This window comes from Microcoleus sp. A006_D1 (genome assembly GCF_036702805.1).
Lineage (GTDB): Bacteria > Cyanobacteriota > Cyanobacteriia > Cyanobacteriales > Microcoleaceae > Microcoleus.
On sequence record NZ_JAUBVZ010000005.1, the window covers coordinates 327,759 to 415,976 of the forward strand.

An 88,218-nucleotide genomic window follows, 5' to 3' on the forward strand; every position below is an offset into this window, starting at 1 on the left:
ATTATTTCAGAAACCTCTGGCTCAACTTAGACTACTTGATTCGAGGATACATCAGGAGCGATCGCCCGACTAGCATCACCCGAAAGCACTCCAGCAGCAGACGCAGCAGGCAAATGGCCGTAAGAATTGACACCCAAACCATTAACTTGACGCATCAAAGTGCCCATTTCCAAAGCACTCATCGCATAATTCCAGCCCAAATTGCTCTTAATTCCGGCCCTTTCCAAAGCTTGCTGCATGGTATCAGTCGTCACCACCCCAAAAATCACCGGCACACCACTTTGAAAAGCAGCCGCAGCAATTCCCTTAGAAACCTCACCAGCTACAAAATCAAAATGAGGAGTTTGGCCGCGAATTACCGCACCCAGACAGATTACCGCATCGTAGCGGCCAGAAAGAGCAGCTTTGCGGGCCACCAAAGGAATCTCAAAACATCCCGGAACCCAATAAAAATCAACTTGATTTCCATGAGGATTGATATCAACCCCGTGGCGTTTCAAACAATCTTGACATCCTTCCAAAAGTTTGTTTACCACCATGTCGTTAAAACGGCCGATGACGATCGCAAATCGCAAAGATTCAGTCTGAGTAAAACTTCCCTCGAATACAGTCATAGTTTTCTAGCTTTAGATTTTAGGTTTTAGGTTTTAGATTTTAGTTTTTTGTTGGCGAGAAGGCAAAAGTTAGAAAGCCGAAACATTTCATCTGAACTTCAAATGCAAAAATATATAGGTTCGCACGGTCTAAAACAATCCGAGTTTCTACCAAATAATAAATGCTTTTAATCGCTGGCGAATGCCTTCAATTTTCTACCTTTTACCTTCTTGATTCGATAGTATTGAGTGGGTTTAAACCACCAAAAAGTTCAAAACACCCACTGCAATAACCAGTAAGAACCAGAGAGCAGAACCCACAGAAATTAGGGTTTTAGACTGATTCCAATTTTGGGGAGAGGCATAGGCAACCGGGACGCCAATTACCATCACAAATGACAGCAGTACCAGACCGAGTAAAACGACTTGAAACAGAATTGATAACATCTTTTCTCCTTTCGATATGGCGGTTGATTGATGAGAATTGTCACTCCCCAGCGTGAATGTGTGGGGATTCTACAGTTTTTGAAAGTCTTGCAACGATCAATCGGGAGATTATCGGTTTATAAAATTCGACTCGCCCGTGCAAATTCTCAGTTGCGCAAACAGGCGTTAGCGGCTCTTGAGATTTTAATCAATTTTATCATTGTTCGCTACAGCGCAGAAAACTGGAAAGGTTAAAGCCCGATCGCCCGATCCGGTATCCGAGCACCAGAAATTGCTAGTGTGGGAGTGAGAGATGCGGGATTTTCGGCTATGGACTTAGTTTTGTGCCACACAACAGCAGATTTTGATAGCTTGGGCGCGGCGGTGGGACTTTGCGTGCTGCGCCCCGGTAGCAGAATTGTGCTGACTGGCGGTTGTCACCCGACGGTGCGAGATTTTTTGGCGCTACACCGCGACGAGTATCCGCTGATTGAACGTCGATCGGTCAATCCGCAACAAATTAGATCTATTAGTATAGTAGATGCCTCACAGCGCGATCGACTAGGAAAAGCCGCCGAATGGCTAGACTTGCCACACATCAACGAAATAGCCGTTTTCGATCATCATTTACAAGCTGATTTAGACATCCCCGCCACGGTTACACAAATCGAAGCAGTCGGCGCAACCACCACATTAATTGTCGAAAAACTGCGCGAAAAAATCAAAAATGCAGCCGAAAATGGCGATACAGTATCGCGCCTGCTACCTTCAGAAGCCACAGTCATGGCCCTCGGCATCCACGTCGATACCGGTTCCCTCACTTTTGACGGCGCAACCGCGCGAGATGCAATGGCTTTAGCGTGGTTAATGGAACAAGGAGCAAGTTTGCGGGTAATCTCTGAATATGTAGAACCCGGTTTGTCTCCGCAATTGCAGGATTTGCTGAGAGAAGCGTTGGAGAATTTGCGATCGGAAACCTTGCATGGTTATACAGTAGCTTCAGTATTACTATCTACTGACGAGTATGTTCCGGGACTTTCTTCCCTAGCTTCCCGCTTGCTCGATTTGACTGAAACCGATGCTCTACTTTTAGGTAATGTTTATAACTTTAGTGAAAACGACAACCGCAACATCGCTGAATCGACAGTTTCCAACCGCTTAGCTATTATCGGTCGATCGCGCATCGAAGGCACAAACCTCAGCGAATTGTTCAAACCCCTCGGCGGCGGAGGCCACGCCCGCGCCGCATCCCTCGCCACCCGCGATGTTGACGCCCTGCTGACTTTAAATCAATTAGCTGACGAACTCAAAGCTCAAATTCCCCACCCTCCAACCGCCCGCGAATTAATGTCATCTCCAGTGCGGAGCATTCGCCCAGAAACCTCCGTCGGAGAGGCTCACCGTATCCTCCTACGCTACGGACATTCTGGGCTTTCGGTGGTCGATTCGGGCGATCGACTTACGGGAATTATCTCCCGCCGTGACATTGACATTGCCCTACATCACGGTTTCAGTCACGCCCCGGTGAAGGGTTACATGACTCCGCAGCTAAAAACGATCGCCCCGGATACCTTGTTGCCAGAAATTGAAGCTTTAATGGTGACATACGATATCGGGCGTTTGCCAGTATTGGAAAACGGCCAACTGGTGGGAATTGTGACTCGCACTGACGTATTGCGGGAATTGCACCAGCAAAAAGCGCGAGATAGCGGAAGTAATACTGAGTTGTCTAATTGTCCCATGCCCGAATCGGTTGAGCAGTTGTTCCGATCGGGCATTAGTGCTGAATTATGGCAATTATTGTCGATCGCAGCCAACATTGCACGAGAGCGCGGCTGGCAACTTTATATTGTCGGTGGAGCAGTTCGAGATTTACTGTTAGCCACGGATGATAAACTGGCACTCACTGATATTGATTTGGTAGTGGATGGCAATTGCGGTGCCGACGATTCCGGTGCCGGAGTCGAGTTAGCTGCATCGCTGCAAAAGCTTTACCCAGACTCGCGTTTAGACGTTCACGGTCAATTTCAAACCGCCGCCCTGTTGTGGCACAAAGACTCTGCTTTCGGCTCGCTGTGGGTGGATATCGCTACGGCTCGTACTGAATTTTATCCTTATCCGGCTGCAAATCCTGAAGTTGAAGCGAGTTCGATTCGCCAAGATTTGTACCGCAGGGATTTTACAATTAATGCGCTGGCTGTGCGGTTGGGTGTTCCTCGCAGCGGCGAATTGTTGGATTTTTTTGGCGGTTTGCTAGACTTGGAAGCGCGACAAATTCGAGTTTTGCACGCTAATAGTTTTATCGAAGATCCGACGCGAATTTATCGGGCTGTGCGGTTTGCGGTGCGGCTGGGATTTGCGATCGAACCTCAGACGGAAGCATACATCCGCAACGCTTTGGAAAGCGGGATTTATTACCGCATTCAGGGGGAAAACGGCCGCGCTCCGGCTTTGGAAACTCGCCTCAAAAGCGAGTTGAAATACATTTTGCAAGCTCCTTACTGGAAGGTTGCTTTGCAAATGCTGGGAGATTTGCAAGCTTTGCGCTGTATTCATCCTACTTTGGATTTGGATCGCCAGTTGTGGCGGCGGTTGCGTTTACTCGATCGGTGTTTGAATGGAAGGAAGTTCGGCAACGGATTTCGTAACGAATTTAACGGATGTAACGGATTGATGTTGAAAGAGGCAACTATTGCCAATTCCCAGTTACCAATTCCCAATTACCAATTCCCAGTTATCAATATTCCTGATTGGCTGATGCGGCTGGAAGTTTTGATCGCTTATTTAGCACCGGAATATCGGGTTAAGGTGGCTAAAAATCTTCAGTTACCTGCTGATAGTATTAAACGGCTGGAAGTTTTGGAAGTTGGAAATCAGGAATTAGCAAAGGGTTTACTGAAGTGTAATTTACCCAGTCAATTGGTATTTCTGTTGCGGAATTATGAGTTACCAATGTTAATTGCGATCGCCCTACAAAGCCCCCGAAGTGTCCGCCGCCAGATTTGGGAATATCTCACCAGGTGGGCAAATGTTGAGTCGCCTTTAAACGGCAATGACTTGAAGGCATTGGGTTACAAGCCAGGCCCAGGGTTTAAACGGATGTTGGATGATTTGTTGGCCGCTGCGTTGGATGGCGATTTGGGCGATCGGGCTACTGCCATCTCTTTCTTAGCACAACGTTATCCTCAATCTTAGCATGGTGTGTCAGCAGCGCGTTATTTTCTATATAATTGACTAGCTAATTGCTGACACACCATACTCAAATTTTACCATCCGTTAAATCCGTGACAAAATCCGTTGCTAATCTTCCTTATTCCATCCGTTAAATCCGTGACAAAATCCGTTGCTAATCTTCCTTATTCCATCCGTTAAATCCGTGACAAAATCCGTTGCTAATCTTCCTTCACAAACCGATCGCACATTATTGATATTTCGAGAATTTACGTGAAAAAACAGCGCCCTCCAGCTTTAATCGCAATTGTCCTTTACAAAAGTTTTGTCGCTGCCCTCTTGACAGTAACTTCGCTCGCTTTGCTTTTAGCACTAAAAAACCATCAAGCCTTAGAAGAATTTTCCGACTCTTATTTGTTAGAAAGCAAACTAAAAATCGTTGAGTTTTTATTAGACAAAGTTCTAAGTGTTAAGCAAAAAACCTTATTATTTAGCGGACTAGCGGCAGGACTTTATGCAGGTTTGACTGCTGTTGAAGCGGTTGGCTTGTGGTACGAAAAAGGCTGGGCAACAATTTTAGTATTAGTGCTAGTAGGAATCAGTATTCCGCCAGAAATATATGAGTTATTTCAGGGTGTCACCGTACTTAAGTTAGTCGTACTTATCGCAAATATAGCCGTTTTATGGTATTTGCTGCACCATTTGCCAAAGCACGGTAACAGTTGACAGTTAACAGTTGACAGTTAACTATCAATTTCAATTTAAAAATATAAAATTGTTCAAAAGTCAAGTAAATATTTAAATATTTACATAAATCAGTCAATTGTAAAGATTTATTAAAGAAAAAAGGGGTTATACCCCCCATACGCTATAGTCAAATTAATAGATGCACCCTGATGGCTTTCCCGTTCCACAAGAGCGGGATTTTTATTGGCAAAATATTGTGTTAAGTTTCTTAAAACGACTGCTACAGATAGAATGATATGGCAGAGTTCAAGCCAAAACTATGGCGCAGATCGTAGATCGAACATTAGCCCTAACTCTGCGAAATAACCCAAAGGCGGTAGCATAGTTTGGGAACCGGCATCAACTGAAGATGAACTTAGCGTCAGCAACAGCCCTGCAACAGGGCAAATACACAATTAACGCGACTTTAGGTATAGGAGGGTTCGGCATCACTTACCGAGCTACCCAGACCCATTTAAACCAAACCGTCGTACTCAAAACCCTCAACGAAAGTCTGCGCCAACACCCAGAATCTGCCCAGTTTCAGCAGCAGTTTATTGCCGAAGCACAACGCCTGTCGCGGTGCCAGCATTCCAATATCGTCAGAGTAATCGACTTTTTTGAAGAAGCTGGACAGTCTTTTATTGCGATGGACTATATTCCCGGCAAAACCCTCGCCCAAATAGTCGAAACCGATCAGCCCCTGCCAGAAGCCCAGGCGCTGCACTACATTCGGCAAATAGCCTCAGCCGTAAGTGCAGTTCACCACAGCGGATTGTTACACGGAGACATCAAGCCAGAAAATATGATCCGGCAAGCCGATTCTCACATAGTAATGTTGACAGATTTCGGCATTGCCCGCGACTTTACCGCCGGCACGAAACAAACCCACACTAACTTGCTGTCTCCGGGTTATGCGCCGATCGAACAATACCTCTATGACGGTAAATGTACACCAGCCACAGATGTTTACGCGATCGCCGCCACCCTCTACTACTTGCTCTCCGGCGTACCACCCGTAGCAGCACCCCTGCGCGATCGCATTCCTCTGACAGAGTTGCGGCAATTTCAGCCCAACCTCAGCCCCGGCATCGAGCGAGCAATCCTTCAGGGACTCGAAACCGACCCCCACAAACGCCCCCAGACAGTAGAAAATTGGCTTACCATGCTGCAAGAAAAAGAGCGAGTACCAGCAGAGAGAACAAGCAAACAAAGTCTGCGATTGCCCGCACCTCCCCCGCCTCCGTTGACTTTGCTGGCGTTTGTCGTCACGGCTGCAATTGCAGGCTGGATGGGTTTTGACCTCGCATGGCGCTACAACAGCATCAGTGTCAGCAATGGGCCCAAAACTCAATCCTTCCCATCTCTCGAAGATTTGCTCAAATCTCAGGATTTGTCGGCGCCGATGTTTGGACAGCCCTCAGTCGAAAGCAGCCCTCTGCTCCCGATCGTACTCAACAAGCGCCCCAAACCCACCGCAGACAGCAGCAACATCCCCCCCAAACCGATCGATCCCTCAGCAGCCCTCACCCAACCTTCTGAGTCCCCAAGCCCGGAAACTCCCGCCCCAGAACCTCTAGCCCCACCTTCAACCCCGACACCGGAGCCCGAAGCGCAGCCTTCTGAGTCCCCGATTCCTGAGCCTCAAACCCAAATCGAGCCAGCACCCCAACCAGCCCCCGCACCGGTACCCTCCGTTGCGCCCCTGCCACCCCAAGCGCCCAGTTACTCCCCCCCCGCACCCGCTAGCCCTAGGGCTAAGAGTGCTGAAACCTTTGGGGAGTCGCAAGCCGCGCCAGCAGCGTCGCCTTCACTGGCGTCCCCTGAAGTGGCGATACCGAGTCGCAGCGCCACCAATTCCGATAGTTCGATCGCCCCTAACTCGCCGCCCCCTGTGGCAGAACCGACAGTGCCTGGGACTGAACCAGCGACCAATTAAAATTATTTTGCATGGTCAAAAGTGCGGACAAATACTTGGTTTTAGGAGTCAGCAAATATCCGTCGATTTTGGACAATATAATGCCCCTCCAAACCACCTATTATCTCGCACAACCTGCGATCGACTCGGAAAAAACCAACAGCCTCTGCCTGAAATTATCGAATATTTTCTAGTGGCTCCACAATCCGAATGCCAGACGAAAAAAAATGTATAAATCTTTGATTTTTTGCGGGAAATTATGTTAAGATTTAGGCACGGCTAATCGGCGATCTGATGTCGCGCAGTGGTTCTCCCAAACCCACGACGCTTGAGAAAGCAGTTAGCAACACCAGAGCTGAGGATACAGCGAGTTGTCCACGTGCCGGCTAATCGGCGATCGGAGTCTGGCGAACCCTCACCTCAAAAAAGTTGTTTGTTTCGGTGAGAGCCAAGGCAGTGCATCAATTCTGGCAAAATTCCTTTCTTTAGGAACAAGCACCATCGAGGACAAGCAAGTTATAATTCTTTGCGGAAGCGCACAGAGATTTTTTTTATGAGTAAACCCCCAGTTCATGCTTTTTTTGTAGGCAGAGCAGTTGCAGAAGCATTATACGAGCAATTAGAAAGCGCAGCAACCAACGCTTTCTCTGAACTCGGCAAATTTGACGCCGAACAAAGAGAACGCCTGCGCCAATTCACCGATCGAGTTGTGGAACGCGCAAATCGAGCTGCGGATGAGGCGATGCAGACCAGAACTGGCACTGCAACCACCAGCACCACTAACATTCAAGACATCCATCCCGCCGACTTGCAAGTAACGATTGACGAGCTGCGCGCCGAAGTCGCTCTGGTGCGATCCCAATTGCAGCGCTACCGCAGCAGTTTGCCCTAAAAAAGGGCGATCGATCGAGCCACAACTATTATTTATGACTACGTGAGCGCAAAGCAATGCGCTCCTGCGCTCCTAAGTAGGTCATTGCAAAAAAACAATAGTATCTGGCGCGGGGCGGGTTTAGCTAAGAATCTATGATACAAGCGAGTTTATCAAGGCAAAACTCGCCCTCCTCCTCCCCATCTAATGTTTATTTGTACCGACCTTCCTACCTGCCATCAAAACAACAACATAAAATAAGCAATTTGGGAACCCAAGTGTCTGCTCTCCTTGATGACTCTGTTAATCGCCAGCGCTCCCGCAAGCGCACTGGCGACGCCGATGAGCCAAAAACTGCTGGTAAATCCTACAAAACTAAAGCTTATCGCTGGAATCGCGAAAAATACTCCCGGCAGCGGCGCTTCTTTGACATTTGGGCCTTTGTCTTACTCTGGCTGGCTTCGCTGTGGCTAGACAGCAAAAACTGGAGCTACTGGGGAGGCGTGACTGAAGAAAAGAAAGTTTCCAGACGGCGCTTTCAAGCTATCTGGGTTCGAGAAACACTATTGGATTTGGGCCCGACTTTCATTAAAGTTGGACAATTATTTTCCACCCGCGCCGACTTGTTCCCCGCAGAGTTTGTCGAGGAACTTTCTAAACTGCAAGACAAAGTGCCTGCTTTCAGCTACGAACAGTTACAAGTAATTGTCGAGCAAGATTTGGGCAAGACAGTTCAGGAACTCTATCTTAGCTTTGACCCGGTGCCCCTGGCCGCTGCCAGTTTGGGTCAGGTACACAAAGCTCAACTACACTCCGGCCCGGAAGTTGTGGTTAAGGTGCAGCGACCTGGACTGCGGAAGCTGTTCGAGATAGATTTGCAAATTCTTAAGGGCATTGCTCGTTACTTTCAAAACCATCCTAAGTGGGGCCGCGGCCGAGATTGGATGGGGATTTATGAGGAATGTTGTCGCATTCTGTGGCTGGAAATTGACTATCTCCATGAAGGCCGCAATGCTGATACTTTTCGTCGCAATTTTAGCAACTGCGACTGGGTGCAAGTGCCGCGAGTTTATTGGCGCTACGCGGCTCCGCGAGTGCTGACTTTGGAATACCTACCGGGGATTAAAATCAGTCACTATGAAGCTTTGGAAGCAGCCGGTATCGATCGTAAATTAATCGCTCAGTTGGGCGCGAAAGCTTATTTGCGGCAGTTGCTCAACGATGGTTTTTTCCACGCTGACCCCCACCCCGGCAATATCGCTGTTAGTGCCCAAGGATCTCTGATTTTCTACGATTTTGGCATGATGGGGCAAATTCAGTCCAACGTCCGCGAAGGACTGATGGAGACTCTCTACGGCGTTGCTTCCAAGGATGGACAGCGGATTATGGATTCTCTAATCAATCTGGGCGCTTTGGTTCCTACAGGTGATATGAGTCCGGTGCGCCGATCGATCCAGTATATGCTGGATAACTTCATGGATAAGCCTTTTGAAGAGCAGTCGGTGAGCGCGATTACCGACGACCTTTACGATATTGCCTACGACCAACCTTTTCGCTTCCCAGCTACCTTTACTTTTGTAATGCGAGCTTTTTCCACTATCGAAGGGGTGGGCCGCGGTTTAGACCCGGATTTTAACTTTATGGAGGTGGCACAACCTTTTGCCATGCAGCTTATGACTAATGGAAATGGCCCTGATGCAACTAGCAGCATTTTTAACGAAATCGGCCGTCAGGCGGCTCAGGTGAGTTCGACTGCTTTGGGTTTGCCCCGCCGGATTGAGGAGACTATTGATAAACTCGAACAGGGAGATTTACGGATTCGCGTCCGTTCTGCCGAAGCTGAGCGCTTGCTCCGCCGTATGAGCAGCGCTCAAATGGGTACGAATTATGCTTTGCTGATGAGTGCTTTTACTGTCTCGGCGACAATTTTGTTTGTCAGCAATCAAGTCTGGCCGGCTGTGGCTTTGGCCGTGCTGGCGGGGAGTGCAGGGGTAGCTATGCTGCGTTTGTTCAAGCGGATCGATCGTTTAGACAGAATGTCATAGTTGTGCCCTTGGGGATTTGAAATTTTAGGATTGAGATTTCTCGCCAGCCAACATTTGACCTCAAATGTTAAGTTTTGGCTGGCTGACAACAGATTTCTAAAATTCACAGCACTTACCCGCTCCCGATCCCAAAAACCTGGTTGCTTCCTAGATTTGTCCCCACCCAAACCTCGGATATTTTGTAGAAATCCAGTTTTTTAGCGCAGGCGCTGCTCGATGCAAGTTGCTGTACTGAAATTTTAAGACGGGATGAGCACTACACGATCTACAATATAAGGTTAAGGCAGTGCAATTTTTTGAGAAGTGCCGATCGCGATCGGCAGAAACTTCAACTCCCGTTCGGGATTTAAGTTTTGCAAGAAAACATTGCACCAGTTAAATCAAGCTTTTAAGTTCGATGAGTCCAATCACTAATCTATGAAACGCTCTTTCGCAGGTAAGACAGACACAGGGCTAGTCCGTTCCGTAAATCAGGATTCTTACTGCATAGACTCTGACGGACGATTTTTCATAGTGGCCGACGGAATGGGAGGACACGCCGGAGGTCAAGAAGCCAGCCGGATTGCGACTGGGGCGATTCAATCGTATTTGATCGAAAATTGGGAAGGCCCGGAAGATTCTCCGCTGTTGTTGGAAAAGGCTTTTTTAATTGCCAATCAAGCAATTTTGACCGATCAGCTCGACCATCCGGAGCGCGCTGACATGGGGACTACGGCTGTGGTTCTCATCTTTAGGGATGAGGGCCGACCTTGGTGCGCTAATATCGGGGACTCTCGTTTGTACCGGCTGCACGGAGCTCGTTTGGAGCAGATTACTGAAGACCAGACTTGGGTTGCTCAGGCTGTCAAAAGAAAGGCCTTGACTCCGGATCAGGCTCGCAGTCATCCTTGGCGTCACGTTTTGTCCCAGTGTTTGGGTCGCGATGATTTGCGCGAGATAGATATTCTGCCGGTGGACGTAAAGCCCGGGGATCGCTTGCTGCTGTGCAGTGACGGCTTGACTGAGGAACTTTCAGATCCTTTGATTGCTTCGCCTCTGAAGTCGATTCGCGCCTGCGAGGGCGCTGCAACTGCTTTGATTGAAGCAGCTAAGGAGAAAGGGGGACGGGACAATATTACTGTTGTGATCGTGACTATGGATCTAAAATAATATCCGATCGCCCCCCGCCGCCTCGCGCCCTTCCGCACTAGACTATCTGAAATCTAAAAATCTAAAAATCTCAAATCTTAAATCTAAAATTGAATGACTCGCGTTATCGGTTTGATCAGCGGCACTTCGGTGGATGGCATTGATGCTGCTTTGGTGGATGTGGTCGGTTCCCAAACAGACTTGAAAGTGAACTTGGTGGCCGGCAAGACTTTCCCTTATCCTGCTAATTTGCGATCGCAAATTCTCTCGGTTTGCAGCGGCTCAGCTTTGTCAATGGCAGAACTAGCCGAATTAGATGATGCCATCGCCCAAGAATTTGCCACGGCGGCCTTGACAATTCAAGCAGAATATGATAGAGCAGAATTAATCGGCTCTCACGGTCAAACAGTCTACCACCGACCGCCAGGGCAAGCAGACAAAGAAATCGCCGGAGCTGTCATGGGTTACAGCTTGCAACTCGGGCGTGGTGCGCTAATCGCGCAATTGACAGGCATTACGACTGTGAGCAACTTTCGATCGGCAGACATTGCAGCAGGAGGTCAAGGAGCACCCTTAGTACCAATAGTGGATGCCTGCCTGCTGGCCGAGCCCTACCGCAGTCTCTGCATCCAAAATCTGGGCGGAATTGGCAATGTTACTTATCTTCCCGCTACGGGAAAGCAGGCAAACAACCATGAGTCAGAGCTTTCCGGTCTTGGGGACGGTATCTTGGGTTGGGATACAGGCCCGGCGAATTCACTGTTAGATCTGGCTGTGCAGCACTTCTCTGGTGGCACTAAAACTTGTGACGAAGGTGGAGCTTGGGCCGCTGGTGGCACTCCCTGTCAAGCTTTAGTCGAGGATTGGCTCCAGCAAGATTTCTTTTGCCAAGCACCGCCGAAATCTACTGGGCGAGAGTTATTTGGTGTAGACTATTTTGACCGGTGTTTGGTCGAAACCTCCGCTTACAACCTCAGTCCTGCTGATGTGCTGGCTACTCTGACAGAACTGACGGTTGCTTCGATAGTCAGCAGTTACCAAACTTTTTTGCCGGCTATGCCCGATCGAGTTTTACTGTGCGGGGGCGGCAGCCACAATCTCTACTTAAAACGCCGATTGCAAGCACAATTGCATCCCGTGCAAGTATTGACTACTTCTGAGGCAGGCTTGAGTGTAGATTTTAAAGAGGCGATCGCTTTCGCGGTTTTAGCCGCCTGGCGGGTTCGGGGTATTCCCGGCAATCTGCCTCAAGTTACTGGTGCTTGTGCACCGGTTCTGTTAGGAGAAATTAACTCTTGTTGGCACAGTTGGGCATGATAGCATAGAGTCTGAGGGACAACGGCTGTGCGTTGTTGCACCAGCATTGTAGCCAGCAGGAAAAGCATAGGAACAGCACTGTGGCTCACACGTTTTTAATGGAATCTGGCCAATGGACGCTCGAAGGAAGTTGGATTGAGCGCAATGGCGTGCCAATTACGGTTAAAGGCAAAACTTTAGTGAGCTGGAACCGAACAGATTGGTTCAGTATGGTGACGAAGCTCGTGTTTCCAGGAGGCGATCGCGAAGAGATTCTTTTGCAGTACCGAGGACACCTCAACAGCGATGAACGGCAGTATACTTTTGTACTCCAACACAGCGAACTCGGCCGCGTCGAGGGCGAAGGTTGGATTGCTCCCCAGTCGATCGTCCAGCGTTACTGGGTACTGGGAGACGAACGCCAGCGGCGGACGGGTTTTGATACCCTTCACCGCGTTGATCACAACCGCTACTACCAATCTAGCGGTATCATGTCTGGTCATTACTTGACGAGTACGATGGAGGCGACTCTGGAACGCCAGCCGGAATAACTCTTTCGAGAGTCAACAGTTGTCAGTTCTAGAGTTTGATGTGAAAATTGAAGGTGTTGCTGGTCGGAGGTCGCGCTCAGATGTCCGACTAGCGCCATTATTGTCAAGCCTCATCCGCTGCAACTACACACAAATATATTTATTTTATTAAAAATTTAAGATTGGCGCTCAAAAATTATCAAAGTTTTGAGTCTAGCCACGATCGATTATTTTCGGTTCTTCCAGCAGTGTCGATCGACAGATGGCTCAGAGCGACGCCTCAAATTGAGTTTAATCCACACAGAAACTTTCAAATTATCCTCAAGTCTTTGAAGAAGTCTTCTGCCTTTGATAGCAACCGCGCCCAGATAGTTAGGACGTTCTTAACTGCTCAAACCCTCTTATTTATTGCGCCTTCCATCTTCCATCTTCCTTCTTCCATCTTCCATCTTCCTTCTTCCATCTTCCTTCTGAAGCCTTCCTTCTGGTGAAAGAGTGACGCCCCATCACCCCCAACTCATTTCCACCTGAGGGAAGAGAGTAAGAGACGGAGGTCGCCGACTGCGACTCTAAGCTACTCAAGGCCTGGATTTGGTTCTAAACCCCAGTGGTGTTTCAGAAAATGGCGGTACATGGTTTCCCGCAACATCATTTGCTCGTAAAGCTTGACCAAAAACTCCTGAGCTTGTTCGCGGCTCATGTCACTTACCTGTGTTTTGAAGGAACACAGACTAAATTGCTGCTCCAAAGACAATTCTGCTGGTTGGCTCATGACGAAAGACTCCTCTGTAAGTAAAGGTGACTTGAAAGTAAAAACCTGGATCGACCAGATTAGTAAATTGTTTCAGCGATCGGCTTTTGGTTTCAGGATGCTCTCCAAGCCCATCTCATTTTAGTATATATTACAAAAGGTAACAATCATTTGACAAAGTTACCATCTATCCCAGGAAATAACTTAAGGATAGAGATGACGAAATGTCTGCAAAAGTTCCTTCCGCAGCCATATACCAAATATATCTACTTATTAAAAGAAAAAAGGCTCAGTACGAACCAAAATAATTGAAGCTATTTATACCAACTCGGGCGGGCAGAGCTGCTCTCTGAGAGGGGGAGATGGGAGAGTGGGAGATGGCGAGATGGCAAGAATTTCTATTGATCTCTTCTTCCTTCTTGCTTCTTCCCTCTTTCCCTCTTCCCAGAAAGAATTGGTTTAAAGCCTCTCCTTTTTAGGGAGAAATTAAAATCAGACGATTCATTACTCCAATCCTCTTCCTTCTAGGTAGAGGTCGCCCTCAAGCAGTCAACTGTCAACTGTCAACTGTCAACTGAATGAACTCTTCCTTCGGAAGCCTTTTAACTAATTGGAGGACTCGACATTCTGCGGTGAAGCGACCGCTCCAGGCCTGAAATTAGGAGCAGTGGGTGCCGGGGAAACAGGAGGAATGCCCAGATTTGTCCCAGAGTTGCTAGGCTGCTGTCCCGGAGCCGGCAGAGGAGATTGAAACTGATTGGGATTAAAATTGGGATTGAACTGCTGCTGTCCGGGAGCCGGGAGAGGAGATTGAAACCGATTCGGATTGAGCTGCTGTTGCCCCGGAGCCACAGGAGACGGCAGGGGTTGAGGGTAATTGCCCGAAGGTGCCACAGGAATCCCAGAATTGGGAAGCGACGGATTATTCGGCTGCGGCGAGGGAGCCGAACTAGGAAGAGTTGCCAGGGCTACTCTATCGCCTCCTACCTCCCGCAATTTGTCTAAAACCTCCACAACTTTGGCGTATTTAGCATTTTGAGGAGCGTACAACACTGTCAACCCGGCAGGATTTTTGGTCTGGAAACTCTTTAAAACTCGATCGAGCTGTTGGTAATTAACAGGCAATTGGTCGATATAAGTTTGCCCAAAATCGTCAATGCTGACAATCAGCATCTCTCGCATCTGCGTCTGTCCCGTCTTCGCCTTCGGCAAATCGACATTAATCGCTTGCTGGCGAGTCAGTTGCAAAGCCGCCAGCAGAAAAAACGTCAGAATACAAAAGATCACGTCAATTAAAGGCACCAGTTCGATCCGAGCCTCTTCCGCAGGAGTATCTAAGTGAATCTTCATCAGTTCTCCTTTGTTCTAATTATTAGAAGTTGAATCAACATCAGGATCGGAACCTTTCAATTTCGGCTCCCTGAGACGTTCTCCCGATTCTTGAGAATTGAGAGAACGCCGATTCAAACCATCGGAACCAAAGGAAGAATTGCTGTGTTCTGCATTGGGCGATCGACCCTTAACATTAGCCGTCGGCCAGTATTGCCTGTAAAGCAATTCCATTTCATTTCCTGCTTTGCGAAATATTTTTGCTTGGTTGAACAAAAAAGCTTGAAATATCCGATAAAACGTCAAGGTAAAAATTGCTACTACCATCCCAGTAGCAGTAGTAATCAGCGCCTCGCTAATCCCTAAAGTCACGCCAGTGGTTGCCGACGTGCCGATGTCGCCCAGACGGATCGAACTGAGCGAGTTAATCAATCCCAAAACTGTTCCCAGCAAGCCCAGCAAAGGGGCGAGAGCGATCGTCGCTTCTAAGATTTTGTCGCCGCGGCGCATCGAAGCTAACTCTTCATCGGCTGAGGCTTCGAGTGCGAGTCGAAATAAATCTGGTTCGGGATTGTACAGGCGCAGAGGTGCAGCAAGAAATCGCCCGATCGGCTGTCGGTTAGCTTGTCTAGCAATCTCGCTAGCCGCCCCCCAATCGCTGCGCGCCGCTTCGAGAATGCGGTTAACTATCTGCTTTTCTGTGCTCAAGAGGCTCGCCCAGAACCACAAGCGCTCGATAATTGTACTTACAGACATAATCGATAACAGCAACAGGGGCCACATGGCGGGCCCACCTTTTTGAAACAGTTCTTGAATATTCATAAAATTGTTGCTCCTGCATTACCCGCTAACTTTTACTTGTGTTGTACTTTTTTTAACAAATCCAAGGCCATTTAATTTTAGCTATTAATGTACTCAGGACTGACGCGCTCGCGACTAAAGAAACAGGGTCTTGTAAACGGGGCCTCCTGCTGCAACCAAGTATTGCGATCGAGCCAACCGGGTTTCTGGGCAAGTCTTGATAGTCTTTTCTGGCGCCTCGCGGGCGATCGACTACAGCCTCAAAATTCCTCTAAGTCTTCTTGACACATATCTTGCAGCGATTGATGTTGAACGCGGCGGGAAGAGCGGCGATATTTTTTAGTTAGCAACTTCGGTTCGTACTGCTGCGTACCATCCGACTTGGTTTGCTGCTTCAAACTCGATTCGGCGCTGCTGGAGTTTTGCAGAGCTTGTTGGCGGACGATCGCCTCTTCCATAAAATTCAAGTAATACTGGTAGCGCTCCCAATCGCCTCGCACGACACAGTTAGGCTCGTCTCGGTGCGAACAGTCGCTAAACTGGCAGCTACCCAAAGCCAGCCTCTGACGCGCTTCTGGGAAATATGCAGCTAACTCCGACGGATCGGATTCCAGAGCCGGCTGATTAAACCCCGGAGTATCTGCCAAAAGTCCGCCGTCGGGGAGTTCAAATAGTTCGACGTGGCGAGTCGTGTGGCGCCCGCGGCCGAGTTTGCCAGAAACAGAGTTCACTCGCAGATTCAGCGCCGGAACCAGTTGGTTGATCAAGCTGGACTTACCTACCCCAGAAGGCCCACAAATTATCGTTATTTTGTCTCGGATGTGCCCCTCAACCAAGTTCGGCAAAGGATTTGGTACCCCATTTAACGAATCTAACGGAGCGACAGAATTTGCTAGGGAGGGGTCATCCTCATAAGGCACTACAGAGCCATAAATTTTGTCTGATAGATGCTGATCAGCTACTTTTTTGACAGAAACTTTATTTTTAAAATTAGCCGCCGCTTCCTGGACTCCTAAGCCGCTGCGAACACTAATAAACATTGGTTCGTAGCCCCAGCCTGAAAGCCGATCGCGCCACTGTTCCAACTCCTCGGCCCTCACCAAATCGCATTTGTTCAGGCACAAACTCACCTCTAAACCTGTAGATTCTGCCTTGACTAAAAACCGAGTTAATGAGGCGGGGTCTAAATCGGGTTCGGCGAGGGCAAAAACTAGGAGAATACGATCGGCATTAGCTACAGGCGGGCGGTTGAGTTCTGTGCGGCGCCCGAAGACATGAGAAATTGCACCCCGGCGGTCAGTCCAGTCCGGTTCGTCTACCACCACGCGATCGCCCACCATCACCTGTTGATTAATTTTTTTCAGTCGAGTGCGGCGAGTGCACAGGAGAGTAGGAGCATCCGCCAGGGCTATATTGTCATCAATGCCCGCTTCTATATCTAATCTGACTCGGTAGAAGTTAGCCTGAACAGCCACTACAGTACCGACGAGCGAAGACAAATTCAGGCTCATCCTGCTTCCTGGTGTTCGGGGCGCTGCACTTTGAGCGTAAAAAAGCCGGAATCTGGCTCATCCGCAATAAATTGCGTTTCGAGAATCTGGTAGCCTTCCATTTTCAGACTATCAGGCACTTGTTCGATCGGCTCCCCAGCATCCAACCACACCTCCAAAACAGCACCCGGTGGCATTTGCTCCAAGCGCAGTTTAGTGCGGACAAAATTCAGAGGACACGGAGTTCCCCGCAGATCGATTTTGGCATCTGGCGATTTGGGATTTTCAATTTTGGATGTTGAATTCATAGTGTGCCTTTTCTTTTCAAATTTCCCATCTCAAATCCTGAAAGCCTTATTTTATCGTGAACAAATTGCCGAACAATTATTCTACAGCCGATTTTTGAGACCCATGGGTCTCATTTTTTTGAGGACTATTCCCACAAATTGCCGACTAATTATTCTACAGCCGATTTTTGAGACCAATTGGTCTCATTTTTTTGAGGACTATTCCACAAATTGCCGACTAATTATTCTACAGCCAATTTTTGAGACCCATGGGTCTCATTTTTTTGAGGACTATTCCCACAAATTGCCGACTAATTATTCTACTTGTGCAAAATGTGCGCAATTGCGCTCTTTTTTTTGAGAAAGAATTTAAATAATTGCCGGGAATTATTCTACCTGTACAAAATGTGTCCAATTGGACACAAAATTTTGAGAAAGAATTTAAATAATTGCCGGGAATTATTCTACCTGGGCAAAATGTGCGCAATTGCGCACATTTTTTGGAGAGAGAATTTAAAAAATTGCCACGGAACGATCGAACAGGAAAATTTGACACCCATGGGTGTCAAAAATTTGCTTATTTCTGAAACAAATTACCGAGAAATCCTTCCAAGCCACCTTTACCAGTACGATCGCCCTTCAGCTTAGCAAGCTGCATCAGCAACTCACGCTCCTCAGCCGTCACCTTAGTCGGAATATCAATAGACACCAAAATCAAATGGTCGCCACGACTGACTGGATTTCCCAACTTAGGCACACCTTTTTTCTCCAGAGTCAGAACAGTATTCGCCTGAGTTCCCGTAGGAATCAACAATTCCGTCGGCCCATCTACAGTTTCCACTTCCAACCGGCAGCCCAAAATTGCTTGCAAATAACTAATCTTCACTTCCGAGTTAACGTTAATGCCGTCCCGTTTAAATAGCGGGTCTTCACTCACAGCCAAGAACACGTAAAGATCCCCTGGAGGGCCGCCCAGCTTGCCAGCATCCCCTTCATTGGAAACGCGCAAGCGAGTACCGTTGTCAACCCCAGCCGGAATAGTGATTTTCAGCTTTTTCATCACTTCTTTCTGGCCGCGGCCGCCGCAAGTTTCGCACTTGTCCTCAATTACTTGGCCGGTGCCGTTGCAAGTCGGGCAAACTGAAACTTGAGTAAAGCTGCCGAAAGGAGTGCGGGTAGCGCGTCGGACTTGACCACTGCCGGTACAAGTCGGGCAGGTTTGGGGTCTAGTTCCCGGTTTGGCACCAGTCCCGCTGCAAGTTTCGCAGGTTTCTAGGTGCTTGATGCGAAGTTCTTTTTCTCCACCAAACACGGCTTCGCGGAAATCCAGACGCAAATCTAGGCGCAAATCGTCTCCGCGCACCGGCCCGCTGCGTCTGCGACCTTGTTGTTGGGCACCGGGCCCTCCCTGAAAACCCTGGAAGAAGCTTTCAAAAATATCAGCAAAGCTGTCGCCGAAGTCTTGGAACCCAGGGGCGCCTGCACCCGTCACGCCTTCTACGCCGAAACGGTCGAAACGGGCGCGGGTTTCCGGTTCTGAGAGTACCTCGTAAGCGCGGTTAATTTCTTTAAACCGCTCCTCGGCACTTGGTTCTTTGTTGACATCAGGATGGTACTTGCGAGCTAGGCGGCGGTAAGCACGCTTAATTTCCTCTTTGTCTGCACTGCGAGAAACGCCTAATATTTCATAGTAATCACCGGCCATAAAGCTGCTTGCCTGGAGGTAAATAACAAAAAGTGTACGAAAAAGAAACGGGCGACCTTTCCTGAAATTAGCAATTAAAAATTAAAAATTCTTGTTGTTAATTTTTAACTTTTAATTTTTAGCTTTTCAGTTCTAAAGGAAAGGATTCATATCATCAACTTCAGGTTCGGGAACCTTCGGTTTTGGTTCCGGTTTTGGTTCCGGCTGTCGCTTGGACTGTCGTTCCGGCTGTCGTTCCGGTTTTGGTTCCGGTTTTGGTTCCGGCTGTCGTTCCGGCTGTCGCTTGGACTGTCGTTCCGGCTGTCGTTCCGGTTTTGGTTCCGGTTTTGGTTCCGGTTCCGGTGGAGCTTGGGGCGCCACCAGCAGCTCTTCTGTCAGCAAAATGCTGTCATCGTCCGCTTCAACCTCTTCTAGTTCTGACATCATCTCGCTTTCAACCTCTGGCGAGGATGGGGATACCCCGCTGCGAGCTTGCTCGTAGACTGCTGTCCCGAGCGAGTATAGCAGTTGCTTGAAAGCTTCGATTTGCTCGGTCAGTTCCTCGCCTGTGATGTCGGGGTTAGCCATTGCCGCCTTCAAGGCTGTTGCTGCGGTTTCGGCTGCGATTTTGAGGTCGTCGCCCAGCAATTGGGCGTTGGTTTTCAAAGTGACACCACAATTATAGACCAGGGTGTCGGCTTGATTTTTGAGTTCGACGAGTTGAGCGCGCTTGATATCCTCGTCAGCGTAAAGTTCGGCTTCTTGGCGCATCCGCTCGACTTCGGTTTCGCTCAATCCGCCTGTGTTGGAGATTTGGATGCTTTGTTCTTTGCCGGTTCCCTTGTCTTCTGCGGCTACTTTGAGAATGCCGTTGGCATCGATTTCAAAGGTAACTTCGATTTGAGGTACTCCGCGGGGGGCTGCGGGAATCCCTTTGAGCAGGAATTTGCCGAGACTTTTGTTGTCTTTTACCAATGCGCGCTCGCCTTGGAGGACGTGAATTTCAACCGAGGTTTGCCCGTCAGCAGCCGTGCTGTACATTTGCGATCGGCTGGTGGGAATAGTTGTATTGCGATCGATTACTTTAGTGAACACCCCGCCCAAGGTTTCGAGTCCCAGGGAGAGCGGCGTCACGTCTAGCAGCAGCAAATCTTTGACTTCACCGCCCAACACTCCGGCTTGAATTGCCGCGCCTACGGCTACAGCTTCGTCGGGATTGACCGATTTATCGGGAGTGACGCCGCCAAAATACTTGCTAATTGCCTCTTGAACTGCCGGAATCCGGGTTGAGCCTCCGACTAAAATAATTCGATCGATGTTTTTCGGGGTAAGACTTGCGTCTTTGAGGGCTTGAGTCACCGGATCGATCGTCGCCTGCACCAAATGACCCACCAGTTTTTCAAACTGAGCCTTGGAGAGGTCCATTTCCAAATGCTTCGGCCCTTTTGCATCAGAGGAAATGAACGGCAAATTAATGGAAGTGGACTCGCGGTTGGAGAGTTCGATTTTCGCTTTTTCCGCAGCTTCTCGGAGGCGCTGCAAGGCCATTTTGTCATTTGAGAGGTCGATACCGGATTGAGTCCGGAAAGCTTCTACCAGCCACTGGACGATGCAGTCGTCAAAGTCGTCTCCGCCGAGATGGTTGTTACCTGCGGTGGCGTTGACTTCAAAAATTCCGTCTCCCAGTTGCAGGATCGAAACGTCGAAAGTACCGCCGCCGAGGTCAAAGACCAAGATTTTCTGTTCGATATTTTGCTTGTCGAGCCCGTAGGACAGGGCGGCTGCGGTCGGTTCGTTGACGATGCGCAGGACTTCTAAACCCGCGATCGTACCGGCGTCTTTAGTAGCTTGTCGCTGGGCGTCTGTGAAGTATGCCGGCACTGTAATTACGGCTTGGGTAACAGCTTGTCCCAAATAAGCTTCAGCATCCTGCTTGAGCTTTTGCAGTACCATTGCCGAGATTTCTTGGGGGGTGTGAACCTTGTTCCGAATTTGGACGTTAACGGTGTCGTCTTTGCCTTTGATGCAGGTATAGGGAGTCCGGGCTCGTTCTTCTTCCGTGTCGTCCCACCGGCGCCCGATAAATCGTTTGATGCTGTAGACAGTATTTGCAGCATTAGTTACAGCTTGCCGCTTTGCCAGTTGACCTACTAAGCGATCGCCCGCCTTGCCAAATCCTACGATGCTCGGAGTGGTGCGACCCCCCTCGGAATTGGCGATTACGACTGGTTTACCGCCCTCTAACACAGCTACGCAACTGTTGGTCGTGCCTAAGTCAATTCCAATAATTTTTCCCATAGCGCCTCATAAAACTTTGTGGGATGTTTGGAAACCTCCAACTCGCAAGTTGGGGGATGAAAAACGACTCAGCTTGTTTTAACAAGCATCACCCGACCGAATTTGTAAGTATAAACTTGATGTCATAAAGCAACATCAAAGACGGGTTAAAACATTTTTCCGAATTTGTTTAGAAAGCGCTGACCTGCTTTTACTCCTGAGTTAAGAAGTTGGTGAGTCTGCCGCCTTCGGCCCCCCGAATTCTCTTCGGGGGTCAGCGACTTCGAGGAATAGAGTAGCTGGTCTCCCGATTAACTTTCCGAACTCTCGGGATTTTCATCTGAGGCTACCACAGATATCCCAGGCGCTGCAACTTTCACTTTGGCGTGCCGCAAGACGCGATCGCCCAGAATGTAGCCGCGTTCTAGTTCTTGGATGATTGTTCCTTCCTCGTGTTCGTCAGTGGGCTCGCTGAGAAGAGCTTCGTGGAGGTTGGGATCAAACTGTTCGCCTTCGGGGCGCATCGGAGAAACCCCGATTTGCTTGAGACCATCTACCATTTGCTTGTAAACGCTTTGGTAGCTTTTGTGAATGTTCATTTCGCCGTCGTTTTGTGGCTTAATGTGCGATCGAGCGCGCTCGAAATTGTCGATCACCGGCAACAGGGGCTTAATCGTGCCGCACCTTGCCTGTAAATCTAACTCTTCTTTTTCCTTTTGGGTGCGCCTGCGGAAGTTATCAAAATCTGCTGCTAGGCGGAGATTTTGATTTTTCAGGTCTTCTAGTTGAGCCGATGTGGCTTGCAACTGAGTTTTCAAAGCCTCTTTTTCATCTGTTACCTGAGCCAGTTCCCTCTTCCACGACTGGGCCGAGTCTGCTGTCGGGCTGGTCGAAGTGCCCGTGACGGTAGATCCGGATACGTTTGCTGGCGGGCGATCGGGCTGAGCACTTTGATAAGCTTGAGCAAGTTCGAGCTCCCAATCGGCTGCTTCGTTCGAGCTTGCTGGTGCGGGGGGAGTTTCGCTTGCCATTGGCGAACCCTCTGGGGCAACCCCAGTTGAGTTAGGATCTCGATCTTGCTGTTTTTCCTCGTCAATCATAAAAGCTGCGCGACAGAACCCTATCAATTCTAGCAGATACATTTAACCGCTCGTAAAAACCTGGACAAAGCTACCCAAAAGTAGTCAATGTTAGACATCTACGTTTGTAATCTTAGTCCACAGTCCTAAAACCGAGCGTAATAAACGGCAATCCCTCTATTCCCTTCATGAAGTCGGGAATTACTTTTCTCGCTATATTTATGCTGCCATTGGTATCAGCATTGATTGTTTTACCAGTGGAAGCTCTATATAAACCGCGCTGAACACGTTGACCAATAAAAATAGGCTTGGCATCTGTATTTTTGTTATAAGTCGGCAAATTATCACCATCTAAAGCACTCGCTTTCGATGTGTAACTTTCCTCAGTTAGTGTAACAACAATTCCTGCCAATTGTGCTTTATAGGTCAATAAAATAATCAGTTTGGTATGGGTCATATTGGTAAATGCTTGATTATTGTTTTTACCAATGTTGATGAACTGTTTCCATCCTGGGTTCTTGCCGACAACTAACTGACCAATCTCGTTCAACTGACACCAATCAATTACACGACGAATCGCAGTATGAAGATAGTTTTCAATTATTATATTTCGCTTACTGTTAAGTGCTTTGAACTGTCTGCTAGCTTCGATTGATTGTGATGCGGCTACCCGTTTATTGAAGAATTGGTTAATACTTTTCAATGGTATACCATTAATCAACAGCGGTCTGACACCGGGATGATTGGATGTTGTAGCCATCAAATTGTTTAAACCAAGGTCTACACCAGCCACATATTTCCCGTGGGATAAGGGTATGTCATTAACTGTGTAAACAACTTCAATAACATAATGGTCAAGCTTCGGGACAATTCTTACTTTGTCTACATTTTTAGCTTGAGTAGCCAACTCAATATTAGTCTGAGACAGTTTAACATTCCCTTTAGTCAAAGCAGGTTTTGATATTGCATCTATCGGATCAATTACAACATTTATGCCATGCTCTTTATGCTTGTATCCTGGTATTTTAGGTTTCCCCATATATTTTTCAGGGTATTTTGACCAATCTTTAAGTGCAGCTAACCATCCTTTCCAAGCCTCAGCAACTCTACGAAAAATCTGTTTACTAACTTTTGTTGGTAGATACCGATAAGCTTCTAAGTTCTTAGTCGGGTGGCAAATATTGATGGAATCATAATACTTATTGTTGGCAAAAAAGTATGGGCGCTGAATGTAGTTAGCAGAGTTGTATAGATGTTTTGATTGTAATGCTAAGTGGTCGCATTCCTTCCAAAATTTATGCTGTCTGTTAATTACGTGTTTTTCTACTATAGTCATTTCAAATAAGTATGAGACACTAGACTGCGCAATAAGCACGAATAACTTCATCAAGAGATGTGCCAGGAGACGCATACATTTTAGCTCTCTTTAATGCACTAAAATCATGCTCAATATCATTTAAGTCAGGAGAGTATTTTGGTAAAAATATTATCTGATGACCCGCCTCCTCAACCAATAGTCTAATGACTGTCTTACGATGAATGGGTGCATTATCCATAATTAATATAGATGGACTTGTTAAATCTGGTAACAAATACAAAGATAACCATCCTTCAAATCCTTCTGCATTCAAACTACCCATAAAGAGCATTGGTGCAATTAAGTCCTTCTTTCCTTTTCTTCTTGCTGCTACTAAATTTTCTCTTTTCCCCCGTTTTCCTGGTCTTTCGCCATAGACTTTCTTTCCTCTTTTGGCCCAGGCACAAACAGAACCTTCAAATTTCTCAAATCCTGACTCATCAATGAATACAAGACTTTTGCTGCCATAAACTTTAATTAATTCTCTCAGATTTCTGTAATATTTCATTCTTTCTTCTCGATTTCTTTCTTTATAGCGAAGTTCTTTTTTTTTTGGTAATTTTCAGTTTTTTTAAGGCATAGCAGATGGCACTCGGTCTGACGCCTGAAAGTTTTTGATCTTTCTACTAATCTTGCTTCATGATTTTTTTCAACATCTTTTTTGAGTGCTTCCCAATCTAGCTTTCGTTGACGGTGGTTGACCTGAGTTGGTCGAAGGTCTTCCCTACCTAACCATCTATAAATTGTTGCTCTTCCTACCTTAAATATGGCGGCAGCTTTCGTTGTACTCCCTCCATTTTCCACATAATCGACTACTTTTTGTCTTAGGTCTAGACTGTAAGCCATTTTTTTCTAATTAACTCTTTTTATCGATTTTATCATGATCTTACCTCTGTCTCACATTTATTTGAAATGACTATAACTGCATTTGACTCGACATGAGCAAATGTATTGTGCTTCGTATTATATACGACTTCCTGCGAGCGTCAACATGGCAGTTGACAGTTGACAGTTGACAGTTGAGGGCGACCTCTACCTGGAAGTCCGAGGATTCGACTAATGAATAGTCTTGTTTTAATTTCTCGCCTTTAAGGATTCCGGCTTTAAACCAATTCTTTCTGGTGAAAAATATAATGAGTCCAAATGGAGATTCCTATAACCAAAGCACAGGGATTTAAGCCCCCACCTTTAGGTGGATTGTTTTTAGGCAGGGGCTTAAATCCCCTGCCTAAAAACTTCACTGTCCCAGGTCAACTGTCCCAGGTCAACTGTTAAGCAAGACGCCCGCATCTGCAATCCAATGGCACGGGGGCAAAAACAAATTGAACTAGGGGCAAATAGTTTCGCGTGATGTGATTGAAAGAATTGCGGACAAAGCTACCCAAATAGTAAAGGATGGGTAGCTTTGTCCACAAATTAAGTTACAGTTTCAAACCCTAGATTTACCCGCAACCTGAGTGTGCCTCGCCAGCGCTGCCCTCCCAGAGGAGTGCCCTGAAACCGTTATGATACGGTTGGTTGGCAATCAAAAATAGTCCGAAGTCTTGTTTGGTGACCAATTAACAGCTAACCGCGCCGCCACAGGCGCTGTAATTCGATCGAACAATTTGCGAATATAGAACCAGCGCGGTTCGGGGACACACCCCGCCTCGCTGTTCTCGAACGGTACGGGCAATCTCCAAGTGATGCGCCCTCTGGGCTAGAACCAGAGTATCCCGGGAGTTAATCCAGCAAGCAAGCAACTTAGGACTCAACGAACCCGATCCAGTCAGCATCGGCCAATCCCTCCAACATCTCGTCAATTTGTGGAGGAAAATGAGAGGGGAGTAGAAGCTTACACTTTAAAGATAGGGATTGAGCCATAAAATCGCGATAGCTCATCCACAAGCAAAGCATACGGGGGTTAAAACCCCAAGTTGGTTTTCCTCTCAGCACTTTTTGTGACTGAGTTTCCCACCTATTGAGTGTTTTTATATGACTAACAGATTCCAGGGGTCTAGCTCCAAATCGATAGTTGCTGTGACTGATCTTGCTCCGGCTCTCAATAAGATGATTCAGTCGGGTTATGTCAACCGCGAGCAACTCAAGCAAGCTCAAATTCAAAGCCGGGACTCGGGCAAGCGGTTGACGGAGGTATTAGAAGCACTTACGGGGCAGCCGTTGCCTCCAGAATTGCTGCGGCTTTACAAGAAGCAGCAGATGTTTGAACGGAAGATTGTCTACGGGGTTGAAGCATTTGACCCGGAGATGAGCGAATTGTCGAACGAGCAACTAGGAGCGATGCTCGATCGGTTGAAGATTTCGATCGACATTTGCCACCAAGGTCGGTTTTTACCTGTAGCAAAGACTGAAAGTGAGCCTCCGGCGGTTTTAGTGGCAATGGTAGATCCCGACAACCTCAACGCCATAGAAGATTTGCGGCGGATTTTACAGCCTCACGGCTTGGCTTTGCAGCGACGGGTGATTACGCCAGATGACTATCAGGACATAACTTCGGCGTATCAAGACGACCAAGTTAAGGTAGCAGCGAAAATAGCAGAAGCCGACAAGCAGAGAAAGCTGGAGCTCGGGGAGGGAGATTTTGGGGAACTTTCGCTAGAAGAGGAGACTGCGGATCAAGAAGACCTAGCTAACACCATAGACGATGCTGAGGCCGCTCCGGTAATTAAGGCTGTCAACGTCATTTTGGCTAAAGCTTTGTCGGAAAAGGTGTCTGACATCCACGTAGAACCTCAAGAAGAGTTCATGCGGATACGGATGCGGAAAGACGGAGTGCTGCAAGAGTATTTCCGGTTTCCGAAACAGGTAGTCGCATCGATTACGGCTCGTTTCAAGATTATTGCCAACCTGGACATTGCCGAACGGCGACAAGCTCAAGATGGTCGCATCCGGCGGGTGTTTGAAGGACGCACGGTGGATTTCCGGGTGAATAGCTTGCCTTCGCGGTACGGCGAAAAAATCGTGCTGCGGATTTTGGACAGTTCCAGCACTCAGTTGGGTTTGGGTTTGTTGATCTCGGATCAAGAAACTCTGGCTTTGGTGCGAGAGACGGCTAGCCGTCCGTTCGGACTGATTTTGGTGACGGGGCCGACGGGTTCGGGCAAGTCAACTACTCTGTACTCGATTCTGGCGGAACGGAATGATCCGGGGGTTAATATCAGTACGGCGGAAGACCCGATCGAATATGCTTTGCCAGGAATTACCCAATGTCAAGTAATTCGGGAAAAAGACTTGAGTTTTTCCAACCTGCTGCGGGCGTTTTTGCGGCAAGACCCTGACGTGATCCTGGTGGGAGAAACGCGGGACAGGGAAACGGCCAAAACAGCTCTGGAAGCTGCTTTGACGGGACACTTAGTGCTGACGACGCTGCACACGAATGACGCGGCTGGGGCGATCGCGCGTTTGGACGAAATGGGCGTAGAACCGTTCATGGTGTCGGCCGCTTTGTTGGGCGTGTTAGCTCAGCGTCTGATGCGGCGCGTTTGCGACAAATGCTGCATTCCTTACCAGCCTACCGCTCAAGAACTCGGTCGGTACGGTCTGTCGGCTTCTCAAGAAATCGATCTGACTGTAAACAGAGCCAACATCGTACCGGTGGAGGAAAGGAAGCAACTAGCAGAACGCGACCAACTTTGTCGCAAGTGCGGCGGCCTAGGCTACAAAGGACGGATCGGGGTTTACGAGTTCCTGAAAAATACTGAGCGGCTTCAAACTCTGATCACTCAAGGGGCTCCGACAGAGCAACTCAAGGAAGCAGCGGTAGAAGAAGGAATGAAAACGTTGTTGGCTTACAGCTTGCAGTTAGTGCGGGAAGGCGCGACTACCTTTGAAGAAGTCGAGCGGGTGACGTTTACAGACTCGGGGCTGGAGGCGGAACTGAAAGCCAAACGGAAGCAGGGACTTACCTGCAAAAGTTGTCGGGCGGAATTGAAGCCGGAGATGCTGGATTGTCCGTACTGCTTGACGCCGCGCTTTTTGGATTGATTGGGGAGTCATGGGGCATCGGGCATCGGGCATCGGGCATCGGGCATCGGACATGGGGCATGGGGCATCGGGCATGGGGCATCGGGCATGGAGCATGGGTAATTGTTAAAACTGACAACAGTCAACAGTCAACAGTCCACTGACAACTGAGTTAAATTGGTCAATAACTATCAACTTGATTAGGGAGAGATATCTATGGGTCTGATGATTGAAGACGTATTGGAGTCCCTGGTAGAGCAAGGGGGTTCCGACATACACATCCAAGCAGGCGCGCCTATCTTCTTCCGCGTCAGCGGGAAACTAACTCCTCAGTCGCAATACGGCGACATTCTGTCTGCCGAGGAAGTGCAGATCCTGATTTTCCAAATGCTCAACAATATGCAGCGTAAGCACTTGGAAATGGAGTGGGAACTCGACTGCGCTTACGGGGTGAAGGGATTGGCTCGGTTCCGGGTGAATGTGTACCGGGAGCGGGGTGCTTGGGCTGCTTGTATGCGGGCTCTGGCTTCTAAGATTCCTAACGCAGATGCTTTAGGCGTGCCACAGATTTTGCGGGACTTGACGGAAAGACCCAGAGGTATGCTGTTGGTGACGGGACAAACGGGTTCTGGGAAAACTACGACGATGGCGGCTTTGTTGGATCTGATCAACCGGACGCGGGCAGAACACATTCTCACAGTTGAAGACCCGATCGAATATGTGTTTCCGAATATCAAGAGTTTGTTTCACCAGCGTCAAAAGGGCGAAGATACTAAGAGCTTTTCTAATGCGCTCAGAGCAGCCCTGCGGGAAGATCCTGATGTGATTCTGGTGGGGGAAATGCGCGACTTGGAAACGATCGGTCTGGCAATCTCGGCGGCGGAAACGGGTCACATGGTGATGGGAACGCTGCACACGAATTCGGCTGGTGCAACGGTCGATCGGATTTTGGACGTGTTCCCGCCAATTCAACAACCCCAGGTTCGCGCCCAGGTGTCTAACTCTTTGGTGGGAATTTGCAGCCAAAATTTGGTGGTGAAAATTGGGGGCGGCCGCTGCTGCGCTATGGAAATCATGGTGAATACTCCAGCTATGGCTAACTTGATCCGGGAGGGGAAAACTCCGATGATTTACTCCCAAATCCAAATGGGGGCGAAATTGGGCATGAGGACGATGGAAATGGCCCTCGCTGAACTTTACAAGACAGGTAAAGTCAGTTGGGAATCGGCAATGGCTAAGGCTTCTAAGGCGGACGAACTCGAACGCTTGATCGGCCCGGCACCTGTCGGTGGCGCCAAGGTAGGGGCTCATTAATTAAGTCAGCAGTCATTAGTCAGGAGTATGCTGAAAGAACTGATGACTGATGGCTGATGACTGCTGAGTCATAAATTTTAATAAATTTTCAGAGGTGAGCTGTGGCTACCAACGTTGTCCGTCAAAAACCGAAAGGTGGCTTTGATTTCAGTGCGATTCAGGAGCAATTCGAGTATAACCTTACCAGTCTGACTGTTAAGGATATGGCTATTTTTGCTCGTCAGTTTGCGGCTATGTTTAATGCAGGGGTGGCGATCGTGAGATGCCTTTCCGTGCTGCAAGAGCAGTGTTCTAATGCTAAGTTGAAGCGAGCGCTCAGGAGCATGAATGCTGACGTGCAGGAGGGGGTAAACTTAGCAGAGGCGATGTCTAAGTTTCCTGATGTGTTTGACCAACTATTTATCAGTATGGTGGCGGCGGGAGAGGTCGGCGGTGTGCTAGATGAAACCCTCGACCGTCTGGCGCTGATGATGGAAAAAAATCACAAGACTGAGGCGGAAATTAATTCGGCTATGTCTTATCCCAAGACTGTGCTGTTTATCGCGGTGGTGATCTTTTTCGCAATGACCATATTCTTGCTGCCCACTTTCGCCAAAATATTTAAGGATATTGGGGCGGATTTGCCGGCTTTTACGCTGTTCATGTTGGCAATTAGTGCATTTTGTACGGCTTGGCCTCCCATTCAACAGTTGACAGTTATTGGGGTAATTATAGCGCTGAAATTTGCCTTTGATATGTACTATAAAACTCCAATGGGTCACTTACAGATTGATCGAATTGCGATGAAATTGCCGATTTTTGGAGATTTGATCGAAAAGTCGGCTGTGGCTCGGTTCTGCGTGATATTTGGGTCGCTGACGCGATCGGGTGTGCCGATTCTCAGTTCTTTGGAAATTGTGCGAGATGTGGCGGGTAATCAGGCGATATCCAATGCGATCGAATATGCCAGACAGGAAATTCAAAACGGCGGTATGATCAGTATTGCTTTGCAAGAACAGCAGATTTTCCCGTCTTTGGCTATTCAAATGATGGCAATTGGTGAGGAAACTGGGGAACTTGACAAGATGCTGATGAAAGTTGGCGCTTTCTATGAAACGGAAGTTGAAGAAGCGGTAAAAGGACTTACCAGTATGCTAGAACCTCTGATGATTGTCGTCGTGGGTGGTATCGTAGGTGCGATTTTGCTGTCGATGTATCTGCCGATGTTCTCAGTGTTTCAGAAGATGTAAAAAAGTCAGTTGACAGTTGTCAGTTGACAGTTGTCAGTTGACAGTTGTCAGTTGTCAGTTGACAGTTGTCAGTTGTCAGTTGACAGTTGTCAGTTGACAGTTGACAGTTGTCAGTTGTCAGTTGACAGTTGTCAAAATTCCTAAATAATGACATTGAATTCACCGAAAGCGAGCGGGGACAGCACTTAATGACTGATGACTGATGACTGATGACTGATGACTGATGACTAATTAATTATTAATTGATTTAAAATGTCTGTCAAACAATCACATTACGAGGCTTTACTAGCACAGTACAGCGAATTTTCGGCAGCGATCGCCCTGCTGAAAAAATATCGGCTGTACATGGAAATGATTCCGAGTATCCGTCGCGCTAACGAAAGTTTAATTAGCATTCCTTTGCCCATTGCGCGCTTGCGGGAGGGGGCTTCCTCTGCGGGTAGGGGGGGGACTAGCATAGCGCCCGGACAGGCAGTTTGTTTGCCTTGCGATTTGGCGATTTTGATGTGCGATCCCGAATGGAAAGTTAAAATTGGGGTGGAAATTTTGATTTTCATTCATCGCCCAGGGGAGGATTTTTCTGCATTGTTGGGCCGCTGGCGGCAGTGTCAGGTTTGGCTGGATAAAGGTTACGAGTGGGTGATGCCGTACCGCTACAGGCATATTTTCAGCGATGAAGCTGAGGCGGTTCATCCGCTATTTGTGTTGTTTGAGGAAACGTCCGATCGCATTCAACGCGGTTTGATGGCAGCCGGTTTGCCGTTTGTTGTTGAAAGTTTTGACTCTGAAGTTGAGGAAGCAGAGGATGAGGATTTTCTGGGTGGGGGAGAATTGGGGAGTAGGGGTGAGGAGAGTTATGAGTTGTAGGATAGTTGTGCGATCGACAATCAGGTAGGTTTCGTAATGGGTAATTGGTAATGGGTAATTGGTATATTTGAATTGCATAAATCTTTAATTGTCAATCAACCGCAGATGAAAGGCAGATTAAACAGATTAACGCAGATACATTTCAACATATAAAATTATGGGATTGCAAGAGGGATGGTGTGTTATATTTGGTTTTGTTAATTAAATTTGATTTGAAGATAGAATTTACTAATTTAACCGCAGAGGACGCAGAGAGCGCAGAGGGGAAAGAAAGAGGGAATTAGAAATTTATTTAGATGAGTATAATTTTTTATTAAATAGGAGCTATGGAGATGAGGTTGTTAAAATCTTGGCGTTTGGTTTTATTAGCTCTAGTTTTTGGGATGGCTGTAATTCTCTCCAATTGCAGCACTACTTCAAACACGGTTAGCAATAATTCTCCAACTGCGACAACTCCTGGGACTGTTCCAGCGGGGGCTTTAGTCTACGGTGCGGGCGGGCCGCCGGTGAATCTGGAACCGGGAAATGTTACTGATGGTAATTCGGTGATTGCGATCGACCAAATCTACAATCGCTTGACAGATTTTAAACCGGGTACTGTGGAACTCGCACCGAGTCTCGCTACTGAATGGTCGAGTTCCACGGATGGCAAAACTTGGACTTTTAAATTGCGATCGGGAGTAAAGTTTCACGATGGCACGGATTTTGATGCGGAAGCTGTTAAGTTTAATGTCGATCGCTGGTGGGATGCGAAAAATCCTGACGGTTATCGAGAATCTGGCAAAACTTATCAAATTTGGAAGGACTTTTTTGCTGGGTTTAAGGGCGATAAAGATTCCCTGGTCAAGGAGGTGACCGTTGTTGATAAGTCTACAATTAAGTTTGTGTTAAATCGGCCTTTTGCGGCTTTTCCTGCGGCGATTGGGTCGGGTTATTTTGGGATTGCGAGTCCGGCGGCGGTGAAAAAAGCGGGGGCTAAATACGGCACTCCGGGGTCGCTGGCGGTGGGTACGGGGCCTTTTGTGTTTAAGGAATGGCGATCGGGCGATCGCATTATCTTAGAAAAAAATCCGAATTATTGGAAAACTGGAACGCCGAAAGTCAATCAGTTGGTACTTCGTTTTGTGGACGATCCGGCGGCGAGACTCGCTCAATTGAGGGCTGGTCAACTTGATTTTACTGTGGATTTAACGCCGGATCAATTGAAAGAGGTGCAAGCTGATGCTAATTTAGAAGCTGTTGTGCGGCCTTCTTTTAATGTGGGTTATTTAGGGTTAAATCCGAGTTACGCGCCTTTGGCGAAACCGGAGGTGCGGCGGGCGATCGCGCAAGCAATCAACAAGCAAGCTATAGTCAAGGCTTTCTGGGGAGATCTGGGAAAATATGACTCGCAATTTATCCCGCCTTCGCTGAATTGGGCGGAGTCTGACAAAGTTAAAGATTACGAATTTAACCCGCAGCAAGCTAAAGCAATGTTGGCGAAAGCCGGTTATCCGAACGGTTTTGATTTGGATTTGTGGTATATGCCGGTCAGCCGTCCCTATTTTCCCACGCCGAAGCCGATTGCTGAGGCTTTTGCGGCGGATTTGAGCGCGATCGGGATTCGGGTAAAGTTGCTGACAAAGGATTGGTCTGCTTATATAGCCGATCGGCTAAAACCTCCGGGATTCCAAGCTTTTATGATGGGTTGGACGGGAGATTATGGCGATCCAGATAATTTTTATTATCCTCACTTCGGGCCTGGTTCGACGGCCGATTTGGGAAATTGGAAAAATCAGAAAGTTTTGGAACTTTTAGATCGGGGGAGGGCTAGTGGGGATAAAGCAGCTAGAGGGAAAATTTATGCGGAAGTTAGCGAGATTTTGCATGGGGAGGCTGTGCGTTTGCCGATCGTACATTCGCAGCCGCTTTTAGGGAAACGCAAGAATATTCAAGGTTGGATTCCGAGTCCTTTGGGTTCGGAGTCTTTTGAGGATGTTAGTAAGTCATAATAAAGATTTGGTTTGATCAATAAGTAAGGTTCGTAGTGCGGACTGAAGTCCGCAGATTTTTGCGGACTGAAGTCCGCACTACGAACTGATGGTAATTGACCGGGAATGAGCTCGCATTTAAAATCAACTGATGTTTCAATATATTGTTAAACGTTTGCTGGGAATATTGCCAGTCCTGTTCGGAATTACGCTGCTGGTATTTGCTTTTTTGCACCTGATACCTGGAGATCCGGCGACTGTACTTTTGGGAGAACGGGGAACTCCCGAACAGGTGGAAATCTTGAGAGCGAGATTGGGTTTGAATCAGCCTTTACCTTGGCAATATTTGGCTTTTTTAGGGAGTTTGCTTCGCTTTGATTTGGGAAATAGTATTATTAGCGGGATTCCGATTGTTGATGAAATTATAATTCGCTGGCCTGCTACTTTGGAACTGTCTGTAGCGGCGATGTTGGTGGCCCTTTTGCTGGGAATTCCGGCGGGAATTTTGGCGGCGGTTCGGAAGAATAGCTGGCTGGACAATCTGACGATGAGCGGTTCTTTGATTGGGGTATCTTTACCAGTCTATTGGTTGGGTTTGATGTTGATTTATTTGTTTGCTGTTTATCTGAAATGGCTGCCTCCTAGCGGGCGGATGAGTGTGGATTTGGGGTTTGGTTTTAAGTCGATTACGGGTGTTTATGTTTTGGATTCGTTGCTGAGGTGGGATTTGGCGGCTTTGCGGGATGCGATCGCCCATTTAATCCTCCCAGCCTTGACTTTAGGGACTATCCCACTAGCTATTATCGCTCGAATCACTCGTGCTGCGATGCTGGAAGTGTTATCGCAAGATTACATCCGCACGGCGCGGGCTAAGGGTTTGCCGGAATTTTGGGTGATTTTGAGACACGGTTTGAAAAATGCGTTTTTGCCGATCGTCACAACTATTGGTTTACAGTTCGGCACGCTTTTAGGTGGCGCGATTCTGACTGAAACAATTTTCTCCTGGCCGGGAATTGGTTCTTGGATTTACAGCGGTATTCTGGCGCGGGATTACCCAATTGTTCAAGGTGGAGTAATTTTTGTGGCTGTGACTTTTGTACTGATCAATCTGGCGGTTGATATTTCCTATGCTTTTTTTGATCCAAGAATTCAGTACCGTTAATTAAAAGGGGAGTTCAACAGAAAATGCTTGTTTAACATCGGGCTGTAGCAGGTAGTAAATGGTAGCGACGGCAAAACCCAGAGATAAAAAATTGACTGCTGCACCTGCGCTACCCAACATTTTGGCAATTTGCGCGAGAATGGCGACGACATGGATGATTAATGTTCCCGTCCAAGCCCAAGTTTTGAGTTGAAACAAACCCCATGCTAAGACTAGGGAAATAATTCCGATAATTATAGCGATCGTCGCAAAAATTGCAATGAAGCCGCCGATGACAGTGCCAACTTTTGCGCCGCCGACAGCCGCACCAAGACCGCCAAAAATGCCTGCAAATAATAGGATGAACAAGCCGTCAATAAGACTGAAAATGCCGCTAATTAGCTGCAAGATTGCCAGAATTGTAACGCTTTGGGGACGATTCATGTTTGGGCGTTTCCATTTTTAACGGATTTGCAAAATATTTTAACCTGTTGTGGGCACAGGGCCGATCGATATTCAGGATTTGACCACCTTGCGATCGACAAATCGGGTTTATGAGAGTCAGCGAATATTGTGTCGTTCTAGCCACGCACTGTACGATCGCCCAAACAACTCACAACCTAGTTTAGTAGGTGTCGCTGCCTGGGGAAAGCCTGCGCAGAGAGTGAGTTGTTTGGGCGATCGCAGTTTGGGCCTACATCCTGAGACTGAAAAAACTTAACATTTTTTAATAAGTTGCAAAGATTAGCTATAATTGTTTACAGGTGCTGGTTGGGGAACTTTTTTTAAATCACCCGATCGGATGAGTCTGAAAGACGATGCCAAGCATCAGAAAAAATTTTACTTTTAAGTTAATCCTGAGATTTAAATTAGGTGAGTCGGTATGATCGTTAGCCCCAAAAAGGAAACTGCTCAGGTCAAGGTAGAAGATACTCAGACTGTAGACACCAAGGCCCCAGAGACTAAAATTGCAGATAACAAAACCGCCCAAAAGCAGTCCCCGAAGAAACCGGCGCGGAAGATGTCGCGGTGGGCGATCGGCTTGGTTGCAGCCGGGTTGCTAGCTGTACCGACTACCATATATATAGCAAAAAGCCGATCGCAGCCGAAAGTAGATGCGATCGCCACCATGACAGTGCCGGTGGAAGCGCAAAACCTGACGGTGCGGATTACGTCGAGCGGGACGGTGCAGCCCGTACAGCGCGTGAATCTCAGCCCCAAAGGCTCCGGCCGCATCGCAGAGTTATTTGTCGAACAGGGCGATCGCGTCGAAGCAGGACAAATCGTTGCTCGCATGGAAAGCCGCGACGTGGAAGCTCAGCTCGCTCAAGCTAAAGCTCGCGAAGCCAGCATTCGAGCCAAACTCGCCAAAATCGAAGCCGGAAATCGAGCTGAGGACATCGCCAGCGCCCGCGCGCGCTTAGATCAAGCCGAGGCCACTCTCGCACAACTTCAAGCGGGGAGCAGATCCGAAGAAGTTGCAGGAGCTAGAGCTCGTTTACAGCAAACTCAAGCCGGCTTGCAGCAACTCCAAGCCGGCAACCGCGTAGAAGAAGTAAATCAAGGGCGAGCTCGTTTAGCCCAAGCTCAAGCCCGTTTAGCAGATGCTCAAACTGGCAGTGTTAAACAAGAAATTGCCCAAGCACAAACGCAAATTGTATCGAGTAAAGCCCAAGCTGAACTAACAGCTAAGCGGGTGGAACGTAACCGCCCGTTAGTGCAAGAAGGTGCTCTTGCTCAAGATAAGCTGGATGAATTAATCAAAGAAAATCGCACTGCCCAAGCTAAGGTAACAGAAGCCCAAAAACGCCTGCAACAACTGCAAGAAAGTCGCGAGTCGCAAATTAAGCAACTGCAAGCTGCGGCACAAGTCGAGCAGCAAGCATTGAAGCAGTTACAAAACGGTACGCGATCGGAAGGAATTGCTAAAGGTGAGGCAGAAGTTGCTGAAGCGAAAAGCAAATTAGCGCAAATTGAAAACGGCAATCGTCCAGAAGAAATTGCTAAAGCCCAAGCAGCAGTTGCTGAAGCAAAAAGCCAATTAGCCGTACAAGAAAACGGGGCTCGCCCGGAAGAAATAGCTTCGGCTAAAGCTGATTTAGCGGAAGCTCAAGCTCAAGTCCGCTATCAAGAAGTGCAGTTAGAAGATACGAAAGTTCGCGCTCCTTTTGCAGGAGTTATTACCCAAAGATACGCGATTCAAGGAGCTTTTGTAACTCCGGCAACTTCGGCGTCGGAAGCAACTTCGGCTACTTCGACATCGATTGTTGCTCTCGCTAGAGATGTGGAAGTTTTGGCGAAAGTCCCGGAGGCAGATATCAGTCAAATTAAACCGGGTCAAGAGGTTGAAATTGTGGCTGATGCTTATCCCGATAAAGTGTTTAAGGGCCGCGTTAAGTTGATTGCGCCGGAAGCTGTTAAGGAACGGGATGTGACGCTGTTTCAAGTGCGCGTCGCCATTGACACTGGCAAGGATTTCTTGCAGTCGGGGATGAATGTAGATTTGAAATTTGTTGGTCAAAAGCTCAGCAATGCTTTGGTTGTCCCGACGGTGGCGATTGTGACTAATAAAGGTCAAACGGGTGTGCTGGTTCCTGATGAGAAGCAGCAGCCGAAGTTTAAGCCTGTGACGGTTGGATCGACGATTGGTAACAAGATTCAGATTTTAGAGGGTGCTAAGGCGGGCGATCGGGTTTTTACTGAACTTCCTGCTGGTAAAAAGTTGGAGGATATTATTAAGAATCAAAAGTAGGGAATGGGGCATAGGGCATAGGGCATAGGGCATAGGGCATAGGGCATAGGGCATAGGGCATAGGGCATAGGGCATAGGGCATACCAATTCCCAAATCGAAAACTTCCCCAATGTAAAATCCAAAATCCAAAATCTAAAATAGACTCATGGATATTATTGAAAGCGTCAAAATGGCTGTCACAACTTTGACAGCAAATAAGTTACGCAGTAGCTTGACGATGTTAGGAATTATCATCGGTAATGCTTCTGTAATTTCGATGATCGGTATCGGTGAAGGTGCTCAGACGTTTATTGCGGGACAAGTTAACTCTCTGGGGTCAAATTTGCTGTTTATCATTCCCGGAAGTCCTGACGCGCAAAGCCGCCCGGTGATTCCTCCTCAGACTTTGGTGTTGGAAGATGCTCAGGCGATCGCCTCTCAAGTTCCTTCTGTCCAAGAAGTTGCACCCACTCTCAATGACAGTCAACTGGTTACTTACCGCAATAAAAACGTTTCCTCTTCCATTGTCGGAACTACTCCCGAGTTTCTGTCGGTAAGAAGCTTTGATGTTGGTCGAGGTCGTTTTTTAAACAAATTAGATTTGGAAAGACAGGAAAATGTAGTTGCTTTAGGTTCGGAAGCTGCTGAACAATTGTTTGGCAATACGCAGCCTGTCGGTCAATATGTTCGCATCAAAAACGCGACGTTTCAAGTGATTGGGGTGATGCAGTCTAAGGGTTCTAGTTTTGGCGACAATCAAGATATGAATATTTATTTGCCCCTGACAACGATGGCTAACCGGATTGTCGGCCGCTCGTCTCCCTACGGTACTAAGGTAACATTTATTTCGGTTTCTGTGAAGGATGAGAAGTTAATGAGGGCGGCGCAATTTCAGATTGAAAATTTGCTGCGCTTGCGCCACAATATTACTAAAGAGGATGATTTTACTGTCCGAAATCAGAAAGATTTAATGAAGACTTTGGGCAGCATTACTGGGGCTTTGACTCTGATGTTGGCTTTTGTGGCGGCAATTTCGCTGTTTGTGGGCGGCATCGGGATTATGAATATTATGCTGGTTTCTGTGACTGAACGTACTAAGGAAATTGGACTGCGAAAGGCGATCGGTGCTTCTCCTCAGGATATTCTGATTCAGTTTATGATTGAGGCTGTGATTTTGTCGGCTGCTGGTGGCGCGATCGGTACTGGATTCGGTATCGGCGGCGTGTTTTTGGTGTCTGCTTTTACTCCTCTGCAAGCTAGCGTGTCTCCAGTGGCGATCGCCCTTGCAGTCGGCGTTTCTGGCAGCATTGGCTTATTTTTCGGCATCGTACCCGCAAAACAAGCTGCTAAATTAGACCCGATTGTCGCATTGAGAAGTGCTTAATTAGTTTGTTGACTGTTGACTGTTGACGGTTGACGGTTGACGGTTGACGGTTGACGGTTGACTGTTGACTGTTGACTGTAGTAAAACAAATAACCAATAACCAATAACCAATAACCAATAACCAATAACCAATTATGAATTTTATTGAAAGCGTTAAAATGGCCGGTCAAACACTGCTCGCAAACAAAACTCGCAGCAGTTTGACGATGATTGGGATGATTGTCGGAAACGCCTCGGTAATTGCGATGATTGGTATTGGAGAGGGTGCTCAAAATTTTGTGGGCGGACAAGTTAAATCCCTGGGTACAAATGTATTGATTGTGAGACCGGGAGTGCCCAACGCTAGGCGAAATGCGATCGGCAATGCGCCTCAAACACTGATATTACCAGATGCTAAGGCGATCGCAACTCAAGTCCCGTCGGTGCAAGGTGTCTCCGCAGAACTCAACAGTTCAGAAATCGTTCGCTACAGCAACAAAAATGTCTCGTCTCTAATTTTTGGGACAATTCCAGAATTTCTGACTGTCAGAAACTTTGAAATGGCTAAAGGGCGATTTTTGACCGAACTTGATATTAAGAAAAACAATCAAGTTGTGGTTCTCGGTTCAGAATTAGCCGAGAAACTGTTTGCTAATACCAATCCCCTCGGCGAACAAGTGCGAGTCAAAAATGTCAGTATGAAAGTCATTGGAGTATTTGCGCCGAAAGGGACATCTTTTGGTACGAATTATGATAACTCGGCTGTTGTGCCGATCGCCACCATGGCCAACCGCATTGTCGGGCGCAAATCTCCCTACGGTTTAGCTGTCACCTCGCTGTTTATTTCAATTCAAGATGAGTCGAAAATGGATGCGGCTCAATTTCAGGTGGAAAACTTGCTGAGACTGCGGCACAAGATTACCACAGAAGATGACTTTACTGTCAGAAATCAGAAAGATTTAATGGCAACAATGGGGGCGATTTCCGGGGCTCTGACAATTATGTTAACTGCTGTTGCTAGCATTTCGCTGTTGGTGGGCGGCATTGGGATTATGAACATTATGCTAGTCTCCGTGAGCGAGCGGACTCAAGAAATCGGGCTGAGAAAGGCGATCGGAGCATCCCAACAAGATATCTTGTTTCAATTCATCGTCGAAGCTGTAATTTTATCTGCTGCCGGAGGGATAGTCGGTACTTGCGTAGGTGTCGGCGGTATCTTGCTTGTAGGTAATTTTACGCCCCTGCAAGCTGGTATTTCGCCCGTGGCGATCGCCCTGGCTGTCAGCGTCTCCGGCACAGTGGGCCTGTTCTTCGGCGTCGTCCCCGCGCGCCAAGCCTCCAAACTCGACCCGATCGCAGCTTTAAGAAGTGCTTAACAAATAGTCACACATATAATATACTTAAGTAGATACCGAGACAAGTACATACATAATGTTACAGTTTGATGCTAACCAGGATATATATATCTTTAAATATTAATAAAACCAGCGGCATTGTCAATATTTAGCAAAATTTATTTATTTTTACGTAGAAATCAAACCGGAAACTTTACAAAGATGAGTTAAAGATTAAAGATTGAATAAAGTTGTAGTCCGGGTATTTACGTAGTAAGCGGAAAGTCTAATAATATAAATTAGAAGCAAACAGACATGAGCATTTATCAATGCTATGATTCTTTGCTATTAGTTAATGAAAAATATCAAATAAATACCAATGGCATCTCTTACCAGTAGTCCTAAATTCGACTTTCTCGAAGGAACTTCAACACCAGACAGAATTAGCGGCTTGGATGGCAACGACATACTTTATGCCAAGGGCGGAGATGACTTTCTTGAAGGCGATCGAGGTAAAGACAAAATCTGCGGCGACCAAGGTAACGATACAATTTTCGGCGGTGCAGACGAGGATATCATCTGGGGCGGCAAAGGCAACGACCTAATTTTTGGCGATTCCGGCAACGACACCCTCGACGGCGGCAAAGGCAGCGATACCCTCAGCGGTGGCGAAGGCGATGACATTTTTGCGATCGGCAAAGGCAACGGCGGCCCCACTGTAGCCACGGCCGACTACATCACCGACTTCGAGAAAGGTAAGGACAAAATTCGATTGCTCGACGGCCTGACATTTGGAGACTTAAACATCCAGCAAGGCACAGACGCTAACAGCAACAGCACCGTAATTCAAGACAAACTCACAGGCGAATATTTAGCAGTATTGCCAGGAGTCAACAGCAGCAGCGTCACCCCCGACAACTTTACAACTCACCTATCGGGAAAGCCCATCATAGACTGGAACGGAACAATGCTCGACGCCATCCGCACAGCCAGCAGCCCGCCTCCGCTAGCCTCCCGCAATATGGCAATGGTTTCCGCCGCCATTTACGACGCTGTGAACTCGATTAGCAAAAAATACAGCCCTTACCGCGTCAGCATAGATGCACCCGCAGGCGCGTCACAAGAAGCAGCAGCAGCAGCAGCAGCCCAACAGGTATTAGTCAGCCTCTATCCTGCACAAGCAGCAAAATTCGATGCAGCATACCAATCATCTCTGTTGACAATTCCCGACGGCAAATCCAAAGATGACGGCATCGCCCTAGGTAGACAAGTTGCTGACCAAATGATCAGTTGGCGGAGTACAGACGGCGCCACCAAAGTAGTGTCGTACACCCCCAAAACTGACCCCGGCAGTTGGCAGCCGACTCCTCCCGCCCTGGCCGCGTCGCTGGCACCCCAGTGGCCGGATGTGACTCCCTTTGCGATGACTAGCGGTTCGCAGTTCCGCCCGTCGGGCCCGCCCGCCCTCAATAGCGCCAAGTACGCAGAGGAGTTTAACCAAACTAAAGAAATCGGCAAGGTTGACAGTTTGACACGGACACCAGACCAAACAGCGATCGCCAAATTCTGGGCCAACGGCGGAGGTACTTTTACTCCCCCCGGGCACTGGAACCAAATCGCTCAAGAAGCATCGGCCCTGGCCGGCACATCGTTGGAAGATAGCGCCCGCTTGTTCGCGCTGCTAAATATTGCCGAAGCCGATGCAGCTATTACCTGCTGGGATGCCAAATACAAATACGATACCTGGCGGCCCGTGACAGCTATTCGCCAAGCTGACAAAGACAACAATCCCAACACCACAGCCGACCCCCAGTGGACGCCGCTGATTGCAACTCCGCCCTTCCCAGAGTATTCGTCAGGACACAGTACCTTTAGCGGTGCCGCGGAGCCCGTCATGAACTCTGTATTTGGTTCAGATTTTGGCTTTGCAGATAAGGGAGACAAGTCTGTCAACAGTTTGCGAACCTATGAAAATTTTGCCGAAGCGGCCGACGAATCGGGGATGAGTCGGATTTATGGAGGCATCCATTTCATGAGTGCTAACGTAGATGGTTTGAGTGCGGGTAGAAATTTGGGGAACTATGTTGTCCAGAATTTCTTGGTTTAGGAAAGTTGCGAGTCGAGAAGGAAATGGAAAATCGAAACTTTTGATTTTCCATTTTCCATAAAACTATTAGACTTGAATTGCAAAAGTCCTTTCAATCAAATTTTCGGACGGGCTAGAAGCCCATCCCACATTTTTTTCTTGTGGGATGGGCTTCTAGCCCGTCCTAATTATTTTTGCAATTCAAGTCTATTCAGGCGCGTTATTGTTCGAGCAATTCCACAGTGCCGAGATATCCGTCTACTCGCACTTTTTGACCGTCTCGCAGGCGAGTTGTAGCTTCAGCAACATTCATGACTGCGGGAATTTTGTACTCGCGAGCGACGATCGCTCCGTGAGACAATTGGCCGCCAACTTCCGCTATAATTGCTGTTGCTGCCAAAAGCAGCGGTGCCCAACCCGCATCGGTGTAGGGTACTACGACGATCGCATTTTCGCCTAAATCGGTGGTGACAGTGCGGCAAATTTTGACAAAACCTTCGACGCAGCCGATACTGGCGGGGATTCCCTGCATGATAGCGGTTGTTGATGTTGCGGTTGCGAGGTCGATCGACCTTTTGCGAGAATTCGGCAGCAAATTGCCGTAGACTACAGGGGGAATCGGGCGATCGCGATCGGCTAACAGGCGATCGCGCCTCAGCCTAATCGTATCCTGAAAAGAAACACTCGCGCCGCTGCGAATCCACTGCTGAATCTCCCCAAATTCCAGATAAAAGATATCTCCCGGTTCCTCAAATACTTGCATTTCCAATCCGCAAGCTTCAATCTCCAGAAAAGTCCAGCGGAGATGAGCCAACAACCGGGCATAAATTTCGCTAATTTGGCTTTTGACTATAGCTCGATCCTGACATTTATTTAAGCGCCACTTCTGCGCAAAAGTCAAGCGTAATTCATCAGTTTCTGCTAAATTAACAATCGCAGGTTTTTGAGCGAGAGTTATCAGCAATTTTTGATAAATTTCCGGCTGTTCCCGCCAAGTAGGAACAGCGATATCAGTTCCCACCTCGCTCAAATATCCGTAAAGATCGAGCCACTTTTCAAAGTCCGCTTGCAAAGCCGGAGTTGCAGCAAATATCTGTGCTAAATCTGCGGCTGAAACAGTCTCGTCAGACTGCGAAACAGCAACTTGTCGCAATTTCTGAGCCAACTGCTGCAAAGCTCGCACCGAAGCAATTTCAGGAGCAGTATCATTAACAAGCCAATTATCGTCAACGCGAAAAATTGATTTACGAATTGCCAGCCCGATCGGCCCTAAGATATTGTAGTAAGTAATCGGTTTCAGCCACTCCTGAATTTGCTCCGCTCTCCCCAACAACTCCGACAAATACTGATAATTGGGAATAGGGAATTGGGCATTGGGCATTGGGCATTGGGAATCGGGAATTGGGCATTGGGCATTGTTACTACTATCAACTGCCAACTGCCTACTATCAACTGACTTCTCCAGACTTTGCAGTGCGGGGATAAAAATAGAAGTACGATCGCCCTCAAAATCTGCATTCAGCGCCCGCTCCCGCTGCACCAGACGCCACAAACCCGGCAAATTCGGCAAAACCTTCATCAAAGGCGGCTTACCCATCTTCTGCCCTCTGAGCAAAAACTCCAAACCCTGCTCCGGCAATCCCATCATCCGAAAGATTTCGCCCAACAGAGTCGCATTAAAATAGGCGTGGGAACCCAGCAAAGTTGCAGTTTCCTTAAAGTTTAGATGAGTCGCGCGATCGCCCAAAACCACCTGAAAAATCTCTCCCCAAACCCCGCAAGTCAGCGGCCGATTAATCGACCAAGTTAGCGGGCGAATTGCACCCGGAATCACTTCAGCGGCAATAGTGCGCGTCCAAAACGGCTGCAAATTGGTAATCGGGCGGCTTTGCAAAATCCAAACTTTTTCCCCGTCCCAACTCCACTCAATATCCTGCGGGATTCCGTGAAATAAAGCTTCGATGGCTTGCGCTTGTTTGACTAATTCTGCTATAATTTGTTTGTCAATAATTGAAGTGAGTTCGAGTGCGATTAAATTTTGTTCTAAAGTTTCAGAATGAGTAAAATCAACTTCCAAATGCAGCGGAGTAACTTGTCCGCCGACAACAGATTCAGCACCTCCCGGCAAAGCTTCAATAATTATCTGGGAACCGCCATCTAAAGGATTGCGGCTGAACATAACTCCCGCAACTTTCCCCTCAATATAAGGCTGAATCAAGACAGCCATTTGAGTATCTGGGAGTTGTCGCTGGCGGCGGTAAGCAACAGCTTCGGAAGTCCAATAAGACAGGCGACAGCGGTTAATGCCGTCGAGCAATTCTGCTTCAGTCAAAACAGGGCCAATAGTTTGATATTGTCCGGCTGCGGAACTAATATCGCCATCTTCTCCGGCAGCCGAAGAGCGCACAATTATGCGGTTGGGGATTTTGGATTTGAGGTTTTGGATAACAGGATTGCTGCTGGAAAGGCGATCGACATTTCCATCTTTATTCCCTCTGCCTTCTTTCTTGTTTCTTCTATCCGTGACATCCGTTAAATCCGTTACAGAATCCGCTGCCGAACTTCCCTCTTCCCTCGATGGCAATATCCAGCCCGAAGGAACATTAAAACCAGCGCGTTTGAGTTGAGACAACTTAGCAGCTTTATCGCCGCAGATTGCAGCATCCAACGAATCATCGAGAGAAAACAATTGTTCCGATTTAGATAAAGCCATATCATCACCCTGACTGAGATTAATTGCTGTTAGTAAAACTCCCAATCCTGCTGCGGTTAAAAATTCCGGCAAAGATTGACGCCACACCCAAACCCAGATGGGCGTGCACAAACACCCGCAGCGGGAAGCAAACAGTCTCGCCCGATCGCCCTTTTCCCACAACCGCCGTGCCAAACCCCACACCAGCAGCCCCAAAATCCCCGATGAGACAGCCACCGGCGGCGAAAATGCCAAAAGACCCCAAACAGCGTTAGTCACACCTCCACCTCGGGCGATCGCATATCTAGCGGCAACTAAAGGAATCAACAGGGCGATCGCGATCGCCGGCGCATCGGGAAACCAAAATCGCCCCGCCAAAACCGGCACAATACCCCGGGCAATTTCCGCCAACACCGCAGCAATTCCCGCCAATTTCCCCCCGTGAATGAAAGCAGCCGACACGCCCGCATTCCCCGTGCCCAACCGCCTCAAATCCTTGCCGCCCAGCAGCCGCACCGCCCAGCGAGTCAGCGGCAAAGCACCCAGACCAAAACTGGCAGCTAACAGAAATGCGATCGACAACAGCATAAAATCAGCCCTTTAAGTCCAATCTCTAAGTATTATGACTGCAATCTACTAATTTTTTCAGTCTTCAGATATATTGCATGAGCACCAATAGCACATAAAATACTATAGCAGTAGAGTAAATAAGGATTTCAACCTAATGGTAGAACACAACCTAACGATTCCCCTCGCAGTTCTTGGTGTTGGATTTGTAGCTGCGGTTAGTATCGGCTCCATTGCGTGGTACAACTCCAAGCGCCCCCCGGGTTGGGAATCCAAAGAACGGCCTGATTTTGTTCCGAAAGTTGATAAAGATGATTTGATTGCTGATGTTTCTGAGTCCAAAAGCAAATAAAACAAAATTTCTTTAGACTAAGAAAAGCTGAGAGAGGACTTGTGGATTAATGAGAAAACTTGGTCGTTGCCAGCCGAAGCTCTGCAATTTAAAAGCCTGAACCTTTCCATTGATTGCACAAGTCCTATTTTTATATCTTAATTAAGAAGATATCGACTCAAACGAGCGGAAACAAAATACCTCTTGCAAAAGTCCTTTTAATCAAATTTTTTGACGGGTTCTCCCGCCCATCCTAGGTATTTTTGCAATTCAGGCCTATTGTGTAGGGGCAAGTCTCTAAAAGCCCCTACATCGGCGATACCGCGCAATTTATACTTGCTTATTTTTGCAGCGGATTGAGTTTCGTCACCGAGCTTTCCTTGGCATCTTCAGCGCTATCATTCAGGAAACCAGAAGCATCCTTAAAAGCTGCGCCTACTCTCTCTAAAATTTTGGCATCGGGATTGCTGCGATCGAATACGGGTTGACTCTTCGTCGGCTGTCCGTCTGTCGTTTCTAACACAGCTTTGTCTCCGCCGAGTTCTAGATCGAACTTGTCAGTTTCCATCGGCGCAGAACCTGGATAAAGCAGCTTTGAGGAATTAGATTCAGCGGTAGTCGCAGCCAGGAGTGTCTCGCCCAAAATCGACAAATCAGCCCTATTCTTCTCTACTTTAGCAGGCGATTGATTGACTTTAGGATCTGTAGACATTTGATAATTTGTGTATCCATCACCACCGGCCTTGTGGGGGTTATTCATTCCTCCCATTTGAACGGGAGGATTTTCGGGCCGAGCACCTCGAACATCGCCAGCATTGCAAGCGGTGCTGGTAAACAGCAGCAAACCTGCCATCAATACAGTGAAAAATTGAGTCAAAAATTGACCGGTACGCAGTCTTTTAAAAAAAGCAGTTACAGTGTTCACAAAATTTTCCCGATTGTTTACTACTACTTGTCAAGAGTAAAAATAAAATCCCGATCGCTGCCTTTCACGGCGGTGATATTTTGCTGCGGAGGGCGATCGAGTTTTTTCTCACTTTAGATGGATTTAAAACTCGTAGGGTGCGTCAGTTCCAATAATTGCTCGACTTGAACAGGTTTGATATTTCCGGGGCACCTACAAACATCGCTACTCCTAACTGGGAAATTGTTCGACTTTAGCTTCAGCTTGCAAAGTCAGCACACCAGCTTCCACATCTAGCTGCTGAATTCGCAGCGACATTCCCTCCATTTCAAAATTTCGCAAGTTTAAAACTTCACCAGCTTTATCGGCCAAAGCAGCAGTCAACTCCGGCGAAAATTCCTTGTTTTCGGGATACTCGACATCCTGAAGAGAAATTGCCCAACCGCCCGCCGCAATCTGAGGTTTTGCTGTAAAATAAATCTTTTCAGTTGATGCAGTTTCCTGCACCAATACCTCAGCATTTAAAGCGATTTTTCCGGTTGCTAGCAACTGGCACTCCACAGTTTTAACGTCTATTGTCAGCAGTTGTCCGTCAACAGTAACTTTTAAGTTGTTCAGTTTCCTGCTGATATATTCGGAATTAAAAGCGCGGTTGATATCGCTTTCTGTTAAAACTGCCCGCGCCTTACCGAAGGCTGGCCCGTTCAGTTCAATTTTGCCAAACATAGCGCTCAGGGGATTAACAGCAATATCTTTGACGTGAATTTGCAATTCTTCCACGCGCAAATCTTGCTGCATTACCAATCCTTTGCCCTCAACGGCAACTGCCTCAACTTGTCCCTGGGCTAGCTGGCCGGGATCGGTGTTGACTGTGACAGACAAACTTTCTGAGCCGTCTAATTTGCTAGCAATAGCAATCTCGGCAACTTTGTCGATCGCCTGTTCACCTAAACTCCGATTTTGTTGAAGCACGCTCGAAATTCCTAATCTTGTTTAAGAAATAGTAGTTAATACCTAAGTCAGTTAGCGTCTTCCTCTCGACAGGTTTCTCGGAGCAAAAAAACTCCGCCAAAGACAGAGGGTTTTATAGCAGTGGACAGTTGACAGTTGACAGTTGACAGTTGCAGAATCAGGAAATCAAACCGTTTAGGCTATGGGTTAGGAGGCTCTATTCATGAGGTTATTTATGTCCTAACCGCTGTGGCGATTGCTATAACTTTCAGTGCCAAAATTAATTCATCGCCATTAAATTTTTTTTTTTCTATCGGCTACAAATAGCGGCAGGTGCGCGATCGATCGCCATCACATCGCCGTTTTTGTCCGTTGTAGAGCCGCCAACCATCAAAAACTCGGATTTTTGCCAAAAGTATTTTCGAGAAGCTCGATCGCCCGCTACAATAAATAACAGCCGGCACCGCCTTTTGCAATGAATCCAGAATCAACTCTCGCCAGACTACAAGCTACACTTCCCGACGGAAAACTGCCTTCTAGCTACGGGGTATACTTCAAAAACACCCTAGTAGCCCTGTGTCACGCCCTAGAAGACCACATCTTGCAAACCAGCGACGGGGACGATATCGCACTCCAACCCCTAGTTTTGGTGACATTTCAGCAGGGAAAATGGTATTTGCAAGAAGCCGATCGCTACTTCGATATTGCTAAGGCTTCTCGGCAGGTTGCGATCGGCGCAGTAGCCGACAGCGGCTTCGCTACCCACAAAACCGGCCAATTAGAAAATGTATCTTTAATAGAACTCGATGAGCTCGATCCCATCATCCAAGAATGGAATTTAATCATCCTCGCCCCGACATACAAAGCAATGGTGCTTTGCCGCGAACTTTCAGCCCAGGAATACTTGCCCGAGGGCAAGCCTGATGTAGATACAGAGCGAAAATTCTACGGTTTGTGGTCGTTTGACCAGTCGTTAGTGTCGGCGGCAGCAGAAATTTTTATAGAACAAACGCGACATTATAATTCCTCCCTAGCCGACAGTTTGCTAGAAATTCACCACCAAATTCTCGCCACCAAAGGCCCGCCCTTGGCAGATATTAGCGGCGTGGTAACGCGTATCGTCACTTACCTGCAAAGTTCTCAGCAGCAAATGGTGGCAATTAACCGCCAAACCCGCGATTTGTGGGAATTGGAAGGTCAAGCTTTGCGCGTCAGCCGCAATTTGAACGCTAACAAACTGCAAGCTTTTCTGCGGATGGCCCAGCGCGTGGACGAACGCGATACCTCAAATCCCACAGCGTCTTTGCAGGTGGCGGCTTTGTCGGAAACTTTGGGTCAATTGCTGGATTTGCCGGCTTTGCAGTTGCGCCGGCTGCGGCTGGCGGGATTGCTGTTTCGAGTCGGCTTGGTTTCTGCCCCGAATGAGGTGTTCGATCGCACTTCCGATAAATTCGACGAAGGAACTCTATCATTTTGGCGCGATCGCAGTTTCATCGGTTCCCAACTCCTGCAAGCAATGCCGGAATTATCACCAGTCGCCGAAATTGTCAAGCACAAACTCGAAAATTGGGACGGCAGCGGCAGGCCCGAAGGTTTGCGAGGCGAAGATATACCCATTGCTTCGCGGATTTTGGGGTTGGTTGCTTGTTTTCAAGATTTGACTCAACCGCGCGGCGATCGTCCGGCATTGAGTTTGACGGAAGCTTTGGAAGAGTGCCGGAAACTATCGGGTATTCGCTTCGATCCAGCTTTGGTGGAAACTCTCGGCAATGTCGTCAGACTCGCAGACATGGGTTTGATGGAGTTACCCACGCGCCCCAGTCAACTGCCGAATGTCTGGTTGGAGGATTTGGGCGATCGAACTCCCGCAGCAGCCCCGGCATTATAGAATGACTTCGGTAATTCAGTGGACAGTGGACAGTGGACAGTTGACAGTTATTGTATGGTGCGTCAGGACTGAATGTTGCACCACAGATTAATCCTTTCCCCCTGACACACCCTACGGATTCAGACTAATTCCGCAACCTGTTTTTTCTGCGCGGTGTTCACTCTAGCGATCGACAACTGACAACCCAACGATCAGCTTTTCGGGCAAGCTGTCAACTGACAACGTGACAACTGCCAACTGACAACTGACAACTGTCAACTGACAACTGACTAATGACTAATGACTAATGACTAAAAACTAATGATTAATGACCTCGAAGCCATACGCAAAGGCAAAATTCATATGTTGGCCGGCATTGATTTAGCCGGCGCAGACTTAGCGGGAGCCGATCTCGCCGGTGCAGACTTGTCTCAAGCCAACTTGATAGGAGCTAATCTCGCCGGCGCTAACTTGCAGCGGGCGGTGCTGCGAGCCAACCTTCGCGGTGCTGACTTGAGCGGTGCAGATTTGCGCGGCGCAGATTTTCGGAATGCTGACTTGCGGGGGGCTTCCTTGGCTAACGCTTTAGTCCGCGATGCCAGTTTTGGGGGTGCTTTTTTGACAGGGGCCTCGATCGGCAATTTGGATTTGACTGGTGTCGATTTTCGCGGCGCGGACTTGCGGGGCGCGAATTTGTCTCGCGCAATTTTGCAGCAGGCAGATTTGAGCAATGCCAATTTATCCGGTGCTGATTTGTCCGGTGCTGACTTGGAAGAAGCGATGCTGAATGGAGCCGTACTCCGTGGCGCTAACCTGACAGGGGCTAATTTGCTCTGTGCTGCGATCGAACAAACTGTCTGGGATGGAGCTTTACTCGATCGCGCTTGTCTGCAAGGCACTCCCCTCAGCCCTTAAATTTCAAAAATGTTACTTTAAAGGCAGACTAACAAAACAACATCTACTTATAACGTGAATAAGCACAAGTTATTTTAACAATTCTTAATGGGAGGTTATAATGACGACTGTAGATCAGCAAACGCATAAATGGTAGCAGCTTTGTTTAGCGGTACATCCTTTCAAGGTCAAAGTGGCGATCGCCTTGTCAGCAAAGTAGCAGGAGCTGCGATCGCAGCCTTATTCAAACGTTCTGAAAAGGCAGAAGCCAACATCCGAGTCGAACCTGTGGCCAAACTATTGCAGGGAAGCATCGACGGTTTCGACTTCGTTGGCAAAGGTATGTTGATGTACAACGGCCTGCGCATAGAAGTGATGGAACTTTACTTGCAAGCACTCTCCATTGATTTTGGAGCGATTTTTGCAGGTCAAGTGAAATTGCGCCAGCCTACCCAGGCAAATATGCGAGTCGTCTTAAGTCGATCGGATTTAACCACCTCATTCAATACACCTTTTGTAGTTGAAAAACTCCAGAAGCTGACTTACCAAGAGCAATCTCTGCACTTTCAAAACACAGAAGTCAGCTTCGGGGCCGACAAATCAATTCGGCTTCAGTCCGAAATTACGATCGGCAATTCCAGCGAACCAGTCAAAATAGATATTACAGCTCAATTGCAAGTAGAAGACCGACGCAAAATCCAATTTGTCAGCGTTACTTACGGCGGCGGGGAGCAAGCAATAGACTTGGCTCAAGCTATAATTGCCCACGTAAATAACTTGCTAGACTTAGACAAATTTGCCTTAGAAGGCACTCAACTGCGAGTAGACCGCTGTCGAGTTCAAAACGACGAGCTGGTTTTTTACGGTTGGGCTGGCATCGAACAGTTCCCCAAAGGCAAGCCCTAAGTCTGGGCCTGCTGAGGTAGGCAAGAAACTCAGATTCGTTTGAGGAATTTTATAGCTTAACAAAACAACCCGCCTGGGCGGGTTTTGCTATTTTAGCCACAGTTTTGAAGCTGTGGCGTTGCTAGCGTAACGTTGCTCTATATTCCGGCGTATTTCCAGAACTAATCTGTGGCGGATTTAATTTGTCAGCTACTGCGTACTTAAATTCTTTTGGCGTGAGAATTTATAGCGCACCATCAAGCTTAAATTTAAATGCAAAATAGCTTATTCCCTGCGATTCTAGATCTCGTCTCAAAATCAGCACTCAGGTTGAGGCGATCGCACAAATTAGCTTGATAAACTAATCTAATGACTTGTACCCTAGACAAGAGACACCCCGTTTCTTGGTAAATGCTCAGGCAACTCTAATTTATCCTAAAAACCGGGTTCATGAGCGTAAGCCCAATATAAAATAAATAACCCCAAAAGAGGAAAAATGCTTGGATTATATTTATTTGGTCTCTACATCGCAGTCTTGTCCGTGTTTGCCGCGCCCAGCCGCCGCGGGCCAGAGAAATGGTGGGTAGAAATCGTCACAGATTTGCCCCGCTGTACCTACTATTTTGGCCCCTTCGACACCGACAAAGAAGCCTCCAGCCATACTCCAGGCTACATCGAAGACTTGGAAAGCGAGGGAGCCAAAAGAGTTAGCATCCGCATCAAACGGTGTCATCCTTCGGATCTCACCATCTGCGAAAGTGAATTCTCAGAGAGTATCGCTGCTTAATGATTTTGATAAGTTCAGGCGCCAGAAACCGGGTTTTGTGACTGCTGATACTCCCTCTATCGTCAGAAGTATCGGTTAAACAACCCGGTTTTTGCGCGTCAAGAGTTCGCCAATTCTGTTTGAATTTTCTAGGTTCTACCCTACGCGACATTTACGGCGTTTTTCATCGTCCAAACATGAGCTGAATATTTCCTATTACTTCTTCCTGAAGCTATAACTAAAGCCTCAACAATAATATTAAGTATCGTCTTATTCAAGTCCTTGCTTAGCCTAGTTTTTATTTATAGCGGAGGCTTAAATCTTGGCCTCTTCTCCACCAAAATGCTGATGTTAGCGAGCATTTACTCTCAACAATTACGGTGGCAAAATCAGCACTGACGATGATGCGATAGAGCTATTTGTCCTGCTAAGTTAAGAACAATAAAAACTACTTGACTGCGGGGAGAGCTACTATGTTCGGACTTTATTTATTCGGTATGTACGTTGCTGCTTTCTGGATACTGACTCAACCGATTGGGGGCAGTAGAGGTCGCGAGTGGTGGGTAGAAGTTGACACGGATTCACCCAAGCGCACGTATTACTTTGGCCCTTACGAAAGCAAGGATGAAGCTTCTAATAATACCAACGGCTACATCAAAGACCTGGAGAACAAAGGAGCTAAAAAAATTAGCATTAACATCAAGCAAGGTCGCAAAGACAGTCAGTTAACAGTTACCGATGAGTAATACCATTTTTTCAAATCATGCAACAGTAATCGAGCGGGTGTGTCGCCATTCTTCAATCTCTGGTATTTCATCTAAAATCTAATAGCGACGCACCTTACAAATTGAGTGAACGAAACAAACTCAACAATTTTTTGTAGCAACCTTTTTTCTAAACGGTATTAGCCGATCGCACCAGTAGTCACTCCCCAGAATTATAAGATTAAAGCACCATCTGATTGAGAGTGTTGCGAGGATTAAAAGTTCGATTTGTGTTGATTTTCTCGTAGCATTCGCGTTCGAGATCGGTAAGTTCTTTCGGCGGCACGATCGCAATTTTCACCAACAAATCAGTGCGCTCATCTTTCTTCGGTTTCGGCCATCCTTTACCCCGCAACCGCAAAGACTGACCCGATCGCATCCCCGCCGGAAATTTTACAGTTATCATACCTTCAGGCGCCGGCACTTCAATTGCAGCTCCCAACACCGCTTCGTCGGGAGTTATCGGCACTTCGCACACCAAATTCTCTCCCTCAAACTGAAAGAAAGCGTGAGGCAAAACTTCTAATTTTAGGTACAAATCTCCCTGCTGCTTCGTGTACGGGTCAACTTGACCTTTGCCTTTTACCCTAATTTTGCTGCCAGTTTTCACTCCAGCCGGAATCGAAACTTCGCCCGTAGCGACTCGCTTGGAAGTGCCGCGAAATGCTTCCCCCAGAGTTAGAGAAATCGTTACCTCAGTGTCGCGAGAGGTTCCTGTGCTGCGGTTTTCGTACCCCGCGAAATCTTCAAATCCGCTGGGCCCGCCGCTGCTGGTGCGGTAGTTGCTATAATTCCACTGAGCGTTGCGGCCATTACCCGCACTGTTGCCGGCCGCGCGGCCGAGCAAAGCATTAATAAATTCGTCAAAACTGCCGTACTGGCTGAAGTCAACGCCGCCAAAGTCTACAGTCGTACCCGCCCCGCCCGGCCATCCTCCAGGAGTTGTAGCAGCTTGCTTCCAATATTGACCGTATTGGTCGTATTTTTTGCGTTTTTCTGGGTCTGAAAGCACTTCGTAAGCTTCGTTTACTTCTTTAAAACGAGCTTCAGCTTCTTTGTTCCCCGGGTTCATGTCCGGGTGATATTTGCGGGCTAGTTTGCGAAAAGTTTTTTTAAGTTCGTCTGAGCTGACAGTTTTGTTGAGTCCCAAAATAGCGTAATAGTCTTTAAAATCTGTTGCAGCCATTAACCAATCCCCTCTTTATTAGTTGTTAGTTGTCAGTTGTCAGTTGTTAGTTGTTAGTTGTTAGTTGTGACAAAAAATAGATGCCCAATTAGCAGGATGGCAAAATTATAGCAACCCCGCCCGACGGTGAGGACGTTATTAATTTCTGAAACCCTTCCGCAAGATTGCGACTTCCATTTCTCTTATTCCTTCTGCCTTATTTTTTATTCCTTGTGCTATAGTTTGATGCCGCAGGCAAAACTGCCTGCTGTACCTCATTTAAATTATAGGTTATCAAAGGTTGGGACTCGATCGAGTTCGGTTGTTGCTTGCGAGACATCGCAATTTCCACACCCCGCTACTGTTTGAGAGGTTCAGGAGTTGTGCAGCTTCGGGATTTTGGCGCGGCGGACACATCGAAGGCTCGGAGTGCCGCCGTCGCCCTGGCGAGCCGGGGATAGCAGATGCGGCTGCTGTTGGTGCTAACTCAAACACAGCGTTAACTGGCGCGGACGATCGCTCTTTTTACTCTTTTTTTGCGGTGCGCGGTGCGATCCTCTTCGTTGGCGTAGCCCCCGTAGGGGCGGGCTTCAAATCGAGGCGAACGCTAACGAACTTTTATTTCTCTAGCTTTTCACCCAATGCAAATCCTAACAGGTTCTCATCAGCAAGTTCGATGGAATCTGCTGCCTGAATTCTCACCGTACTATACCTTAAAGCGCGCAGTAATTCAACAACCTTTCGAGATATTTTTTACTTCCCTGACCGATGCTGTACTATCTCATTTCGATCGCCTCTGTATAGACTTAAGTCACAGATATACAACATAATTTCTCCCTTGTATGTTAAGTAGAACACACACTTTCAGAAAAATTAAGATAGGATAGTATATCAATCAGCTTTTAACGCTACGAGGGTGCTAATATTATGAATTATTTGCTGAGTTGGCCTTGCGGCTGCTGCGACGATTGGAAAGATAATTCCGAGAGTTGTGTTGTACTCAGAAACGGGCAGCGCATATGTCAGTCGTGCTACGATCGCAAATACCAGAATCAGAAGCTATCCGCCAGACGCAGGCGAGCGAACATATCTGTTTCACAACAGGCGGTAACAGAGACAGTGCCATATTAATGCGCGGTGCTCTTACCCTGCAAGTATTTTTACAACCTCAATCAGCAGTTGCAATTAATAATGAAATAAAAAATTTTCAAGTCATCAGTCATCGGTCATTGGTAATCTATCACTAATTTAGTTATTTATCATCAGTCACTTGCCAAGCAGGTGACAGATTTTAAATTAAAAAACTAATGACTGACAACTAATGACTAATGACTGATTACTAAATGATTGTTCCATCAGGAATGGTGGCATTTTTTAGAACTACGACAATGCCGCTGCGGATGTAAAAACCAAGGTTTTCGCGGTTAGCTTCTTCCACTCTTTCTTTATTGATGATTTGAACGTTACGGCCGATGCGAGCATTTTTATCCACAATCGCGCGGCGAATTGTAGTATCTGCACCAATACCGAGGGCGACGCCGCCGTGATCCAAATTTGAATGCCTCTCAGCGTCTGGTTCGTAGAAGTCAGCACCCATAACCAGAGTATCTTGAATCGTACATCCAGCTTCAATGCGCGATCGAACTCCCAACACAGAATGGTCGATCCGGCACTGTTTGAGAATGCAGCCTTCAGCAATAATCGATTCAGTCACGTGAGTATCTAAAAGCTTAGTCGGCGGCAAGAAACGCGGGCGAGTGTAAATCGGCGCATTTTCATCGTAGAAACTGAAAGGCGGCTGAGGCTGTTTTGTCAGCGCCAAGTTAGCATCATAAAAAGCCTCAATGGTTCCGATATCTTCCCAGTAATCGTCAAACAAATAAGCTTGAAGGTTGTGGTCTTTTGCAGAATTGGGAATAATCTCTTTACCAAAATCAGTTTGGTTTGGAGATTCTTTCAGAAGTTTAATCAGAACTTCTTTTTTGAAGACATAAATCCCCATCGAAGCAATGTAAGGACTTTCCTGAGCCTGCTGCGCGGTCAGTCCCAGTTTAGTCGTATCCACCTGCATTTGTTTGAGCGCATCACCTTTTGGCTTTTCGCTGAAAGAAATAACGCGACCGTTGTCGTCGATTTTCATCAAACCAAAATCCGAGGCCCGCTTCTCGTCCATTGGCAAAACCGAGAGGGTGACATCGGCGTTGGTTTCGCGGTGTCTCTCCACAAACTTCCGGTAGTCCATGCGGTAGAGGTGGTCGCCTGAAAGAATCAAGTATTCATCAACGTCCCACTGTTCTAGCAGCGAGAGATATTGGCGAACGGCGTCGGCTGTCCCTTGAAACCAGTTGGGGTTTTCCTGAGTTTGCTGGGCGGCGAGTACCTCGACAAATCCCTCGGTGAAGCCCGAAAACTGGTAGGTGCGAGAGATGTGGCGGTTGAGGGATGCCGAGTTGAATTGGGTGAGGACGTAGATTTTGACTACTTCGGAGTTGATGCAGTTGCTGACAGGAATATCGATGAGGCGATATTTGCCTGCGAGGGGAACTGCGGGTTTGGCTCGCAGTTTGGTTAGGGGGTAAAGGCGGGTGCCGACACCGCCACCGAGGATGATGGCTAAGACTTTTTTCAAGGAACTTTCTCCCTAGGGTCGATGAACTCTCCAAGTCCAGTGTCGGATGGTGAGGGCTTCTTGACAAGGGGGGGAGCGAGAAAGTTTTGAGTTTTGAGTTTTGAGTTCAGTCGCTTACGCAGAAACCGGGTTGTTTAATCCACATACTTTGTTCAAACCCTCAATAAGAGTTAAAAAACCAAGTTTATCAGATTTGGAGTGCTTCCGGGACTGGAGTTATGAGTTTTGAGTTGTAAGTTGTGAGTTAAAATACTCATCAATAAATAATGGATATTTAAAATTTTTTTTAGTTTTGAGTTAAAATGCCTATGAATAAATAAGGGCAGTTTAATGAAAGAATAAGGTTCGGAGTTTGGGTTGTTAATTACAAGTTGTCTGGGTTAATTCCCAGTTCTGGCAATTTCTCCATCTTTCGCTCGATCGCACTTTTGTGATTTTTCCCATTAGCCGATCGCACCTTGTACTCCAAGTGCGCTCTTGTTATGCTTGAGTGTCAGCCTGTTCTTTTTCCTGGCATTCCTGTTCTCTGAGCTTGTCTAACTCCACAGCAGCTCGCTGCCGCCACCCGTCGGGACGATAATTTTCTAGGGTAGAATCAGTTTGAAATCTAAGATTGACTGCAAATTTGTGTCAGATGTTACGATTTGTCGATCGACAAAACTTGACCGAGCGTGTATTTTTCTACCAAAAGCTAGATTCCCTAGTAACCTCTGCTACGGTAGCCTAAGCCGTAAAAGCTAGGAAAAGTGTATGCAAATTCAAACGCCTGACTGGGTTAAACACGCCGTATTCTACCAAATATTCCCCGATCGCTTCGCCAAAAGCAAACAGCCCCGCAAACGCCTGCTGCAAAACTTCATGTGGGAAGAATGGCACGAATCCCCTACCCTCCAAGGCTACAAGGGCGGCGACTTGTGGGGCGTTATGGAACAGCTAGACTACCTGCAAGACTTAGGCATAAACGCAATTTATTTCACCCCCATATTTCAGTCAGCCAGCAATCACCGCTACCACACCCACGACTACTATCAAGTCGATCCGATGTTAGGCGGCAATCCAGCTTTTAAAGAGCTTCTAGACGCCGCCCACGCTCGCGACATCAAAATCGTCCTCGACGGCGTATTCAACCACGCCAGCCGTGGCTTTTTCTTCTTCCACGACATCCTCGAAAACGGCCCCCATTCTCCTTGGATAGATTGGTTTAAAATTGAAGGCTGGCCGCTATCCGCCTACGACGGTAATTTTCCTGCTAATTATGCCGGTTGGGATGGCAATCGAGCACTTCCTGAATTCAATCACGATAACCCAGAAGTGCGAGAATACATCATGGAAATCGCCGAATATTGGATTAAATTCGGCATTGACGGCTGGCGGCTGGACGTTCCTTTTGAAATTAAAACAGAGGGATTTTGGCAGGAATTTCGCGATCGAGTCAAAGCAATTAATCCCGAAGCTTACATTGTCGGCGAAGTTTGGGAAGATGCCAGAGAATGGCTCGACGGCAGTCAATTTGACGGAGTGATGAATTATCTTTTTGCTGCCCCGACGATTGCTTTTGCAGCGGGCGACAGAGTAGATTTAGCTCAACTGGAAGGTCGTTCTTACCATCCCTATCCGGCGCTGTTTGCTAAAGAGTACGGCGACAAAATTAAGCACGTTTTGGAACTTTATCCGTGGCCGATACAGCTAACTCAACTTAATTTGTTGGCCAGTCACGATACAGCCCGGTTGCTGTCAATTGCTGGAGGCGATAAAGCTAGCGTCGAACTTGCTACTTTGCTACTGTTAACTTTTCCCGGAGCTCCCAGCATTTACTACGGCGATGAAGTTGGTTTGCCCGGTGCTCTCGATCCCGATTCTCGCCGTAGTTTTCCCTTAGAAGCTCACTGGGAACTTGATGTTTTAGATTATCACAAGCAGTTGATTGCTTTGCGGCACAAATACGCTGCCCTCCGCACTGGAGATTACCAAATTCTGTTTGCTGAGGGAACCGTTTACGTTTTTGCCCGAATTTTGGGGGATGAGGAAATAGTTGTGGCTGTCAATGTCGCGACAGAAGAAGCTCATATTAGCTTTGAGGCTGGTAGTTTGAAATCTCCTCACGAGAAATTGCTGTTCGGTAAAGGCGAGTTTGTTTGGAAAGGTGAAGGGGAAACTCGGCACTTAAAATTGATGCTGCCGGCGCGATCGGGCTTGATTTTAGGTTCTGCTAATTAGCAGTAATCTGCTCAGAAACCAGGTTTTTTAATGGAATTAAGGGTGGTTATCCAGTATTTTCGTGAAACAACCCGGTTTCTGGCAACCTCTGCGTAAGCGGGAGCATCTCTAGATGGCAATGCCGCATTTTTTATTGAAGCGATCGCACTTGATTTAAATGCTCCCGCCTGTGCCGGTGCTTCCCCATCAATCTCCTACTCCCCGAATTAATCATAGCGGTTCGAGGGAAATATGAGGTACAAGTTGAGATTTTAGATTCGGGAATTTGAGATTTTAAATTCGGGGATTGGGGGGATTGATGCCAGGTTAATCCCCCCCTAGCGTCAGCATTATAAGTACAGTTGCATTCAAGAAAAAATGCTTTTTGCAACCCAGAGATGTGATCCGTGTCAACAACCCTCCGTTGCAATATTTCGCAATAATTGTTTGGGAGTAAGTAAGATTTGGTATAAATAATATATATAAAAAAATCTCCATTATTTCTCAGGATATGTAATAATGCAAAGGTTAAAAATATTAGTGGCGTTCCCTCGGTTGAGGCGCTGGTTTGCTCAAAATTTGGGGGTGAGCAACCTTCGCAAAGAACAAGTATACTTGGACATTGCTCAATCCGTAACGCTGACCGATGCGAGCTATTGGATTCAAGTTTTGTTTGCTGCTGGCATCGCTACCCTGGGTTTGGTGTTGAACAGTCCAGCGGTGATCATTGGCGCGATGCTGATTTCACCCTTAATGGGGAGTATTTTGGCCAATGGCCTGGCCCTAGCCACAGGAGACGTGATCTTAGCGCTGCGAGCTATTTGTAACCTAATTTTGAGTTGTGCCCTTGCCATTGCCTTTGCAGTTGTGTTGGTATCGATTTTGCCTTTTAAGGAAATGACTAGCGAAATTTTGGCGAGAACTCAGCCAAATTTGCTGGATTTAATCATTGCGCTATTTTCTGGGGCGGTGGGAGCAGTGGCTATTTGTAAAGAAGCTAAAGGAGTTGTCACGTCTATTCCGGGGGTTTCGATCGCAGTGGCGCTGATGCCGCCGCTGTGTGTGGTAGGTTATGGTATTGCAACGGCAGTTAGCCTCAGTCCTGGAAGTGGATTTGCAGTGGCGCGAGGGGGAGGTTTACTGTTTTTTACCAACTTAATCGCCATTACCTTTATGGCGATGGTGGTGTTTTTGGTTCTGCACATTGATACCTCTCCGGTGCGGGAACGAGTACGTGCATGGCGGGAAAACAATCAAGAAAGCATTTGGATGCAGTCGTTGGTCGATCGAATTCCTGCATCGGAGCGATTGAAGCACGTCGGCAGTTTGCCAAGTCGCCTGCTGCTAATTTTGATGACTATTTCATTGACTTCGATTCCTCTGTATCAATCTTACAATCAACTTAGCGACGAAATCTCTCGCAAGCAGCAAGAAAATCAACTGCGTAATAACGCTACAGAAATCTGGCAAAAAAACTTTGGTAACTTTTCTGATGGCAAAGTCCGATCGTACATCAGCCAACTTTCGTTTCGAGAACAAGATCGTAAATTGGTTGCCCAACTTCAGGTGGTTACTGGCAAAGTCTACACCCAAACCGAACGAGAGCAATACAAGCAACTGCTGTCGGTGAAGTTGCGGAGGCCGTTGGACTCAATTGCTCTGAATCTGATTCAGATTCCCATAGCCTCTAACGACGTGTTACCAAAAGTTTCAGAAAAAATTAAGGCGGCGCCACCCCCCACAATTGCCGAATTGCAATCCAGTTTTTTGAGTAGCCTGGAGTCTGCCCTCGATTCCCTGATGTTACCTCTCCCGGCCCAATTGGTAAGTTATCAGGCGATTAGCAGCCCAGTGATGCCGTTAAAAATTCAAATTATTTACTTGAGTCAGCGGGATCTCGATCGCGATGGACAGGCATTGCTGGTGCAGGATATCCGCAGAGAATTAAATTACCCCACAGCCGATGTCAACTTCAATCGGATTGCGCCGATTGCTGCAACAGTTACCTTTGCATTAAATCAATCTGTAATTGCGCCCAATCAAACTCAATTATTAGATAAACTGGGTAAGACTGTGCAGCAAAATCCTACATTGCAGATTGAAATGATATCTAGCCAAGGCCCATCGGAAATTGGCTCGACCGCCCAGAAGCGATCGCAAGCAATCCGCAATTACCTGCAAACAAAATGGCAAATTGAACCCGATCGCTACATTACTAAAACTGGAACAGCAACCAAACCCATTGTCCAATTGAAAATAACTCTCAAAAAACTGCCCAAAAATTCCTCACCATCTGTTCTACTGGATATGGTTGAAGGTGAATTGAGCCGTTAATTACGAATCGGAATTGAAAAAATGATTGAGACAAGTGTACAGGAAGTGGCGATCGAAGAAAATCTCAAGCAATTTTTGCTAGTGCTTTCAGTTTCTTTGAGTGTAGCCACTCTGCCACAAATTTTTAGTTGGTTTCGCCGAATTCCCTATACACTACTGCTGGTGATTGTGGGATTAGGGCTAGCCTTCGTAGATGTGCGATTGGTCAATCTTTCTCCCGAATTGATTCTGTTGATTTTTTTACCGCCACTGCTGTTTGAGGCTGCTTGGAATTTGAAATGGTCGAGTTTGAAACAAGATTTAATTCCTATTTGTCTTTATGCTGTTTTCGGTGTGATCATTTCCATTGCGGGTGTGGCAATTGGTTTAAATCAACTAGCAAATCTTTCTTTGGCAACTGCGCTGCTGATTGGGGCTACCCTTTCAGCCACAGATCCGGTTTCGGTGACGGCTTTGTTTCGGGAGTTGGGAGTTGGGAAGCGTCTCACCACTTTGATGGAAGGCGAAAGTTTGTTTAATGATGGGATGGCAGTTGTGGCCTTTGGATTGCTGGTGGCCTTCTCTGAGGGAACCGCTAATTTATCGCCGGGGCCGATTTTGCTCCAGTTAATCACAGTGGTTGGGATTGGGCTAGGGATTGGGGCGCTGATCGGGTTTGCCATTTCTTATCTGACGCAGCGGTTCGATCTGCCTCTGGTGGAACAGTCTCTCACCTTGGTTTCCGCCTACGGCACCTACTTGATCGCAGAGGATTTAGGTGGATCGGGGGTGATTGGAGTCGTCACGACGGGGCTAATTTTGGGCAATTTTGGCTCTCGCATCGGCATGAACCCCCGCACTCGGATCATTGTGAGTGAGTTTTGGGAATTTTTAGCCTTTTTTGTGAATTCCATTGTCTTTTTGCTGATTGGTGATCAGATTCGGTTTGCGAGTTTGGGCGAAAATCTGGATGCGATCGCCGTGACGATTGTAGGGGTGATTTTAACGCGGGCGATCGCCATTTACGGACTGGGGAGTCTGAGTAACCGTTTTGCCCACTCCGCCATTCCCCTGCCCGATCAAACGGTGCTGTGGTGGGGAGGACTGCGGGGTGCGGTGTCGGTGGCTTTGGCTTTGAGCGTACCTGAAAGCCTGCCGGGACGAGATGTGGTGATTGCAACGGTTTTTGGGACAGTGCTATTTACCTTACTCGTCCAAGGACTGACCATTCAGCCTGTCCTGGAAAAACTCGATCTGCTCGGCGACGGGCCCCTGCGCCAGGAGTATCTAGAGGCGATCGCCCGTCAGGCGGCCCTGGGTAGGGTGCTGCAACGCTTGGGTGAAGTCAAGCAAAATCCAGGAGTTGAGCCGGAGTTTTATGAGTATCAAGCATCGCTGGTTAAGGGGGAACTAACCCGCCTGGAAACAGAAATCGATCGGCTTCAAAATGAATATCCCGATCTACGGACGTTTATTGCTGAGCAACTTCGAGGAGAATTGCTGGCGATCGAAGCTGACACCTATGCTGAGTTTGTGCGATCGGGTAGATTAAATCAAGAACTGTCTCTATTTTTGGGAGTTGAAACAATGGAATAAAAACTATAAAGCAATACGGTTCACTTAAGACAGATATCCCTGGCACACCCCTTAAAAAGGGGGACAAGAAAGCTCTTAAAGTCTACCCCTACTCCCCGACTATCCGGGGGATTTAGGGGGATGTCCGGGAAATAAAAATTGTTAAGTAAACTGTATTGAACTATAAATAACTTATGCTAAGAAGAACAACTTTGACCTGCTATCCCGCTTAAAAGCATGGTGAATTATCAATCGAATTATTATCACTAAGACCGCAGATGATAGAATTTAATAGGGTTTATTTGGTAATGACAAAAACAATCAATATCTTCTTTATTGCCACACAACTGCCTTTAGATAATGGCGATCGCTTCCTGCAAATTATCCTAATTTTTTTTAGCCGGAGGCATAGGAATATTAGCTGGAATGGTAGCGATCCCAACTTTGAGATTAATCTTAACTTGGTTTGCCCCAAGCTTATTGACAAAAACTTATATTCGTGTATTGTTTGCCTCTAGAAACCTAATTTTAATATTATTAACTCTGTCGGCGATGGAAGTCATGTTAGTTTTAATTCCTCAAACTACATGGCTAAAATTAATGGAATTTTGTTTTAGTGCCGGCATCACTTTCTGTAGCGGTTGGCTAGTGTCAAGTTTATTTAGAGACATTTTTAATACCACAATTTTAGGCGTTACCTTTGAGTCAAACCCAAAAGTAAGAGGCGAGTCTATCTTTTTACTTCGCTATCTGGGAGACTTTGCGATCGGTATTGGGGTGATTTTAGTTTTTTGCATTAGCCATAGGATCAATGTTGTGGCCATACTTGCTAGCTTGGGGATTGGAGGTATTGCTATTGCTTTTGCTGCTCAGAAGACTTTAGAACAATTTTTAGGAGGAATTGTATTAACTCTCGATCGCCCTTTTCAAGTTGGAGACTATATTGGCTTATCCGATGGGCCTATGGGCAAACAAGGCACTTTCGGACGAGTAGAAAGTATTGGCTTAAGATCGACAAAAATTCGCACCTCTGGTAAAGGAACTCTCACGGTTATTCCTAATAATTCCCTGACTCAAGCTACCATCGAAAACTTTACAGGCGCAAAGAAAGTCATGTCTGTAATGATGCTAGAGTTTCCCGAACAGGTATCCGCCGACGAGCAAGCACTAATCCGCAAAACCATCATGGAAAGCACTATGGACATTTTTGGTTTAGACTGGCGCAACACAGAGGTTTCCTTCAGTAACAACCAAGCCCAAATTTCTTTTTTCATTTTGGGTTCTAATGAATTATCTATGGAATTGAGACGGCAATTGCTGGATCTGGCTACCCAACAAATCACCAAACAACTCCAAAAACATAATATTTCTTTCACCATTAACCAACCAACGATTTATGTGGATGCTCCAATTCCTATTTAAGCGATCAATGAAGCTGATATTCTTATTTGCGATAGCTTTGTTTCTGGCGACTTTTCCGATGAGTTTTGCTCTAAGTGCTGACGGCCCTCGTTCTGCTATAGTAGTTGATGGCATTCCGCTGTTTTATTTGCAACCTGTCGATCGATTTTCAGCCTTAGATCGTACCCAATTTGCCAATGATTTGCTGGCTGATGCGATCTCTAATGAGAAAGTCATAAATTTTGATGTGCGTAACGATCCCAATTCAAGCGCTACCTCAATTTCCTTAAACAAGAATTACTTGTTGACAGTTACAGCAAACGATGTTTTACCAAACTTTTCTTTGTCTCAACAAGCTAAGCAATGGGAAAATATTCTAGAAATGGCAGTCGCTAAGGCTAAAAAAGAACGAACTTCACAATACATTTTGCAGCGAAGTTTGTGGATTTTAATTGGCCTAGGAATTATTATACTATTGCGGTTTTTGTTGGTAATTGTCGCCAAAATAGCTAAGTGGGAAACTGGTAGTTTCCCCAAGGTTTTTTTTTGTTTTGCCTGGTTAGCGATCGCCCTAGTGAGTTCGGAATGGTTCCCGGTATTGCGAAGTATTCGCTATCAGATTTTTTCCCCATTTTCTCAGCCCCAGTGGCTAATATTTTTAGGAGCATTAGGAGGGTCTTTTGTATTTAGTCAATACGCTCCAGCCTTACTGAGATTTGCCATCAAAAAGCTAGATATCCAATCAGCAGAAAATATTTATCTGGAAATTGTTCAACCGAGCGATCGCCTTGTGCAATTTTCAGTCCTCTGTATTTGTATCAGTTGGTCTCTTAACTTACTCGAAACATTAGTACCAGTTGTGTATGGGCTGCTCAAACCGATTGCTAATTTATTTGTAGTTGGCTGTCTGTATTGGTTATCTACAAAAGTTACTAGCCGCTACCTGCGTACCTATGGATTCAAGTTTGGGGGGAAATTTAATCCCAGTAGCGATGATGCAATTTTAGTATTTGAAACTGTGTTTAATATCTTTATCTTCATTGTAGCACTGGTGGCATTTGCCCGCAGCGTAAACTTTGACTTGATTGGTTTGGTTGCTAGTTTGGGGTTAGTTGGTTTAGCCGTCGCCTTTGCAGCCCAAAAAATTCTCGAACAACTGATTGCTACTTTAGTATTGTATTTAGATCGTCCTTTTGTTACTGGTGACTATATCCGTCTACCCGCTGGAGAGCTGGGGAAAGTAGAAAGTATTGGGTTGCGATCAACAAAAATTCGTTCTCTTGGTACGGGTACAATTATTGTGATGCCCAATTCCATCTTAGTCAGTGTAGAAATTGAAAACGTTACTCTTGCCAAAAAAATTATGGTGTTACTGTATATGGACTTTGCAAGTGCTTTAGGAGAACGAGAATATGCCCTAGTGCAGCAAGCTATCATGGAAAAAATTGCTTTCCTATCAGGAATCGATCCTAACAGCACAAATATTGCTTTCGCCGATGGATCGGGAAAAAGATTAAGGGTGAGTTTGGCAATTTTAGGCTCTCAGGATAATGCGATCGAGGTGCGTAAACGCCTACTAGAGTTAGCAAGTGCTGAAATTGCTAAATCCCTTTCAGTCCACGGTATTGTGTTTACGATGGAAAATCCTACGGTTTATGTGCAGTCCCCTGCTATTATTTGAAGACAACGCTGCCCTTACGGAAAAACTGCTTTAAAATTTCTCCGGGATTTCTGTCCCAAGTGTCGATATGTTGGTAAATTAAGCCGTCCTCATCCATTTTGTAGGTAGAGTAGCCGTTAAAGAAAATCTGAGCTTTCCAGGGTACGCGCAGTGTCCCGCGAACAGTCCAATTTGCCACAATAGTATCAGGGGCTGTCTGACTTACGTCGTGGAGGTCAAAGTAAATCTCGCTAAAAAATAGCTGCCCGTGAAATCGCAGAGTCCAAAAGATAATGCGATAGTTGATTTTTCCTTTAAATTTGTTAACAGGGTCTTGAAAATAAACATCTTTTGTGTAGATGTTGTAGGAGATGTCTTTCTCAAAAAGCGTCGGGAGATCCGCTTTCAGGGTGTCTACTGTTTGTTCTACCTGCATTTGATTTTCGATCGCCCTCAAGCTACCACCTTGTGACAATATTGTGTGTAAGTTTAAATGGATAATCTCGATCGGCAGCAAGAGCATCCAAAACTTGATACTTCTAATTATATTGTCCGCGCCGGCCTTTCTGCTGACCCAGACTTGCGACATCGAAACATTGGCACAGATTTGACAGAATACCCCCACTCCTCTGACATTCTCGCAGAAATCAACAGCGGCAAGCTGTTGATGGTAGATAGCCGTCGCCGGAACGGTCTAATTTTGATTAAACGCTTCCACGCGGAGTTTGCCGGGCCTGGGGCTGCCGTTGGAGGTGCTTTTGATGTTGACTCGCAGCAGGCAATTCCCGTGGGGGATTTTTGTTTGGTTTGCGCTCAATCTCCCGAAGCAAGACAGAAAGCTTTGGGAATTCGGCGGCATTGGGTGCGGTTAACGGAACAGTTAACGCGAAAGCCTGTAGCTTTGGAACGCGCACAAATAATTTTAACTCAGTTTGAACAATATTTTGATTCGGAAACGGTGGCACAAATTCCCGATGAAGTTTTGGCGCTTTTGGTCGGTGTATTTCCGCAAACTATTCGGGTGGCGCGACAGATTGATAATTAAAAATAGCATATATAGCAGTTGACAGTGGACATTGGACAGTTGACAGTGGACAGTTGACAGTTGCATAACCCGAATCAAACCATTGATGCAGTACGGGTATCAGCTCTATTCATTCCGGTTATTTATGTCCTCACCGATGTGGCGGTTGCTATATTTTATCCGGCAAAATAACCCCGATAAGTTGGTAGTCAGGACGAAATTTTTGCACAAAATTCATCCAGCGCTGGACTTGATTGCCAGTAATATCTAAAATTGGGAGAGAACGATTCCTCGATCCGCGTGTTGTAGTCTCATAGGAACCTTTGTTTGAGCTATCGCCTCCGGTATTCCCTGAATTTGGGTGACAGCTACCCAACTCCAAAAAATAGCAGTCAAACTTATTAGCAATAATTCTTTCGCGCATCTCATTGTTTGCTTAAAAATTTAGTAAATTTGTAACATAATTATCAATCATACTTTGATGTAAAAAACAGTTTTTGTTTCTCAATGCCTGCTCGCGTTAGTATCTTGTACTGTCAGCAATTGCAATTAGCAAAAATTTACATCCTAATTTCAGAAGGGCGATCGCCCTTTCATGAAAAATCAAGCTTTTGAAATAACTCAGCAACCGCCAGAGTAAAGTCAGGGACGATATCTTCGCCATCCAGGGAGTCCGCAGACTTCAGCAGGCGATCGGGTGACTGAGCCGATCGATAAACCAACACATACTGTTCTTTAGGATGAATCACCCAAACTAAACGCGCTCCATTCTCGAAATATTCCACAAGTTTATTGTGAATTTCTTCCACTGTATTGCTAGGAGACAGGATTTCTACAGCCAGATCTGGCGCACCTTCTAGGTAGCCATCGGGAAGCTCATCTAGCCCTTGCAAACGTTGTTTAGCCATGAAAGAAACATCGGGCGATCGCTTATTCCCTGATTTCATCTTAAAAGCAGTGCTGGAATCGAACATCGCGCCTAGCTTTTGAATGTGGACATAGCCACCGAGCAAAATCATCAAGATACTGCAAACATAACCGTGTTTTGCACCAGAGTTTCCCATATCAATTAGTTCTCCATTTACAATTTCGTAGCGGTGTCCATCTCGGTTTAGTGCCATGAATTCGGCATCAGTCCAGATTTTTTGATCCGGTGGGGTTTCAACTGGGTTTTCAGTTAGGTTTTCCGTGGGGTTTTGAATTAGAGTAACCATAGTTTTCTCCTAAACTTATATTTCTAGTTAAACAGAATATCGAACGAAAAATGGCGAAACTTCACCAATATTTTTTATTCCGTCCGCTGCACCGCAGTATTGGACTGCTGACGCTGTGCAATCTGGATTAACATCCTCAATGCCTCATTCACTGCTGCATCATTAGGAAAAGCTTGGGCAATATCGGGGTCTAAAAGCACCAAGTTTGTCCCTGCACGATATCGCTCAACATACTTACCTTTGACACCTCCTTTCATCTGAGCAAAGTCATACTCAGCCAGTAATTCGTCTTCCATTTCGTTCTCTTTATCCTTCTTCATAAAACCTCTGCTCCTGGCGTGGAGCTTTTCTGGCGCTGATAATTTGTACTTTTTCTCCTCAATCGGTATGTGCAACAATTAAAAGTTGCTCATACCTAGATATGCCAATGATAACGTGGCGACTTTATCCGATGGAATGCTGATAATCGGGAAAGGTTACAGATAGCGGGTCATTAAATACCGTTGCGGCTTCTGGAAACGAAACACCATGTTTCTCAAAGTTGAGTATCGCTTTGTCTGGATTCCATTCAAATTCCATAAATAACAGCTTTTGTTGGTCAATTCCTAACCTCTGAAGGATGAGAAAGATCGATCGCCCTTACAGACTAATCCGGCGATAGACTTCAGCCATCGGAAGCTCTATATTCAAGCTGTGCAGGGCGATCGCCATTTCAACCCGATCGTAGGCTTGCCATTGCCAGCGATCGCTATTTGGGCGATCGAGGTTATGATAATGCTCAATATAAGGTTCAGCTTTACTCACCAGCAGATATTCACAAAAACTAGCCAGAGAGCGATATTTTCGGAACTTTTCACCGCGATCGTAGGCTTCAGTAGACGGCGAAAGAACCTCGACAATCAGCAAAGGATTGAGAATTTCATCCGTGCGAGATCCATTGAATTCCGGTTCGCCATTGACAACCATCAAATCGGTGTAGGTTCCGCAGTGATATTGGGGAATCCAAACCCGCAAATCGCTGTTATACAAGCGAAAATCGGTGTCTCTCAGCAAAAATCCCAAGTAAATCAACAAGTTACAGGCGATCGCGCTGTGGACTTCTGAACCTCCTGACATAGCAATAATCTCTCCGTTACAGTATTCGTGACGTTCTTCGGCGGTTTCCTCGATCGCCCGGTATTCATCTGGAGTGAGGCGAGTCTGTGTCGCATCTGGAAGATTTGGCGGGTTGGCTTGAGCAATCACCACGATCGCACCTCCTAAATAATTAGACCTGAAATAATTATGGCTTACAGCTAGATAATTTTCCTAACGCAGAGGCTTGTTTCTGGATGGCATTCAAATGCCATAAATAACTCTCTATGCCTTTGTCCGCTGCTGCTTCACAACCGCTAAATTCTTGCTTTTCTTTTACCTTTCACATTCAACTGCTTGATAATCGATGTGTAATAATGCAAAGCAAAAAGCAGATTAATCGCAAAAAATACCAAAGTTAAAACAAAGGTAAAAAAAGACGTAAACGATAGCCCGGAAGTCATAGTAAATATCGCTAGAATGATTGAGCAAAGCCCAAAACCGGAAGCAAAAGAACTTAAAAGCAGCAATCGCACCTTAGACATAGTTAAATTTTAAAATGATCAGTAAAATCTACTTTTGGCAGCTACAGACGAGTGCCAAATGATACTTATTACTATATAGCGGAAATGCTCAGTTCCGCCAAGGGCAAAATGGCTACTTTCCTAAAAAGGTTGGAATAAGAGAGAAAAATACTGCCCGCGCTCCGGCAAACTGCTGTGGCTCGACTTAATGCCAATCAAAGCAATTCCCCAGCCTGCGCGAGCATTCCACCTGTGGCCCGTACTGCCACCGCCAGCCCAATCCCGCTGACAGCAAAGTATTCGCTTGCAGAACCGGCATTCGCCCGTTGTGCCAAAAATTGCCAATATCCGCAAACGGCGTCACCTGCAAAACAGTTTTTTGTCGCCGGTGCGCCGCGGATACCGCAACTTTGCAGCAAAAATCCCGCTATCGGCAGCAAAGCATCCTGACGGTAGCCCCGCACTGTTTCTGGGCCGCCCAAACCAAATTGTGCGATCGGCAACAGCTCACTTCCAGCCAACGGCAAATCCGATCGCACCACCATCCGCGTCTGGGGAGCCAACAACCGCACGTACTGCCCTTGACCCGGCCACGCCAAAAATTGACCGTCAGGCTCACTGCGGCTCGCGTTAGCGCCAAATGCTCACACTCCCAGACTTAACTGCGATCGCGCCCCCAAGACATCTCTCTCCCCTCTGAGTAAAATCCTGAAACAGCCCGACTCGCCGAAACCCGAGTTCTTACCCCCGAGAATCAGCCCCGGGCGACAGCCGAAAATCGACTCCCAGCTCAAGAAAAGATGTATCGCAACCGCCACATCGGTGAGGACATAAATAACTTCATGAATAGAGCCGATACCCGTACTGTATCAATGGTTTGATTCGGGTTATGCAACTGTCAACTGTCCACTGTCAACTGTCCACTGCTATACTTCTTTGACTCGGACTAACAGCAAATTAAAACCCGGACGAGAACCCGCTTGCTATTGGGCTGAGATATTTTTGACTTGGCCGCCTTCGTTGCAATCGATCGACCTCGATCGTACCCGGAATGTTGGGCAATTCTTCAGGCTGTGCCGGAGCAGGGGCGCTCTTGGCGCAGGTTTGAGCGCGGAAGGTAGAGTTCGCGGCAGCGGGTTGGGAATGGGAATTTATTGTCTGTTGTCTCCTCGGTTCGGCAACCCGGCGACTGTTTCTGGGGTCTCACTTTGGGCAAGGCCCACAAATTCCGGGATGTGGGTTTCGGGTTTTTTACTGTCTCTATCTAATTCTGAACCTGAGTATAAATCAGGAAGCCGATCGCGATCGTCTGCTGTTTCTGGATTAAGTTTTAATTGAGACTGTAAATCATGATTAACAATTGGCGATCGCCCTTTTGACTCGCCAGCAACTATCGGCTCGCCAACACTTTGAGCTGTTAGCGATGCGGGGCAAATAGCTGTAATTGAACAACCCAGTGCTAATGCCCTGAAAAACTTGATTTTACAAAACCCTCTCGAAGGTGGCAGGGGCATGACTGATTCGCAATATTTTATAGTTATTGACACTTACGAGCCGACGCGGCAGTCACAATTGCAAAGAATAAAGTTACTTTATCACTTTTTTTTAAGACTTAAATCTTTATTTAAACCTAAATATACTTGACAAAAATGTTTTTTTGTGTATGTGAATACGCTCTGAAAAAAGCTCCGACTTCCCCAAGCTAATGCTGTAGGTGGGCGGAGCATTTTATCAAAGCTGCCATCTGAGAAATAGGTAAATTTTGATAGAGCTGATTACATTTTATTGAGCTGCGATCGCAATTCTTCCAACTCAGCGTCAATCACCGGACTCGACTCCGAGGTAGGAGCAGCAGCAGCAGCCGTTTTACCCGCTGCCGGCAATTGACCTTGAGACACAGAACCTCCGGCCAGTTGAGCCTTCATCTGAGCCAACTCGTCGTCCACATCGCCACCGCTTTCGAGCAAGCGGAACTGTTCCTCTAAATTGCTGCCGCCGGCCGCCAGTTCTGCTGAAGCTCCGGCGCGAGCTTCTATCTGCAAAACTTTTTCTTCCATGCGATCGAAAGCTGCCATTGAACTGCCAGTATTCATGGAGCCAATGGTATTGTTGAGCTGTTCCTGAGCCTTAGCAGCGGAAATCCTCGCCTTGAGCATATCCTTCTTCGTCTTGGCTTCGGAAATCTTGCTCTCCAAACCGATCAAGTTGCGCTTGAGACTTTCCACCTGACCCGATTGCTGATCCAGACTGGATTTCAGGGTAGCCGCCGTTTCAGCGTGAGACTTTTTACGCACCAGCGCTTCCCGCGCCAAAGTCTCGTCTCCTTTTTGCAGGGCGAGCTGAGCGCGCTGCTGCCACTGGTTAGATTGAGATTCAGCTTGATTGTACTGAGTCTGGGTGCGCTTTTGGGTGGCGATCGCGCTGGCAACGGCTTGACGCAACTGCACCAAGTCTTCCTGCATATCGGTAACGGACTGTTCTAAAATCTTTTCCGGGTCTTCAGCTTTGTTGACTATATCGTTAAGATTGGCTCTGACGACTCGGCTAATGCGGTCAAATAATCCCATAATGCTATTTTTCCTGGTGAGGTGTACGAAGTAGGCGGAAAGCAGGCTGTAGGCATTAGCCCGCAGTTGTGAGATTCAGTTGGTCAGATTTTTAGTGCGATTTAGTTTTCGGCAATTTTTACAGATAAATCTAGTTTAAAGCGATCGAGTCAGTGATGCAGGCAAGCTTATTTCTGCACCTGTCTATTGAGTTTAACTTTGATCCGCGAATTCCCCAACACGCTTTGAGCTATATCTAGCTGAGCTGTTAAGAAGTTTTTGCTTGTCTAAACTATTGTTTTGTCGCCGATGCTTCAGGATGCGGGCGGCTCGCCCGACGACAATTTGGGTGTATTGTTGCCTGGAAGCATTTGTGCTTTCATCGCCGCCAACTCCGCATCGACATCGCCGGCACCTTCGAGAGAGAGAAACTTGTTTTCTAAATCGTTAGTTCCGAGTTCTGCGATGGCTTCCGAGCGAGCTTCTAGCTGCATGACTTTCTCTTCCATCCGTTCAAACGCGCTCAAAGCGCTGCCGGTACTGAGATTGCCCATCATCTCTTGTAGCCTTTCTGACGAGGCTGCGCTTCGAGCTCGGGCAATGTACATATCTTTTTTTGATTTTGCCTCAAAAATTTTACTTTCGAGTGCCCGCATATTGTCTTTAAGTTGAGTCACCACAGCGTTTTGCTGTCCGAGACTGGCTTTCATCGCCGTTGCCGTTTCTTGATAAGATTTCTTGCGCGTCAGAGCTTCCCGCGCCAAATTTTCCTCGCCTTTTTGCAAAGCTAACTGCGCCCGCTGGTACCATTCGGAGGCTGTAGACTCAGCTTGGGAATACTGGCGTTCCGTGCGTTTTTGAGCGGCAATCGCCCCCGCTACAGCTTGTCTGAGCTGGATTAAATCGGACTGCATATCCATTACAGCTTGTTCCAGAATTTTTTCTGGATCTTCGGCAGCCCCGACCAAACTGTTAATATTGGCTCGAATCACTCGCCACAGGCGATCGAATAATCCCATTTTGCCCGTCTCCCGATTTTTTATTTGAGATTTAGAAATGGGAACTCATAACTAAAAATTCACCAGGAAAACTTCTCAATTCTCTGTTAATTTTTTAACTTTTCATTCCCTGTAACTAATTTATGGCTGATAGTATTGCGGCTTCACCCCTTTTGCTTGGAGTTCTTTCACCAAACGTTCTGCTGAGGCAGCATCGTTCAAAGCTCCCATTTGGATTTTGACACCCTTTGAGAAATTCCGCACGTAGGCATCAGGAACTACGGTTTTAGCTTGCTGCAACGATTTTTCGTTGGTGTAATCCTGGACTACGTAATAGAAACCGTCCGCAGCCCGTGTTGGCTTTCCTAGGGGGGCGGAGGCGGCAGGGGTTGCTGTGGCCGGGGTTGCTGTCGCCGGGGTTGCTGTCGCCGGGCTGGGTGTGGGAGGCAGTGTCGGCAGTGTCGGGACAGGCTGGGCGGCGCTGGGACTGGGACTGGGAAGCAAAGCCGTGCTTAGATTGTTGAGTCCCTGTTCCCTACCTCTGGCCGGGTTGCCGTCTTCTGTCGGAATCGGGACAGCGCCGATGGGGGCTGGAGGTGCTCCCGGATTGGGCGGGATTGATGCTTTTGGCGACGGGGAAGCAATCGGGCTGGCTGTCGGCTTGACATTGCTGAGAGTGCTCAAATCTAGCTCGACAAATTCTTTGGATGCCAGATTTGGAGCTTTCGGCAGTTCCTTGCTGCTGGTATCTATGGCAGTAGCTGCGGGACTGTCGTTTGGAGAGGGACTGGTGCTAGAGAGCCAACGGTTCAAGCCTGCCATTTTAACTAGACTTGACGGGTGCATGACTGCGTAGCCCAAAGCTGTGCACGACAGCAGAAACAGCAGCATCGAAATCAGTCCTAACGGCGTTAACAGACTGGCGGCCAAACTGCGTTCTTCGGCAGGCTCGGCTTTTGGTTCGTCCAAACTTTCAATCAGTTTTTCGCTTGATTCGAGATAATTGTTGGGTGCCGGGCCGCTGCTTGATATTTTTGTGACGCCCCTAGTAGTTGCTAGCGGGGCATCGCCCTGGACGCCGGCAAGGGATAGGGGCAGCGACAGCGGCGGCTGGGATTCCTTCGTACCCTGCGGCGGCAGGTTTTGGGCCGGCTGTTGCTCGGTTGTGGCTGTTTGCTTGCCGCTACGAACTGATGGCGACACCCACTGTTCGGCGCGCCGCCTGTGCCTTCTGTACGTGGTCAGTTCTGCTTCTAGGCTTACATCCAGACACCCCAGGACTGCTTGCAAAGCAGGCTTGATTGGGGTTGAAGAAGATTGATGATTTGGGGATTCAACCGAAGAACGCTTACTCATGAGCAAAACTCCTACCGCCTCTGAATTGATTTGAATGTTTTGATTGTAGAGATAAACAAGAACCTTTAAAACTTGCCTATCTTATGATTAGCTGCTTTTGGCGTCAAGGCAACTGTTGCCCTTGAGCTTGCTTCCGAGCGCCGCCAGCTATCTGTTAATTTTTATTTTAAAACTTAAGTTAGCTGTGTCCCGGATACTGCTTGCGCCGACTCTAAGCAGCTTTTGGTATCGAGAGCAACAGTTTATTTATAACATCTCATACTCGTTCCGCATTTGTACTTTTTCTTGATCCCTGACCGCTTTATAAACTTTTAACCTGTCTTTTTAACTACAAAATGAGCAAGGACTGAGGTGATTGTTTCTATATATAACAAGATTATAAATAAATTATAAAGTTTAATTATGCTCCGGGAATCGCTACAACCCAGACGGCATAAAGGCTGGGATGCTCTAAAACCTGCTAGCTCTACACACCACAATTAGAGGTGAAACTGATTTACCTAAGAACTTTTATGAAAACCCCATTAACTTCAGCTTGTCGTCACTGCCGCCACTATACTCCTGAAGGAAGACGCGGGGGTGTTTGCTCTCTGCTGAGTGTGCCAGTGCAAAGCCAGTGGAAAGCTTGTTCTTTAGCGGTTTCGCCTTTTGGGCTATCTTGGGAAAACATAGAAATTGGACAGTTGCAAGAACAGACTGTGATGCAGGAACCCGTCGTCACTGTTGCTGAGCGCAATGCCTATCAGTTGACAGGCCGGGCGTTAACCTAAAAATTTACAGTAGCAGTTTCGGTATAGTTTGTCCGCAGCAGGAAAACTCTACTTTACTGACAATTTTGACCGATCGCGCAAATTCCGCTCATTCAACTCACAGAAATCAGCATCTCTAACATAAAAAAACTGATTTCTCGATCGAGCTACGGCAACCAAGGATATTCACTAAAGTCAGGTTCCCGTTTTTCCAGAAAGGCTTGTTTGCCTTCGGCGCCTTCCTGGGTCATATAATACAGCAAAGTGGCATTTCCCGCCAGTTCTTGCAGACCTGCTTGACCGTCGCAGTCGGCATTAAAAGCGGATTTTAAACAGCGGATCGCGATCGGACTTTTTGAAAGAATTTCCAGAGCCCACTGCATCCCTTCGGGTTCGAGTTGTTCCACCGGCACCACAGAGTTGACTAAACCCATTTCTAGGGCTTGCTGCGCGCTGTACTGGCGGCACAAAAACCAAATTTCTCGGGCTTTTTTCTGTCCGACTACTCTGGCGAGATAGCTAGCTCCGAAACCGCCGTCGAAACTGCCGACTTTGGGGCCTGTCTGTCCGAAAATAGCATTGTCTGCTGCGATCGTCAAGTCACAGATTAAATGTAAAACATGACCGCCGCCGATCGCATACCCAGCAACTAAAGCAATCACAACTTTAGGCATTGATCGAATCAACTTCTGCAAGTCGAGCACGTTCAACCGGGGTATGCCACCTTCATCTACATATCCCCCAGTACCCCGCACGCTTTGGTCGCCACCAGCACAAAAGGCGTATTTGCCGTCTGTATGAGGCCCCGCCCCGGTGAAGAGGACAACGCCGATTTTTGTGTCTTCGCGCGCATCAGTAAAGGCATCGCACAGTTCCAGCACGGTTTTGGGACGAAAAGCGTTCCGTTTGTGAGGTCGATTGATGGTAATTTTGGCGGTGCCGCCGCTTTTGTGATACAGAATGTCTTCGTAGGTTTTGGCGGTTTGCCATTCAATTTGCATAATCAATCGATTGGAGATTTGAAATCGAGCTGGAGCGATGGAGGCAGCCACAAGCCGCTTTTAGATTTTAGACGGATTTGGACGCATGGACGGCAAAAGAAACCGGGTTTTTCACCTTTTTCGCGGGCTGTAACCCGTCTTTTTGTGAAAAAACCTGCTGGTTGAGCGAAGTCGATACCCGGTTTCTGACCACCCGTGCATCCGCGAATTAATCGAAAAAGCATTAAATTATTTTCCCCTGTCTCTTTTACAGCGGAAATAATTTATCTGCGCTACATTATTTGCGCTGCAAAAAACCCAGCAGGTGTTTTGCTGCTTTGGCAAATACCGGATCGCGGGAGGAGAATTCGCTGGGTGCGAGTAAAGCTTGAACTTCGTCAAAAGCTTCTGAGTCGAGGGTTCCTTCTTTGGTAAATAAAGTGTCTACGACTGCAATGTGTCTGGAGTCGAGCCCGAGCCGATTGCCGATCGACTGTAAGTACATTTGCTCCCTCATGTCGATGTATCCGTCTACCGCTGACATTTCGTACCCGGAACCGATGAGCAACAGCTTTTCTGATTCTGAGAAGAAAGCTGTCAGGGTTAGCAGTTCCGTGGGGTTGAAGTAAACCTGCTGTTTGGAGATTCCTTTGACAAGGCGCTGAATTAATTCTATTCGATGTGGATCGCCGCTGGAAAAGGCTTTGAGAGTTTTTTGCAGCCGTTCTTCTTCTTCAACTGCGATCGTCCTGTCAATAATCATCACTCCGCGCAGGATGGAAATTAAAGCCGTCAGAAACACTACCAAGGGAGTGATATCTTGTTCGCGGAGCTTTTGCCGGCTAATCCGGGACAGCAGCTCAACAACTTCAGTGCTAATCGTGGTGGTGTCCATAATTAAAAATTACTCTGGATGGGGCTGTGGTGTAACTTTATTTCTCGATCTTAAGTGTTTTTAGCTAGGTAATTATGCCATACATTCCCCAAAAAACTTGTTTTATTAGTGATAACACTTATTCTATCCACAGCAAGTCGATAAGTAAGACAATGTTATGTGTTTTGAGCGGAGTAGGTATATCGTGAATTTGCAAACAGAGCCGTTGTCTATTAGTGATTCTAATTATGCTATTCACAAACGCTGGATGACTAGGGCTGTGGAACTGGCACAAGCAGCCGGTGATGCGGGTGAAGTGCCCGTGGGTGCTGCAATTGTTGACGGTGCTGGCAAATTGATTGCCGAAGCGCAAAATCGGCGAGAGCGAGATTGCGATCCGACTGCTCATGCTGAAATCTTGGCGCTGCGGGCGGCTGGGCAAGTTTTGCAAGACTGGCATCTCAGCCAATGTACGCTCTACGTAACGCTGGAGCCTTGCCCGATGTGCGCTGGTGCGATCGTACAAGCTCGGATCGGTCTGCTGGTATACGGTGCTGATGACCCGAAAACTGGCACGATTCGGACGGCGGCTAATCTTCCAGATAGCGCGCCTTCGTGTCACCGCTTAGAGGTGCTCGGCGGTATTATGGAGTCTGTTTGTCGCGAGCAGTTGCTTTCTTGGTTCCAAGCCCGCCGGAAAATTTAACAGGTAATTTTTTTACTCTCTCATTGCCGATGTTTAATCAAACTTGGCTCTTTAACTGAAATAATAGGTAATTGCCCGATCGAGCTTGGACGGGGGTTGACGGCTCTGCGTTAGTGCTGTCGGGTGGGATCATGTTTTACCTGTTACAGATGATCTGTTGCGGGGGCGATCGCTTGCGGAGGCAAAATGCCAATAGCAAAAGTGTCCCCATCGAAAGACTAAAGGTTTACCAAACAACATATCTTTAGACTCTATATCGATAAAGCAGGTTAATTGCCATGCGCCATACTGCCGCGATCGTCGTTGAGTCCAGTAAATCCTCTCTAGTGAAGCCAATGCCTGCCAAGGTAGTATCTAATACCTCTCGCGTTTCTCCTTGGTTAACCTCCTTGTTTTATCCCCTAGGTCACTATATTGTCCTACCTTTTTATTTTGGGAAGATCGAGATAACCGGACAGGAGCACTTGCCGAAGGACGGGCCTGTAATTTTAGCGCCTACGCACCGTTCCCGGTGGGATGCCCTGATGATGCCCTATTCAACGGGACAGAGGGTGACTGGACGGGATTTGCGGTTCATGGTAACTGCTGATGAAGTGAAAGGACTGCAAGGTTGGTTCATCAGACATTTGGGAGGGTTTGCTGTCGATATCAAGCATCCAGCAATTAGCAGTCTCCGTTACGGCGTGGAGTTGCTCCTCGACAAGGAAATGTTAGTCATTTTTCCCGAAGGTGGCATTTTTCAGGATGGCGAAGTTCACCCTCCTAAGGCTGGATTGGCTCGTTTAGCGATGCAAGCAGAGTTGAGCAAACCGGGTTTGGGGGTGAAAATTGTACCGATGAGTATTCGTTACCGCCCGCGCATTCCTCGATGGGGTTCTCAGGTGAAAATTGCGATCGGTGCTCCGCTTTCTGTGGCAGATTATGCTAATGGTGGTAGTGGCAAAAAAGAAGCAAAATTGTTGACGGCTGAACTCGAAATGGCTCTTAAAACTCTTGATGAAAGTTGACAGTTGGCAGTTGACAGTTGACAGTTGGCAGTTGACAGTTGACAGTTGATAGTTGGCAGTTGACCGAAGGAATAAGTAATTGTGATATAATATTGTTTGGTGCTGTTGAGAGTTGCGGCACTTATTTTGCTTGGTTATGTCTGTATTAAGAGTCAGCATTAATGGATTGTGCTTTGAACTTTAAGCCTGGTCAAATTGTCAGTTTAGAATGTGGAAATGCGTGCCTGCATTCAGAGGTAATTCAAGTGGTTGAGGCACGTCAAATTTGTTGGGTACGCCCTTTAATGTTGGTTGGATTGGTGTCTGGGAAGGGTTTATCGCATCAATGGCCGGAAGAATACACTTTATCGGATTTGCGGGATGGTGCGGATTTGTTGTGGCCGCTGAGTTTGTTTCGGGCGGCGCTGGATACGGAGGTAATTTCGTTGTTGACTGAGTTGCAGTCTCTGGACTCTGATCAGAAGGATAGCACGATCGCATCTCGGCAACTTAGGGATTTTGTCGATCGAGTTTGGGCAGCTTTTCCGAGTGCTTTTAATTAGTCAATAGTCAATAGTCAATAGTCATTAGTCATTAGTTAACGGGTTTCCTTTCCATGCTCTAGGCTGGTAACAAGTAGAGAGCATCTGTAGGGAAACGGCACTGCCGTGTCCGGCGCGGGAAACTGGTAACAAGTAGAGAGCATCTGTAGGGAAACGGCACTGCCGTGTCCGGCGCGGGAAACTGAGACTTTTAACAATTGCTATCAGATTGACAATTGTAGCAAAACTTTTTGAATGGGCATTAAAATACCGCGTGTGAAAGCTCTGCGGGATTAAGATTATTATGAATAACTTGACCGTCGCGGAACCAGACAACGCGGCGAGTTTGGCGCGCTACTTCCGGTTCGTGAGTTACCATCACCACAGTCATGCCGGCTTCATTAAATTCTGTAAAAATATCCATTACTTCTTGAGTGGTTTTCGTATCCAATGCACCAGTCGGTTCATCCGCAAGCAACAACACCGGACGGTTAACAATAGCCCGGGCGATTGCTACGCGCTGCTGCTGTCCTCCTGATAGTTGATTCGGTCTATTTTGCAGCCGACTTTGCAGACCTACTTTGGTTAAAGCCTCTACCGCCCGTTCGCGTCTTTCGGCTGCGGGAATGCCTGCATAAACCATCGGTAACATGACATTTTCTAATGCTGTTAATTGAGCCAGCAGGTGAAATTGTTGGAAGACAAAACCTAATTTTAAATTGCGAATTCCGGCTAATTCTGATTCCGGCATTTGGGCGACATCTACGCCGTCTAGGTAGTAACTGCCGCTCGTAGGGCGATCGAGACAACCGATAATATTCATAGCTGTAGATTTGCCAGAACCGGACGCGCCCATAATCGAGCAATATTCTCCTTGCGTTACCGTCAAGCTGACCCCGTTTAGGGCGCGAACTTCCAGGTCGCCGATGCCGTACACTTTTGTTACGTCTTCGAGACCGACGATGACGGGTTTTGAGGTGACTGGGAGGTCGAGGTCTTTGTAGGTCTCGGTTTGTAGTTCAGGCATTTGTTTTTATGTGCGATCGACACAACTTACTACTAAGTTAACACTTATGGGGGGTTTTCGGGGGTGGAAGGGCGATCGTTTGGACGGTTATGGGACTTACGCACGGGTGGTGAGAAACCGGGTTTTTTCACGAAAATAATTCGTTATAGCGCGCATAAACGATAAAAACCCGGTTTCTTTGGTGTTGATGAGTAAGTCTTAAATTAAACAATTTGTGGCTTAAATGCTATCAGGATCGATGTTCAATTCGCGCATTTTTGCCGCTAAACGTTCGGCTCTTTGAACTGCTTGTTCGGCACGCTGACGTTCTTGTTTGGATATTTGAGCTGCTTGTTCGGATATTTGAGCTGCTTGTTTTCTGCGCTGACGGTTTAATTCTATCTGTTCCACCAATTCTAAATAGGAAATAAACTTTTGTCCATCGGGTTTATAAATTTCTAACCCATCTTCGCCCAACTAAAATCGGATTCCCAATCTCGGACTTATCCAGCCCTCCATCTGCTCGATTACTTCTAAATTTCCTTCCATTCTTTGCCAACCGCTCAAAATTTTTTCATCTTCATCTAGCTCGTAAACGTAATATTCCTCAACTCCATAGCAATTGTAAAATGAAAACTTCTCGTCCATTTTTGTTTGGGTGTCTTTGTAAGAGCGAATCTCAAACACGAATTGGGGAGCAATATTATCTTCGCGAAATTGCAGGTAAGAAAGTCTGTCACCTTTGGGTCTGCCAAAGATTACCATTATATCCGGTGCTTGAAAGATGTCATTTCTTCCCTCAACCGGATACCACAGTAAATCTGCTGCTACAAATACGTTTTGATCTTTTTTAAACAGAGACTCGCAACCATCTTTAATTTTGACCATTAAGTCAAATTGAATTGTGCTATCTGCCATTGGTTGACCGTCGCTGCATGGATAAATAATTTCTTTGTTCGTGACTTTCATAGTTGTTGTCTCCGAGAACTATTTAATGTTAATTATACTATTTTTTGAACTTCATAAATTACGCATGGGGGCGAGAGACCGGGTTTCTACGAGTTTTGTGTTGGGTAACGAGAAATCACGCAAGAAACCCGGTTTCTGAAATCTGCGATGTGGGCGAGAAACCGGGTTTCTACGAGTTTTGGGTTGAGTGACGATAAATCACGCAAGAAACCCGGTTTCTGAAATCTGCGATGTGGGCGAGAAACCGGGTTTCTACGAGTTTTGTGTTGGGTAACGAGAAATCACGCAAGAAACCCGGTTTCTGAAATCTGCGACGTGGGCGAGAAACTGGGTTTCTACGAAACTCGGCTATAACCAACAATTTACAATTACCAATTCCCTCATCGGCGGCCGCCCAAAAATAGTTACATTTTTATATATTTCTAGCGACTTGCTTGTGCTATACTCTAATAATGGGAGTGGGCGCAATTTTAAAATAAATGCACAGATTTCTATTATCTAATAATACCATGTCAAGGGGAAGAAGTAAAGTAGTTGACCCCAAAAAAACAAAAAATTTTTGAGATATCATTAAGAAAAGTAAAGCGTAAACTTGGTAAAGCTGAGATAGGAAACTAGCGACAATTATGACATACGACTACGACTTGTTTGTGATAGGTGCGGGCTCCGGCGGATTGGCGAGTTCCAAGCGCGCAGCATCCTACGGCGCGAAAGTGGCGATCGCCGAAAATGATTTAGTAGGCGGCACCTGCGTCATTCGCGGCTGCGTCCCCAAAAAACTCATGGTGTACGCCTCAACATTTTCGCACCTTTACGAAGATGCGATCGGCTACGGTTGGAGCCCAGTAGAAAGCAGCTTCAACTGGGAAAAACTCGTTACCACCGTAGACACAGAAGTGCGGCGACTCAGCCAACTGCACATCAGCTTCCTCGAAAAAGCCGGAGTTGAATTAATCTCAGGATACGCCAAATTTATCGACTCCCACACTGTCGAAGTTGATGACAAAAAATACACTGCTGCTAAAATCTTAATTGCAGTCGGCGGAGAAGCCGAAAGAGTCCCAATTATAGGCATCGAACACTCGATTACCTCCCGCGAAATATTCCTGCAAAAAGAGCAACCAAAACGGTTGGCAATTTGGGGCGGCGGCTACATCGGTGTCGAATTTGCTTGTATTATGAACGGGTTGGGAAGCCAAGTAACTCAAATCATCCGCCGCGACTTAATTTTGAACGACTTCGACGCAGAAATTCGCACCAACGTGCAAGAAGGAATGGTGAAGCATGGAGTTGAAATTTTGACCGAAAGCTCGATCGCACACATTGAAAAAACCCCAGAAGGATTAAAATTAACACTGTCTGGAAAATCCTCAGAAACCTTGACAGTAGACGCGCTGTTGTGCGCTACCGGGCGCAAACCCAATTTGGAAAAATTGGGTTTAGAAAATGCGGGAGTCGAAACAGACAAAGGTGCGATCGCAGTTACCAAAGACAGCCGCACCAATCAACCACACATTTTTGCCGTCGGAGATTGCACCAACCGCATCAATCTAACGCCAATTGCGATCGCCGAAGGACGCGCTTTTGCAGATACGGAATTTGGCAACAATCCGAGAGCAATTAGTTACGAAAATGTCGCATCAGCCGTATTTTCCCAGCCGGAAGCGGCGACAGTTGGCTTAAATGAAGAGGAAGCCAGAGCTAAATTTGGTGACTCAATTAAGTGCTATACAGCCAAGTTTCGGCCGATGTTTCACGCTTTGACAGGTGCAGATGAGAAGACTTTTGTCAAGTTGGTTGTTGAGACTAATACTGACAGAGTTTTGGGCGTGCACATGGTTGGGAAGGACGCGGGCGAGATTATTCAAGGAATGGCGATCGCGGTTAATATGGGAGCTACGAAGAAAGACTTTGATGTGACTATTGGCATTCATCCATCGACTGCTGAAGAGTTTGTAACTCTGCGGTAAAGCTCAAATCGGGAAACGGTCAAATCAGGAAACGGCATTGCCGTTTCCTGATTGTCTTGGAAAAGAAAAGACGGCGGTTGAAACCGCGTCTACACAAACAATGTCCGCCTCCGCGGACTGAAGACAATCTTCAACCCGCGGAGGCGGGTTTTGTCTGTATAGGCGCGGTTTCAACCGTACGTCCGATCTACCCGTCTGATCTACCTGTCGCCTCATAAAAAAAGAATTTTAAATCATTTGAACCTTTTTCGAGATCGTCCTGTCTAAAGCCTTCAGATAACGAACAGGTGGGGGAGACTTCACAGGTGTTAGGTGTGCCAGCCAATGTTTTAATCGATGATTGTTCCGACTCCGACTTAGTTGATCAATGCTTAAAGGGCGATCGTACTTGCTTTCGATACCTTTACCAACGCTACCAACACAAAGTCAGATCAACCCTTTACCAACTCTGCGGTTCATCACTTCTTGACGATTTAGCACAAGAAGTATTTCTGCGAGTCTGGAAAGGATTGCCAAAACTCAAGCACCAGGAAAACTTTTCTACTTGGCTTTATCGAATCACTTGGAATGTGGCTTCTGACCAAAGACAAGCATTTGCGAAACAGCATTCTTTTGACTCCAAGCTCAAAAATCAAGAAACAATGAATGGCGTTATTCTCAAAGATAACACATCCAACTTGATGCAGTTGCACTATCAAGATTTAGTGCAACGAGGACTGGAGCAATTGAGCTTTGAACACCGCAGCGTTTTGGTGCTGCACGACTTAGAAGATATCCCACAAAAAGAAGTAGCCCAAATTTTGGGACTGCCAGCGGGAACTGTCAAATCTCGCGTATTTTATGCCCGAAATTCCGTGCGGAAATTTTTGCAAAAACAGGGGGTTGATGAGCTATGAAGGACGGAAACAGCGACGATAAATTAGTTAGTTTTATGAAGCAATATCGCCCAAACCTTCCAGAAGCTGCCCCCGATTTTGAGCAAAAAGTTTTAGCAGCAATAGATAGGAATGACGCGACAAACCTAAATTATCTGGAGAATTTGCGATCGATCGCATCTACTAAAAAGTCAAAAACAGTCGGCTTTCCCAAGTGGGCTGTTCCTACTGCGATCGCTGCAAGTCTGCTAGTTTTTGGATCAGGCTATCGCGTCCTAGTTACCGCACAACATCAGAAGGATGAGGCGGCACACCTAGAAGCATTTCTTGTCAATAACTGGGAGGCTGTATTGAAGGAGCCTCCAGCGGAAAACTTGCTGGAACGCTCCCCAACTGACTTGTTTAATTACGCTGTTATCCCTGACAGCGAACCGCCAAAAAATAACTAATCTCAAAGAGGTAATTTTCATGTCAATCCGCCGAATTTCTGCAATAGCCGTTTTAATGTTAACTCTGGGTACTACAGCCGCTGCAACAGCCGTTCCAAGCCCCGCCCAAGCAGAAACAATTGCCCAAAACCAGCGTCCCAATCGACCCGCTGGCAAGAAAGGCGGGCTGTTCGAGCAACTCAATTTAAGCGCCGATCAAAAGCAGAAAATGCAGGCTGTGCGCGATCGCTACAAAGAGCAAGTTTCCCAGCGGATGCAAGCAATCCGCCAAGCCAGACAAGAATTGGAAACGATGATGTCGAGTACGACGGCAAATGCCAGCCAAATGCGCGACAAACATCGCCAAATCATGGGATTGAGACAACAGTTAGAAGAGGTGCAATTTGAAAGTACGCTGTCAATGAGAGAAGTCCTCACGCCCGAACAGCGCAGCCAATTATCTCAACTAATGCAGCAGCGCAGGGACGCTGGTAAAACCCGGAGGCAAAACGCCCCAAAACCGCAGTAATCTACGAGTAGTTTGCCTGCGATCGCAGGGTGCTCTTCGGGGCACCTTAGTGACTGAATTGCTAGGTACGCACTGCACGCCTTACTGATTTAAGTTAAAATAATTAGTTGGTAAATTTTATAAAAATTTCTGGATGAATCTACCGAACAATTCGAGTTACATTTATTTACACGGATTTGCTTCAAGTCCCGATTCAGCTAAGGCTAAATATTTCCGATCGCGCTTTTCTTCTCTAGGAATCGATCTCAAAACTCCCGATCTTAATCAAAACGATTTTTCCAACCTCACCCTCACCCGCCAGTTGCAGCAAATAGAAACAGAATTTTTCCAAACCGAATCCTCGGAATCGGTAGAAAAGGTAAAAAATGTAGGGGAAGTTACAATAATTGGGTCTAGTTTTGGGGGGCTGACTGCGGCTTGGTTAGCCCAGCGACAATTATCAGTAAAGCAAATAGTTTTGCTAGCACCGGCTTTTCAATTTCTCTCCCACTGGCTGCCGCTGTTGGGACAGCAACAGTTAGAAAAGTGGCAGTCTGAAAACTATTTGCCCGTTTACCACTACGGCGAACAGCGCTATTTGCCGTTGAGTTATCAGTTTGTGGCAGAGATGGCTCAATATCCTGAAGAAAAATTAATGCGGTCAGTCCCGACGTTAATTATGCACGGCAAGCATGATACAATCATACCGATTCAAGCTAGCAGAAGTTTTGCCGCTGACCGTCCCTGGGTGCAGTTAATCGAATTAGAAGACGATCATTCTTTGGGAAATGTCCTAGGGGAAATCTGGGAAGCAATGCAAAACTTTTGCCAATTCAAAAATTAAAATTTCACCAACTTGCAAGTCTCAACAATCAAATGACTGAACAAGATAAATCGACTCGCACCTTAGCCGTTGACATTGGCGGAAGCGGCATCAAAGTTATGGTTTTGGACGCTGAAGGTCAACCCCAAACGGAACGCAGCCGTTTAGAAACGCCTCAACCACCGAAGCCGGAACCCATACTAGAGGCGATCGCCTCTTTAGCCAGCGGACAAGGGGAATTTGACCGAGTATCCCTCGGTTTTCCCGGCGTTGTGCGTCACGGCGTCATCAAAACCGCAGCAAATTTAGATCCGTCTTGGATAGATTTTGACCTAGCAACTACCCTCAAAGATCGCTTGGGAAAACCTGTGCGAGTGGCGAACGATGCCGACATTCAAGGATTGGGATCAATTGCTGGGACGGGGGTAGAATTAGTAATTACCCTCGGCACCGGTTTCGGTTCTGCCTTGTTTGTCGATGGTATCTTGGTGCCAAATCTAGAATTAGGACATCACCCGTTTCGCAAAGGGGAAACTTACGAACAGCAATTAGGGCGTTTGGCATTGGATACAGTCGGTGTCAAAAGGTGGAACCGCCGTCTGGAAAAAGCGATCGCCTCTCTGCAAAATCTCTTTAACTGCGATCGCCTTTACATCGGCGGTGGCAATACAAAAAAAATTGCTTTGGATTTACCGCCACAGGTTAAAATAGTACCGAATGTCAGCGGTTTGTTGGGCGGAATTGCTTTGTGGCGCGATTAAAATAGTAGGGGCGGGCTTAGCGAAGGATCTATGATAGAAATAACTAAAAAAATGGCAAAACCCGCCCTCCGTCCTAAAAAAATGGCAAAACCCGCCCTCCGTCATGAGAATTTTGTAGGGGCGGGTTTAGAAGAGGATCTATGATACTTATGACTAAAAAAATGGCAAAACCCGCCCTCCTCCGTCCAACTCAAAGAAACAATATTTTTTGGCAATAATGAGATATTCCCATTAGTTATTGATTACAATCAAGGATTTATACGCTAGATATCATAAACTAATGACTAATGATCTTCTAGACTGGCAAACCAAATCGTAATTAGACAATCTACAATCTCCAACATAAAATCATACTATGCTGCCTTTTATCCGCCAAGACTTAGCCGAACTTGCCGCCTACACTCCCCATCCGGGCGGCGCGTCAGGAGAATCAGCGCACTCGGAAAGTGTACTCGATCGCCTAGACACCAACGAATGCCCCTACGACTTACCAGAAGAATTAAAACAAAAGCTAGCTTGGACTTACCAGCAGCTAATTGAGACAAATCGCTATCCCGACGGAGGCCACGCAGCACTCAAACAGGCGATCGCCCAATACGTCAACGAATCTCAAAATATCTGCCCAGAAGGCGTTACACAGCCAAAAACCGCCATTACAGCCGACAATATTTCTGTGGGTAACGGTTCCGACGAACTAATTCGATCGCTATTAATCGCTACTTGCTTGGGCGGCGCTGGCTCAATTCTCGTCGCCAATCCCACCTTTTCGATGTATGGAATTACCGCCAAAACCCTCGGCATTCCGGTTGTCAGTGTTCCGCGCCAAGAGGATAATTTTGAAATTGACATCAATTCAGCAAAAAGGGCGATCCTCTCCGTTGATGAGCCTCCCGTAGGGGCGGGCTGCGCTAACGGCCAAAATCAAAATCCCCCCGTCCGCATCGTCTTTGTCGTCCATCCCAATTCCCCCACAGCCAATGCTTTAACAACCAATGAAATAGAATGGTTGTCAAGTTTGCCCGAAAATATTTTAGTAGTAATCGACGAAGCTTATTTTGAATTCAGCCAAAATACTTTAGCAGACAGATTGCACCAGCACCCGAATTGGATAATTTTGCGGACATTTTCCAAAGCATTTAGATTAGCATCAATGAGAGTCGGATATGCGATCGCCCATCCCGAACTCACAGCCACCTTAGAAAAAATTCGCCTCCCCTACAACCTGCCCAGTTTCTCGCAAACAGCGGCAGAATTTGCCCTAGCGCAGCGGCAGTTATTGCTAGCAGTAATCCCCGAAATTATCGCAGAAAGAGCCAAATTAATTGCAGCGCTAACTCACCATCAAAAATTGCAAGTTTGGCCGAGTGCTGCTAACTTCGTTTACCTGCGGGTGAAAGCCGCTGAGAGCGAATCAGCGCAACAGGAACACCAACAAATCATGCAGCAGCTAAAACAGCGAGGCACTTTGATTCGGCACACCGGAGGAGGTTTGCGAATTACCGTGGGTAGTCCCGAGGAAAATCAGCGAACTTGCGATCGACTCGCTGCAATTGTGACTTGACAAAATAAATCGAAAATGGTAATCAAGTAGGTCGGCATAAAAAAACCAAGACCGCTCAAGAAATGTTAATAACTTGAGCCAGAACTGAATTTAAAGCGATTAATCGTCTTATTGAGACTCTCAAAATATATTTTCCCAAACAAAAAGCGCCCCTATTTCTAGGAGCGCTTTTTGTCAATCTCAGACTAAAACTTAGCCGTTGATGGAAGGAGCAACCAAAGCAACTGGAGTTGTTTCACCAGCGGCCAAGTCGAGCGGGAAGTTGTGAGCGTTGCGCTCGTGCATTACTTCCATACCCAAGTTAGCGCGGTTAATGACATCAGCCCAGGTGTTGATGACGCGACCTTGCGAGTCGATAATCGATTGGTTGAAGTTGAAACCGTTCAAGTTAAACGCCATCGTGGAGATACCCAAAGCGGTAAACCA

77 protein-coding genes and 2 pseudogenes are annotated in these 88,218 nt (G+C 47.0%); 43 read left to right on the forward strand and 36 right to left on the reverse strand.

Annotation, left to right across the window (positions count from 1 at the left end):
* Positions 1-26: 26 nt before the first annotated feature.
* Both ribH and psbZ read right to left on the reverse strand, forming a co-directional pair.
* On the reverse strand, positions 27-614 hold the full coding sequence (ribH, locus tag QUB68_RS11950; RefSeq protein ID WP_332992515.1) for a 6,7-dimethyl-8-ribityllumazine synthase: 588 nt from the start codon (positions 612-614) through the stop codon (positions 27-29).
* A 234-nt stretch (positions 615-848) separates the two neighbouring features.
* Positions 849-1,040: a photosystem II reaction center protein PsbZ gene (psbZ, locus tag QUB68_RS11955; protein WP_332992517.1), complete on the reverse strand. Its 192-nt coding sequence runs from the start codon at positions 1,038-1,040 to the stop codon at positions 849-851.
* Between the two features lie 309 nt (positions 1,041-1,349).
* On the opposite strand from psbZ, the gene QUB68_RS11960 reads away from it, so the two are divergent.
* The 8 genes from QUB68_RS11960 (at position 1,350) to QUB68_RS11995 (ending at position 12,725) form a co-directional block, all read left to right on the forward strand.
* Entirely contained in the window at positions 1,350-4,214 is a 2,865-nt protein-coding gene (locus tag QUB68_RS11960) for a CBS domain-containing protein (protein WP_332992519.1), read from the forward strand.
* 249 nt (positions 4,215-4,463) lie between these two features.
* On the forward strand, positions 4,464-4,916 hold the full coding sequence (locus QUB68_RS11965; RefSeq protein WP_332992521.1) for a DUF2127 domain-containing protein: 453 nt from the start codon (positions 4,464-4,466) through the stop codon (positions 4,914-4,916).
* A gap of 370 nt (positions 4,917-5,286) precedes the next feature.
* On the forward strand, positions 5,287-6,855 hold the full coding sequence (locus QUB68_RS11970) for a serine/threonine protein kinase (protein WP_332992522.1): 1,569 nt from the start codon (positions 5,287-5,289) through the stop codon (positions 6,853-6,855).
* A 532-nt stretch (positions 6,856-7,387) separates the two neighbouring features.
* Positions 7,388-7,726 (forward strand): DUF6825 family protein, encoded by a 339-nt coding sequence (locus tag QUB68_RS11975; protein WP_332992523.1) that lies wholly within the window; start codon positions 7,388-7,390, stop codon positions 7,724-7,726.
* A 257-nt stretch (positions 7,727-7,983) separates the two neighbouring features.
* Positions 7,984-9,750, forward strand: a complete 1,767-nt coding sequence (locus tag QUB68_RS11980; protein ID WP_332992525.1) for an ABC1 kinase family protein — start codon at positions 7,984-7,986, stop codon at positions 9,748-9,750.
* Positions 9,751-10,167: 417 nt separating this feature from the next.
* Complete coding sequence (locus QUB68_RS11985) at positions 10,168-10,899, forward strand: PP2C family protein-serine/threonine phosphatase (protein WP_332992527.1); 732 nt, start codon at positions 10,168-10,170, stop codon at positions 10,897-10,899.
* A 93-nt stretch (positions 10,900-10,992) separates the two neighbouring features.
* The gene (locus QUB68_RS11990) at positions 10,993-12,195 is read left to right on the forward strand and encodes an anhydro-N-acetylmuramic acid kinase (protein ID WP_332992529.1); all 1,203 of its coding nucleotides are present in this window, start codon (positions 10,993-10,995) and stop codon (positions 12,193-12,195) included.
* A gap of 80 nt (positions 12,196-12,275) precedes the next feature.
* The gene (locus QUB68_RS11995) at positions 12,276-12,725 is read left to right on the forward strand and encodes a hypothetical protein (protein ID WP_332992531.1); all 450 of its coding nucleotides are present in this window, start codon (positions 12,276-12,278) and stop codon (positions 12,723-12,725) included.
* A 553-nt stretch (positions 12,726-13,278) separates the two neighbouring features.
* Here QUB68_RS11995 and QUB68_RS12000 read toward each other — a convergent pair.
* The 11 genes from QUB68_RS12000 to QUB68_RS12050 all read right to left on the reverse strand — a co-directional run bounded on the left by QUB68_RS12000 (position 13,279) and on the right by QUB68_RS12050 (position 24,605).
* On the reverse strand, positions 13,279-13,476 hold the full coding sequence (locus QUB68_RS12000) for an NblA/ycf18 family protein (RefSeq protein WP_106150106.1): 198 nt from the start codon (positions 13,474-13,476) through the stop codon (positions 13,279-13,281).
* Between the two features lie 585 nt (positions 13,477-14,061).
* On the reverse strand, positions 14,062-14,805 hold the full coding sequence (locus QUB68_RS12005) for an ExbD/TolR family protein (RefSeq protein ID WP_332992534.1): 744 nt from the start codon (positions 14,803-14,805) through the stop codon (positions 14,062-14,064).
* Positions 14,806-14,820: 15 nt separating this feature from the next.
* Positions 14,821-15,606: a MotA/TolQ/ExbB proton channel family protein gene (locus QUB68_RS12010; protein ID WP_332992536.1), complete on the reverse strand. Its 786-nt coding sequence runs from the start codon at positions 15,604-15,606 to the stop codon at positions 14,821-14,823.
* Positions 15,607-15,845: 239 nt separating this feature from the next.
* On the reverse strand, positions 15,846-17,096 hold the full coding sequence (gene rsgA / locus QUB68_RS12015; RefSeq protein ID WP_332992538.1) for a ribosome small subunit-dependent GTPase A: 1,251 nt from the start codon (positions 17,094-17,096) through the stop codon (positions 15,846-15,848).
* The gene (locus tag QUB68_RS12020) at positions 17,093-17,383 is read right to left on the reverse strand and encodes a sulfurtransferase TusA family protein (RefSeq protein ID WP_332992540.1); all 291 of its coding nucleotides are present in this window, start codon (positions 17,381-17,383) and stop codon (positions 17,093-17,095) included. Before QUB68_RS12020 ends, rsgA begins: the two co-directional genes overlap by 4 nt.
* 556 nt (positions 17,384-17,939) lie before the next feature.
* Positions 17,940-19,067, reverse strand: coding sequence for a molecular chaperone DnaJ (gene dnaJ, locus QUB68_RS12025; protein WP_332992541.1), 1,128 nt, complete (start codon positions 19,065-19,067; stop codon positions 17,940-17,942).
* A 132-nt stretch (positions 19,068-19,199) separates the two neighbouring features.
* Positions 19,200-21,344 carry a molecular chaperone DnaK gene (gene dnaK, locus QUB68_RS12030; protein WP_332992543.1) on the reverse strand — a complete coding sequence of 715 codons (2,145 nt, stop codon included), beginning with the start codon at positions 21,342-21,344 and terminating at the stop codon, positions 19,200-19,202.
* A gap of 290 nt (positions 21,345-21,634) precedes the next feature.
* The gene (grpE, locus tag QUB68_RS12035; RefSeq protein WP_332992544.1) at positions 21,635-22,423 is read right to left on the reverse strand and encodes a nucleotide exchange factor GrpE; all 789 of its coding nucleotides are present in this window, start codon (positions 22,421-22,423) and stop codon (positions 21,635-21,637) included.
* A gap of 112 nt (positions 22,424-22,535) precedes the next feature.
* On the reverse strand, positions 22,536-23,738 hold the full coding sequence (locus QUB68_RS12040; protein WP_332992546.1) for an RNA-guided endonuclease InsQ/TnpB family protein: 1,203 nt from the start codon (positions 23,736-23,738) through the stop codon (positions 22,536-22,538).
* 19 nt (positions 23,739-23,757) lie between these two features.
* Complete coding sequence (locus QUB68_RS12045) at positions 23,758-24,267, reverse strand: transposase (RefSeq protein ID WP_332992548.1); 510 nt, start codon at positions 24,265-24,267, stop codon at positions 23,758-23,760.
* A complete protein-coding gene (locus QUB68_RS12050; protein ID WP_332992550.1) occupies positions 24,264-24,605 on the reverse strand; it encodes an IS630 transposase-related protein in 342 nt (113 codons plus the stop codon). The genes QUB68_RS12045 and QUB68_RS12050 overlap by 4 nt, the downstream gene beginning before the upstream one ends.
* A 1,128-nt stretch (positions 24,606-25,733) precedes the next feature.
* On the opposite strand from QUB68_RS12050, the gene QUB68_RS12055 reads away from it, so the two are divergent.
* The 6 genes from QUB68_RS12055 to QUB68_RS12080 all read left to right on the forward strand — a co-directional run bounded on the left by QUB68_RS12055 (position 25,734) and on the right by QUB68_RS12080 (position 34,264).
* The gene (locus tag QUB68_RS12055; protein WP_332992552.1) at positions 25,734-27,743 is read left to right on the forward strand and encodes a GspE/PulE family protein; all 2,010 of its coding nucleotides are present in this window, start codon (positions 25,734-25,736) and stop codon (positions 27,741-27,743) included.
* Between the two features lie 195 nt (positions 27,744-27,938).
* Positions 27,939-29,036 (forward strand): type IV pilus twitching motility protein PilT, encoded by a 1,098-nt coding sequence (locus QUB68_RS12060; RefSeq protein ID WP_332992554.1) that lies wholly within the window; start codon positions 27,939-27,941, stop codon positions 29,034-29,036.
* Between the two features lie 101 nt (positions 29,037-29,137).
* Positions 29,138-30,265, forward strand: a complete 1,128-nt coding sequence (locus tag QUB68_RS12065; RefSeq protein WP_332992555.1) for a type II secretion system F family protein — start codon at positions 29,138-29,140, stop codon at positions 30,263-30,265.
* A gap of 252 nt (positions 30,266-30,517) precedes the next feature.
* Positions 30,518-31,132: a hypothetical protein gene (locus QUB68_RS12070; RefSeq protein ID WP_332992557.1), complete on the forward strand. Its 615-nt coding sequence runs from the start codon at positions 30,518-30,520 to the stop codon at positions 31,130-31,132.
* Between the two features lie 332 nt (positions 31,133-31,464).
* A complete protein-coding gene (locus QUB68_RS12075; RefSeq protein ID WP_332992559.1) occupies positions 31,465-33,123 on the forward strand; it encodes an ABC transporter substrate-binding protein in 1,659 nt (552 codons plus the stop codon).
* A gap of 130 nt (positions 33,124-33,253) precedes the next feature.
* Positions 33,254-34,264 carry an ABC transporter permease gene (locus QUB68_RS12080; RefSeq protein ID WP_332992561.1) on the forward strand — a complete coding sequence of 337 codons (1,011 nt, stop codon included), beginning with the start codon at positions 33,254-33,256 and terminating at the stop codon, positions 34,262-34,264.
* On the opposite strand, the gene QUB68_RS12085 is transcribed toward QUB68_RS12080, so the two are convergent.
* Entirely contained in the window at positions 34,265-34,687 is a 423-nt protein-coding gene (locus QUB68_RS12085) for a hypothetical protein (protein WP_332992563.1), read from the reverse strand. It abuts the gene before it with no gap.
* Between the two features lie 49 nt (positions 34,688-34,736).
* Between QUB68_RS12085 and QUB68_RS12090 the strand changes: the two genes are divergently transcribed.
* From QUB68_RS12090 to QUB68_RS12110, 5 genes are all read left to right on the forward strand, one after another.
* The gene (locus QUB68_RS12090; protein WP_332992565.1) at positions 34,737-34,964 is read left to right on the forward strand and encodes a hypothetical protein; all 228 of its coding nucleotides are present in this window, start codon (positions 34,737-34,739) and stop codon (positions 34,962-34,964) included.
* Between the two features lie 162 nt (positions 34,965-35,126).
* Positions 35,127-36,995, forward strand: a complete 1,869-nt coding sequence (locus tag QUB68_RS12095; RefSeq protein ID WP_332992567.1) for an efflux RND transporter periplasmic adaptor subunit — start codon at positions 35,127-35,129, stop codon at positions 36,993-36,995.
* Positions 36,996-37,141: 146 nt separating this feature from the next.
* Positions 37,142-38,359 (forward strand): ABC transporter permease, encoded by a 1,218-nt coding sequence (locus tag QUB68_RS12100; RefSeq protein ID WP_332992569.1) that lies wholly within the window; start codon positions 37,142-37,144, stop codon positions 38,357-38,359.
* Between the two features lie 134 nt (positions 38,360-38,493).
* Complete coding sequence (locus QUB68_RS12105) at positions 38,494-39,714, forward strand: ABC transporter permease (protein WP_332992571.1); 1,221 nt, start codon at positions 38,494-38,496, stop codon at positions 39,712-39,714.
* Between the two features lie 337 nt (positions 39,715-40,051).
* Positions 40,052-41,779 (forward strand): M10 family metallopeptidase C-terminal domain-containing protein, encoded by a 1,728-nt coding sequence (locus QUB68_RS12110; protein WP_332992573.1) that lies wholly within the window; start codon positions 40,052-40,054, stop codon positions 41,777-41,779.
* Positions 41,780-41,978: 199 nt separating this feature from the next.
* Here QUB68_RS12110 and QUB68_RS12115 read toward each other — a convergent pair whose 3' ends face one another.
* On the reverse strand, positions 41,979-45,038 hold the full coding sequence (locus tag QUB68_RS12115; RefSeq protein ID WP_332992574.1) for a glycerol-3-phosphate acyltransferase: 3,060 nt from the start codon (positions 45,036-45,038) through the stop codon (positions 41,979-41,981).
* Positions 45,039-45,174: 136 nt separating this feature from the next.
* Between QUB68_RS12115 and psb35 the strand changes: the two genes are divergently transcribed.
* Complete coding sequence (gene psb35, locus QUB68_RS12120; protein ID WP_332992575.1) at positions 45,175-45,369, forward strand: photosystem II assembly protein Psb35; 195 nt, start codon at positions 45,175-45,177, stop codon at positions 45,367-45,369.
* Positions 45,370-45,688: 319 nt separating this feature from the next.
* Here the strand turns inward: psb35 and QUB68_RS12125 are convergent, their stop codons facing one another.
* From QUB68_RS12125 to QUB68_RS12135, 3 genes are all read right to left on the reverse strand, one after another.
* Positions 45,689-46,273, reverse strand: coding sequence for a DUF6658 family protein (locus QUB68_RS12125; protein ID WP_332992577.1), 585 nt, complete (start codon positions 46,271-46,273; stop codon positions 45,689-45,691).
* A 210-nt stretch (positions 46,274-46,483) separates the two neighbouring features.
* Positions 46,484-47,224, reverse strand: a complete 741-nt coding sequence (locus tag QUB68_RS12130) for an LmeA family phospholipid-binding protein (protein WP_332992579.1) — start codon at positions 47,222-47,224, stop codon at positions 46,484-46,486.
* Between the two features lie 296 nt (positions 47,225-47,520).
* Positions 47,521-47,667, reverse strand: coding sequence for a hypothetical protein (locus tag QUB68_RS12135; RefSeq protein WP_332992581.1), 147 nt, complete (start codon positions 47,665-47,667; stop codon positions 47,521-47,523).
* Positions 47,668-47,678: 11 nt separating this feature from the next.
* Between QUB68_RS12135 and QUB68_RS12140 the strand changes: the two genes are divergently transcribed.
* From QUB68_RS12140 to QUB68_RS12160, 5 genes are all read left to right on the forward strand, one after another.
* The gene (locus QUB68_RS12140; RefSeq protein ID WP_332992583.1) at positions 47,679-49,091 is read left to right on the forward strand and encodes an HD domain-containing phosphohydrolase; all 1,413 of its coding nucleotides are present in this window, start codon (positions 47,679-47,681) and stop codon (positions 49,089-49,091) included.
* A gap of 300 nt (positions 49,092-49,391) precedes the next feature.
* On the forward strand, positions 49,392-49,985 hold the full coding sequence (locus QUB68_RS12145) for a pentapeptide repeat-containing protein (RefSeq protein ID WP_332992585.1): 594 nt from the start codon (positions 49,392-49,394) through the stop codon (positions 49,983-49,985).
* 129 nt (positions 49,986-50,114) lie between these two features.
* Positions 50,115-50,870 carry an LmeA family phospholipid-binding protein gene (locus QUB68_RS12150; RefSeq protein WP_332992587.1) on the forward strand — a complete coding sequence of 252 codons (756 nt, stop codon included), beginning with the start codon at positions 50,115-50,117 and terminating at the stop codon, positions 50,868-50,870.
* Positions 50,871-51,345: 475 nt separating this feature from the next.
* Positions 51,346-51,636, forward strand: coding sequence for a DUF1816 domain-containing protein (locus QUB68_RS12155; RefSeq protein ID WP_332992589.1), 291 nt, complete (start codon positions 51,346-51,348; stop codon positions 51,634-51,636).
* A 452-nt stretch (positions 51,637-52,088) separates the two neighbouring features.
* Entirely contained in the window at positions 52,089-52,361 is a 273-nt protein-coding gene (locus tag QUB68_RS12160) for a DUF1816 domain-containing protein (protein WP_332992591.1), read from the forward strand.
* 199 nt (positions 52,362-52,560) lie between these two features.
* Here the strand turns inward: QUB68_RS12160 and QUB68_RS12165 are convergent, their stop codons facing one another.
* Positions 52,561-53,565 (reverse strand): J domain-containing protein, encoded by a 1,005-nt coding sequence (locus QUB68_RS12165; RefSeq protein ID WP_332992592.1) that lies wholly within the window; start codon positions 53,563-53,565, stop codon positions 52,561-52,563.
* 998 nt (positions 53,566-54,563) lie between these two features.
* On the opposite strand from QUB68_RS12165, the gene QUB68_RS12170 reads away from it, so the two are divergent.
* Positions 54,564-54,791, forward strand: a complete 228-nt coding sequence (locus QUB68_RS12170) for a hypothetical protein (RefSeq protein WP_332992594.1) — start codon at positions 54,564-54,566, stop codon at positions 54,789-54,791.
* Between the two features lie 92 nt (positions 54,792-54,883).
* Here the strand turns inward: QUB68_RS12170 and QUB68_RS12175 are convergent, their stop codons facing one another.
* Complete coding sequence (locus QUB68_RS12175) at positions 54,884-56,173, reverse strand: glucose-1-phosphate adenylyltransferase (RefSeq protein ID WP_332992596.1); 1,290 nt, start codon at positions 56,171-56,173, stop codon at positions 54,884-54,886.
* 750 nt (positions 56,174-56,923) lie between these two features.
* Between QUB68_RS12175 and QUB68_RS12180 the strand changes: the two genes are divergently transcribed.
* The 5 genes from QUB68_RS12180 (at position 56,924) to QUB68_RS12200 (ending at position 65,339) form a co-directional block, all read left to right on the forward strand.
* On the forward strand, positions 56,924-58,390 hold the full coding sequence (locus QUB68_RS12180) for a glycoside hydrolase family 13 protein (RefSeq protein ID WP_332992597.1): 1,467 nt from the start codon (positions 56,924-56,926) through the stop codon (positions 58,388-58,390).
* Between the two features lie 498 nt (positions 58,391-58,888).
* Positions 58,889-60,703, forward strand: coding sequence for a DUF389 domain-containing protein (locus tag QUB68_RS12185; RefSeq protein WP_332992599.1), 1,815 nt, complete (start codon positions 58,889-58,891; stop codon positions 60,701-60,703).
* A gap of 21 nt (positions 60,704-60,724) precedes the next feature.
* Complete coding sequence (locus QUB68_RS12190) at positions 60,725-62,278, forward strand: cation:proton antiporter (protein ID WP_332992601.1); 1,554 nt, start codon at positions 60,725-60,727, stop codon at positions 62,276-62,278.
* Between the two features lie 405 nt (positions 62,279-62,683).
* A complete protein-coding gene (locus tag QUB68_RS12195; RefSeq protein WP_332992603.1) occupies positions 62,684-63,679 on the forward strand; it encodes a mechanosensitive ion channel family protein in 996 nt (331 codons plus the stop codon).
* 7 nt (positions 63,680-63,686) lie between these two features.
* The gene (locus tag QUB68_RS12200; protein WP_332992605.1) at positions 63,687-65,339 is read left to right on the forward strand and encodes a mechanosensitive ion channel family protein; all 1,653 of its coding nucleotides are present in this window, start codon (positions 63,687-63,689) and stop codon (positions 65,337-65,339) included.
* On the opposite strand, the gene QUB68_RS12205 is transcribed toward QUB68_RS12200, so the two are convergent.
* Entirely contained in the window at positions 65,332-65,754 is a 423-nt protein-coding gene (locus QUB68_RS12205; RefSeq protein WP_332992664.1) for a DUF2358 domain-containing protein, read from the reverse strand. The two genes, QUB68_RS12200 and QUB68_RS12205, sit on opposite strands and share 8 nt — an antisense overlap.
* Before the next feature lie 57 nt (positions 65,755-65,811).
* Between QUB68_RS12205 and QUB68_RS12210 the strand changes: the two genes are divergently transcribed.
* A complete protein-coding gene (locus QUB68_RS12210; protein ID WP_332992607.1) occupies positions 65,812-66,363 on the forward strand; it encodes a hypothetical protein in 552 nt (183 codons plus the stop codon).
* A 148-nt stretch (positions 66,364-66,511) separates the two neighbouring features.
* Here QUB68_RS12210 and QUB68_RS12215 read toward each other — a convergent pair whose 3' ends face one another.
* The 10 genes from QUB68_RS12215 to QUB68_RS12260 all read right to left on the reverse strand — a co-directional run bounded on the left by QUB68_RS12215 (position 66,512) and on the right by QUB68_RS12260 (position 74,054).
* The gene (locus tag QUB68_RS12215; RefSeq protein WP_332992609.1) at positions 66,512-66,766 is read right to left on the reverse strand and encodes a hypothetical protein; all 255 of its coding nucleotides are present in this window, start codon (positions 66,764-66,766) and stop codon (positions 66,512-66,514) included.
* Between the two features lie 169 nt (positions 66,767-66,935).
* The gene (locus QUB68_RS12220) at positions 66,936-67,556 is read right to left on the reverse strand and encodes a Uma2 family endonuclease (RefSeq protein ID WP_332992611.1); all 621 of its coding nucleotides are present in this window, start codon (positions 67,554-67,556) and stop codon (positions 66,936-66,938) included.
* A 74-nt stretch (positions 67,557-67,630) separates the two neighbouring features.
* Positions 67,631-67,876 (reverse strand): hypothetical protein, encoded by a 246-nt coding sequence (locus QUB68_RS12225; protein WP_332992613.1) that lies wholly within the window; start codon positions 67,874-67,876, stop codon positions 67,631-67,633.
* A 124-nt stretch (positions 67,877-68,000) separates the two neighbouring features.
* On the reverse strand, positions 68,001-68,135 hold the full coding sequence (locus tag QUB68_RS12230; protein ID WP_332992615.1) for a BrnT family toxin: 135 nt from the start codon (positions 68,133-68,135) through the stop codon (positions 68,001-68,003).
* Positions 68,136-68,195: 60 nt separating this feature from the next.
* Entirely contained in the window at positions 68,196-68,804 is a 609-nt protein-coding gene (locus tag QUB68_RS12235) for a Uma2 family endonuclease (RefSeq protein WP_332992616.1), read from the reverse strand.
* Between the two features lie 565 nt (positions 68,805-69,369).
* Positions 69,370-69,753 (reverse strand): hypothetical protein, encoded by a 384-nt coding sequence (locus QUB68_RS12240; RefSeq protein ID WP_332992619.1) that lies wholly within the window; start codon positions 69,751-69,753, stop codon positions 69,370-69,372.
* 552 nt (positions 69,754-70,305) lie between these two features.
* On the reverse strand, positions 70,306-70,668 hold the full coding sequence (locus QUB68_RS12245) for a hypothetical protein (RefSeq protein WP_332992621.1): 363 nt from the start codon (positions 70,666-70,668) through the stop codon (positions 70,306-70,308).
* Between the two features lie 261 nt (positions 70,669-70,929).
* Complete coding sequence (locus QUB68_RS12250; protein ID WP_332992623.1) at positions 70,930-71,721, reverse strand: PspA/IM30 family protein; 792 nt, start codon at positions 71,719-71,721, stop codon at positions 70,930-70,932.
* A gap of 293 nt (positions 71,722-72,014) precedes the next feature.
* Positions 72,015-72,719 carry a PspA/IM30 family protein gene (locus tag QUB68_RS12255; RefSeq protein ID WP_332992625.1) on the reverse strand — a complete coding sequence of 235 codons (705 nt, stop codon included), beginning with the start codon at positions 72,717-72,719 and terminating at the stop codon, positions 72,015-72,017.
* A gap of 120 nt (positions 72,720-72,839) precedes the next feature.
* On the reverse strand, positions 72,840-74,054 hold the full coding sequence (locus QUB68_RS12260) for an SPOR domain-containing protein (protein WP_332992627.1): 1,215 nt from the start codon (positions 74,052-74,054) through the stop codon (positions 72,840-72,842).
* A gap of 512 nt (positions 74,055-74,566) precedes the next feature.
* On the opposite strand from QUB68_RS12260, the gene QUB68_RS12265 reads away from it, so the two are divergent.
* Positions 74,567-74,824: a hypothetical protein gene (locus tag QUB68_RS12265; RefSeq protein ID WP_332992629.1), complete on the forward strand. Its 258-nt coding sequence runs from the start codon at positions 74,567-74,569 to the stop codon at positions 74,822-74,824.
* A gap of 146 nt (positions 74,825-74,970) precedes the next feature.
* Here QUB68_RS12265 and menB read toward each other — a convergent pair whose 3' ends face one another.
* Positions 74,971-75,804 carry a 1,4-dihydroxy-2-naphthoyl-CoA synthase gene (menB, locus tag QUB68_RS12270; RefSeq protein ID WP_332992631.1) on the reverse strand — a complete coding sequence of 278 codons (834 nt, stop codon included), beginning with the start codon at positions 75,802-75,804 and terminating at the stop codon, positions 74,971-74,973.
* Positions 75,805-76,081: 277 nt separating this feature from the next.
* Positions 76,082-76,678, reverse strand: a complete 597-nt coding sequence (locus QUB68_RS12275; protein WP_332992633.1) for a TerB family tellurite resistance protein — start codon at positions 76,676-76,678, stop codon at positions 76,082-76,084.
* A 184-nt stretch (positions 76,679-76,862) separates the two neighbouring features.
* Here QUB68_RS12275 and tadA point away from each other — a divergent pair, with 184 nt between their 5' ends.
* The 3 genes from tadA to QUB68_RS12290 all read left to right on the forward strand — a co-directional run bounded on the left by tadA (position 76,863) and on the right by QUB68_RS12290 (position 78,912).
* Entirely contained in the window at positions 76,863-77,363 is a 501-nt protein-coding gene (gene tadA / locus QUB68_RS12280) for a tRNA adenosine(34) deaminase TadA (protein WP_442923075.1), read from the forward strand.
* 278 nt (positions 77,364-77,641) lie between these two features.
* The gene (locus QUB68_RS12285; RefSeq protein WP_332992635.1) at positions 77,642-78,370 is read left to right on the forward strand and encodes a lysophospholipid acyltransferase family protein; all 729 of its coding nucleotides are present in this window, start codon (positions 77,642-77,644) and stop codon (positions 78,368-78,370) included.
* A 161-nt stretch (positions 78,371-78,531) separates the two neighbouring features.
* Entirely contained in the window at positions 78,532-78,912 is a 381-nt protein-coding gene (locus QUB68_RS12290) for a hypothetical protein (RefSeq protein WP_332992637.1), read from the forward strand.
* A gap of 241 nt (positions 78,913-79,153) precedes the next feature.
* Here QUB68_RS12290 and QUB68_RS12295 read toward each other — a convergent pair whose 3' ends face one another.
* Both QUB68_RS12295 and QUB68_RS12300 read right to left on the reverse strand, forming a co-directional pair.
* Positions 79,154-79,918, reverse strand: a complete 765-nt coding sequence (locus QUB68_RS12295; RefSeq protein WP_332992639.1) for an ABC transporter ATP-binding protein — start codon at positions 79,916-79,918, stop codon at positions 79,154-79,156.
* A 219-nt stretch (positions 79,919-80,137) separates the two neighbouring features.
* A pseudogene (locus tag QUB68_RS12300) lies at positions 80,138-80,866 on the reverse strand (Uma2 family endonuclease).
* 626 nt (positions 80,867-81,492) lie between these two features.
* Here QUB68_RS12300 and gor point away from each other — a divergent pair.
* The 7 genes from gor to QUB68_RS12335 all read left to right on the forward strand — a co-directional run bounded on the left by gor (position 81,493) and on the right by QUB68_RS12335 (position 87,792).
* Positions 81,493-82,836, forward strand: coding sequence for a glutathione-disulfide reductase (gor, locus tag QUB68_RS12305; RefSeq protein WP_332992642.1), 1,344 nt, complete (start codon positions 81,493-81,495; stop codon positions 82,834-82,836).
* Between the two features lie 305 nt (positions 82,837-83,141).
* Positions 83,142-83,732 carry a sigma-70 family RNA polymerase sigma factor gene (locus QUB68_RS12310; RefSeq protein WP_332992643.1) on the forward strand — a complete coding sequence of 197 codons (591 nt, stop codon included), beginning with the start codon at positions 83,142-83,144 and terminating at the stop codon, positions 83,730-83,732.
* Entirely contained in the window at positions 83,729-84,160 is a 432-nt protein-coding gene (locus QUB68_RS12315) for a hypothetical protein (protein ID WP_332992645.1), read from the forward strand. The genes QUB68_RS12310 and QUB68_RS12315 overlap by 4 nt, the downstream gene beginning before the upstream one ends.
* Before the next feature lie 19 nt (positions 84,161-84,179).
* Positions 84,180-84,668 carry a Spy/CpxP family protein refolding chaperone gene (locus QUB68_RS12320; RefSeq protein WP_332992647.1) on the forward strand — a complete coding sequence of 163 codons (489 nt, stop codon included), beginning with the start codon at positions 84,180-84,182 and terminating at the stop codon, positions 84,666-84,668.
* 133 nt (positions 84,669-84,801) lie between these two features.
* Complete coding sequence (locus QUB68_RS12325) at positions 84,802-85,491, forward strand: YqiA/YcfP family alpha/beta fold hydrolase (protein ID WP_332992649.1); 690 nt, start codon at positions 84,802-84,804, stop codon at positions 85,489-85,491.
* Between the two features lie 32 nt (positions 85,492-85,523).
* Positions 85,524-86,231, forward strand: coding sequence for an ROK family protein (locus QUB68_RS12330; RefSeq protein WP_332992651.1), 708 nt, complete (start codon positions 85,524-85,526; stop codon positions 86,229-86,231).
* Between the two features lie 355 nt (positions 86,232-86,586).
* Positions 86,587-87,792, forward strand: a complete 1,206-nt coding sequence (locus tag QUB68_RS12335) for a histidinol-phosphate transaminase (protein WP_332992652.1) — start codon at positions 86,587-86,589, stop codon at positions 87,790-87,792.
* Positions 87,793-87,984: 192 nt separating this feature from the next.
* Here QUB68_RS12335 and QUB68_RS12340 read toward each other — a convergent pair.
* A pseudogene (locus QUB68_RS12340) lies at positions 87,985-88,218 on the reverse strand (photosystem II q(b) protein); the annotation flags it as partial.

Coding starts and splice junctions, on each gene's coding strand:
- ribH (WP_332992515.1), bottom strand. CDS start 614: ATGACTGTATTCGAGGGAAGTTTTACTCAGACTGAATCTTTGCGATTT.
- psbZ (WP_332992517.1), bottom strand. CDS start 1,040: ATGTTATCAATTCTGTTTCAAGTCGTTTTACTCGGTCTGGTACTGCTG.
- QUB68_RS11960 (WP_332992519.1), top strand. CDS start 1,350: ATGGACTTAGTTTTGTGCCACACAACAGCAGATTTTGATAGCTTGGGC.
- QUB68_RS11970 (WP_332992522.1), top strand. CDS start 5,287: ATGAACTTAGCGTCAGCAACAGCCCTGCAACAGGGCAAATACACAATT.
- QUB68_RS11975 (WP_332992523.1), top strand. CDS start 7,388: ATGAGTAAACCCCCAGTTCATGCTTTTTTTGTAGGCAGAGCAGTTGCA.
- QUB68_RS11985 (WP_332992527.1), top strand. CDS start 10,168: ATGAAACGCTCTTTCGCAGGTAAGACAGACACAGGGCTAGTCCGTTCC.
- QUB68_RS11990 (WP_332992529.1), top strand. CDS start 10,993: ATGACTCGCGTTATCGGTTTGATCAGCGGCACTTCGGTGGATGGCATT.
- QUB68_RS12000 (WP_106150106.1), bottom strand. CDS start 13,476: ATGAGCCAACCAGCAGAATTGTCTTTGGAGCAGCAATTTAGTCTGTGT.
- QUB68_RS12005 (WP_332992534.1), bottom strand. CDS start 14,805: ATGAAGATTCACTTAGATACTCCTGCGGAAGAGGCTCGGATCGAACTG.
- QUB68_RS12010 (WP_332992536.1), bottom strand. CDS start 15,606: ATGAATATTCAAGAACTGTTTCAAAAAGGTGGGCCCGCCATGTGGCCC.
- rsgA (WP_332992538.1), bottom strand. CDS start 17,096: ATGAGCCTGAATTTGTCTTCGCTCGTCGGTACTGTAGTGGCTGTTCAG.
- QUB68_RS12020 (WP_332992540.1), bottom strand. CDS start 17,383: ATGAATTCAACATCCAAAATTGAAAATCCCAAATCGCCAGATGCCAAA.
- dnaJ (WP_332992541.1), bottom strand. CDS start 19,067: ATGGCCGGTGATTACTATGAAATATTAGGCGTTTCTCGCAGTGCAGAC.
- dnaK (WP_332992543.1), bottom strand. CDS start 21,344: ATGGGAAAAATTATTGGAATTGACTTAGGCACGACCAACAGTTGCGTA.
- grpE (WP_332992544.1), bottom strand. CDS start 22,423: ATGATTGACGAGGAAAAACAGCAAGATCGAGATCCTAACTCAACTGGG.
- QUB68_RS12040 (WP_332992546.1), bottom strand. CDS start 23,738: ATGACTATAGTAGAAAAACACGTAATTAACAGACAGCATAAATTTTGG.
- QUB68_RS12045 (WP_332992548.1), bottom strand. CDS start 24,267: ATGAAATATTACAGAAATCTGAGAGAATTAATTAAAGTTTATGGCAGC.
- QUB68_RS12050 (WP_332992550.1), bottom strand. CDS start 24,605: ATGGCTTACAGTCTAGACCTAAGACAAAAAGTAGTCGATTATGTGGAA.
- QUB68_RS12055 (WP_332992552.1), top strand. CDS start 25,734: ATGACTAACAGATTCCAGGGGTCTAGCTCCAAATCGATAGTTGCTGTG.
- QUB68_RS12060 (WP_332992554.1), top strand. CDS start 27,939: ATGGGTCTGATGATTGAAGACGTATTGGAGTCCCTGGTAGAGCAAGGG.
- QUB68_RS12070 (WP_332992557.1), top strand. CDS start 30,518: ATGTCTGTCAAACAATCACATTACGAGGCTTTACTAGCACAGTACAGC.
- QUB68_RS12075 (WP_332992559.1), top strand. CDS start 31,465: ATGAGGTTGTTAAAATCTTGGCGTTTGGTTTTATTAGCTCTAGTTTTT.
- QUB68_RS12080 (WP_332992561.1), top strand. CDS start 33,254: ATGTTTCAATATATTGTTAAACGTTTGCTGGGAATATTGCCAGTCCTG.
- QUB68_RS12085 (WP_332992563.1), bottom strand. CDS start 34,687: ATGAATCGTCCCCAAAGCGTTACAATTCTGGCAATCTTGCAGCTAATT.
- QUB68_RS12095 (WP_332992567.1), top strand. CDS start 35,127: ATGATCGTTAGCCCCAAAAAGGAAACTGCTCAGGTCAAGGTAGAAGAT.
- QUB68_RS12100 (WP_332992569.1), top strand. CDS start 37,142: ATGGATATTATTGAAAGCGTCAAAATGGCTGTCACAACTTTGACAGCA.
- QUB68_RS12105 (WP_332992571.1), top strand. CDS start 38,494: ATGAATTTTATTGAAAGCGTTAAAATGGCCGGTCAAACACTGCTCGCA.
- QUB68_RS12110 (WP_332992573.1), top strand. CDS start 40,052: ATGGCATCTCTTACCAGTAGTCCTAAATTCGACTTTCTCGAAGGAACT.
- QUB68_RS12115 (WP_332992574.1), bottom strand. CDS start 45,038: ATGCTGTTGTCGATCGCATTTCTGTTAGCTGCCAGTTTTGGTCTGGGT.
- psb35 (WP_332992575.1), top strand. CDS start 45,175: ATGGTAGAACACAACCTAACGATTCCCCTCGCAGTTCTTGGTGTTGGA.
- QUB68_RS12140 (WP_332992583.1), top strand. CDS start 47,679: ATGAATCCAGAATCAACTCTCGCCAGACTACAAGCTACACTTCCCGAC.
- QUB68_RS12145 (WP_332992585.1), top strand. CDS start 49,392: ATGATTAATGACCTCGAAGCCATACGCAAAGGCAAAATTCATATGTTG.
- QUB68_RS12150 (WP_332992587.1), top strand. CDS start 50,115: ATGGTAGCAGCTTTGTTTAGCGGTACATCCTTTCAAGGTCAAAGTGGC.
- QUB68_RS12155 (WP_332992589.1), top strand. CDS start 51,346: ATGCTTGGATTATATTTATTTGGTCTCTACATCGCAGTCTTGTCCGTG.
- QUB68_RS12160 (WP_332992591.1), top strand. CDS start 52,089: ATGTTCGGACTTTATTTATTCGGTATGTACGTTGCTGCTTTCTGGATA.
- QUB68_RS12165 (WP_332992592.1), bottom strand. CDS start 53,565: ATGGCTGCAACAGATTTTAAAGACTATTACGCTATTTTGGGACTCAAC.
- QUB68_RS12170 (WP_332992594.1), top strand. CDS start 54,564: ATGTCAGTCGTGCTACGATCGCAAATACCAGAATCAGAAGCTATCCGC.
- QUB68_RS12180 (WP_332992597.1), top strand. CDS start 56,924: ATGCAAATTCAAACGCCTGACTGGGTTAAACACGCCGTATTCTACCAA.
- QUB68_RS12185 (WP_332992599.1), top strand. CDS start 58,889: ATGCAAAGGTTAAAAATATTAGTGGCGTTCCCTCGGTTGAGGCGCTGG.
- QUB68_RS12190 (WP_332992601.1), top strand. CDS start 60,725: ATGATTGAGACAAGTGTACAGGAAGTGGCGATCGAAGAAAATCTCAAG.
- QUB68_RS12195 (WP_332992603.1), top strand. CDS start 62,684: ATGGTAGCGATCCCAACTTTGAGATTAATCTTAACTTGGTTTGCCCCA.
- QUB68_RS12200 (WP_332992605.1), top strand. CDS start 63,687: ATGAAGCTGATATTCTTATTTGCGATAGCTTTGTTTCTGGCGACTTTT.
- QUB68_RS12205 (WP_332992664.1), bottom strand. CDS start 65,754: ATGCAGGTAGAACAAACAGTAGACACCCTGAAAGCGGATCTCCCGACG.
- QUB68_RS12210 (WP_332992607.1), top strand. CDS start 65,812: ATGGATAATCTCGATCGGCAGCAAGAGCATCCAAAACTTGATACTTCT.
- QUB68_RS12215 (WP_332992609.1), bottom strand. CDS start 66,766: ATGCGCGAAAGAATTATTGCTAATAAGTTTGACTGCTATTTTTTGGAG.
- QUB68_RS12220 (WP_332992611.1), bottom strand. CDS start 67,556: ATGGTTACTCTAATTCAAAACCCCACGGAAAACCTAACTGAAAACCCA.
- QUB68_RS12225 (WP_332992613.1), bottom strand. CDS start 67,876: ATGAAGAAGGATAAAGAGAACGAAATGGAAGACGAATTACTGGCTGAG.
- QUB68_RS12230 (WP_332992615.1), bottom strand. CDS start 68,135: ATGGAATTTGAATGGAATCCAGACAAAGCGATACTCAACTTTGAGAAA.
- QUB68_RS12245 (WP_332992621.1), bottom strand. CDS start 70,668: ATGCCCCTGCCACCTTCGAGAGGGTTTTGTAAAATCAAGTTTTTCAGG.
- QUB68_RS12250 (WP_332992623.1), bottom strand. CDS start 71,721: ATGGGATTATTTGACCGCATTAGCCGAGTCGTCAGAGCCAATCTTAAC.
- QUB68_RS12255 (WP_332992625.1), bottom strand. CDS start 72,719: ATGGGATTATTCGATCGCCTGTGGCGAGTGATTCGAGCCAATATTAAC.
- QUB68_RS12260 (WP_332992627.1), bottom strand. CDS start 74,054: ATGAGTAAGCGTTCTTCGGTTGAATCCCCAAATCATCAATCTTCTTCA.
- QUB68_RS12265 (WP_332992629.1), top strand. CDS start 74,567: ATGAAAACCCCATTAACTTCAGCTTGTCGTCACTGCCGCCACTATACT.
- menB (WP_332992631.1), bottom strand. CDS start 75,804: ATGCAAATTGAATGGCAAACCGCCAAAACCTACGAAGACATTCTGTAT.
- QUB68_RS12275 (WP_332992633.1), bottom strand. CDS start 76,678: ATGGACACCACCACGATTAGCACTGAAGTTGTTGAGCTGCTGTCCCGG.
- QUB68_RS12285 (WP_332992635.1), top strand. CDS start 77,642: ATGCGCCATACTGCCGCGATCGTCGTTGAGTCCAGTAAATCCTCTCTA.
- QUB68_RS12290 (WP_332992637.1), top strand. CDS start 78,532: ATGGATTGTGCTTTGAACTTTAAGCCTGGTCAAATTGTCAGTTTAGAA.
- QUB68_RS12295 (WP_332992639.1), bottom strand. CDS start 79,918: ATGCCTGAACTACAAACCGAGACCTACAAAGACCTCGACCTCCCAGTC.
- gor (WP_332992642.1), top strand. CDS start 81,493: ATGACATACGACTACGACTTGTTTGTGATAGGTGCGGGCTCCGGCGGA.
- QUB68_RS12315 (WP_332992645.1), top strand. CDS start 83,729: ATGAAGGACGGAAACAGCGACGATAAATTAGTTAGTTTTATGAAGCAA.
- QUB68_RS12320 (WP_332992647.1), top strand. CDS start 84,180: ATGTCAATCCGCCGAATTTCTGCAATAGCCGTTTTAATGTTAACTCTG.
- QUB68_RS12325 (WP_332992649.1), top strand. CDS start 84,802: ATGAATCTACCGAACAATTCGAGTTACATTTATTTACACGGATTTGCT.
- QUB68_RS12330 (WP_332992651.1), top strand. CDS start 85,524: ATGACTGAACAAGATAAATCGACTCGCACCTTAGCCGTTGACATTGGC.
- QUB68_RS12335 (WP_332992652.1), top strand. CDS start 86,587: ATGCTGCCTTTTATCCGCCAAGACTTAGCCGAACTTGCCGCCTACACT.